Genomic DNA, 112744 nt, shown 5'->3' with positions numbered 1-112744 from the left:
GCCGATCAGCACCGGGACCTTCGCCTGCGCCGGCTTCGGCAGCGCGGGCGAGTCGGTGAGCCGGTAGTGCTCGCCCTCGTGGGAGAACGTCTCCCCCACCGGCGTCGCCCACAGCCCGGTGACGATCGCGAGCTGCTCCTCCAGGCGCGGGAACTTGGCCTTCGGGAACGGGATGCCGTACGCCGTGTGCTCCTCGGCGAACCAGCCGGCGCCCAGGCCCAGTTCGACCCGACCGCCGGACATGGCGTCGACCTGCGCCACCTGGATCGCCAGCACGCCGGGCAGCCGGAACGTGGCGGCCGTCATCAGCGTGCCGAGCCGGATGCGGCTGGTCTCCCGCGCGAGGCCGGCCAGGGTGATCCAGGCGTCGGTCGGGCCCGGGAGGCCGTCGCCGTCGCCCATGTGCAGGTAGTGGTCGGAGCGGAAGAAGGCGTCGAAGCCCAGGTCCTCGGTGGCCTTGGCGACGGTCAGGAGGGTGTCGTACGAGGCGCCCTGCTGGGGTTCGGTGAAGATGCGCAGATCCATGCGCCCCATTCTGCCCGGACGTCCCGCGCGCCCCGCGCGGCCGTACGGGAGCGGCGCGGGGCACGGGATCAGGCCGGGGGGCGGCCCGGGGTGAGCAGCGCCGTCTCGCCCGGCGAGATGTCCGGGCGCAGGACGTCGCACCCGCCGCCGCGGTGGAAGACGACGATCTCGCCCGGCGTCAGCCCGGCCGCCACACGCGCCGCGTCGGTGCCGAGGACCTGCTCCACGGCGTCGGCGAACTGCGCGTCCAGCGCCAGCACGGCCTCCGCCGCCGCCCAGAACGCCGACCGCCGCGGCGCCGTCCGCGTCACGTGGACGACCGTGCGCCACGGCCCGGCCGCGAGCGCCGTGTGGGGGGCGCGCCGCAGGTCGCACACGAGGGCCTGCGGCCCGGAGTCGACGGTCGGCGGCGCGGCGGGCTGCGGCGGCCAGGCGCCGGTGTGTCCGGCGATGACGAGCCGGTCGCCGGCCGCCTGCCGGATGCCGGCCCACTGCGCCGGGGCACGCGTCGCCGCGGTCACGCACGCGCCGACGGCGAGGAGCCGCAGCGCGAACAGCCGGCCGAACAGCGACTCCCCGAGGACGGCGATGCGGATGCCCGCCGGCCCCGGCGCGGGCAGCGCGACGGCGCGGCCCTGCCGGTCGGTCCCGAGGTGGACGCCGGCCTGTGCCGGGTACAGCAGCGGCACGGCCGGGGCGGGGTCCTCCCACGTGGTGGCGGGCAGGGTGGTGAGGTCGGGCGTCGTCATCGGGCACTCCTGCCTGCCGTGGCGGTGGCGCCGGCCGGTGCGGCCGGCCCGCCGCCGAAGAGCCCGGTGGCCTCGACGAGGGACCGGGACGGGTACGCCACCGGCAGCGTCGCGAGCAGCCCCGCCGCCTGGTCGGCGGCAGGCGGGCCGACCAGCCCGGTGGCGATGAGCCGGTCCCGTTCGGCCGCCGCGTGCTGGGCGGCGGTGGACACGACCCGGACGGCGGTGACGACCCGCAGGCCGCCGCCCTCGCGCGTCAGGGTCGCGGCGGTGACGACACGGTCGGCCGTGCAGGACGCGAGGCCGGTCAGCAGCCGGCCCCAGTCGGCCTGGGTGCGGACCTCGGCGGTGACCGTGCAGTGGGTGGCGGCGTTGCCCGCCCAGCTCCCCGGCAGGGCGCGGCCCTCGCCCGAGGCGTCGCCGGTCTGCCGGAGCAGGGCGCGCAGGGCGTCGCCGTTGAGCGGTACCCCGGGGGCGCCCAGGCTCTCCAGACGGGCGCGCAGGCGCGCGGTCGCGGCCGCGAGCGCGGCGCGCGCGCCGGGGGTGCCGCCGCCGCGCCGGTCGGCGGCCTCGGGCGCGTCGAACGGCTCGTACCGCACGACCAGCCACGACCGCACGGCGATCGGCCGGCCGCCGGTCGGCAGCTGCCGGTAGGCGACGGTCGGCTGGTAGCGGTAGTGGAAGTCCCACGGGGGCAGGCCGAACTGCTCGACGACGAGCTGCGCAGCGGCCGGCCGCGCCGGGTCCTCCGCGAGCCAGCGGCCGATCTCCCCCGCCGGCAGCGCGGGCAGCGTGCCGCCGGGGAAGGCGACGACGGCCGCGCAGCCGCGCCCGTCCGCCAGGACGCCGAGGCCCTGCGTGCCGCCGGGGAGTGCCTGGCCGGCGCGCCCGGCGCCCGCCGCGTTGCGGTCGGCGACCTCGGTGACGTCGAGCGAGGGCAGCAGGGTGTGGACGACGCCGAGATCGCCGTCGCCGGCCGGCCGCCCGGCGGCGGGCGGGGGGGCCGCGAGGGCGCGCCGCCGCTGCCCGTCCAGGAGACGCTGGTCGGCCCACTGGCCGCGCAGGCGCGCAAGACCGCCGGCGACGACGAGGGCGCCCGCGCCGGTCAGGGTCCAGCCCCAGGTGCTCTGGAGGGCGACGCCGGTGGCGATCCCGCCGAGCCCGGCCTCGACGGCCACGAGCCGGCCACGCCCGAAGCGCACCGGCTCACGGCGTGCACCCTGCGGGACGGCACCGGCGGTACCGCCCCGACGGTTTCGCGCGGCCTTCATGCGCGTTCTCCTCTCCTGGTCCTCACGGCCCGGCGCGGCGCGGGGGCACCGTGCGGGGCCGCGCCATCACGCACATGGTCGCCGACAGCACTGACAACCACCCGCACGGGCACCGGACGTGCGGCCCGAGCCGACGGGCGGCACCGGCATGTCCGGTCGCGCGCCGGCACGCCGTCGTGCCCCACGCCCCCGTCACCGGCAGCCGCGCGCCCCGGAAGCGTGCCCACTGCCCCGGCGGACGTCCGGTACCGGCGGGGACGCACCGACACCGGCCCGGCACCGGGACGACCGCCCACCGCGGCGGTCGCGCCGTCGCGGCTCACGCGTCGCCTCCCTCGGCCGTCGCGTCCTCCGCGACGGCGCCCGTGTGCTCGATGCCCGCCGCCTCCGGGTCCAGCGTCACGCCCGTCGGCAGCAGCCCCACGTAGCCGCGCGGCAGCGGCAGGGCGTCCTGCGGGTCGTACCCCAGCCGCTCCACGGCGTCCGGCGACGCCAGCGGGAACGCCGTCCCGCTGTCCGTCACCAGCGTGTACGTGCCGCCCTCGCCCGACGACGTGGTCGCCCGTACGAGCACCCCCGTCCCGGTGGGCATCCAGATCTGCGTCAGCTCCCCGATGTCGGCGCCGCCCGTGGCGGTGACCGGTTCGAGGCCCTCCGGCTCGGGCAGCGCGTCCGGGAGGTGCAGCGCGGCCTGCCACGGCGTGTCGCCGGCCCGGCTGCCGGGCGCGGTGCTGACGCACACGGGCTGGTCGCGACCCGGGTCGTCGGCGCGCGGCACGGCGTCTGGCCACTGGTCCTCGCCGAACGCCCGCTCCTCGGAGCGCGGCGCGCGGGCCGCCTCGGCGGTGCTGATGGTGTGCGTCTGCGGCGCGTTCGCGGCCAGCAGGGTGTACTCCAGCTCGGACACGTTGACGAGCCCGTCGGGCCGCACCAGGTAGTACTGCGGGTTGGCGCCGTCGAGCTCGGTGTGCGCCACGTCGTCCACGACCGCGTCGAACGGCAGGTGCGCCGCGGGGGCGTCGCCGGTGCCGCCGCCCGTGGCGGGGACGGTGATCTCGTTCCCCTCGGGCAGGGTCTCGACGAACCAGACCGGCAACTGCTCGGGCACGACGCGCCCGAGGCCGAGCAGGTCCCGGATGCCCGGCTCCAGGGCGTACCTGCGGCCCTCGGTGAGCAGCCACAGCCGGCCGTCCTCCGTCTGCCCGAGGACCGTCGCCGAGGGCGCGTCCTCGGCGGGCGCGATGCCGGGGACCGAGACGTACAGCGCCGTCCGTGTCGGCTCGCCGCCGGTCTCGGACGGGACGGCGCACAGGGTCCACGGGTCGGTCGTGAGGTCGTCGGCGTCCGGTACGGCGTCCGGCGCGCCCGGGATGCCGACCGGCAGGCCGCGCGGCGCGTCGTCGATGACGCTCTCGCGCACCTCGGTCTGCTGGCCGCCCCCGGCGAGGAGCGCGGAGGTGAGGTTGAGCGCGGGGTGGACGACCCCGTCGACGACGACGTACGGCCGCCCGTCGGCGAGGACGGCGCCGCTGTCGGGCAGGTCGGGGCCCTGTCCGCCGCCGAGCCAGCCGGCGATGCCGAAGCCGGCCATGATGAGGATGCCGATGGCGATGCCGCCGCCGACGCCCCGGTTCAGCCGGCGGCGCGGATCGGTGCGCGCCTCGTCGGCGCCCCGGATGAGGCTGGTGGTCCTGCGGCGGTTCTCGTAGGCGTACGCCTCCGCCTGCTCGCGTGTACTGGCCATCTAGTGAGTCCGGTTCCGGGGGTTCGGGCGGGAGGATTCGGAGGGGGAGCGCACGTCGCTGCCGTCGAGCCAGTCGAGGCGCGGCCGGGGCGCGGACGGCGGCCCGGCGGCCGGCGGCCTGGGGCGGTCCTCCGGGTTGCGGGCCGGGTCGGGTCCCGCGCGCCAGCCGCGGCGCGCCGCGCGGCCGATGGCCGGGGCGCCCAGCAGGCCGAGGACGACGGCGAGCAGGAGGCAGCCGCTCCACGCGAGCGCCTTCTCCGCCGTGTCGGACAGCAGGGGCTCCTCGGTCGGCACATCGGCGATCGGGACCTGTCCCGGCCGGCCCGCCGTGCCCTCGTCCGCCGCGCCCGGCAGGTCGGTGAGCGCGCCGTACGGGGAGACGATGCCGGCGCCCGCCCAGTCGTTGCGTTCGCCGCCGACGCGGTTCGCGGAGTCCATGAGGCGCTCGGCGACCTCGGCGGCCGACAGGTCGGGGAAGCGGGAGCGGACCAGCGCGGCGACGCCGGAGACCTGCGCGGCGGCGTAGCTGGTGCCGGAGTCCACGCGGTAGCCGGAGCCGCCGGCGGAGACGAGGGTGATGTTCTCGCCGTAGGCGGCGATGTCCACCCAGTCGCCCTGGTTGGAGGCGTCCATGGGCTGGCCCTCGGCGTCCACGGCGCCGACCGCGACGACCCCCTCGTACGCGGCGGGGTACATCGTGATCTCGCCGGACCGGCCGCCCTCGTTGCCGGCCGCCGCGACGACCACCACGTCGGCGGCCACGGCCCGCGCGACGGCCTCGCGGATCGGCTCGTTGTCGGTCGGGAGGGCGAAGGAGAGGTTGAGGACGCCGACGCCGGCGCCGACCGCGTCGTCGATCGCCGCGGCGATCAGGTTGAACGAGGCGCTGTCGATGCCGTCGGCGATGCGCACCGGGTAGACGGTCGCGTCGTAGGCGACGCCGGCCATCCGGTCCTCGCGGTCCCTGGCTGCGGCGACCAGGCCGGCGATCGCCGTGCCGTGCCCCTCGCAGTCCTGCTCGGGCGGCGGCGTCGAACGGTCGTACTCGCTCTCGTCGTTGGTCTGCGTGAACTCCGAGCCGTCCCGTACGGCGCCGGCCAGGTCCGGGTGGCGCGCGTCCACGCCCGAGTCGACCACGCCGACGGTGACGCCGTCGCCCGTCGACAGGTCCCACGCCTGCTGGAGCCCGAGCTGCGAGATCAGCGGGTACGGCCCCTGGTCGGCGGGGAAGTCCTCGCCGTGGATCTCCTGCCGGCACGGCTCGGACGCGGCGGCGGCCTGCGACGCCGCGCCCGGCACGGCGAGCTGCGCGCCCCACACGGCCGCGACCGCGCACGCCAGGGCCGCGGCGCGCGCGGGGCCGCGGGGCCGGCGGCGGCCCCCGTCCTGTGTTCCTGTCACTCCCGCTCCCCTCATCCCGTCACGCCTTCAGATCGAGCAGGGCGGTGTAGACCTCCCAGACGGCGAGGGCGAGCGGCACGACGGCCAGCAGGAACAGCGTCTCCACCATGTCGAGCGCCCGGGAGACGCGCGGGTTGAGGCGGTACCGGCCGGCGAACAGGCCGACGCAGCCCGCGATCAGCGCCACGACGAGCATCGCGGGGAAGACGACGCCGAGCAGCGACAGCTTCTCCCCCAGCCGCTCGGTGACGACGAACGCGGCGACCCCGACGGCCGTCGCCAGCGCCGTCACGATCGGCACGGCGCTCTGCGCGCGTTCCTTGAACAGCCGCGACCGCAGCAGCATCAGCAGGACGAGGACGCCGCCGAGCAGCCGCGCCCACAGGCCGCCCGCGCCGAACAGGACGAGCGTGCCGCCGCCCGCGACGACGTGGCTGCCGGTCAGCATGCCGGTCAGGAGGCGCCGCGCCCGCACGACGCGGGACCGCAGCCGGTCGTGCTCCAACTGGCTGCGGAGCGCTTCGAGCTCCTCCGTGGTGGCGGCCACCTGCGGCGCCGGGACACGGGCGACGCGCAGCGCCACCGTCGGCCACAGCGTCGTCAGCGCGAGGGCGAGGGGGGCAGCGACGGCCGCGGCCCGTACGGGGGACACGTCCCACACCGCGCACTGCAGTGCGCCGAGCGCCGCCAGGGGACCCGCGACGACGAGGGAGGCGAACGCCCCGTCGCCGCCGCCGATCAGCACGGGTCCCGCGGCCCCCACGACCGCGAGGACCGCGCAGGCCAGCAGCAGGTGGCCCGCCGTGAAGCCCTCGGCGGTGCCGCCCTCGGTGCCCAGCAGCCGGACGGCGCCGAGCATGGCGGCCGGCGCGGCGAGGATCCCGGCCCAGGTGCCGGCCCGTACGTCGGCGAACGCACGGGACATCAGGACGCCCACGGCGAGCGCGAGGGCCGCGGTGGCGAGGCCGAGCCAGCCGGGCAGCCGGCCGGGCGCCGCGGCGAGGGCGGCGCAGGTGCCGAGGGTGGCGATGACGGCGAGGGCGCCTGCGGTGCCGCGGGTGGGTCCCGCGGCCCAGGCATGCCGTACGCCGTGCTCGCCGATGACCTCGACCACGTCGTCGTACAGCGGCGGCGTCGTGTCGTCCGTGCCGTGCCCGAGGAAGAGCAGGTCGCCCTCGGTGACGCCCTGGACGGCGAGGGAGGCCGCCGGGTCGAGGCGGGTGCCGTCCGTGCGGCGCAGGATCCAGCCGCCGTGCCGCACGCCGCCGTCGGGACCCGGGTCCTCGCCGGCGTGGCCGAGCAGCGCGGGCATGAGCCGGGCGATGGGGACGGTCGCGGGCACGGCGAGGTCGGCGCGGCCGGCGGGGCCCGCGAGGCCGACGCGGACGAAGTCGGTGCCCGACGCCGTGCCTGTGCCCGGCTGGGGACCCGGTCCGCCGGGGGTCGCCGGCGGCTGGATGGTGCTGGCGCTCATGAACGGTTCCTGGGGGTGGACGGGGTGGTGGTCGAGGGGGCGTGCGGCCCGTCGGGCGTGTCACCGGCGGCGAGGGGCGAGTCGGTGCGCACGAGCTGGATCGGCACGTTGCCGAGGCGGCGGTGCATCAGCAGGCCGCGGCCCTTCTTGCGCTGGGCCGGCTTGACGCCCCAGATGGGCATCTCGTCCTTCGGGATGCTGAGCAGGATGCTCGGGGTGTTGAGCTCCTTCATGCGGCTGATGATCGGGTCGGCGATGGCGCGCGACGCGCCGCCGGCCTGGCGTGCGAGGTAGATGTGGAAGCCCATGCCGCGGGCCTGCGGGAGGTTGTCGAGGAGGTACCGCAGCGGGTTCCCCGCGGAGGTGGTGACGAGATCGTAGTCGTCGACGATGACGAAGATCTCGGGGCCGGTCCACCAGGAGCGGTCGCGGAGCTGCTCGGGCGTCACGTCGCTGCCGGGGATGCGCTTCTTCAGGCCCTCGGCGAGACCGGCGAGGATCTCCATGGACCGCTCGTGCGTCGTGGAGTAGCCGAGCAGGCTCGGGCCGTCGAACTCCCGCAGCATCGTCATGCCGTGGTCGAGGATGATCAGCTTGCCGCGGTCGGGCGGATAGGCGGCGACGACCTGGTGGGCGATGGACCGCAGCAGGCCCGTCTTGCCGCTCTCGGTGTCGCCGATGACGATGAGGCCCGCCTCCTCGCCCGGCGTGAACACGACGGGTTCCAGGCGGTTGCCCTCCAGGCCGATCGTGATGCCGCCCGGCGTGGGCGCGGCGGGCAGTTCGGTGAGCGCGAGGGTGGTGGGCAGGAGACGCACGCGGGGGGCGCGGGCGCCGGTCCAGGCGCGTTCGACGCGGTCGATGAGGTCGGTGACGCCCTCGGAGACGCCGCTGCCGGACCGTACGCCGTCGACGCGCGGCATGGCGGTGAGGAAGTGCAGCTTCTCGCCGGTGATGCCGCGCCCCGGGCGCCCGGCGGGGATGGTGCGCTGGATCTTGCGGTCGACCTCGGAGTCGAGGGCGTCGCCGAGCTTCAGCTCGACCTTGGTGCCGATGAGGTCGCGCATGCCCATGCGCATGTCGAGCCAGCGGTTGCCGGTGACGACGAGGTGGATGCCGTAGGTGAGCATGCGGCCCGCGGTGCCCATGAGGAGCTGTTCGAGGTCCGGGTAGCTCTGCCGGAGGACGGCCCAGCCGTCCACGACGAGGAAGATGTCGCCGTGCGGGTCGTCGGTGACCCGGCCGGACGCGCGCGCCTCGCGGTAGTCCGCCATGGAGTCGACGCCGAGGTCGCGGAACCGCGTCTCCCGGCTCTCCATGATGGCCAGCACCTCGGCGACGGTGCGGTTGACGACCTCGGCGTCCAGCCGACTCGCGACACCGCCGACGTGCGGCAGGCGGGCGAACGGGAACAGGGTGCCGGAGAAGTCCAGGCAGTAGAACTGCACCTCCTCGGGCGTGTGGCGCAGCGCGAGCGACGCGATGAGGCTGCGGACGGCCGTCGACTTGCCGCTGTGCGGACCGCCGACGATGGCGATGTGGCCGCCGGCGCCCGTGAGGTCGAGCGTGAACGGGTCGCGGCGCTGATGGAACGGCCGGTCCACGATGCCGATGACGGGCTGCAGCGGCGGCGTCGCGGGCGAGGAGCCGAAGCCGCGCCCCGGGCGTTCCCGCAGGTCGGTGAGGAGCGCGTCGAGCGGCTCGGGGACGTCGAGGGGCGGCAGCCACACCTGGTGCGCCTGGGCGCCCTGGCCGGTCATCTGCTCGACCATGACGCCGATGATGGTGGTGCCCAGCTCCTCGTTGTCGGCGAAGTCGTCCGGCTCGGACGGCTCGGGCTCCGGCTCGTCCGGGACGAGCCCGGCCGGGACGGGCACGTAGCGCGCGGGGAACGGGCGGATCGTCACGCCGCCGCCGAGCGCGGCGCTGCCGCTGTCCTCGCCCTGGCGGTACGGACCGGACACGTACGCGGCGCGGAAGCGCCGCAGCGTCGTCGTGTCGGTGCGCAGGTAGCCGTGGCCCGGGGCGCTCGGGAGGTGGTTGGCGTCGGGCACGCCGATGGCGGTGCGGCTCTCCGACTCGGAGAACGTGCGCAGGCCCACGCGGTACGACAGGTGCGCCTCAAGGCCGCGCATCTTGCCCTCGTCCAGGCGCTGCGAGGCGAGCAGCAGGTGCAGGCCGAGGGACCGGCCCAGGCGGCCTATCTGCACGAACAGGTCGGCGAAGTCCGGCTTCTGCGCCAGCAGCTCGGAGAACTCGTCGACGACGATGAAGAGGCTGGGCAGCGGCGGGAGCGCGGCGCCGCGCTGGCGGGCGCGCTCGTAGTCGCGGACGGAGACGAGGTTGCCGGCGTCGCGCAGGACCTCCTGCCGGCGGTTCATCTCGCCGGACAGGGCCTCCTTCATGCGGTCGACCAGCGTGAGGTCGTCCTCCAGGTTGGTGATGACGGCGGCGACGTGCGGGAGTTCGGCCATGCCGGCGAACGTCGCGCCGCCCTTGAAGTCGACCAGCACGAAGTTGAGCTGGTCGCTGGAGTGCGTCACGGCCATGCCGAGGACGAGGGTGCGCAGCAGCTCCGACTTGCCGGAGCCGGTGGCGCCGACGAGGAGGCCGTGCGGCCCCATGCCGTTCTGCGCGGACTCCTTGATGTCGAGTTCGAGGAGCCCGCCCTCGGCGGAGACGCCGATGGGTACCTGGAGGCGGTCGCGCATCGGACGGGGCCGCCACAGGGTCTCCAGGTCGAGGTGGCCCGGGTCGGGGATGCCGAGGAGGGCCGGGAGGGTGTTGACGGCTGTGGTGAGGTCCTCGCCCTCGCCGCTGGTGGCCGTGTCCGCGCGGAACCGGGCGAGCTGGCCCGCCAGCGCGTCGGCCTCGGCGGCGGACAGGGCGTCGGCGGTGCCGAGGATGTCGGTGGTCTCGCCGGCGCGGACGGACAGGGTGCCGTCGGCGTCAATTTCGAGCAGCGCGCCGTGGGCCTCGGTGAGCGCGGCGGAGCGGCCGTCCACGTCGAGGACGGTGACGCCCTGGAGGCCGCCCGGGTCGAGGAGCGCCTCGCTGCCGGTGATGAGCCCGCCGTCGATGACGACGAGGAGGTGCGGCATGTCCGGCTCGGGCTCCGCCGCGCGGTTGAAGCGGGTGCGGCGGGTCAGTTCGGCGCCGAGCCAGTCCTCCAGGACGGCGAGGCTCGGGTGCATCATGCGGACGGGCCCGACGTGGTCCAGCTCATCGGGGTGGTGGGTGTGCGGGAGCCACTTGAGCCAGTTCCAGCGCTCGCCCTCGATGTCCTTCGTGCACACGATCACCCGCAGGTCGCGCGGCGAGTGGAACGTGACGGCCTGCGCGATCACGGCGCGGAACAGCGCGCGCGCCGCCTCCGGGTCGTCGTCCGACCTGACGGACACCGAGGCGAAACGGCGCAGGGCCACCTGCACGGGCAGGTCGGGGACGACGGAGTGGGCGTCGATGAAGCGCTTCAGCGCGACGGCGCACAGCGGGTCGAGGTCCTCGACGGGCGCCGACTCGCCGGGCACCAGGGGCGTGGCGAGGTAGCGGGGTCCTGTGCCGATCCGCACGACGCCGAAGTCGTTGTCGATGGCGCGGCGTTCCCACAGGCGGCGGCTCGCCGCCACGGCCCACAGGGTGCCGGGGGGCGGCGAGCTCCACTGGAGCGCGGTGCGCTGGGCGGACGCGGTGCGGCGGACCTCGGCCCTGGTCCGTTCCAGGTAGCGCAGGTACTCACGGCGGTCGTGCCGTGCCTGGGCCTTGCCCGACCCGCGCTGCCGCATGATCGAGCCGATGACCATGGCCAGGCAGGACACGAGGAACATGCTGCCGACGATGTAGCCGATCGCGCCGCGGCCCATCGTCAGCATGTAGAGGACCGAGCCGAGACCGCTGAGTGCCGGGAGCGCCGTCATCCATATGTTGGCGTCCTCCGGCTGGGGCAGTTCCGGAGGCGCCTTGAGGACGAGGTCGCTCTCCGGCACCGTCGGGCGCGGCGCCCGGGCCGGGCGCCGGAAGACGGTGGTCGGGGTGGGTGCGGTCATACGGTCCTGGCTTCCTGGTGTTCTGCTAGGGAGTGCGGCTGTACACCTCGCCGCGGTACGCCTCACGCATGGCGTCCCGGTAGGCGTCGTACTCGTGCTCCAGCCGTTCGACCTGGCGGAGCATGTCCGACTCGTTGAGGTTCTTGTCGGTGGGGTCGGGCAGTTCGGAGTCTCCCAGGCCACGGTAGTCGGCCTGCAGGGCGGCCTCCGCGATGAGGCGCCGGGGGATGGTATCGCCGTTGCGGTAGGCCTGGGCCTCCTCCCCTGAGGTGTCCGGCGGCGTGGTGGGCGGCAGTTCCAGGCGGACGACCGACGCGATGCCGTAGGTGGTGGCGATGATGGCGGCCTTGCCGGCCGGGGTGAGGGAGAGGGTGTCCTTCACGATGGAGCCGGCGGCGGCGAGCCCGCCGACCAGGTTGGACTGGGTACGGGCGCTGGCCGCCGGCTCGATGTTCAGGTCGAGTTCGGCGCGCTTCATCAGGCCCTCGGCGCGGCCGATGGCGGCGAACGCGTCGTCCTGCCCGTCACCGGTCTGCTGCTCGCGCACGAACGCGTTGTAGGCGGTGGTCTCCTGCCACGCGGCGACGCCCGTGGAGAAGGTGTCCTGGACGTCCTTGTCCATCTGGCCGAGCAGTTGGAACAGGCTGGAGCGGTCGTCCTGGTCGAGGTCGAACGAGTAGCGGTAGTCGTTCCCGAGCAGGTCGGGGTCGGTGAAGTCGCCGATGCCGGCGCCCGCGAAGAACTCGCTGGTCTCCGCGTCCGGCTTGGTGATCATGTTCAGGTAGGCGAGGGTCGTGTCGGCGATCGCGCCCTGCAGGTCCTTGTGGGCCGCGTGGCCGGGGAAGTCCTTGCCGAGGATGGCGTCCGCGTGGTCGCCGGCGTCGCGGACGACGTTGAACGCGGCCTCGACATAGGCGCGGGCCGCCTCGTCGTTCATCTCCACCCCGGCGGGGACGGTGGTGCCGCTGGTGATGAGGTCGCCCACGCCCGCGCTGTCCTGCCAGGTCATGCCGAGGAGCCGCTCGCGGTAGTCCTCGTCGTTCAGGAGCGCGGCGGACACCTCGGTGTTGAGGGAGACGCCGTGCAGCAGGTCGCTGCTGAAGGTGTTGTCCTCGCCGGTGGTCGCGCCGAGCGTGTACTGCACGTTGGTGCGGTCCTGGACCTCCAGGGCGGCCTCGGCCATGTCGCGGCCGAACTCGTCGCCGGGCGCGACGGTCGCCGAGCCCATGAGCGCGCCGAAGGCGTTGAACTCGTCGAGGTCGTCGTAGAAGGAGACCGGGAAGCCCGGGTCGAACAGGTCGCTGTCGCGGTAGTCGTAGATGAACGGCCGCACCGCGTCGGGGATCCTGTCCGGGTCGGTCTCCGGGTTGTAGCCGCCGACACGCCAGTCGAGCAGCATGGTGAGGCCGTTCGCGGCGCGCTCGGCGGCCGTCCGGCCCGCTCCCCCGTCGTCGGCGAGGCGGCCGAGGGCGACCAGATCGTCGGCGTCGAGCCGCCCGTAGAACGCGCTGAGGTAGGCGCGCTCGGCCTCGGTGAGGGGGCGCCCCGGGTCGCCGTCGGCGTTGGCCGGGTTGTCCCAGATGCCGAGCGCGATGGACTCCAGCGTCTCGGTGTACCGGCGCAGGGCCTCCGGGTCCGGGTTCTCCTTGTCGAGTTCGGCGGCGAGCATGTCGGCCGTCCAGACGGCCTGGTCCTCGCTCGTGAAGAGGCCGAGCGGGCCCTCGGAGAGGTCGTAGCCCAGCTCGCCGAGCTCCCCGCCGTACTCGGCGAGACGGGTGCGGTACGCCTCGATCGCGTCGTCGATGTCGGCGTACGTGCGTTCGGCGTCGTCCGCGCAGTCCCGCAGGTGGCGCTGCCTGATCTCGTCGGCGAGGTGGCCGGGCAGGCTGTACACGTTCTGGCCGGCGTTGGGGTGGGTGGGGGTGAGCGTCAGGGTGCGGCCCCGGTAGCTGACGTCCACGCTGTCGATGCGCGGCATGATCGTGGACTCCACCGGTGTGCTGACGGCCGCCTCCAGCGCCGACTGCCAGCCGTCCCACTCGCTGATCGCGGCGGTGATGTGGCGGGAGCGCGCCTCCTCCAGGCCGCCGTCGCCCAGGATGAGGCCGCTGACCTCCTCCTCGGCCGCCAGCGCGCGGTTCATGGCGCCCACGAGGTAGCCGACCACCGTGTCCATGTCGCGGCCGTTGCCGGACAGGCCGCGCGTGGTCGCGTCGATGCGGCCCTCGTCGTCCACGAGCGACTCGCCGTTCAGCGCGCCGCCCTCGAACGCCACCTCGGTCGCGTGCCGGGCGAGGTCGCCGGCGCCGTCGGCCTCACCCGCGGCGCGGGCGTAGACGGTCGCGGTGTCGGCCATGTGCTCGGGGTCGATCTCGTCCGAGAACTCCCGCTGCCGAGTCCACGGCTTGTTCTTCGCCACTTCCTCGACCTCGTCGCTGCTGAATGAGAAGTCCGGCACGCCTGCTCCCCCGTCGTTCGGCCCGCGGGCCTGGGTCACTTACCGTCGTGACCTTGCGGGAAGCAGATGTGGATGTACCGGACTGCAAATGAACCTGAATTGAAGGGAACAGAAAGGCTGCGCGGGCCGCGTCCCGACGGAGGCACCGCTCCGCCGGAACGCGACCCGCAGGTCAGATGGCGTCGGTGATGTTCGTGTCGATCTGGACGGCGCGCACAGCGGCCCCCGCCGCGATGTCGCCCTCCTCACCGTGCCCGGCCGCCCGTACGTCCGTGTCGGCCCAGTGCGAACGGTCGTCACGCGCCCGCCGGGCACCCGTCACATGGTCGTCGCGCTTCGACAGCACCGAACTCACGAACGCGTCGGCACCGCCCCACGAACTCGGACTCATGTGGACGGAACCGAGCGTACGGGCCACCCCGTCCGCTCCCTCCGACGTCTCGTCGTCGAGCCTCCCGGCACTCCGGTAGCCCGACGGCACATACCACAGACCGTCTGATGCCATGGTCTGCCGCTCCTCCCGTTCTACTCGCCCAGCACGCCGTGCGTGGCGGGCCGGGAGCTGGTCCACACCGAGGGGTCCTCGGTCAGCTCCGTCGGCCCGAACTGCCGGGCCTTCTCGTCCTTGTCCCGCTGGTTCCTGGCTCCCGCGCCGACCGGTGGCGCCGTGGTGGAGCGTCCGGCCAGCCGGCTGCCGGCCGATACGTCCTTCACACCGCTGCGCCAGGTGCGCGCGGGTTCCCGCAGGGCCGTGCCACGGCCCGCGACACCCGTACGCCTGCCGCCGTCCCGCGCGTTCGCGCCGTGCGCGGCCGCTCCGGGCGGTGCCATGCCGGCCCGGACACCGCCGGCTCCGACACGTCCCGCTCCCACACCGCCGGCACGCACGCCGCCCGTCCCGCCACGGCCCGCGGCCTGGCCGGAACGGCCGGGGCCGTAGCCCTGGCGCCCCGCCGCCGCCGCTCCGGGCGGCGGCGTGTACGGCCGTCCGCCCTGGGCCGCCTCGCGCCACGCGAACGAGTTCGCGACACGCGCGCGCCGGCCCATGTTGTTGAGCGCCTGCTGCGTCATCTGAGACCGCGCGGGGCCCGACTGGGCGATGCTCGGCGGGACCTGCCCGTTGTACCAGGGGCCGAGGTCGGCGATGCCCGAACCCGAGTACCCCGGCAGCGCGCCGGGCGTGAGTCCCGGTGTGGTGAGGCCGGGACTCGCCACGCCCGGGTAGCCGCCCGGGACCGCCCCCGGCACGGTGCCGGGGCCTGTGCCCAGGCCCTCCCACCGGCCGGACTGGTCGCCGGCCTGGCCGAAGCCGAGGCCGGTGTTGGGGTCGATCCACTGGCCGGTGGACGGGTCGTACTCACGTCCCGTCGCCGGGTCCACCAGATTCCCCGTGCTCGGGCTCTGGACCCAGCCCGCGAAGTCGCCGCCCTCGGGGCCGACGACACGCGAGCCCGGGTAGGTGCCCGAGCCGACGTAGGCACCGTTGGGTGTCTGATAGTCGGCCGTCGAGGAGACGCCGGAACCCACCGCGGACAGGGTGTCGCCGCTCGCGACCGGAGTGATCCCGTCACCGACCGACCCGGTGCCGCCCGATCCGCCCCCGGGGGCGGGTGGCGGCTCGGCGCCGATGACGCGCGAGAAGTCGTCACCGAGGTTGTTCAGGACGTTGAGCGCCTCGGTCTTGAGCGCGTTCTTCCGCTCATTGGCGACCAGGTTGGTCTGCACGACGCCCATGCCGACGTCGAGGGTGTTGATCCGGTCGGTCTCCCACTGCTCGACCTCCCAGTACTGGTCGTCGAGTTCGAGAGCCCGCTCGGCCGCCGCCGCCGCGCTGTCCGAGGCGCTGCGCAGCTGCTCGGCGATCACCTGGGCGGTCTGCCCGGCGCTCTCCGCCCAGCCGCCCGTCGCCTCGATGCGGTCGGCGAGCGCGATCAGCCCGACACCGGGCTCCAGGGCGGTGCTGCCGGCCTGGCTGGTCAGCGCGCTGCTCTCCACACCCGCGGCCTGGGCCAGCGCGGTCCACGCGCCGGCCGCTGCCTGCATGTGGTAGTAGCGGGCGCTGAGAATCTTGTTCACGGCGCTGTCGAACGCCGCGTCGGGACTCGCCATGTCAGCCTCCCGCTCCGTACCACTGGCCGCCCGGCGCGTACTGCGGTCCGGGCGGTGTGTCCCCTGCTGCGTCGTACTCGGCCTCGGTGAGCAGGTTGTCGAGCTGCTTGACGTCCCGCACCTGCGTCCGGTTGAGGACGGCGTGCGCTTCCTCGTCGCCGTTCTCCCCGATGCCCGCCGCGTTCACCACGTCGAGCCTGATCTCACCGAGCGTCTGCCCGGTGGCCTCCAGCTCGCGCAGCATGGCGGCGGCCGCCCGTTCCAGAGCCGCCGACGCGAGATCCGCGTTCGGGACGTCCCCGAACATCTCGCGCGTGGAGGCGATCTCGAAGAACTTCTCCTTCATCGCGGCAAGCTTTTCCCGCTTGTCCACACCGTCACCGGCGTCGTTGAGACCGCCGATGTTCAAGATGGTCATGATCGGCGCCTCCCCGGGCGGATTCAGCCGCGAAGGATGCGGACCATGCTGCCGCCGGTCTCGTTGCCGATCTGCTGGGCATTGCGCATGCCGTTCGCGTGACCGGTGTGGTCCTCGTCGAAGCCGCCCGCGAGGCGCTGGAACTCGGCGTCCCTGGCCTGCAGCGTGGTGCCGAACGCCTTGTCGACGGCGCCGCTCTCCATGAGGAACTGGATCTGGGACTTGACGTGCTGCCAGACGTCCGCGTAGGTGGTCTGGTTGTTGGCGGAGGTGCGGTGAAGGCCGTCGAAGCCCTCGTTGTTGAAGAGGATCACGCCATCCGTGGCCATGGTGACTCCTTGCCTGGTGGAGGGGGGAAAGCTGAAGTGCCGAGGGGGTGGGGGTCAGACACTCGCGATGATGCTGGTGTCCGGGTTGATGTTGCGGACCTCGGTGGCGCGGACGGCGTTGGCGGCGTCCACGGAACCTTGCTCACCGGTCTGGGTGGCGGTGCGCACGTCGTTCGCCAGGTGCTCGAGCACGGTGCCGAGCGCCTGGCCGCCCTTGCTGAGGTCCTCGTAGTTCTGGACGGCGGTCACGGTGCCCTGGCCCCTGTACACCGAGGCCGTCTCGACACTCTGGCTCTCGATGACCTGGGCGACGCTCGCCATCTCCTGCTGACCGGCCGCGATGGCCTGCATGACCTTCATGGCCTCGTCCGGCGTGAGCTTGACTTCGTCGAACATTTTCCCTCGTCTCCCGGCGGCGCACAGCGACCCCGTACGCACTGAAGACATACGCCGCCGTATGTTGCGAGCCATAATCCACCACCGAGGACGCCCCGGGGAGTGGCTTTTGTGTATCAGTTCGGTAATTAACAGCCGAACGCAACCACGGAACCGGTACAACGCGGGTCAACGGTACCCGTGAGGTCGCCGATCACACCGGCGTGTACTTCTCCTCGATGCGAACGCGAAGGTGGCTGTTCTCCCGCGTGTTGAGGTTCTCCAGGATGGCGCGCGCCTGCATCTCCTGCGCACGGGCCGCCCCGTCACGCCCGAGCCCCCGCAGCGCCGCCGCCAGCCAGGTGCGCTGCATCGCGACCACGAACGGGTCGAACGGCTGCTCCGACGCGTGGCTCAGCGACCGGTCGGCCCACCGCGCCGCCTCCTCGAACTCCCCCGTCTCCAGGTGGTACTCCGCCAGGACGCCCGCCGCGAGGGTCAGCTCGTACGGCCGCGTCAGGGACGCGTAGTTCGTGCTCAGCAGCCGGTGCGCCACGGCGTGATGGCCGAGGAAGAGGTGGCAGCGCCCCACGTTGTTCACGATGGAGGCGCGCAGATCCCGCAGCCCCGCCGCGTCCGCCTCGGCGAGCGCCCGCTCCCCCACCTCGACGGCCTCCTCCAGACGGCCCGCCGACCCCAGGCACGGCACGAGGTTCGACATCACGGCCAGCGCCTCGACGTGCTCCCCGCAGGCACGGAACAGGTCGATGCTGCGCCGCAGCAGCTCCACGCCCCGCAGCCCCTCGCCGCGCTGCCCCGCCGCCTTCCCGAGCTGGCCGAGCGCCACCGCCTCGGCCAGGGTGTCGCCGCGCCGGGCGGCGACGGCGAGGACGAGTTCGCACAGCCGCCGCTGCGCCCGCCAGCTCAAGCGGGTGCCGAAGTAGCTCTCCAGCGCCGACACCGCCTCCAGCGCGAAGTCCGACAGCGGCCGGCCGCCCAGCGCGTCACCCTCGTCGTACTCGGGCTCGGCGAGCTGCGCGGCCAGCGACAGCACGTCCTCCAGGACGGCGTCGACCCACGGCAGGGCCTCGTCCACGTCGGTGAAGAGCTTGCCGCTCGGGAACCGCCCGGCGCCGGCCCGGTACCGGGTGCGGTAGCGGTCGGGCAGGGCGAGCGGCGTGTTCACGCGGTACAGGGAACCGAGGTACCAGCGCGCGAGGTTGGCCAGGCCGGCGGCGACCCGCTCGGCGGGGAGACGGGCCGCCTGCCACACGGCGGCCGAACGCACCAGGTCATGCAGCCCGTACACGCCGGGCGCGGGGCTGTTGGCGATCCGGGCGTCGGTGAGCCGCTCCAGCGCGGCACGGGCCTCGCGGGCCGTGCGGCCGGTGAGCGCGGCGACCGAGCCGTCGCAGTACGACCTGACGGCGGCGGCGCCCAGCAGCGGGAAGATCGCCGCGGCACCGCGGTCGGCCGGCTCGCGGCCGTGCGCGAGCTGCTCGATGCTCACCATGAGACCGGCGCGCAGGTCCAGGTCGTCGGTGGTCAGCTCGTCGGTGCGGCGGCGCTCGTCCCGCAGCAGGGCGACCCAGTCGCGCACGCGCCAGCCGGGCCGGGTGGCCATGCGGGCGGCGACGATCCGCAGCGCGAGCGGCAGCCGGCCGCAGAGCGAGGCGAGTTCGGCCCACTCCTCTGCGGTGCCGGCCTGCACCGGTATGCCGGCGACGGCGCGGAGGAACGTCACGGCGTCGTCGCCGGCGAGCGTGTCGAGGTGGACGTGGTGGCCCCGGCCGAGCCCGGTGAGCGCCGTCCGGCTCGTGACGAGGGCGGCGCTGCCCGCGTCCAGCGGCAGCAGCGGCGCGACCTGGGCGACGTCCAGGGCGTTGTCGAGGAGGAACAGGACCCGGCGCCCGGCGAAGCGCTCCCGGTGGAACGCCTCGGCGGCGGCCGGGTCCTGGGGTATGTCCTTGCCCGGCACACCGGCGGAGGCCAGGAGCAGACGGCGCGCCTCGGCCGTCTCCAGCGGGGGGTTGCGCGGATCGGCGCCGCGCAGGTCCACGTACAGCAGCCCGTCGGGGAAGCGGCCGGCGACCTCGCGGGCCGCCCGGACGGCGAACGTCGACTTGCCGACACCGCCGGGACCGTCGATCAGGCACAGCGCGGGCGCGGCCGGCGCGTCGCACAGGACGCGGCGGACGCGGGCGAGTTCGGGGCCGCGCGCGACGAACGACGTGATGTCCGGCGGGAGTCCCGCTCCCGCCGAGGCACGGTCCGCGAGGGCGCGGCGCGCGGTGTCGCGCAGGACGAACGCCTCGCGGTGCAGCTCGTCGAAGGCGGCGCGCTCGGCGTCGCCGGCCGCGGGGGTGCCGCGCCACAGGGCGAGGGCCTCGTCCACGAGGTCAGCGGCCTCGGCCGGCTCCCGGGTGACGAGGGCGCGGGCGCGCTCCAGGGCGGTGCGGAAGCGGCCCGCGTCCGTCTCGGCGGGCTCGGCGCGCAGCAGGTAGCCGCCGGGGACGGTGCGCAGTCGGCCCGGCGGCAGGACGCGGCGGAGCCGGGCGACGTGCCCGCGCAGGGCGGCGGGCGCGGTGCGGGGCGGGGCGTCGCCCCAGAGGCGGGCGGCGAGGTCGCCCGCCGGGACCGGGAGCCCGGGGCGCAGTGCGAGCGCCGCGAGGACGGCACGCTGCGCGGGCGCGGTCAGGGCGAGCCGGGAGCCGTCGTCGGCGAAGACCTCCAGCGGGCCGAGCAGCCGTACGTCCAAGACAGACCCCTCGTGGGCGCGGGACGGGACCGGGCGACGTGCCGTGGGGCGGCGGTGAGCGGGACGACCGGCACCGGGCGGACACCGGAACGAGACCGTCCGCCACCGCGTCCGCACATCGTGTGCATCACTGTACTGCGAGACACCGACTCCCGGGCAGCGGGCGTCCGTTGCCGTCTCCCCACGCCCGCGCGGCGGTGGCCGGTCCCCGCGCCTGCTCGTCGAACCGGCGTCCGCCGGGAGGCCGCCAGGCGTCCCGCACCGCTTCGACGGCCCGGACGGCGTCCTCACCCCGGCAGTGCGAGTGCACGAGCCCGGACCGCTGCTCATCACGAACCCGTGTCATCACCGGTGGCGGTGGACGACCGGGGCCGTTGAGCACGGCATGCGGCGCCCGGACCACGGCCACGACCCGTACGCGTCCGCGCAGGAGTCCCGCCCGTACGCCGCGGCTTCGGCCGGAACTCAGCGCTGGTCGCGGAGGCCGGCGACGAGGAGGGCGACGAGCCGGCGTGCGTCGTAGCGGGGGTCGTCGTCCGCGCCGATGCAGAGGTTCCCGATGCCGCGCATGAGCTGGTAGGCGTCGATGCCCGGGCCGATCTCGCCCTCGGCGGCCGCGGCGTCGAGGAGTTCAGTGCACACGGGCAGGAGACGGTCCAGGAAGTAGGTGTGCAGCGTCTCGAAGCCGGCGCTCCCGTTCTGCATCGCGGCGGCGAGTCCGTGCTTGGTGACCAGGAAGTCGACGAAGAGGTCGACCCAGCGCGCGAGCGCGGCATGGGGTGTCGGACCGGCCGCGAGCAGAGCCGGACCGGCTTCGGCGCAGGCGTCGACCTGGTGGCGGTAGACGGCGATGACGAGGTCCGCGCGGGTGGGGAAGTGGCGGTAGATCGTGGCCACCCCGACGCCGGCCTCGGCCGCGATGTCGCGGACCGGCGCCTGCACCCCGGACGCGACGAAGACGGCCGCGGCCGCGTCGAGCAGGGCCTGCTGATTGCGCCGCGCGTCCTTGCGCGGGGAGCGGGCCGAGCTGCCCGCCGTCCGTCCGCCCTCGTGCACCGCGGACTCCTTCCGTCGACCGACCTTGCAAAACGGAACAGCATTCCGTATCTTCAAATGGAACGCAGATCCGTTTCGTCATCATGACAGACGGGACGGCCGGCGGCTGCCCGCCGCCCTCATTCCGCCCTCCCGGGGAGACACGCACCCCGGCCCCACCCCTCCCGAGTGCCGGGACACCGAACGGAAGGCACCCCCATGTCCGCATCGAGCAACGCCGACGACCGCGGAACCGCGGACACGCCGGTGACGGTGGTCACCGCGCGGCCGGTCGTCCTGCCCGCCCCCGGCCGGGGCGCGGATCTCCGGGTCAGCGTCTCCGCCCCGGCGGCCGGCGCCGGCCTGCCCGTGATCGTCCTCTCCCACGGCTACGGCTGGTCCATGGACGGGTACGCCCCGCTGGCGGACCACTGGGCCGCGCAGGGCTTCGTGGTCGTGCGGCCCACCCACCTCGACTCCCGCACGCTCGGCATCCCCGCCGACGACCCCCGCACACCGCGGATCTGGCGCCACCGCGTCGAGGACCTCACGCGTGTGCTCGACGGGCTCGACACCCTCCAGGCCGCCGTGCCGGGGCTCGCCGGGCGCGTCGACGGCGACCGCGTCGCCGTGGCCGGCCACTCCTGGGGCGCCCAGACCGCGAGCACCCTGCTCGGCGCACGCGTCCTCGACGCCGACGGCACACCCGGCGAGGACCTGTCCGATCCGAGGGTCACGGCCGGGGTCCTGCTGGCCCTGACCGGCCTCGGCGACGACCTGACGCCGTTCGCCGCCGAGCACTTCCCCTTCATGAGGCCGTCGTTCGCCACCATGACCGCCCCCGCGCTCGTCATCGCCGGCGACAAGGACCGGTCCCACCTGTCCACGCGCGGCCCGGACTGGTTCACCGACCCCTACGCCCACAGCCCCGGCCCCAAGAGCCTGCTCACCCTGTTCGGCGCCGAACACTCGCTGGGCGGCATCCCCGGGTACGAGGTCGCCGAGACCACCGACGAGAACCCCGCGCGCGTCGCCCTGATCCAGCGCCTCACCACGGCCTTCCTGCGCAGCACCCTCCTCGGCGACGAGAGCGGATGGCGGGCGGCGGCCACCGCGCTGGAGGCCGACGCCGACCCGCTGGGGACCCTGCGGAGCAAGTAGGCGAGCCGACGCCACCGGCTCAGCACCACCGCCCGGGCCGGAACCCCGGCCCGGGCACGCGCACGACACGAAGGGCACAGCAATGATCCTGGTCACCGGAGGTCTCGGCTTCATCGGCTCGCACACCATGCGGGCCCTCCTCGACCTCGGCGAGGACTGCGTCGCCGTCCAGCGCCGCCCCCGCGGACTCCCCGCCTTCCTCGACCCCGCACGCGTCACCGTGGAGCAGGCGGACATCACCGACCGCGACGCGCTCCTCGCCATCGGCCGGCGCCACACCATCACCGGCATCGTCCACCTCGCCGGCTCCTACCCCTGGCGGCCCGCGCCCGCCGAGGCGGTGGACGCGGCCCGGCGCTCGCTCGGCGGACTGCTCAACATCGCGCAGGCGGCGCAGGACTGGGGCGTACGGCGCCTGGGCGTCGCCAGCACCATCGGCGTCTACCTCGGCGCCGGAGCCGGTGCCCCGCTCCGCGAGGACGCCCCGCTGCCGATGACCGCCCCGGCCTCCATCCCCACCTTCAAGAAGATCGGCGAGATGCTGAACGGCTTCCTCGCCGACGCCGCCGGCCTCGACATCGTCGACTACCGCATCTCCGGCACCTGGGGTCCCCTCGGCCACGCCGACCCGTTCTTCGCGGCCCCCGCGCTCGTGCACGCCGCCGCCCGCGCCACCACCCCCGACCTCTCCCACCTCGTCGGCCCGGCCCACGCCGAGGACGGCATCGACCTCAGCTACGTCAAGGACACCGGGCGGGCCATCGCCCTCCTCCAACTCGCGGACAGGCTGGGCCACCGCACGTACAACGTCGGCTCCGGCCGGGCCACCACCAACGCCGAGCTGATCGCGGCGATCAGGAGGACGGTCCCCGACGCCCGGATCGACCTGCCCACCGGGGGCGGGACACCGCACCTCGTGCTGGACATCTCGCGGCTGACGGCGGACACCGGCTACCGGCCCGCGTACGACAGCGGGCGCGCCGCCGCCGACTACATCGCGTGGCTGCGCGCGGGCCACGAGAACTGAGCCGTACCCGCGGCGGCTCCGGCCGCCGCGGCCCCCGTTGTTGACATGTGCGCGTCGCGGTTCGAGCATGGGGCGGGCCTGCCGGAAGCCACTCCCCCCACCACCCCGCCAGGAGGTCGCAGATGACCGAACGCACGGGCGAGCCGCGCGCCGCCACCGGACGCAGGACCCTGCTGGCCGGCGCAGCCGCCGTCGCCGCGGGCACCGCCGTCTCCCTCGCCGGGGCCGGCCGCGCACGGGCCGACACCTGGGAAACCGTCATCGACTCCGGCTCGTTCGCCGACTACGCCTCGTTCGAGGCCGCCTGGAACTACCTCTATCCCTGGGGCTCGGACCACAACGGCAGCGCCCGCATGTACGGCAGCCCCACCGACCACAACCACATCTCCCTCGCCTCCGGCGTCCTCACCCTGCGGGCCGCCCGCATCTCGTGGGACGAGGGCACCAGCACGTCGGACCCGCACCTCCCCATCCGGTACCACTCGGGGGCCGTGCACGCGAAGCACCAGGTGCTGGTGGACGACCGGTTCCCCAACTACGAGGTGAAGGGCGAGTTCCAGGCGCCGAGCGCGCCCGGCACATGGCCCGCGTTCTGGCTGACGGCGGTCAGCGGCTGGCCGCCGGAGAGCGACATCCTGGAGTTCAAGGGCGACAACCGGAACTGGTTCAACACCTTCCGCACCGCGTCGGACGTGTCCAGCACGATCGTGCCCGTCTCCTCGCCCGGCTCCTGGCACACCTACCGCGCCTGGATCACCAAGGTGAACAGCACCGACCTCGACATCCACTACTACCTGGACGGGACCTGGCGCGCCGTGCACCGCGCGACCGGCTTCGTCGGCCGGGCGCTGTGGATCATCTGCAACCTCCAGATGGAAGGCTCGTCCGGCGGCTCGGGGCCTTCCGGGGACACGTACTACCGCGCCCGCAACATCTACGTCGGCCGCTCGCGCGCGAGCTGACGGCCCGCCGGGCGGGGGCGCGGCGGAACGCGCCCCCGCCCGGCCGCCGGTTTCCGCCGGGGATCTTCACGGGGGTCGCGCCGGGCGTTAGCATCGGCCCCGCCCCGGCGTGGGAGCGCTCCCAAAGGCTCGGTTCGCCGGTGACCCCCGCCGGAAGGAAGAGGTATCCCGCCATGCGCGCGTCCCCGTCCCGTCCGCTGTCCCGAGCCCTCCGCGCCGTGCTCGCCGCGGCCGCCGCCGCCACGGCCACGCTGCTGCCGGCCGCCCCCGCTGCCGCCGCCGACCCGGTCACGGTGGCCGCCCACACCTTCGAGGACGGCACGGCCCAGGGCTGGGGCGCGCGCGGCGGCGAGACCGTCGCCGCCGTCACCGGCGAGGCCCACGGCGGCACGGGCGCGCTCGCCGCGACCGGCCGCACCGCGACCTGGCAGGGTCCCGTCCTCGATGTGACGGACCTGTTCGAGACAGGCACCGAGTACACGGTCTCGCTGTGGGCGCGCCTCGCGGAGGGGTCGGCCGGCGACACCGTACGGCTCAGCCTGGAGCGCCGCGTGGACGGCGTCACCTCGTACAGCACGCTGGGCAGCGCCACCGCGACCGCCGACGGCTGGGTCGAACTCACCGGCTCCCACCTGCCCGCCGTCCCCGCCGACCACCTCGGCCTGTACGTCGAGACGGCGACCGTCACGGACGGCCTGCTCATCGACGACGTGTCCGTCACGACCGTCCCCGAGACCCCGATCCAGACGGACATCCCGTCCCTGCACGAGGTCTTCCCCGACTTCGCGACGGGCGTCGCGGTCGGCCCCTCCGACCTCTACGGGGAGCGCGCCCGGCTCCTCGACAAGCACTTCACCTCCCTCACCCCGGGCAACGCCCTCAAGTGGGACGCGACCGAGCCGACCGAGGGCGCGTTCCGCTTCACCGACGCGGACCCCGTCGTGGAGTACGCCGCCGCGCACGGCATGGCGCTGCGCGGCCACACCCTCGTGTGGCACCAGCAGACACCCGCCTGGGTGTTCCTCGACGCGGAGGGCGCGCCGATGACCCCGACCGAGGAGAACAAGGAACTCCTCCTGTCACGCCTGGAGGCGCACATCCGCGCCGTCGCCGGCCGGTACGGCGACGCCATCGGCGTGTGGGACGTCGTCAACGAGGTGATCGACGAGAACCAGGCGGACGGCATGCGCCGCAGCCGCTGGTACGAGATCACCGGCCTCGACTACATCCGCACCGCGTTCCGCGTGGCCCACGAGGTGGCGCCGGACGCCGAGTTGTTCATCAACGACTACAACACCAACGTGCCGGCGAAGCGCGACGCCCTCGCCGCCCTGGTGAGCCGGCTGCGCGCGGAGGGCGTCCCGATCGACGGGGTCGGGCACCAGATGCACATCAACGTCGAGTGGCCCTCCGTCGCGGAGACCGAGGAGATGCTCACGACGTTCGCCGCGCTCGGCGTCGACCAGCAGATCACCGAGATGGACGTGTCGGTCTACACGTCGGCCGGTGAGTCCTTCCCGACGCCGCCCGCCGACCGTCTCCTCGCCCAGGCCCGCCAGTACCGGGCGATGTTCGACCTGTTCACGCGGTACGGGGACGCGATCTCGTCGGTCACGCTGTGGGGTCTCGGTGACGACGGCACATGGCTCGACGGGACACGCGACGACGCTCCTCTCCTGTTCGACGACGATCTCCAGGCCAAGTCCGCCTATTGGGCGGTGGTGGACCCCGCGTGGGACGGGACGGGGACGGGCGCCCCCGCGGCCCGGTGCACCGTCACGCACGAGACGGTCGGCGAGTGGCCGGGCAGTTACCTGGCCCATGTCACGATCGGCAACCCGACCGATGCCCCCGTGGGCGACTGGTCCCTGACCTGGCGCCCCGGCCCGGGCGAGGAGGTCACGCAGGTGTGGAACGGGTCGCTCAGCGCTTCCGGCGGCTCGGTGACGGTCACCGCCGCCGCATGGAACGGGACGATCCCGCCGGGCGGCTCGGTGACGTTCGGCCTGATCACCTCCCGCACGGACGACGGCGTGAACCACCCGACGTACTTCACGCTCAACGGCTCTGCCTGCACGACCGCCTGACGGCACCGCACCCGCCCGTCCGGCGCCGCTCGGCCGCGCCGCCGACCCACCCCCGGCCCGGGGAGGTCCGGCGGCGCGGTCGCGCGGTCCGCAGCGCCGGACGTACGCCCTGCCGCCCGTCTCAGCTCACGCGGCGCTGGATGCGCCACAGGGCGAAGCCCGTCAGGAGGGCACCGGCCCCGAAGTACATCGCCGTCTCCAATCCCTGGAAGGGCCAGTAACGGTCCGCCGGGTGGTAGGAGATGTCGACGTGGAGGCCGAGGTCGCCGAGGCACACGGCGGTGTCGCCGAACCTGCCGTCCGCGCCCGTCTCCGGCGCGTTGTTCAGGCAGTCGTTGAAGGTGGACTCGCTGAGCGACGCGCCGTCCGCGGTCCGCAGGGAGCTGGTGTGACTGATCCAGGCGCCGGGGGCATCGGGCACCTGGAGGCCGCCTATGGTGGCCCCGCCGGTGACACTGCCGAGATTCTTCGCCTCGTTGATGGCCTCCGCGGTCATGGCGAGCGTCGTCGTCTCCGGGGTCATGAGGTGCGGTCGGACATAGTTCGGCACGAGGAACTCGATGACGAGGACGGCGGCGAGCGTGATGCCCATCGCGGGTATCGCCCGGCGCAGCAGGAGACCGAGGACGGTTCCCAGGACGACGGCGAGGACGGCGTGGCCCACGGGCACGAAGCCGCGGGCGAGGAACACGATGGCCCTGAACCGGTCCTGGGCGACCTCGTCGTACGGGCCGGCCGCCCAGGTGAGCAGCGCGCTGACCGCGCCCGTCACCGCGATGGCGGCCAGGCAGACGACCAGCAGCTTTACCAGGAGCCAGCGGCGGCGGGTGACGCTCTGGTTCCACACCAGCCGGTGGGTGCCCGTCTCCAGTTCGCGGGCGATGAGCGGGGCGCCCCAGAACGTGCCGATGACGGCGGGGAGCAGGGCCATCCCGGCGGCGAGATAGAGGAGCGTGTTCTCGTAGGAGCTGCGGAAATGCGACGCGGCCTGGGCGCAGTCGCCCCCCTCCTCCCCGCAATGGGCCTCGTAGACGTCGTGGGCGTCCCGGATGTCCAGGCCGAGGTGCACCAGGTAGGCGGTGGCAAGAGCGAGGGCGAGGGCGGCGACGAGCGCCTGGGCACGGAACTGACGCCAGCTGAGCCAGATCATCGGGCACTCCTTCCCGCAGGCGCCCTGACACCGGCGGCGGTCGCCGCGGCCCGGGTCATGTAGGCGAGCACGAGTTCTTCGAGGGTGACGGGTTCGACGGCGCCCGGCGGGGGCGTCGCCGTGTCGCGGCGGACGAGGGCGCTGACGTACCGGCCGTCGTCGGCGTCGGTGACCCGGACGACCTCGATCCCGGCGGGGAGCCGGTCCAGCGCCTCGCGTGACAGGACGATCCTGTGGTGGGCGGCCAGGAGGTCCGGGATGTCACCGGCGACCTGGACCCGGGAGGCGCACAGCACGATGAGGTGGTCGCAGACCTGCTCGACATCGCCGAGGAGGTGGGAGGACAGGACGGCGCTGGCGCCGAGTTCGGTGACGAACTCCATGAGGTTCTCGAGGAACGCCTGGCGCGCCAGCGGGTCGAGGGCGGCGGCCGGTTCGTCGAAGATCAGCAGTTCGGGGCGGCTCGCGGCGGCGATCGTCAGGGCGAGCTGGGCGCGCTGGCCGCCGGAGAGGCGCCCTGCCCTCTGGTCCGGGGCGAGCCCGACCTGCGCGATGCGCCGCTCGGCGAGGGCCTGGTCCCACGCGGGGTTGAGGCGCGCGCCGAGGCGGAGGTGGTCGGCGACGCTGAGGGACGCGTACACCGGGGTGTCCTGGGCGACGAACCCCACCCTGGCGAGGTGCGCCGCGTCGGCGGCCGGGCGGGCGCCCAGCACGTCGAGCCGGCCGGACGTCGGCTCGGTCAGCCCGCAGGCCAGGTGCAGCAGGGTGGACTTCCCGGCGCCGTTGGGGCCGACGAGACCGATGACACGACCGGCGGGGACGGTGAGGTTCACGTCGTCGAGCGCGGTGCGGCGGCCGTATTTCTTCGTCAGGCCCCGCGCCGCGAACACGGGTGGGGATTGCTCGTTGGACATGTCCCCATCCTCGGAACCTGGCCGTCCCCCGGCACCGGTCCAAAGCACGGTCCCGGCCCCGGGCGACCGTTCTTTCGGCCGGTCTTCCGGTCGTCCCTCCGGAGGGGTGTCAGACGGTGCTGTCCACGACGCGGTTCTCCCAGGCCCAGGCGGCGATCGCGACCCGGTTCCGCACGCCGAGCTTGCCCTGGATGGCCGACAGGTGGCTCTTCACCGTGCTCAGGGAGATGAACAGCTCGCCGGCGATCTCCTGGTTGGTGCGTCCGCGCGCGAGCGAGCGCACGACCTCGAGTTCGCGTTCGGACAGCGGCGGCAGCTCCTTGCCGCCGCCCGGCCCGCGAGGCTCCGCCAACTGCCGCAGCAGCCGCAGGGTGACGGACGGGGACACCAGCGCGTCGCCGACGGCGGCGGCCCTGACGGCCTCGACCAGGAGCGTGGGGCCGGCGTCCTTGAGGATGAAGCCGACCGCGCCTGAACGCAGGGCGCCGTGGACGTACTCGTCGAGGTCGAAGGTGGTGACCACGACCACCCGAAGGGGGTCGCGCACTCCGGGTCCGGCGAGCGCGCGGGTGACCTCGATGCCGTTGAGGCAGGGCATCCTGACGTCCACGAGGCACACGTCGGGGCGCAGCCGCCGGGCCAGGGAGACGGCCTCGGCGCCGTCCGCGGCCTCGGCGACCACCTCGATGTCGGGCTGGTCCTCCAGGATGAGCCGCAGTCCGCTCCGGATCATGGCCTGGTCGTCGGCGAGGAGGACCGTGATGGTCATCGGGGCTCCCGGGTGGGGATGGGCAGGGTGGCCCGTACGGCCCAGCCGGCGTCGCGGCCGGGTCCGGCGGACAGCGTGCCGTTGAGCGCTTCGACGCGCTCGCGCATGCCGATCAGACCGTACCCGCCGCGGTGCCCGGGCCGTGCCGGCACCGGTGGGCCGTCGTCCGCTATCTCGACGGTCACACCGTGGGGTTCGCGGTCGACGGTGACCGCGACGGATGTCGCCTGCGGCGCGTGGCGACGGATGTTCGTCAGGGCCTCGCGGACGATCCGGTACACCGTGCTGGTGACTTCCGGCGGCCACTCGGCCCCGCCGCCGGGGCCGCCGGGCACCCGCAGGCGGACCGGCGGCCCCTGGCGGCTGAAGCGCTCGACCAGCGCGCCGAGCTGCTCCGGCCCCGACGAGGACGACGAGGGCGCGGCGCCGTCGTCGCGCAGGAGGCCGACGACGCGGCGCATCGCGGTGAGGGCGTCACCGGCCGAGGTCTCGATACCGGCCAGGGCCTGTGCCGCCTTGCCCGCGTCCTTGCGGCCGACCACCTGCGCGGCCTGGGCCTGTATCAGCATGCCGGTGAGGTGGTGGGCGACGATGTCGTGCAGCTCCCTGGCCAGTTCGAGGCGCTCCTCGCGGCGCACGGTGTCGACGGCGGCCCGCGCCCGGCTGTCGATGAGCCGCAGCGAGGCGCCGGTGGCGACGGCGGCGAGCCATCCGGCGGCACTCACCACCGTCACGGCCCTGACGCTCGTGTCGCCCGGCCAGGCGGCGAGTTGCCCGCCGGCCGTCACGGCGAGCCCGGCGGCGGCGACGGCCCCGGCGGGCACGCGCGGCAGGGTGCGGACCCCCGAGCCGATCAGCACGGCCAGGCCGAGCATCATGGTCGGGCTGGGCTCCTGCGGCAGGTTGGCGAGGCCGGTGACCGCCACGGCGGCGGCCGCGACGCCGAGCCCCGCGACGGCCGGCCACAACCGCTGTCTGCCGGGCAGCAGCGCCAGCGCGCACACCACCGCCGCGGCGGTGGCGCCCGGGAGGCCGTACGCCATCGCGCCCCAGCTCCGCGCGATGGCGGCGACCTGGATGACGAGGGCCGCGAGGAACACGGCACCGAGTCCGGCGGCGGAGGCGATCCTGACACGGCGGTCCAGCATGGTCACCCGTGCACGCTACCGACGGCCGCCGCGGTCGACGACGCGGAGGCCGAGCCCGGTGGCGATGGCCGATATGCACAGCAGGGCGGCCAGCACCACGACGGCTCCTCCGCCCGAGATCCAGGCGCAGGCCATCACCACGATGCTCGCCAGGGCTATGCCCGCTGCCCGGGCGGGCGGCAGCACACGTATCGCCGAGCCGACGAGGACGGCCAGGGCCAGGGCCGTGGTGGGACCCGGCTCCTGCGGCAGGTCGACCGACGCCGACACCCCGACGGCACAGGCCACGACGGCCAGGCCGGCGATCGCCGTCCACACCGGCTGCCGCGCGCGGAGCAGTGCGAGCGCGGACACGACCGCGCCCACGGCACTGGTCAGCACCCATGAGGCCCCGGCCCAACTGTCCATGAGCATGTAGGCCGTGCCGGCGATTCCCAGGGTGAACACAATGCCGAGCACGACGTCGACCGCTCCTGCGCCCGGCCTTCCCGGCCGGTCTTCCCTCTCGTCCATACCGAGGAGGCTAGGAAGCCGGTCGGCCGGGCGGACCGGCTGAAAGTACGGTCACGACCGCCGCGGGCCATGCTTTGGACCGATTCCCCGGCCGGCCCGCACACGGCGCCCCCATCACGACGAAACCCCGCCGGCCCGCGTGGAGCGGGGATCGGCGGGGTCCGTCCGGTGCGCGGGAGGGTCAGCTCTTCACGGAGCCCGACATCAGGCCGCCGATGAAGTACTTGCCCAGCACGATGTACACCACCAGCGTCGGGAGCGACGCGAAGAGCGCGCCCGCCATCGAGACACCGTAGTTCTGCAGCAGTGCGCCGTTCGCGAGGTTGTTCAGCGCCAGGGTCACCGGACCGTTCTGGCTGGAGGAGAAGAACACCGCGAACAGGAAGTCGTTCCACGCCGAGGTGAACTGCCAGATCAGCACGACCACGAAGCTCGGGACCGAGATCGGCAGGATCACCGACGCGTACGTCCGCAGCATGCCCGCGCCGTCGATGCGCGCGGCCTCGATCAGCTCGTGCGGGACGGTCTGGTAGTAGTTGCGGAAGATCAGCGTCGTGATCGGGATGCCGAACACCACGTGCAGCAGGATCAGCGTCGGGATGCCGCTGGGCAGGTCCAGGTCGAGCACCAGCTCGTTCAGCGGGATGATCACCGCCTGGTACGGGATGAACATCCCGAACAGGATGAGCGTGAACACCAGGTTCGCCCCGCGGAACCGCCAGCGCGCCAGCACGAACCCGTTGACGGAGCCGAGCAGCGCGGCGATGAGCGCGGACGGCACGACCATCTGCACGGTGCGCCAGATCGCCGGCGCGAGCGCGTCCCACGCCGTCTCCCAGTTGTCGAACGTCCAGTTCTGCGGCAGGTCCCAGGCGCGGGCCGGGGCGGCGTCGCCGGGCCCCTTGAAGCTCGTCACGAGCAGGACGTAGACGGGGATCAGGACGATCAGCAGGAACAGGATCAGTACGGCGTAACGCAGCGTCCGCCCGAGGGTGAAGCCCTTGGGGCGCTTGGCGCCCTTCGGCGGGGTCAGGCCGTCCGCGACCGGCTGCGGCGAGACCGGCTGGGTGGAGAGCGTGGCCATCACTTCTCCTTGCGATTCGTGCGGATGAGATAGGGCACGACGACCAGGGCGACGATGACCAGCAGGATCGATCCGACGGCGGCGGCGTTCGCGTAGTCGAAGCTCGACTTGAAGATGTACATGTCGACGGCGGGCACCTTGGTCTGGTAGTTCGCCGGCTTCGAGATGGACATGATCAGGTCGAAGGACTTCAGCGACATGTGCCCGATGATGATGAGCGCGGACAGCGCGATCGGGGAGAGCTGCGGGAACAGCACGTGGCGGTAGAGCTGCCAGGTGGTCGCGCCGTCCACGCGCGCGGCCTCCCGCAGTTCGTAGGGGATGCCGCGGAAGCCGGCGAGGAACAGCGCCATGACGTAGCCGGACAACTGCCAGATCGCGGGGATGGCGATGGCGGTGATGCCGTAGTCGACGTTGTTCCACCAGTTGTTCTGCATGAAGTCCAGGCCGACCATCTGGAAGAGACGGTTGAGGCCGGTGGCGCTCTCGTCCTGGCCGGAGTTCAGCAGCCAGCGCCACACCACGCCCGAGGCGACGAACGACACCGCCATCGGGAAGAGGTAGACCGCGCGGAAGATGCCCTCGCCCTTGATCGGGCTCTCCAGCAGCCACGCCCACACGAAGCCGATGAGCAGCGTGCCGGCGAGGAAGAGGACGGTGTAGAGGAGCAGGTTCTTCAGCGAGTGCTGGAACGCTTCGCTGCCGAGGAGGTCGAGGTAGTTGTCGAACCACACGGTGCCCGACGGTTCCCGACCCGTGGTCTGGGCCGCGGTGTGGATGTCGGTGGCCGACGTCCCGAAGTTCACGGCGATGAGCCCGTAGACGAATATGCCCACGAGGATCAGTGAGGGGGCCAGCAGCAACAGCGGCGCGCCGGCCCGTTTGAGAGCTTTGGTCATCGATGTCTCCTGAGCGCCGTGCCGCGCCGTCGGCGGGGGCCGGCGGCGCGGCACGTGCGGTCCGAATCCGGCATTGGGGGGCGTGCGGCGCGGATCACCGCACGCCCCGCTGGTCCGCTCCGGTCAGTTCGCGGCCGTGGCGGCGGCGAGCTCGGACTGGAACGCATCGAGGTCGGAAGCCCCGGTCGTGAACTTGCTGGTGGCGTCCGTGATGGCGTTCAGGGTGGCGACCGGCGCGGCGGCGCCGTGGGCCAGGGAGGAGACGATCGTGTCCTGGCCGAACGACTCCATCGCCGACTGCTGGTACTCGGAGAAGTCGGCCGGGTCGGCGTCGGTGCGGGCGGGGATGGAGCCCTTCGCCGCGTTGAACGCCGTCTGGCCCTCCAGCGAGCTGATGGTCTCCAGCCAGGCGTGCGCGCCCTCGGGGTGCGGGGCGCCGACGGGCAGCGTGAACGAGTCGGCGAGGAAGTCGAACACGCCGTCGGTGCCGGGGACCGGGACGGCGGCGAAGTCCGTGCCGTACTCCTTGCCCTGCTCCTCGAACGCGGCGATCGCCCAGTCGCCCATCACGTTGAACGCGGCGTTGCCGTCGATGACCATCTGCGTGGCCTCGGGCCAGTCCAGGCCGTCGCGGTCGCTGTTGGTGTAGCTCATGGCCCGCTCGAAGTCCTCGAGGGCGGCGGTGACCTCGGAGCTCTCCCAGTCGGTCGTGCCGTCCCACAGGCCGTTGTAGCCCTCGGCGCCGAGGTCGGAGAGGAGGATCGTCTCCAGCAGGTGGACCTGGGTCCACGCGGTGGCGACGGACAGCGGGGTGACGCCCGCGTCCTGCAGGGCGTCCAGGTCCTCGAACCACTCGTCGAGCGAGTTGTAGGTGCGGTTCGGGTCGATGCCGTTGTCCTGCAGCACGGCGGAGTTGGACCACAGCATGTTCGCGCGGTGGATGTTGGACGGTATGGAGTAGATCTTGCCGTCCTGCGTCAGCCGGTCCACCAGGTCGGCGGGGAACGCCTCGCGCAGGTCGAACTCGTCGTAGAGCGAGGAGAGGTCCTCGATCTGCCCGGCGTTGATGTAGTCCTGCAGCTCGGCACCGGCGTGCGCCTGGAACGTGTCCGGCGGGTCGCTGGCCTGGAGCCGGGACTGGAGCAGGTCCTTCGCGGCCGAGCCCGCGCCGCCGGCGACGGCGCCGTTGACGAACTCGGTCTCCGGGTGCTGCTCGTCGAAGACGCCGACCAGGGCGTCGAGGCCGGCCTTCTCGGAGCCGGCGGCCCACCAGGTGAAGACCTCGACCTCGTCGGAGCCGCCCTCGCCGCCCCCTCCGCCGCCCTCGTTGTTCGAACTGCCGGAACATGCCGAGAGGCTCAGTGCCGCGATGACGGACCCAGCCACCATCGCGCCCAGCCTGCGGTTGACACGCATTCGTGATCCCTACGCCTTCGTTGCCGTACCGGGGAACGGCGCGCGCCTCCCGTGGCGCGCTGCCGATGGACGCCGCGGTGCGCCGCGTTGTCGGCGTACATCAAAATCCAGGCCATCCATGGAGTCAAGAAGTAAATCCAACGAGACGTTCAAGCGATCATTGCGATCGGGTCACGTACTCAAGAGGCCGCCGTGAGCGTCCTCCACCGCCTTCCCCGCGACCGCGAGGGCATGACCGTCCGCCCGGGCAGGCGGTATCCTGCCCGCTGTGCGCGCTGACCGGGTGACCCCGGGCTCGCAGACTTCACTGCGTGAGGCGAACCGAGCCCGGATAGTGAGCGCCGTTCAGCGGCGTGGCTCCATCACGCAAATCGAGCTGGCCGGCGTCACCGGCCTGTCCCCCGCGACCGTGTCCAACATCGTCAAGGAACTGACGGCCGTCGGCGTCCTGCACACCTCCCCCGCCACCCGCAGCGGCCGGCGCGCCCTCCAGGTGACGCTCGCCCGCAGCCTCGGCCTCGTCGCCGGCGTCCACTTCGGCATCCGCTCCCTGCGGGTCGCCCTCGCCGACGCCTCGATGCAGGTCCTCACCGACCTGTCGATGCCGCTCGCCCCCGACCACCGGGCCGACGCAGGACTGCGCCGCGCCACCATGCTGATCATGGAGATGGTCGAGTCCCTCGACGCGCGCCCCGACGAACTCCTCGCCGTCGGCGTCTGCCTGCCCGCCCCCGTCGACCACCGCACGGGCCGCATCACGACCGTCGGCATGCTGCGCGGCTGGGACGGGACGCCCGTGCCCGAGGTGATCGCCGACGACCTCGACGTCCCCGTGTCCGTCGACAACGACGCCAACCTCGGCGCCCTCGCCGAGACCCGCTTCGGTGCCGCCGCCGGCCGCGACTCCGTCGCCTACCTGCGGGTCTCCCACCGCGTCGGCGGCGGCCTCGTCCTCGGCGGCCAGCTCGTCCACGGCCGCGCCGGCGGCGCCGGCGAGATAGGCCACGTCACGGTCGACGCGAACGGACCGATCTGCCGCTGCGGCAACCGCGGCTGCCTGGAGACGTTCGTCGGCGCCCCCGCCCTCCTCGGTATGCTCGCCGCCAGCCATGGCCACCTCACCCTGCGGGACATCATCACCCGCGCCACGGACGGCGACCCCGGCTGCCGCCGCGTCCTGTCCGACGCCGGCCAGCACCTGGGCGTCGCCGCCGCCAACCTGTGCAACCTCGTCGACCCCGAGATCCTCGTCGTCGGCGGCCAGCTCGCCGAGGCCGGCGACATCCTCCTCGGCCCGCTGCGCACCGTCGTCGAGCAGCGCACCATGCCCAGCACCGCGGGTCCCGTCGAGGTGGTCACCGCCCAGCTCGGCGCCACCGCCGAGGTGCGCGGCGCCCTCGCCATCGCCCTCGACACGGCCCGCGTCAACGGCGCCCTGGGGGTGAGCGCGTGACCCTCCACTGGTCCTCGATCCGCGCCCCCCGCCGCACCTGGGCGCGGGCGACCGCCGTCCTGGCCGTCGTCCTCGCCCTGGCCGCCGCGCTGCTCGCGGCCCGCGCCGCCGGCGACGAGCCGTCCGAGGGCGCCATCGCGCTGCTGCTCCCCGAGGCCAAGACGGCACGCTACGAGACCTCCGACCGCCCCGCGTTCCTCGGCGTCGTCGAGCAGCGCTGCCCCGGCTGCGACGTGTACTACGCCAACGCCGACCAGAACGCCGCCACCCAGCAGCAGCAGGCCGAGTCCATGCTCGCCCGCGGCGCCGACGTCCTCGTCCTCGACGCCGTCGACACCGTGGCCGCCGTCAGCATCGTCGCGGAGGCGAAACGTCACGGCGTGCCCGTCATCGCCTACGATCGCTTCATCGCGGACGCCGGAACCGACTACTACGTCTCGTTCGACAGCGAGCTGATCGGCTATCTCCAGGGGACGGCCCTGGTGGCCGCGATCAGGGAGCAGGGACCCCGCCCCGACGGACGCCCGCCCGGCATCCTCCTCGTCCACGGCTCCCCGACCGACCCGAACTCGGCCGCGCTCGCCGCCGGGGTCCACCGCGCGCTGGAGGGAGAGGACATCGACGTGCTGGCGGAGTACGACACCCCCGACTGGAGCCCCGACAAGGCAACCGACTGGGTCGAGAGCAGGCTCACCGAGTTCTCCGGCCGCGTCGACGGCGTCTACGCGGCGAACGACGGCATCGCGGGCGGCGTGATCGCCGCGATGAAGGCCGCCGGCGTCTCCCCCGTGCCGCCCGTCACCGGGCAGGACGGCGAGCTGGCCGCGGCCCAGCGGATCATCGCCGGCGACCAGTACATGACCGTCTTCAAGGCGACGAACGAGCAGGCCCGCACCGCCGCCGAACTGGCCGTGCGCGTCCTGCGCGGCGAGGTGCCCCGCACCACCGCCATGATCGACGGCGTCCCCAGCATGCTGCTCGCCCCCCGCGCGGTGGGCGCGGGCGACGTGGAGCGCGTCCTCGTCGAGGGCGGCGTCCACTCGGTCGAGGACATCTGCACCCGCCACTACACGACGGCCTGCGTCCGCACCGGACTGCTGGAGGAGTCCCCGTGAGCACCCCCTCCGGCCGCACGGCCCCCATCCTGTCGCTGCGCGGCATAGCGAAGAACTTCGGCGGCGTGCGTGCCCTGACCGGCATCGACCTCGACGTGCACCCGCACGAGGTCCTCGCCGTCGTCGGCGACAACGGCGCCGGCAAGTCGACGCTCGCCGGCGTGATCGCCGGCGTCTACCGGCCCGACGCGGGCCGGATCCTCCTCGACGGCACGCCCGTCACTCTCGACTCCCCCGCCGCGGCCCGCGCCCACGGCATCGCCGCCGTCTTCCAGGACCTCGCCCTGTGCGGCAACCTCGACGTCGTCGAGAACCTGTTCCTCGGCCACGAGCCGACCCGGCGCGGCTTCCTCGACGAGGTCGCGATGGAGCGGGAGGCGTGGAAGCTCCTCGGCCAGCTCGCCACGGACGTCCCCTCCGTACGGCTGCCGGTGCGCGCCCTGTCCGGCGGGCAGCGGCAGGTCGTCGCCGTGGCGCGCGCCCTGCTCGGCTCGCCCCGGGTCGTCGTCCTCGACGAGCCGACGGCCGCGCTCGGCGTACGGCAGACCGCCGAGGTCCTGAACCTGGTCGAGCGCCTGCGGGAACGCGGCCACGCCGTCGTCCTCATCAGCCACCAGGCCGCCGACCTGCAGGCCGTCGCCGACCGGTTCGTCGTGCTGCGGCTCGGCCGGATGGGCGGGGAGCTTGACGCCGCGAGCGTCGGGTACGAGGATCTGCTCGCCGCGATGACCGGGGTGAGCCGGCCGAGCGGCAGGAAGCCCCGATGACCAGAACCTCGGCGCCGACGCCGGCGCGCACCCATGTCGCCGCCTTCGACAGCGGCGAGTCCCTGCCGAGCCTGCTGCGCCGCATCCCGGACCGCGAGCTGGGCGTGGCGCCCGTCATCGGCGTGCTGGTCCTGATCTGGGCCGTCTTCGGGATCGTGAACCCGGCGTTCCTCTCCGCCGAGAACCTCGTCAACCTGACCCTCCAGTCCGCCCCGACCGGCGTGATCGCGCTCGGCGTCGTGCTGGTGCTGCTCGTCGGGCAGATCGATCTGTCGGTCGGCGCGGTCAGCGGCCTGTCCGCCGCCGTCGTCGCCGTCACGACCGTGCTGCACGACTGGCCGGTCGGCGCGGGCATCCTGCTGGCCCTCGCGGTGGGCGTGTTCGTCGGCCTCGGCTACGGGTTCCTGACGACGCGCGTCGGGCTGCCCAGCTTCGTCCTCACGCTCGCCGGCCTGCTGGTCCTCACCGGCGTGCAGCTCCGTGTCCTCGGCCCCAGCGGGTCGATCAACCTGGCCTTCGAGTCGCGGCTCGTGCGCTTCGCCCAGCAGGACTTCCTGCCGCCCGCGGCCGCGTGGGGCCTCGTGGTCCTCGCCGTGGCCGTGGTGACCGCCGTGCAGCTCGTGGACCGCGCGCGGCGCGTACGGGCCGACCTGCCGCGGGTGAGCACGACGCGCCTCGTCCTGCGCACCGCCGGGCTCGCCGTGCTGCTCAGCGTGATCGTCGCCTACCTGGGGACGGCCCGCGGCATCGGCTACCCGGTGGTCCTGTTCGTCGGGCTCGTCGTCGTGGCGGACGTCCTGCTGCGCCGTACGCGGTGGGGCCGGTCGGTGCGGGCCGTGGGCGACGACCGCAGATCGGCGCTGCTGGTGGGCGTGCCGGTGCGCCGTACGACCGTGTCCTGCTTCATCGCCTGCTCGACGCTGGCCGCGCTCGGCGGTGTCCTGGCGGCCGGCCGGCTCGCCGCGGCGAACCAGGGTACGGGCGGCGCCGAGACGTACCTGACGGCGATCGCGGCGGCCGTGATCGGCGGGACGAGCCTGTTCGGCTGCCGGGGCAGCGCGTGGTCGGCGCTGGTGGGCGTGCTGGTCGTCACGTCGATCTCCAGCGGCCTCACGCTCCTCGACCTGGACACGGCGTCGCGGTACATCGTGACGGGCCTGGTGCTGGTGCTCGCGCTGACCGCCGACACGGCTCTGCGCAAGCACCGCGCGACCTGACGGGGGCGCCGGTCCGGTTCTACGACGTGCTCGGGCCGTCGGCCAGGTCCTCGAAGCGGCCGAAGCGGTCGGGATCGCTCTTGCCGTACGTCTCCAGCAGACGGTCGATCGTTCCCTGGTCGATCTGGCGGCGGGACACGTCCTCCGGGTCGGACGCGTAGGCGTGCTCGGCGTAGCTCAGGTAGTTGTAGGCCGCGTCGGCGTACGGTTCGGCGGCCTCGGAGCCGACTTCGACGCCCTTCGGCAGCCAGGTGCCGTCGCGGGTGAAGATGTCGACCTCCAGGGCGGGGCCTTCCGGCTCCTCGCCGGAGTAGGTCTCCCTGGTCTTCGGGAACTCGGCGCCGAGCAGGCGGTCGGTGAAGTCCTTGTCGCCCATCAGCTCGGCGGCCAGGCCGTCCCTGCGGTTGGCGACCTCCAGGAAGTTGCGGGTGCCGGTGTTCACCGGGTCGGCGTTGTAGCCCTCGGTGGCGTACTGGGTCCGGGAGTCGATGCCGATGGCCGCGTTCGCCAGGTCCTCGCCGAACCGCTCGCCCGGGGCGAGGTCGGACCGGGACATGAGTTGCCCGAACGCGTCGAAGTCCCGTGGAACGTCGACCCACGCGTCGGGCGTCAGGAGATCCGCGTAGTCGTAGACGTAGGACGCGATGGACTCGGGTATGTCGTCCCGCTGCCGGGCCGGGTCGAGACCGCCGGCCTCCGGGTCGGTCAGCAGCAGCACACCATTGGCCGCGGTGCGCATCGCCGCGTCGAGTGTCTCCCCGCGGACCGCCCCCAGGGAGCCGTAATCGGTCGCATTGCCGAGAGCGGCCAGGTCCTCGCGGCTCAGCGCGCCGTAGAACGCCTGGAGGTAGGCGAGTTCCTCGGCGGTCATCTCCCGGCTCGGACCGGGGGCGTCGAACGCGTCCTCGTAGGGGGTGTCGTAGACACCGTCCAGGATGGCCCGCACGCCTGCCAGCGCCCGCTCGGTCTCGTCCGGGTCCGGTGGGATGCTGTTCAGTGCCTCGCTGAGGTGGTCGGCGGCCCAGGTGGCCATCGCCTCGTTGGTCCAGAGGTCGAGCGGGCCTTCGGAGAGGTCGAAGTGCTGGGCGTTCAGCTCGACGGCGTAGTCCATGAGCTTGGTGCGGTACGCCGTGATCTCCTCGTCGATGTCGTCGGCGGCGACGACGGCGTCGGCAGCGGCGGCCCGCAGGTGGCGCTCGCGTATCTCGGGCGCCCAGTCGTCGATGTTGTAGAGGGCGGCGCCGTCGGCGCCGACGGTCGGGGTGACGGAGCGGGAGGTGCCGTTGTACGTCACGTTGACGGCCGGGGGTGTGTCGTAGGCCCAGGTACGGGTCTTGTAGACGGCCTCACCGAGGGCGTCCTGCCAGCCGTTCCACTCGTTGATCGACGCGGAGAGGTGCCGGCCGTACGCCTCGTCCAGCCCGTGCGGACCCACGATCCGCTGGGACGTCTTCTCGTCGGCGTCCAGGGCGCGGTTCATCGCCCCGACGAGGATGCCGGTGACGTAGTCCATCTTGTCGTCGTTGCCCTGGAGGGGATCGATGCGGCCCTCCCCGTTCACCAGCGAGGCGCTGTCGGCCTCGCCCGACTCCTCGCCGAGGCGGGTGGCGCGCTCGCCGAGATTCGCGACGGTGGCGCCGTCCTCGGCAGCACGGGCGTACGACAGGGCCGTGTCCGCCATCTCCTCCGGGTCGATCTCAGCATGGAAGTCCCGCTGCGTCCGCCACGGCTTGCGCTTCGCCGCTTCCTCCACCTCGTCCTGGCTGAAGGTGACATCGACGGAACCTGCCATGATCTGCCGCTCCTTTGCGGAGGAGAACGCGCCGAAACCGTCCGGGCGAGGCCCGGGACAGCTCAATGTACCGGCAGCCGCCGCCTTTCGAACCCGGGGTTGCCCAACTCTCTTGTCGCCGAGCGGAGTTCACCACCGCGAGCACATCGGACGACACCGGCCGGGACCGGACAACCCGTCCCCGCCGCACTTTTCGTACGCAACGGCCCGGCACAGGGCGACCCGACGGACCCGGACCGGTGCGCCGCGCCGCCCGTGACCTACAGCCGCCCTCGTTCCTCCCTGCCGGGGATGTCCAGGACGTTCACCACGGGTCCGGCGTCGTCGGGCCGTCGGCCAGGTCCTCGAAGCGGCCGAAGCGGTCGGGATCGCTCTTGCCGTACGTCTCCAGCAGGCGGTCGATCGTTCCCTGGTCGATCTGGCGGCGGGACACGTCGTCCGGGTCGGACGTATAGGCGTGCTCGGCGTAGCTCAGGTAGTTGTAGGCCGCGTCGGCGTACGGCGCGGCGGCGTCGGAGCCGGGTGCGACGCCCTTCGGCAGCCAGGTGGCGTCGCGGGTGAAGATGTCGACCGCGAGGGCGGGGCCTTCCGGTTCCTCGCCCGAGTAGGTGTCCCTGAACTTCGGGAACTCGGTGCTGAGCAGACGGTCGGTGAAGTCCTTGTCGGCCATCAGCTCGGTGGCCAGGCCGTCCCTGCGGTTGGCGACCTCCAGGAAGTTGCGGGTGCCGGTGTTCATCGGGTCGGCGTTGTAGCCCTCGGTGACGTACTGAGTGCGGGAGTCGATGCCGATGGCCGCGTTCGCCAGGTCTTCGCCGAACTGCTCGCCGGGGGCGAGGTCGGACCGGGACATGAGCTGCCCGAACCCGTCGAAGTCCCGCACCACGTCGGCGTGCACCCCGGGCGTCAGGATGTCCGCGTAGTCGTAGACGAAGGGCGCGATGGACTCGGGTATGTCGTCCCGCTGCCGGGCCGGGTCGAGACCGCCGGCCTCCGGGTCGGTCAGCAGCAGCACGCCATTGGCGGCCGTACGCTGCGCCTCTTCGAGCTGCGTCGCGGCGCCCGGTGCGCCGCCGCCGCTCAGCACGCCGAGCGTGGCCAGGTCCTCGCCGCTCAGCCTGCCGTAGAACGCCTTGAGGTAGGCGAGTTCCTCGGCGGTCATCTCCCGGCTCGGTCCCGGGGCGTCGAACTCGTCCTCGTACGGCGTGTCGTAGACACCGTTCAGGATGCCCTGGATGCCCGCCATCAGCCGGTTGATCTCCTCCGCGTCCGGAGAGCCGGGGTCCAGCTGTGCGGCGAGGCTGTCGGTGTTCAGCAACTCGGCGAGGCGGTCGGCGGCCCAGGTGGCCATCGCTTCCCCGGTCCAGAGGTCCAGCGGGCCTTCCGAGATGTCGTAGCCCTCGCCGTTCAGCTCCGCGGCGTAGTCCATGAGCTTGGTGCGGTACGCCGTGATCTCCTCGTCGATGTCGTCGGCGGCGGTGCTCGCGTCGGTGGCCGCCGCTCGCAGGTGACGCTCGCGGATCTCCGGCGCCCAGTCGTCGATGCTGTACAGGGCCGCTCCGTCGGCGCCGGCGGACGGTGCGACGGAGCGGGAGGTGCCGTTGTAGGTGAGCGTGATGGCCGGGGGCGTGTCGTAGGCCCAGGTGCGGGTCCGGTAGACCGCCTCACCGAGGGCGTCCTGCCAGCCGTTCCACTCGTTGATCGCCGCGGACAGGTGCCGGCCGTACGCCTCGTCCAGCCCGTGCGGACCCACGATCCGCTGGGACGTCTTCTCATCGGCGTCCAGCGCACGGTTCATCGCCCCGATGAGGAGGCCGACGACGCGGTCCACGCTGTCTTTCTGGAGGCGCGCCACGGTGTCGTCGATGCGGCCCTGACCGTCGACCAGCGCGGCGCCGTCTCCCTCTCCCGACTCCTCGGCCACCCGGGCGGCGCGCTCGCCGAGGTCCTCGGTGGCCGCGCCGCCCGCGGCAGCGCGCGCGTACGCCATGGCGGTGTCCGCCATCTCCTCCGGGTCGATCTCGGCGTGGAAGTCCCGCTGCGTCCGCCAGGGCTTGCGCTGCGCGGCTCCCTCGACCTCGTCCTTGCTGAAGGTGACATCGACGGAACCTGCCATGACCTGCTGCCCCTTTGCGGAGGAGAACGCACCGATACCGTCCCGGGCATGCCCGGGACGGCTCAATGTACCGCCAGGCGCCGGCGCTGTACCCGAGGGTCACCCCAAGATCCGCGAAGCAGAAGCGGGTTCACAAAAGGAAGCACTTCGGACGGCTGCGGCCGGTCATCCCCCGCGCGAGCGGATCGTATCTGTCGGCCGGTCAGAGGTTCGGCACCCAGGGCTCGTCCGGGAGGTCCTGGAAACGGCCGAAGCGCTCGGGGTCCAGTTCGCCGTATGTCTTGACGAGGTCGCGAATCGTGTCCTCCGTCAGGTTCTGCAGGGAGCCCTTCGCCTCGGAGTCCGCGTAGGAGAGGTAGGTGTACGCGGCGTCGGCGTACGCGCGGCCCGCCGCGCTGTCGTAGGCGACGTCGTCGGGCAGCGTCGTGGCACGCCGCACGAACTCCTGCACGTTCGGCTCCGAGGAGTCCGTACCCGTGTCGTGGGGGTAGAGGCGGCTCAGCATGGACTCCGTGAAGTCGCTGTCACTCATCATCAGGGCCGCCGCACCGGGCCGCCGGGAGGTCACGTCGAGGAGTTCCCGTATGCCGGTGTCGAGGGGTGCCCCCGCCTCGTCGGTCCTGCCGCGCGTCTCGGGGAGGGTGTCGACGACCGTGCGGGCCAGGTCCTCGCCGAACTGCCGGCCGAGGGGGACTGTCGCGTTCGTCATCAGGCTGCCGAAGCCGCTGAACTTCTCGATGTCCGAGTCGTAGTCCCGGTACTGGTCGGCGAATGTGTAGTGCGCGATGCTGGTGGGCACGGCCCCCGGGTCCGTGGCCGGGTCGATGCCGCCCAGCTCGGGGTTGGTCAGGACGACGGCGCCGTCCGCCAGGACACGCGTGATCCGGTCACCGATCTCCTGCAGCCCTTCGCCGCCCAGCGTCCAGTCGCGTGCGCCCAGCGCGGCCAGGGTGTCGGAGTCCAGGCGGTCGTAGAAGGTCTCCAGGTAGGCCCGTTCGGCCTCGGTGAGACGGCGTCCCGACCCGGCCGCACCGTCCTCGCCGTACTCCTCGTACATGCCGCCGAGGATGCCCTCGACCCCGGCGAGGAGCTGGGCCACGGTCTCCGGGTCCGCCTGGTCGTACTCCGCCACCAGGGAACGCAGCCGGTCCCCGGCCCAGGTGGCCATCTCGGGGTTGATCCACAGGTCGCCCAGCGGGCCTTCGGACAGGTCGTAGTGCTGCTTGTCGAGTTCGCCGGCGACCTCGGTCATGCGGTTGCGGTACGTGTCGATGACGGCGCTGAGTTCCTCCTCGGCCGTGACGGCGTCGTCGGCTGCGTCCCGCAGGTGGCGCTCGCGGATCTCCGGCGCCCAGTTCTCGATGGGGCAGTGGAGCCGGCCGTCGGGGCCGATCACCGGCTGCACCATGCGGGTGCCGTGGCCGGCGAGGCTGACGGGGACGGGGCGGGGGGCCGTCCCGAACTCCGTCGCGGGGATCGCCGCCATGGCCTGGTTCACGGCTTCGACCCAGCCGTTGTACTCGTTGACGGAGGCGGACACGTGACGGGTGTAGCCGACGTCGAGGCCGCCGTCGCCGAGGATGAGGCCGAACGCCTCCTCGTCCGCGTCCAGGGCGAGGTTCATGGCGCGGACCAGGAGGCCGGGGACGCCCCCCAGTTCATCGGGGCGCAGGTCCTGCTGCGTGTCCTTGATGCGGCCCTCGTCGTCGACGAGGCTCGCCGACTCCAGCTCCCCCGCACTCGCGGCGAGCTGAGACGCGCGTTCGGCGAGGCCGGCGGCGTCCGCGCCCTCGGCGGCGGCACGGGCGTACACGGCGGCGTTCTCGGCCATGTCCTCCGCGTCGATCTCCTCGGCGAACGCCTTCTGCGTCTCCCACGGCCAACGCTGGGCCGTGTTCTGCACGTCGTGCCTGGAGAACTCAAGATTGGGCATGCCCGGTGCGCCCCTTTGCGAGAGAGAAATCGGGGGCGAACGTAACCGTGCTCATGGGCACGTCAGTTGATACATGACTGCGAACACCGAACGAACGGGTGAACGCTTGCCGCCCGGCCTCGACGGCGAGGCGCTTCAGCTCTGCGGCGCCCTGGGGGTGCACCCCGGTTCCGGATTGCCCCCCCGGCCTGGTCGAGCGCCTCGCCGGCGCGGCGATACGGAATGCGCCCGGGGCGCGACCGCGCGCCTGCTGGAATCGGGCCTGCTGTCGGTCTCGGACTCCGGCCGCTTCCGGATGGAGCCGGCCGTCCACCGGGCCGCGGGCAGCTCGGACGCCGTCCTGCGCCGCGAGGCGGTGGCCGGGATCGCCGGCTGGTACCAGCGCCGGCTCGCGGCCGTCGACCTGCTGGCGGTCCGGCGCCCGCGCTGGGGACGGATCTTCCGGCTCCCCGACGTCGTCGACCACGGCTTCACCGGCGCCGACGACGCCCTCACCGCCATGGACGCCGACTGGCCGGCCGTTCCGCCGGTGTGCCGGCTGCTCTTCGCCGAGGGCCGGTACGGGTTCGTCCACCAGCTCAGCGAGGCGATGCACGGCTACTGTCTGCGCCGGCAACGGTTCGACGAGTGGATCGCCTGTCCGGGGCTCGCGGTGGCCGCGGCCGGGTCGGACGGCTCGCAGACCGCCGCGGCACGCGCCCGCCTGGAGCCGGCGGACGCGCACCGCGCCCGGTCGCCCCGCCCGTAGGTCCGGACGCTGTCGCGTCCCGAGGGCGCCCACAGCCCGACACGCCACCCGACGGCGTCGTACTCGGAGCGCACCGTGAGCCCGTTGCAGGTCTCCGGGACGAGGAGCGCGAGTGTCGACAGACGGTCGTTTCTCGACACCTGAGTGAGGTCTGGCGAGCGCCAGCCATGCGCGGCCGGTTCCCCTCGGTGTCGGTGCCCGCAGCGCACGCCTTGCCGAATGGTCGACGTAGAGAGTTACAGTGCTAGGCAACTAGATAAATGGAGGAACCGGTGATTGAGTTCCACCTGAACAGCCGGTCCGGCCTCTCCCCATACCAGCAGCTGGTCCAGCAGGTTCGACATGCACTGCGCCTGGGCCTGCTGAACGAGGGGGACCGGCTGCCGACCGTCAAGGACGTGGCGAAGCAGATGGCGGTCAACCCGAACACGGTGCTCAAGGCGTACCGGGAGCTGGAGCACGACGGTCTGGTGGCCGCCCGTCCCGGCGTCGGGACGTTTGTGACCCGGACATTGGCCGACGGCACGCTTGCCGCGCACGGACCGCTGCGCAAGGACCTGCAGCGCTGGCTGACCAAGGCCCGCCTGGCCGGGCTCGACGACGAGAGCATCGAGGCGCTGTTCATGAGCATGTTTCGCAACGCCGCCGGAGAGGACGTAGCGTGAGCGCTGTCTTGCGAGCCCAGGGCCTGGGCAAGAGGTACAAGCAGCGCTGGGCGCTGCAGAACTGCGACCTGGATATCCCCGCCGGCCGGGTGGTGGGCCTGGTCGGCCCCAACGGCGCCGGCAAGTCGACCTTGTTGAACCTGGCCTCCGGCATGCTGACCCCGACGGCCGGCACCATCGAGGTGTGCGGTGGTCGTCCTGCCGCGGGTGTGGAACAGCTGTCCAAGGTCGGCTTCGTCGCACAGGACACCCCGACCTACGCGGCGCTGAGCGTCGCCGACCACCTCGACTTCGGCAAACGCCTCAACCCGAACTGGGACGACGCCGTAGCGCGCGACCGGATCCGTCGCCTCGGTCTGGACCCCAAGCAGCGGGCCGGCAAGCTGTCCGGCGGCCAGCGCGCGCAGCTCGCGCTCACCCTTGGCATCGCCAAGCGCCCGGAACTGCTGATCCTGGACGAGCCGGTCGCGGCTCTGGATCCGCTCGCCCGGCGGGAGTTCATGCAGGACCTGATGGAGGCCGTCGCCGAGCACGAGCTGAGCGTCGTGCTCTCCTCCCACCTGGTCTCCGACGTGGAACGGACCTGCGACTACGTCGTCGTCCTGGTCGGCTCCCGGGTGCAGGTGGCCGGCGACATCGACGACCTGGTCGCCTGCCACCACCGGCTCACCGGACCGCGCCGGGACCCGGCCACCCTCCCGGGCGGCCAGCACGTCATCACCGTCAGCCACACCGAGCGGCAGACCACCCTCCTGGTGCGCACCGACACCGCGGTCCACGACCCGTCCTGGACCGTCAGCCCTCTCGGTCTGGAAGACATCGTCCTGGCCTACATGACCCGGCCCGCCGATGCGGTACGTGACACCAGGCCCGCACTGGAGGTACTCCGATGATCTGGCTGACCTGGCGCCAGTTCCGCACCCCGGCCGCCGTGCTGTTCGCCGCCGTGGCCGTCCTCGCCGCCGCCCTCGCGGCCTCCGGTCCGCAGCTGGCCGACCTCTACCGGACGGCCGGCAGCAGCCTGGTGGACCAGGTCTCCAGTGCGGACCAGACCCTCTACTACACCGGACTGCTGGTCGTGCTCGCCGTGCCGGCGGTCATCGGGATGTTCTGGGGCGCACCGCTGATCTCCCGTGAACTGGAGACCGGTACCCACTACCTCGCCTGGAACCAGGGCGTCACCCGCACCCGCTGGCTGGCGATCAAGCTGGGCCTCGGTGCGGCGGCCTCCATGACCGCTGCCGGGCTGACCAGCCTCGCGGTGAGCTGGTGGAGCAGCCCCATCGACCGGGCCGTCAACGGCGGCGGCGCGACGGACACGTACTTCCCGCGGCTTGACCCCGTGGCCTTCGCCGCACGAGGTGTCGTCCCCATGGCCCATGCCGCCTTCGCCTTCGTCCTTGGCGTCGCCCTCGGCCTGGTCATCCGCCGCACTCTGCCCGCGATGGTCACCACGTTCGCCCTCTACACCGCCGCTCAGATCGCCGTGCCGATGTGGATCCGGCCCCACCTGGCGACCGCGGACCGGACCGTCCTGCCGATCGAGCCCGGCGGCGCCCCCATCAGCATCCAGGACGGCGCCAGGCAGCTCGTCGCGCACCTCGAGGAAATGCCCGGGTCTGGGTCACCTCCCAGCAGACGTTGGACGCCGCCGGTCAGGCGGCCCCCGTGCCGTCGTCCTTCACCGACTGCCTGCGCACCGAGTCGGGCCGGCCCGCCCTGCAGCAGGTCGAGGGCTGCGTCGCCGACCTCGGCGCCCTGGGCTACAAGCAGCAGGTGACGTACCAGCCCGCCGGGAACTTCTGGGCCCTTCAATGGGCCGAGACCGTGCTCTATCTGGGCCTCACCCTGGCCCTGACCGGGTTCTGCGTCTGGTGGATCCGCCGCCGGGTGACCTGACGGACGCCGGTCCCACTACGGGAGCAGCCGCGAGGGGCAGGGTCCTCTCACCGCATCTCGCCGATATCGGCTTTCCTGTTGCCCCCCCAAGGCCGGTGCCTGTACCGGCCTTGGGGGCACGGGGTCCACCTCGGTTCCGCCAGAACCTGGGCGAAGGCGTCCGCCGGGGCGCAGGGACGGGGCACTGAGAGAAGCGGCGCAAGGTCGAGCCGCTTGTCCATCTCCAGGCGGAAGGTGCCGTACGGGTTGATGTTGGAGGGTGTCGTTCACAGACTCGATCAGCTGCCGCACCGACTTGAGAAGAGGCTCGCCCTTGCGCTTCTTCTCCCGCTTGAACGACGGCCGCAGCGGTTCGAGAGCCCTTGTCGGCGATCAGCAGCGGGCCGGGCCGACCGGCGACCAGGTCCTCCTCGACATCAACTCGTCATCGATCTGCCCATACAGTGCGGTCAGCAAGGTGTCCAAGTTCTCATCCGCCACACAATGATCTTGGACACTCTCTTCTCGCTCCTGGACGTCAGCCGAGGTTGGGTTCCCTGACGGGGAAGAAGTCGGCGCTCTGGACGTACTCCATAGCCTTGGTGAACTCCCTCCTCCGCGCCGAAGGCCCTCTTCATGTAGTCGATGAGCTGCACCGTGTCGCGCGAGATGATCCACGGCGTCACGGTGTGGTAGCCCTGGGGAACCGGCTTGACGGACATCTGACTGCCTCCTGGGTGATGAAAGCTAACCCCCATCCAGGTGAGTTCCGGTCCTGGATACCGCTCCGTGCCGCAAGCCGTCCCGCCTGGCCGCCCCCCCGCCGCGGGACCGGGAAGCCATCAGCGAGACGGCGGAAGGTGCCCGTGGGACGAGCCCGCCAGACATAGGACTTGATCGTCTAGAGAACGGCGTCCAGCAGGCCCGGGAAGCGGAAGTCGAGGTCGGCGCGGCGCAGGCTGACGGAGCGGCGGCGGCCGTTCGGGACGTTGCGGATGACGCCCGCCTCGCGCAGCGTCTTCAGGTGGTGGGAGAGGGTCGATTTCGGGATCGGCCCCGAGCTGGGCTGGCACTCGGCCACCTCCAGGGGACCGTCGGCGGCCAGCCGGCGCACCAGTTCGAGCCGCGCGGGGTCACTCAGGGCGAAGAGCACCACCGTCAGCTCGAGCTGCGCGGGTTCGGGATGCGGGAACTCGCGCGTCGATCCGGTCATGGTTCGGAGGGTACGGGATCACGCGAAAGTTCGACTCCTTTGGAACTTTCCATCCGGGTGGCGTACGCTCCGTTTGTTCGAGTTTCCTGGAACTCTCACGTAGGGATCCCCATGCTCACCTCCCTCCGGCTGTCCCGCCCGGCGGGCTTCTGGCTGCTCGGCATCGTGCAGCTCACACTCATGGCGGCCAGCAGCGCCCCGTCCCCCCTCTACTCCGAGTACGCCCGCCGCTGGGACCTGTCGGCCACCTCCCTGACCGTCGTCTACGCCGTCTACGCGCTCGCCCTGCTCATCGCCCTGCTCGTCGTCGGCGGGCTGTCCGACCACCTCGGCCGCCGTCCCGTGCTGGTCGCCGCACTCGCCGGCGAGGCGGTGGCGATGGCCGTCCTGCTGACCGCCGGCGGAGTGGGGGCGCTGGTCGCCGGCCGGGCACTGCAGGGGCTCGCCACCGGAGCGGCCACCGGCGCCATCAGCGCCGGACTCATCGACCTCCAGAGCCCGGGATCACGCCTCGGCCCGCTGCTCACCAGCGCGGGGACGACCATCGGGCTCGCCCTCGGCGCCCTGGCCGGCGGAGCGCTCACCCAGTACGCCCCGTCCCCGCACATCGTCGTCTTCGCCCTGCTCACGGCGGCGTTCCTGGCCATGGCCGCGGCGACCGCGCTCGTGCCCGAGACGTCCCCGCTCCGGCCCGGCGCACTGGCCTCACTGCGCCCCCGGGCCTCCGTCCCGCACGCCGACCGCGGGGCGTTCCTCATCGCCGTCCCGTCCATGGTGGCGAGCTGGGCGATCGGCGGCCTCTACCTCTCCCTCGGGTCCTCGCTGACGGCCGACATCCTGCACAGCGGCAACCATCTCGTCGCCGGTCTCGTCGTCGCACTCCTCCCCGCATCGGCCGCCCTCGCCTGCATCGTGCTGCGCGGCATGTCCCCGCTGCCCATGATGCTGCTCGGCTCCGCGGCCCTGGCGGCCGGATCCGCCCTGACGCTCCCCGCGCTCCTGGCGCCGTCCATGGGTCTGCTGCTCGCCGCGACGGCCGTGGCCGGGGCGGGGTTCGGCACCGCGTTCTTCGGCGCCTTCCGCATGCTGGCGCAGACGGCGCACGAGAAGCGCGCCGAGATGTTCGCTGCGGTGTACGTCGTCTGCTACCTGGCGAACAGCGTCCCGGCCGTGGCGGCCGGCTTCGCGGTCCCCACCGCCGGTCTGCGCACCACCGCGCTCGTCTACGTCGGCGCGGTGACCGCGCTCGCCCTGCTGTCGGTCCTGTTCGCGGGCGTCACGCTGCGGCGGCGCGCGACCGGCGGCCTGGGGAGATCCGTACGCGTCGCGGGGTCCGTCCCGGAGGCCACCGCCCGGCCGCACGGGAAACCGGTGGCCGGAACCGGCGGCGGACGGTAGCTTCCGGCCCCATGACGACGATCTCCGACGACGAACTGATCACCGCCGCCGCGGCCGTGCTGCATCCCCACCGCGTGGGCGACCGGCTCTTCGGCGACGTGGGCAGCGCCCTGGTGACCGAGGCGGGCAGCGTGTTCACGGGCGTCTGCATCGACACGGGCTCCGGTACGGGCTTCTGCGCGGAGCACGCCGCGATCGCCGCCATGGTCACGGCCCGCGAGTACCGCATCGCGCGGATCGTCGCCGTCTGGCGGAACGACAACGGCGCGCTGCACGTACTCCCACCGTGCGGCCGGTGCCGGGAGTTCATCCGCCAGATCGACCCGGCCAACATCCGGACGGGCGTGATCCTCGGCCGCAACCGCACGACCGAACTGGCAGACCTGCTCCCCGCCCACACATGGCCGGACCCGCTCGACTGACGCACCCTGGGCGACAGGTCCGAGCCCCGCTGGGAGGTCCGCACCGAACCGGCCGTGGCACAGATGGCGTCACGGGCCTTCGAAGCTGGGCGCGCGGCGTCCCTCATGAGAAGTTCCTGATCTGACCCTCATTGCACCGAAGAGCCGATCCGCATGTCACCGTCTCCGTCCTCAAGCGTCCAGGCCGCTCGTGCCGTCATCGCCGCCCGGCTCGGGGAGCTGCGCAGAGAGGCGGAGCTGACCGGCCGGGAGCTGGCTCTCCGGTGCGGGTGGAGCGCGGCGAAGTCGTCACGCATCGAACGAGCCAGGACGCCGCCGTCGGATGCGGACATCCGCGCGTGGTGCGACGCGACAGTAGCGAGAGACCAGGCAGCCGACCTCATCGCGGCGAACCGGCAGGCCGATCAGCTGTACGTGCACTGGAAGAAGCTCCACCGGCACGGCATGCGCAGGGCACAGGAAGAAGTCCTCCCCCTGTATGAGCGCACGCATCGCTTCCGCGTGTACTGCTCCAACGTCGTGCCCGGGATTCTGCAGACCGAACCGTACGCGTCGGCCCTGCTCTCCACCATCGCGGCATTCCAGGGGACGCCCGATGACGCTGCCGCCGCTGCCCAGTCGAGGCTCGAACGCACCCGGGTACTGTACGAAAGTGGACGCACATTGGCCTTTCTCCTGGAGGAGGCGGTGCTCCACTACCGCATCGGGAACACCGAGACGAGAGCGGGGCAACTGGGGCACCTCCTGGCGGTCATGTCCCTGCCGAACGTCAGCATGGGCGTCATCCCGCTGTCCGCCCCACGCCGCGTGTGGCCACTTGAAGCCTTCTACCTCTTCGACGGGCGTCAAGTGAGCGTCGAAACACTGACAGCGGCCCTCAACATCACAGCTCCGAGCGAGATCGAGACGTACGCGAAAGCCTTCTCCGAGCTGTCTCGAATCGCCGCCCATGGGGCTGCCGCGCGCAATCTGATCACCAAGGTGATCGACTCACTGGACTGATCCGCGTGCAAGCTGGTGCAAGAACGCGGCGCGCCGTCCGACACGCTCCGTAGTGTGCGCAATACAGGAGCGAGACCTCTGGCAGGAGTCCCGCTCCGCGGGCCTACGGGGGACGGAGCTGCACCAGGGCGACGCTCTCGCCTTCCTCTCGGGCACCACCACCCGCTTCGACTCGGTCCTGTCGGTCTTCGGCGCGGGCTACTTCACCGATCCAGCACTGATGCTCCCCGCCGTCCATGAGGTATTGGTCCCCGGCGGAGTCCTCGCCATGTCCCAGCACCCGCCCATCGAGGGCTGTTACGGCTGCCAGGCGTCCTACATCCCTCGCGGTCCCGACGAGGACCCGGCCGTCGTCAAGCGCTGGGACTACCCGCCCGAGACATGGATCGACCTGCTCAGGACGTACGGTTTCGAGGACACGACGGCGACGGTACTGCCTGCGCCGGAGCACGGCAGGCGTCGCATCGGCACGCTGCTCATCCGTGGCGTGCGTTCCGCGTAGAGCCGGCCGTTCATGAGCAGCGGGCGAACGGCCCGCGGGTCGCCGGTGGGGTGACGCGCGGGCCGTTCGTCGTGTCCGGGGGTGGGATCAGTTGTGGCTTCCGGTCCACTCCGAGTACTCGAGCGGAGCATCGTCCCACGCGTCGACCGAGTAGACGGCGGACGACCCGGACGGGGAGGTCCGCAGATTGTCGCCGTAGGGGTAGGTGAAGACCGAGTTGGAGTAGTACTGCCAGCGCGCGGGGCTGTAGGTGGCGGAGCAGGTCGTGGTCCAGACGGCGTTCCGGTGGGTCTCCATGTCCGTCGTCATGCAGCGGCCGGTCGCGCGGTTCTTCAGCCAGTCGTTGTTCGGGCCTACGAAGTCCCACTGCTGCGAGGTGCCGCCGGTGCAGGTGGCCACCCACACCTTGTTGCTCGACGAGGCGGTCAGACACTTGCCGTTGGCGTGGTTCTTGAACGTCCAGTACGTGGTGGCGGCGGAGGCCGTGGTCATCGTTCCCGTGACACAGAGCAGGAGAGCCGCGAAGGCGGCGGCGAGGGCCAGACGGCCGCGCCGGAGGGTCATCTTCATGACGCGGCACGCTGTCGATCACTCCGCAACACCTGCAAACATCGATCCGTCCCGGGGAAGACGTTCGAGTGAACGGCAAACCAACTGTCCGTTTCCTGGAGTTGTGCGCCACGACGACGCCGAGGCGCACGCGGCACGCGCTCAGGAGCGGCGTCCGACACCCTTCACTGAGGCAACGAACGACACCCACGCAGGCGACCCGAAAACGAGAACCGGCCCCCGCTGACACTTGCTGTCACGCACCGGGACGGCATCGGCGAGGTCATCCGCGACCTCGACGCACGCGCCGCCGTCCTGGTTGCTGTAACTGCTCTTGCGCCAGGTTGCAACGTTCAGATCGAAGGGTCGCACGCCACTTCCTCCAGGATGCGCAGGATGAAACCACGCGACTTGGCCGGGGACAGTGCCAGGTCGCGCACCGAATCGTACGTGAGCTGAAGTCGCTCGACCGGCGCCGTCTCCTCGATGAGTTCGCCCCGATAACCGTTCTCCGTGTACGCCACCGTACGCCCGTCAGGCAACCGCAGATACCACATGTCCGCACTGAGCAAGCCATGAAGACCCACGCTGAACGGGAGCACGTGCACGATCACGTTGTCCCGCTCCGTCATGGCAGCCAGATGCTCCAACTGCGCCCGCCACTCCCCCGCGTCGAGCAGGGGCGTACGCAGCACCGCCTCGGACAATATTGTCCGGAACTGCGGTGCATCCTCTCCTGTGAGTAGTTCGCTTCGTCGCATACGAGCTTCTACTTGCTGCTCCAGCTCCTCTCCTCTGAGCCCACCCGAAGCCAGCAGCTCCCTCGCATAGTGGGGCGTTTGCAGCAGGCCCGGCACAACACTCACCGCGAAGTGCCACAGGCTCGTGGCCTCCGCCTCCAGTGCCATGTAGCGGCGGTATCGCTCCTTGAACTGCGTCTTGTCGCTGATCGCCAGTTCCCACAGCGCGAGCAGCAGACCGGGTGTCTCGTAGTAGTGGTCGAGGGCCTGGACGACCTCGGGGCCGCCGAGCGTCTCGCCCTTCTCCATCTTGCCGAACAACGACCAGTCCCAGCCCAACCGTTCGCCCAACTGCCGGAGACTGTGGCCGCGCTCCACTCGCAGTTGCCGTAGTTCCTCCGCGAACCGTGCGCGCGGCTCCCTGCTGCGGCCGGTGACCGCTCGTCTCGTCGGCATCGAGTCCTCCGTGGAAGGTGTGGAACGTGTGACGGCCGCCGGGGAGCCCCGGCCCGTCCGGGGCGTACCGGACCCACCGTCGACGCATCCTCGTAGTGCCCCGGTCACGCACCGTACGACAGACCGCCCGGTGCCGGGACGGGTTCACATCAGGACACCCGAAGGAGCACGCACCATGACGACGCGACACCCGTCCAACGGCCCGCTCGGCGCCGGGGCCGACCAGCCGTGCGCCACGGCCAAGTTCGGTGAGGCGACGGAGGCGCGGGACGTCCTCGCCGCCGCGCTGCGGCGCGCCGGCATCCAGCTTCCCGCGCTGGACGTCCGGGGCGCCGGGGCCGTCGCGCCCGGCGCCGGGCGGCAGGCCCGGTACGCCCTCGTCCAGCTCGGGGTGTGCTCGGCCCCGGTCGCCCTGGCCCTGGCCGCCGTGATCGTGAAGGGGGCCGCACGGTGACCGGGCGCGAGCCCGAAGCCCGGCCGCCGGGACCGGCTTTCGGGGCGACGGTCCACGACATGGCGCTCGATCGCGTCGGGGTCGTCGTGTGCCGGATCGACGGGCCGAAGGTGCGGCTCAGACGGCTGAGCGGGGGCGGCGAGTGGGACGCCGAACCGGACGACGTACGGACGCTCAGCCCAGAGGAAGTCCTGCGCGCCCGGCTCGCCGAGGTCAACGCCCGCAGCCGCAACCCGACCCGCTGACCCAGGCAGGAGCAACGGACGCCGACGCCCCGATCCCGGCCCGGGGCGTGCACAGCGCCGACGCGGTTCGGCCCGGCATGATTCTCGTCACGGGGCGGCTATGGGAAGACTCACCGTGCTAGCCCGCTCCTAGGGACATCTTCAGCACTCATGCCCGGTTCGCCTCAGGCCCCGCTCCAGCGGGGCCTTTGTGCTGTCGACTCCGACGTTGTACTACTCGCCCTGCTCCCCCTGCTCTGTCGTCCACCGATACCGGTGGACGACACGATCCTCCACGAAAGACCACAGCCGTTCATTGGCCTTTCGCGCCCTCGGATCACCGTCCTGGCCACTGACCAGCCGCCGATGCAGGTAAGCGATGAGGTCAGCCGCCTGCAGCAGTCGACTCGCCTTGGACGGGGCGAAGTGGATCGTGTCGACGAGGCATGCGAGGTCGGCTCCGATGGCCCCACCCGTGTGCCCCCTCCCCACCGCACACCCGCGCCACCGCCCCCTACCGCCTCGCCCCGTACGCCGTCGCGGTGCTGCGGGCCTGACGGGACCGGGCGGCCGGCTCAGCCGGCGGTGGCGATGCGGTCCAGCCACTCGCCCAGCAGGCGCTGCTCCGCGTCGCTGAGAACCGTCTGCGCGGGGAGCGCGGCGCGCAGGGCGCGGGCGGCGCCGGCCGGGCCCGACTCGTCGACGGCCGGCCGCCGCGTGGTGACTGCGGTGACCATGGCCTCGCGCGCGGCGGTCAGCAGGGCCGGGTCGCGCCGGTCCTCGGGCAGGGACAGCCAGGTGAGCACCGCGCCGCGCGTCGAGGCGTGGATGATCTGTGCCGCGAGTTCCTCGCCGACACGGAGCAGTCCGGCGACGGCCAGGCGCCGGATGCGGCCCCGCAGGATCTCCATGCCGGTCGCGAAGGCGGCCGACGCGCTCCTGCCCGGTTCGGTGTACATCAGCGTGAACAGCGCGGGGTTGGCCAGGCCGAACTCGGCCGCGGTGTCCCAGCCGGCCCGCAGGTCCTCGATGAGGTCGGGCGGGTCCGGATCGACCCGCTTGGTGGCCAGGAAGGCATGGAAGCCGTGCTCGGCGACCGCGTCGAGCAGGCCGTCCTTGTCCCCGAACAGCCGGTAGATGGCCGGTGCCTGGAGGCCGGCCGCGTCGGCGACCGCGCGTGTCGTGACGGCGTCGCGCCCACCGCGCGTCAGCAGGTCGATGGCGGCCTCGATGACCCGCTTCCTGGTCTGTTCACGGGCATCGGCCGGGGCGTCGTGGGTGCGTGCGCCGGGGGGACGAGATGGCATGTATCCGACGATACAGCGGTCACGCTACCGCCGTTATTAACGGTGATACGCTACTGCCGATAACACCGATAACAGATGGAGGCGCATCATGATCATCGTGACCGGAGCCACCGGGAAGCTCGGGCGGCGGACAGTCGAGAACCTGCTGACGCGCGTGCCCGCGGAACGGATCGGCGTCAGCGTCCGCGACCCGCGTGGCGCGGAGGACCTGGCCGACCGGGGAGTGCGGGTCCGGCGGGGCAGCTTCACGGAGCCCGCGAGCCTCGCCCACGCCTTCGAGGGCGCGTCCCAGGTGCTCATCGTCTCCGTCGACGCGATGGGCGAGGAATGCGTCGCGCAGCACCGCGCGGCGATCGACGGCGCTGTCGCCGCCGGCGCCCGCCGCATCCTCTACACCAGCCAGATGGGGGCGAGCGCCACATCGCACTTCCAGGCGTGCCGCGACCACGCCGCCACCGAGGACGCGCTGCGGGCCTGCGGCGTGCCGTTCACCTCGCTCCGCAACGGCTTCTACGCCACGAGCGCCGTGCACTTCCTCGGCGACGCCCTGACGAGCGGGCGGATCGCGCTGCCCGCCGCCGGGCCGGTGAGCTGGACCGCGCACGCGGACCTCGCCGGGGCGGCCGCCGCGATCCTCGCGGACGAGGGCCGCTTCGACGGACCCACCCCACCGCTCACCGGGGGTCGCGCGCTCACCTTCGACGACATCGCCGACGTCGCCACCGGCGTCACGGGCCGCGCCGTCACGCGGACCACCGTGCCCGACGACGAGTACCGCGACCGGCTGGTGGCCGACGGCGTCCCCGCCTTGGTGGCGGACCGGCTGCTGGGCATCTTCGCCGCGAGCCGCGCCGGCGAGTTCGCGGCGGTGGACCCGACGCTCGCCACCCTCATCGGCCGCGAACCGCTCACCCTGGAGGCCGTCCTGCGCGCGCCCCGTCCCTGACCCGGGCCGCGCGGGCGTGAGAGGGTGACGGCAGGAGCGTCGTACGCCCGGCTGGAGGCCCAGGTGGAAGATCCCGGCATGACGCGGAGCGCCCGACTCGCCGCCCACGGCGCCGTCTCCACGTCACTCGCCCTGTGCGGGGACCGCCGGCTGCGCGAACTCCTCGACGCCGCCACGCCGGTCGGCTCCGGCATCGGCGGGCAGACGCTGCTGCTCGACATCGACGGCACTCCGGTCTTCGTCAAGCAGATCCGCGTCACCGACCCGGAACGGCGGCCGCAGCACGTCCGCTCCACGGCGAACCTGTTCGGGCTGCCGATGTTCTGCCACTACGGCGTCGGCGACATCGGCGGCCCGGGGGCCGGGGCCTGGCGGGAGCTGGCCGTGCACACCATGACGACGAACTGGGTGATCGCCGGCGACCACGACGGCTTTCCGCTGATGCACCACTGGCGGGTGCTCCCGGACGGCGGCCGGCCGCTGCCCGGTGAACTGGCCGATGTGGAACGCGCCGTCGCCTACTGGGGCGGCGGCGCGGCGGTGCGCCACCGGATCGAGTCGCTCCGGGAGTCGACGGCGAGCCTCGTGCTGTTCCTCGAATACATCCCGCACACCCTGCACGACTGGCTCGACCGCCGGATCACGGCCGGCGACGAGGCGGCCGAACGGGCCTGCGCCATGGTGGAGGAGGAGCTGGCCGCGGGGGTCTCGTTCATGAACGCCCGTGGCCTCCTCCACTTCGACGCCCACTTCCGGAACATCCTGACCGACGGCCGGCGGCTCTTCTTCGCCGACTACGGGCTCGCGCTCTCCTCACGCTTCGACCTCTCCCCCGACGAAGCCGCGTTCTTCGACGAGCACCTCGCGTACGACCGCTGCTACACCGTCACACACCTGGTGAACTGGCTGGCCGTCGCCCTGTACGGTCACGGGCCGGACGAGCGCGCCGCGTTCGTCCGCGCCTGCGCCGATGGGGTGACGCCGCAGGGGATTCCGGCGGGTGTCGCCGCGCTCCTCGTCCGGCACGCGCCGGTCGCCGCGGCGGTGGGCGGCTTCCACCGCCGGTTCCGGCAGGACAGTCGGACGACTCCCTACCCGCTGGCGGAGATCCGGCGACTCGACGGGCATGCCGGCGAAAACCGGGTGCGGGCCGGTCGCCCAATCATGTGAACTCTGCGCCATGACCGCTGTGTTGAGCACCCCGGGTGTCGACGAGCTGGACGACGCCGTGCGCGCGCTGCGCGGGTGGCAGTACGACGGGGCACCCATGCAACTGCACCCGAGTGACCTCGGCTGGTACCAGCGGCTCGGTCCCGCGGCGACGGCCGCCGCCGTCCGGACATGGAGCCGGGACGGGCGGATCCTCGCCGTCGGGCTCCTCGACGGCCCCGGGCTGCTGCGGATGACCCTCGCGCCGGACGCCCGGCGCGACGAGGAACTGTCGCACCGGATCGCCGAGGACGCGACCGACCCGACCCGCGGCGTACTGCCCGGGGGCGAGGCGGCCGTCGAGGCGCCCGCCGACGCGCTGGTCCAGGACCTGCTGGCCCGGGCCGGCTGGGGCACCGGCGAGCCGTGGACACCGCTGCGCCGCGACCTCGCGGACCCCGTGCAGGACCCGGGCGTGCGCATCGAGGTGACCGGGCCGGAGCGGGCGGGCGCCTGGGCCGACGTGCTGCGGGCCTCGTTCGACGGATCGACGTTCGCGGCGGAGCGCTGGCACGCGATGGCCGCCGGTTCCGCGTACGCCGACGCCCGTTCCCTCACCGCGTACGACGACCGGGGGAACGCGGTCGCGGTCGTGACGGTGTGGTCGGCCGGGCCGGGCAGGCCCGGGCTGATCGAGCCGATGGGCGTGCACCCCGATCACCGCGGCCACGGACACGGCAGGGCCGTCACCCTCGCCGCCGCGGCGGCCCTGCGGGAGATGGGCTCGTCGAGCGTGCTCGTCTGCACCCCCAGCTCCAACACCGGCGCCGTCGCCACCTACCGTTCGGCCGGCCTGCGGCCGCTGCCCGAGGTCAGGGACCGCGTGATGGGCGTTAAGGTGCACGGGTGATGACAGGCGACGACGTGGTGTCCATCCTGAACCTGCTGCGGAACGCGGACACCGAGGTCTGGATCGGCGGCGGCTGGGGCATCGACGCCCTGGTCGGCCGGCAGACCAGAGACCACCGCGACCTCGACCTGATGCACCGCGAGGAGCAGGAACCGGCGGTCGTGAAGGCCCTCGCGGACGCCGGGTTCGCGGAGACCCTCGACTGGCGGCCCGCGCGGTTCGTCGTCACCCACCCCGACGGGCGGGAGATCGACCTGCACCCCCTGGTCTTCACCGGGGACGGCTCGGCGACGCAGGCGTCACTCGACCCCCAACACAGGTACGCCTACCCCGCGTCGTGCTTCGTCACCGGCACGATCTCCGGGACCACGGTCCCCTGCCTGTCGGCGGAGCAGCAGGTCGCGTTCCACCAGGGCTACGAACCGGCCGACCGCGACCGGCACGACATGGCGCAGCTCCGGCAGGCGTTCGGCATCACCACCCACTTCTGACCGGGCCGGGCGGGGAGGCGCCGGTCAGGACAGCGTCCGCAGCGCGGGGACCAGGGCGGCGATCCGTTCCATCTGGTCCCGCTGGGACGCCAGGTCCGGGGCGCCGGGGCGGATCACGATGTGCCGCGCGCCGGCGGCGACGTACCGTCCCAGCCGTGCGAGAACCTGGTCGCCGGAGCCGGTGACGGCCGCCTGCGTCCGCTCCAGCGGCATGCCGTAGACGGCCCGCGCGTAGGCGTCCAGTGCCCGGCGGGCGCGCTCGGCGTCCTCGTCGATCCGCACCGAGACGAACAGCGCGGGCGTGACGTCCCCGGCCGCGCGGCCCGCGCCGGCTGCGGCCTCCCGGATGCCGAGGAGGCCGGCCGCGCAGTCGGCGGGGTCGGGCGGGTGGGGCAGCCAGCCGTCGTACATCCGGCCGGTGCGTGCCAGGGCCGCCGGCGTCGCGCCGCCGAGCCAGACGGGCGGGCCGCCGGACAGCAGGTCGATCGACGCGAGGGACTGGGCCGCCTGGACCGGCCTGCGCAGGAACGGCAGGGACGAAGACCGACGTGAGACCCAGGCGTTCGGCCAGGCGGCCGAGGCCGATCAGCTCGCGCGGGTCGTCGTCGGTGCCCCACTGGGCGGTTCCGGTCGGGAGCATTGCGCCGATGTCCATGCCGGTGATGCTCGGGGCCGGTGCGCGCGGCGGCGATTCCCGCCGGGGAATGGTTGGGGGGCGGCGCGCCACCGCTACAACTGGCCCGTGGACTTCCCTCGCGCGCTCCGTGGCCGCCGCACCCGCCGGCATCTCAGCCAGCTCGACCTGGCGATGCGGGCGGGCACGACGCAACGGCACGTCAGTTTCATCGAGTCGGGGAGGTCCACACCGGGGCGGCACATGGTCGTACGGCTGGCGGAGTCGCTGGAGCTGCCGCCGCGGGAGCGCAACGAGCTGCTGCTGGCCGCCGGTTACGCGCCCGTCTACGCCGAGTCCGCGCTCGACGGCCCGGAACTGGCGCCCGTGCGCGCGGCGATCGACCACATCCTGCGCGGGCACCTGCCGTACCCGGCGCTGGTCGTGGACCGCGCCGGCGGCCTCATCGCGGCGAACACCGCCTTCGACCTGCTCACAGACGGCACGTCCCCCGCATCCGGAATCTCGCCGAATGGGCGCGCCATGTCCTCACCCGCGTCGATCACCTGGCGGAACTGCGGGACGAACTGGCCTGATACGTCGCCGACCCGTAGCCGTCCGCCGGGCACCTCGGCTTCGCCGTCCCGCTGCGCCTGGCCTCGCCGCACGGGGAGCTGAGCCTGGTGACGACCGTGACGACGTTCGCCACCGCCGTGGACGTGACGCTGGCCGAGCTGAGACTTGAGGCTTTCCTGCCGGCCGACGCCGCGACGACCGAGGCGTTGCGGGCCGCGGCCGGCCCTGCCTTCTGACTCCGTGGCACGGGCCGGCCGGGGTGCGGGAGGAGGCGTCACGCCTCGTGCACGCGGGTCAGCAGTTCCATCAGCAGGCGCGCCTCCGCCTCGCTGAGCGGCGCCAGGAGTTCCGCGTTGGCCCGGTCCGACAACTCGGCGCACCGCTCCAGGACGCGTGCGCCGGCGGGCGTCACGGTCACCGCGTTCTTGCGGCGGTCGCCCGGGTCCGGTGCGCGCACCGCGAGACCGGCCGCCTCCAGGTCGTTGAGCAGGAGGACGAGGTCTTTCGCGTCGAGGGCGAGCATGCGCGCCACGTCCGCCTGGGCGATCGGGCCGTGCTCGGACACCGCGGCGAGCACGGCGTGGTGCAGCAGTTTCAGCCCTTCCTCGGCGATCGCCTCGGCGACCAGGCCCCGGCCGCGTGCCGCGACCCGGCCGGCGAGCCAGCTCGGCAGGGACTGGATGTGCGCCAGGGCTCCCGGGCGTTCGGTGGACGTCATGGGAGCAGGCTATCCGGAGGTCATTGGACTTTCCAATGAAACCGGGCTACGCTTCGTTTCATTGGAAATCCCAATGGCCTCGGATCCGAGTCCACCGGAGGTGCCCCATGCGTCGTGTCCGCCTTAAGTGCAACGGCGGCCCCGCGGTCCTCTTCGTCGAGGAGGCTCCCGTGCCCCGGCCGGGTCCGGGCGAGCTGCTCGTCCGGAGCGAAGCGGTCGGCGTCACGCTGCCGACCGTGCGGAAGGTGAGCGAGGGCGGCGGGCCGGCTCCGCTCGGCGGCGAGGTCGCGGGCGCCGTGGTCGCCGTCGGCGCGGGCGTCACCGCTTTCGCCGTGGGCGACCGCGTCACCGGCCTCTGCTTCAGCCACGCCTACGCCGAACTGGCCGTCGTGCACCAGTCGATGGCGTCCGTCATCCCCGACGGGGCGTCCGCCGTGGATGCCGTGGCGCTGGTGCGCAGCGGCCTGGTGGCGCGCGGCGCCCATGAGGCGGGCCGCCCCCGCCCCGGCGACGCCGTGCTGGTCACCGCCGCGGCCAGCGCGGTCGGCACTCTGGCCCTGCAGTACGCGAGGGCGGGCGGCGCGTCCCGCGTGGTCGCGGCCGTCAGCAGTGCGGAGAAGGCGGATTTCGTCCGCGGCCTCGGCGCCGACGAGGTCGTGCTCTACGGGGACGAGTCCTGGGGCGATCCGGTCGACGTCGTCCTGGACGGCGTCGGCGGAGAACTCCTCGGCCCGGCGGTGCGCGCCCTGGCGCCCGGCGGGCGTCTGGTCGCCTTCAGTTCGGGCGGCGGCACGGTCGACGCCTACGAGTTGCTCGTCCGCTGTGCCTCGGTCATCGGATTCCGGATCGCCGCCGTCGCCCGGGACGAGCCCGAGGTGTACGGGCGCTGGCGCGACGACCTGTGGAAGCTCCATCGCAACCGCGTGCTGCTTCCCCGCGTGGCCGCCGAGATACCGCTCCCCGAGGCGGAGCGTGCCCACCGGCTCATCGAGTCCCGCGGCAACCTCGGCAAGGTCGTCCTGATCCCGTGACAGGGACCGCCGGCGCTCAGCCCTTGAGCGCCGCCGCGATGGCGTCGGCCAGGGGGGTGGTGGGGCGGCCGATGAGCCGGGCCAGTTCACCGCTGCCGCCCCGGAGCAGCCCGCGGGCGATGGCGGACGTGTCCACGTCGACCAGGATCCCCGCCATCGGCTCCGGCACCCCGGCTCCGACGAGGACGTTCCGGTAGGCATCGGCGGGCAGGTCGGTGAAGGGGACCTCACTGCCCGACTGCCGGGACAGCTCGGCCGCGTACTCGGCGAGGGTCCAGGCGGTGTCGCCGCTCAGTTCGTACGCCTTGTTCTCGTGGCCCTCGCCGACCAGGACCTCCGCGTCCGCGGCGGCGTAGTCGGCGCGCGTCGCGGCGCCGATACGGCCGTCGCCCGCGCTGCCGACGACACCGTGCTCAAGCTGGACGGGGATCTGTCCGGTGTAGTTCTCCGTGTACCAGCCGTGCCGGAGGAACGTGTAGGGGAGACCGGAGTCGAGGATGGCCCGCTCGGTCGCCTTGTGCTCGTCGGCGAGCAGGAAGTCGGCGTCCGGGCCGCCGAGCACACCGGTGTAGGCGAGGCGCGCGACACCGGCCGCCTTCGCCGCGGCTATGACGGCCGTGTGCTGCGGGACGCGCCTGCCGACCTCACTTCCGGAGATCAGCAGGACGACATCGCCCGCGTGGAACACACCGGCGAGCGTCTCCGGCACGTCGTAATCGGCGATCCGGACGCCGACGCCGCGATCGGCGAGTGCCGTCGCCTTCTCCGCGCTGCGCGCGACGCCCACGACCCGGTCGGCGGGGACGCGCCGCAGCAGCTCGTCGATGACGAGGGTGCCGAGGTGCCCGGTGGCTCCGGTGACGACGATGCTCATGGGTGGGGTCTTCCTCTCACTCGGCCGCGCGGACCGGCCGCGCGTTCCTGACCACGCTCACCCTAACGCCGTTACTTACTCATAGTGAGTACGCACTTCTGAGTAAGCTACCTACATGGCAGTAAGCGAAGAGGTCGGAGCGCTCGTGGCGCGGGCGGACGTGAACGACGCGGCGTGCCCCTCGCGCGGCGTGCTGGAGCACATCACGAGCCGGTGGGGCGTACTCGTCCTCGCGGTGCTCCTGGACGGGACCCGCCGCTTCAGCGAACTGCGCCGGGCCATCGGCGGGGTCAGCGAGAAGATGCTCGCGCAGACGCTCCAGACCCTGGAGCGGGACGGCTTCGTGCACCGCGAGGCCCACCCCGTGATCCCGCCCCGGGTCGACTACTCCCTGACCCCGCTGGGCGAGGAGGCCGCCCGCCAGGTCTGGGCGCTGGCCCGCTGGTCGGAGTCCCGCGTCGGCCAGGTCGTGGCGGCCAGGGCGGCGTACGACCGGGCCTGACCGGGCGCCGACGGACTCCCGCGGCCGCGCCGCCGGCCGGTCATCCGCCGCCCCTCCCCCGCCGGGCACCTCGTGGACGGAGGTCGTCCCGCCGAACGGCGACGGCCACGGCCGGGCGGGACGAGCCGGCCGGTCGATCCCCGGCCTCGGCCCGTCCGCCGGGCGGCGCGGTCCGCCGTCACGCGCGCCAGTCCACCGCGAAGGCGCGGGCCGGGTTGGTGACGAACACGGCCCGGACGAACTCCTCCCCGAACTCCTCCGCCAGCCGGGGCCGCAGCCCGGTCAGCAGGTGGGGGACGCCGGGTCCGCCGCCGGTCGAGGCGCGGGCCGCGGCCGTCGTGGTGTCGCCGCCGAGCAGCAACTGCTCGGCGCAACCCGCGTCCGCCAGGCCCGCGAGCAGGTCGAGCAGCCGCCAGTCCGTCGCGTGGTGCGCGCGCGACGGGCCGTCGAAGGCGAGAAAACAGCCGGTACGGGCCACGCGCACGTGGGCGCGCCCGTCGGGGTCGCGCCCGAGGTGCCCGAGGACGACCGAAGTGGGCGGGACGCCGAGCCGCCCGCACAGCAGGTCGAGGACCTGCGGCGCGCCCGTGCCCTGTTCGAGGTGGACGGCGATGGGCGCGCCGGTGGCGTGGTGCGCCTCGGCCGCCGCCGTCATGACGTACCGGGCGCGGTCGTCCAGGCCGTGGAACGCGCCGGCCGTCTTGATCAGCCCCGCGCGCACGGGGGCGGTCGTGAGGTCGGCGACGAACCGTTCCGCCAGGCCGTCGAGGAGATGTGCCCGCACCTCGGGGGCGTAGTGCCGGGCCTGGTGGAGACCGGTCGCCGCGACGACGTGGACACCGGTGCGCCGGGAGCACGCGGCCAGTTCCGCGCGCCGCCGGCCCATGCCGCGCGGCGTCCACTGCACGAGTGTGCCGCCGCCCACCGCGCGGAACGCGCGCAGTTCCGCCTCGGCGGCTACCGGGTCGTCCAACTCCTGACCCGGGAGGGACGGGGAGCTGAGGAAGAGGTGGTCGTGGGAGTCGCAGACGCCCAGGTCGCCGGGCGGGACGTCGCCCAGCACCGTCCGGACGGCCGGCGCGCCGCTCACCGGGCGTCCCGGAGCGCGGCCGACGCGACGCGGAGTCCGGCGAGCGCCTTGGGGACGCCGATGTAGGGGGCGAGGTGGACGAACACCTCGATGATCTCCCGCTCCTCCATGCCGATCCGCAGGCATGTGCGGACGTGGCCGGTGAGCTGCGGGTCCACTCCGCCGAGGGCGGCGAGCGCGGCGAGGTTGGCTATCTGGCGGTCCCTCAGCGTCAGGCCCTCGCGCTGGTACGTCCCGCCGAAGAGGGCGGTGACGACCCAGTCGGCGAACCCGGGCGCCACCTCGTCGAGCCAGGGGAGGGTGGCCTGCTGCGTCGGCGCGTCCTGCAGCAGGTCCAGCGTCTCCCGGCCCGCGGCGCGGTCGAGCCGGGCGGGGGTGAGGTCGTGGGGCACGGTCATGGGTCGGTCCTTCTCGGTCGGCGGTGGCGCGCACGGTCCATGGGCGGCACCGGACGGACATCGGTAACGCCCCAGGCGTTACGAGCGCAGCGTAACGCATGAGCCGTTACACTCGCACCATGAATGACGACGACCGCCTCGCCTTCCGCTTCGACTGCGGAGCGACCTGGCTGAACCTGCTGGCGACCAGCGGACGCACGTTCAGTCCGCGCCCCGTCGAACGCCTCAGTTCCCCCGAGCGGCTCGCGGAGTGGCTCGACCGCAGCGGCGTCGCACCGCTCACCGCACCCGGCCCGGACGACGTACGCACCGCGCGGGACCTCCGCGAGACCCTGCGGCCGGTGGCGCTCGCCGTGGCCACCGGCGAGCCGCCGCCCGCCGACGCGGTCGCCGGACTGCAGCGGTTCCTCGACGCGGAGCCCGACACCGTACGGCTGATCGCGTCGGACCGCCTGCTGCGTTCGGCGCCCGCCACGGCCGCCGCCGCGTTCGTCCGCATCGCGCGGCAGGCCGTCGATCACCTGACGGGTCCGGAGCGGGCGGACCTCGCCGTCTGCGCGGAGGGCGACTGCCGCGCCGTGTTCTCGGATCAGGGCGGGCGGCGGCGCTGGTGCCCCTCGGCGGCGTGTGCGAGCCGGGGCCGCGTACGGGCGCACCGCGAACGCCGCCGCGCCGCGCGGGCCACGGACTGACCCCGTACGCCCGCCGGCGGCGCCCCTCCAGCGGCTACCCCGCGCTGCCCGCGCCGACGGACTCCTGCGGCGGCACCGCCGGCCGGTCGCCCTCCGTCCCGTCCCCGCCTGCGCCGTGCCCGTCGTCCACGAGGGTCGTCTCGTCGAACGGCCGGTCCCCGCTCAGCACCGCACGCATCCGGTCGCGGTCGATCTCCTTCGTCCAGGTGCCGACGACGACGGTGGCGATCGCGTTGCCCGCGAAGTTCGTCAGCGCCCGCGCCTCGCTCATGAAACGGTCGATGCCGATGATGAGCCCGACGCCGTCCAGCAGTTCGGGGCGGTGCGACTGGAGACCGCCCGCGAGCGTCGCGAGGCCCGCGCCGGTGACGCCGGCCGCACCCTTGGACGCGATGACCATGAACGCCAGCAGCGACACCTGCTCCCCCAGCGACAGCGGGTCGCCCAGCGCCTCGGCGATGAACAGCGACGCCATCGTGAGGTAGATCGCCGTCCCGTCGAGGTTGAACGAGTAGCCGGTCGGCACGGTGATGCCGACGACCGGCCGGCTCACGCCCGCGTGCTCCATCTTCGCGATCAGCCGCGGCAGCGCCGACTCGGACGACGACGTGGACAGGATCAGCAGGAACTCGCGGCCGAGGTAGCGCAGCAGCGAGAAGACGTTCACCCCCGCGACGACCCGCAGGACCAGCCCGAGGATGCCGAAGACGAAGATCGCGCAGGTGGCGTAGAAACCGAGCATGATGACGGCGAGCGACCGCAGCGCGTCCGTCCCGGTCTCGCCGACGACGGCCGCCATCGCGCCGAACGCGCCCACCGGCGCCAGCCACATGATCATGGCCAGCATCCGGAAGACCAGCTTCTGGAGGTGCTGCACGCCCCGGAGCAGCGGCTCGCCCGCCCCGCCCATCGCCTGCAGCGCGAACCCGGCGAGCAGCGCGACCAGCAGCGTCTGCAGCACCTCGCCCTCCGTCAGGGCGGAGACGATCGTCGTCGGGATGATGCCGAGCAGGAAGTCCGTGGTCGACTCGCTCGCGCCCTCGGCCTGGGCCGCGCCCGCCTCCGCCGTCGCCTCGGTGAGGTGCAGCCCGGAGCCGGGCTCCAGGACGTTGCCGACGACCAGGCCGACGGCCAGCGCCAGGGTCGACATGACGAGGAAGTAGCCGAGCGCGAGACCGCCCACCGCCCCGACCTTCGCCGCCTTGCGCACCGATCCGATGCCGAGCACGATCGTGCAGAAGATGACCGGCGAGATCATCATCTTGATCAGATTGACGAATCCGGTGCCCAGCGGCTTCAGCTCGACGGCCGCGTCGGGGGCCGCGAGGCCGATCGCGATCCCCGCGACGACCGCGACGATGACGGCCGGGTACAGCCAGTGGGAACGATCGCGCCGCCGTGCGGCGTTCTTGTCGGTGACAGGGGCGGTCATGGTCCGCTCCTCCTCGTCGTCGTGGAGTGGGCTGCCGCGACTATCCACCCGGATGTGACCCCCGTCACCCTTGTGTTCATTACGGTCGTGGCCGGAACCGCACCATTCCCGGCACACTGGCCGCATGTCCCTGACCCGCGCGCCGCGCCCCCGCAGCCTGGCCGGCCAGCTCTTCGCCCTGCAGGCGCTGCTGGTCGCGGTCGTGGTGGCCGGCTGCGTCGTGTTCGCCTACCTGGCGGACCGGTCCCAGGTGCGGGAGGCCGCCGAGGACCAGGTCACCGCCACCGCGCGGGCCATCGCCGACTCCCCCTCGGTGGCCGCCGCCCTCGCCGAGCCGGACCGTTCCGACCGTACGGACGCGCTCCAGCCGTACGCCGAGGAGGTGCGCCGGCACACCGGCGTCACGTTCGTCACGATCATGGACACCGACGGTGTCCGCTACACGCACCCCGAACCCGACCGGATCGGTGGGACGTTCCTCGGCCACACGGAGCGGGCGCTCGCCGGGGAGACGTTCACCGAGACGTACACCGGGACGCTCGGCCGGTCCGTCCGCGTCGTCACGCCCGTCCACGACCCGGACAGTGGCGCGATCACCGCCCTCGTCAGCGTCGGCATCACGGTGGACACGATCGGCGAGCGGCTCGCCGGCCAGGTCACCGCGCTCGTCGCCGTCGCCGCCGGCGCCCTGCTCGTCGGCGGCCTCGGCACGTGGGCGGTCAACGCGCGGCTGCGCCGCCACACGCACGGCATGAACGCCGCCGAGCTGAGCCGCCTGTACGACTACCACCAGGCCACCCTGCACGCCGTCCGCGAAGGGCTCGTCCTCGTCGACGGGGACGGCCGTATCGCGCTGATCAACGACGCGGGCCGCGAACTCCTCGGCCTCGCGGACGCCGGTGAGGACCCGACCGGCCGGCCCGTGACCGCGTTCGGGCTGCCCGCCGCGCTCGGCGCGGCCCTGCTGTCCGGCGGCCCGCGCGTCGACGAGGTCCATGTCACGGACGACCGTGTCCTCGTCGTGAACAGCTCGCCCGTGTCCGGCGGCGACCGGCACGGGACGGTCGTCACCCTGCGCGACCACACGGAGCTGCGGGCGCTCGCGGGCGAGCTGGACTCGGCCCGCGGGTTCGCCGAGGCGCTGCGCGCGCAGGCCCATGAGACGGCCAACCGGCTGCACACCGTCGTCTCCCTGATCGAGCTGGGCCGCGCGGAGGAGGCCGTCTCGTTCGCCACCGCGGAGCTGGAGCTCGCCCAGGCGCTCACCGACCGGGTGGTGGCCGCGGTCGCCGAGCCGGTGCTCGCCGCGCTGCTCCTCGGCAAGGCCGCGGAGGCGGCGGAACGCGGCGTCGAACTGGTCCTCACCGACGACAGCCGCATCGACGACGGCGTCCTGCCCGACCGGCTGCCGGCCCGCGACCTGGTCACCGTCCTCGGCAACCTGATCGACAACGCCCTCGACGCCGCCGCCGGTCCGGTCGGGCCCGCCGGTCCCGCCCGCGTCACCGTCACGGCGGGCACGACCGGCGGCGAGCTGCTGCTGCGGGTCCGCGACACCGGCCCCGGCATGACGCCGGAGGCCGCGGCCGGGGCGTTCCGGCGCGGCTGGTCCACGAAGGGGCCGGGCCGCGGCCTCGGCCTGGCGCTGGTCGGGCAGACGGTCCGCCGGCACGGCGGCACGATCGAGGCGGAGACCGGCCGGGAGGCCGGCGCCTGTTTCACGGTCCGGCTCCCGCTGCGCGCGGAGGTCCCGGCGTGACCGGCGCGGAGGCGGACGCGATCGGCGTGCTCGTCGTGGAGGACGATCCGCTCGCCGCCGAGGCGCACGGCCGGTACGTGGAGCGGGTCCCGGGCTTCGCCGTGCGCGGCACCGCACACAGTGTTGCGGAGGCGCGCCGTTTCCTCGGCCGCACACCGGTCGATCTGCTGCTGCTCGACCTCTACCTGCCGGACGGGCACGGTCTCGCGCTCGTGCGCGCGCTGCGGGCGGCGGGGCACGGCGCCGACGTGATCGCGGTGACGTCGGCCCGCGACCTGGCGGTGGTCCGCGACAGCGTGTCCCTCGGCGTCGTGCAGTACGTGCTGAAGCCATTCGCCTTCCCCACGCTGCGCGACCGGTTGACGCGCTACGCCGAGTACCGCGCGGCGGCCGGGGAGGCGGGCGGCCAGGACGAGGTGGACCGCGCCCTGGCCGCGCTGCGCGCGCCGCAGCCCGTGGCGTTGCCGAAGGGCATGAGCGGGCCGACGCTTGCGGCCGTGACACGCATCATCCGGGCGGCCGGCGAAGAGGGTGTCACGGCGGCCGAGACGGGCGCACGGGCCGGCATGTCACGGATCACGGCGCGCCGTTACCTGGAGCACCTGGTCGCCATCGGGAACGCGGAGCGCGTGCCGCGCTACGGCGCCGTGGGCCGCCCCGAGGTCGGCTACCACTGGCGCCCTGCGACATAATCCGGAACACCACCGAAAACTTTCGGAGTTCATCACTCCCCCAACCCCCATTCACGCTCCCCGACTCCGCCCGCCTCGCGGACCACACGGCCTGACCAGGGCTGACGCACCCCCACTCAATCCCCCAACGGCCAACACTTCCGGAACTTTTGCGGGAACCGTTGACAACCCCAGGGGCCGGTCCAACACTGACGAATCCAGGCCGTGGTCGTACGGCCCGGCGTTCAGCGGTCGTCGGCCCCACGACGGCCGGCCGACCGGCGCAGCGTGGGACGTACGCTGCCGCACGGCCGGAGTCACCCCACCGACAGCCCCACCGGGTCACAGCACGCTGCCTGGCTTCCCCGACCTCCTGTACAGGAAGGGAGCACGCACATGCACGACGCCCCCACCCACCCGAGGCGCCGCGCACGCGGCCGGCCGGGGCGGCTGCCGCTGCTGCGGCTGTTCGGCCGCCTCCGGCTGCTCATCGGCGCCGCGTGCGCCGCACTGCTGATCACCGCGGCGATCCCGCCGACGGCGGCCAACGCCGACACGACGGTGACGACCAATGGGACCGGCACGGACAACGGGTACTTCTACTCGTTCTGGACGGACGCGCCCGGCTCGGTCTCCATGACGATGGGCTCCGGCGGCAACTACCGGACATCGTGGAGCAACACCGGGAACTTCGTCGCCGGCAAGGGCTGGAGCACCGGCGGACGCAGGTCCGTCACCTACTCGGGCAGCTTCAACCCGTCGGGCAACGCCTACCTCGCGCTCTACGGCTGGTCCAGGAACCCGCTCGTGGAGTACTACATCGTCGACAACTGGGGCACCTACCGGCCGACCGGCACGTTCAAGGGCACCGTCACCAGTGACGGCGGGACGTACGACATCTACGAGACGACGCGGTACAACGCGCCGTCCATCGAGGGGACCAGGACCTTCCAGCAGTACTGGAGCGTCCGGCAGACGAAGCGGACCGGGGGGACCATCACCACCGGCAACCACTTCGACGCGTGGGCGCGCCACGGCATGAACCTGGGCTCCCACGACTACATGATCCTCGCGACCGAGGGCTACCAGAGCAGCGGCAGTTCGAACATCACGCTGGGCTCGTCCTCCGGCGGGGGCGGCGACGGCGGAGGCGGAGGGGGCGGCGGCGGCTGCACGGCCACCCTGTCCGCGGGCCAGCAGTGGAGCGACCGGTACAACCTGAACGTCGCGGTGTCCGGTTCGAGCAACTGGACGGTGACGATGAACGTCCCGTCACCGGCCAGCGTCATCGCCACCTGGAACACCACGGCGTCATGGCCGAGCAGTCAGGTGATGACGGCGAGACCGAACGGCAACGGCAACACGTTCGGCGTGACGATCAGACACAACGGCAACTGGAACTGGCCGACGGTCTCCTGCAGTACAGGCTGAGACGGCCACCCCCCACCGGCGCGGCGGCCACCAACCGCCGCGCCACACCGGGCCGCGACGGGGGACGAGGCGTTGGAGAAGTTGGTCCGTGGGATCGGTTGAGCCGCGGCCGGAATGTTCAAGACGGTGCTGCTCCTGGTCGGTACTTTCGCCGTCATGAACGTCTCGTCATCGCACTCGCAGCACATCAGTGTCCACATCGACCGCCCCGTCCAGGACGTGTACGACTTCACCGCGGATCCCGAGAACCTCCCCCGGTGGGCGCGGGGCCTCGGCGATTCCGTCGTCCGCGTCGACGGTCAGTGGGTGGCGGAGTCGTCGCCGATGGGGCGGGTCACCGTCGAGTTCGCGCCCCGCAACCCGTTCGGCGTCCTCGACCACGACGTCGTGCTGCCGTCCGGCGAGACCGTGTACAACCCCCTGCGGGTGATCGCGGACGGTGAGGGCAGCGAGGTCGTCTTCACCCTGCGCCGCCTCGCCGGAATGAGCGACGACGAGTTCCGGCGCGACGCCGGCATGGTGGCCGCCGACCTCGCCGCCCTCAAGGAGCTGCTGGAACGCGCCTGACCCCGGCGCGGCCCGGTCAGCGGGCGAAGAGCGCGTCCAGGTGCGCGCCGAGGACCGCCGCCGCCCGCTCCGCCGTGCGCTGCCCGACCAGGACGCTCGTGCCCAGACCGTGGGTGAGCGCCAGCAGTCGGGCGGCCTCGGTGGCCGGCTCGGCGCCGGCGGTCAGCTCCCCCGCCGCGTGCGCCTCGCTCAGCACCTCCGTGAGCTGCGCCTCCAGCCGGTCGGGACCCGCCACGAACGGCTGCGCCGCCAGCTCGGGGTCCGTCATCGCGAGGACGGCGTACGACGTCCACACGAGCTGGAACGCGCGGCTCGGCCCGTCCCCCGGCAGGGCCTCGGCGCAGAACGCCTCCAGGTAGGCCCGCGCCGTCACCGGCCGCGGCAGCGCACGCAGCCGCGCCGCCCATCGCTCATGGCTCCCGGCCTCCAGGTGGTCCAGCGTGGCGCGCAGCAGCTCCGCCTTCGTGGCGAAGTAGTACTGCACCAGATTGAGCGACATCCCCGCCTCGGCCGCGACGCCGCGCAGCGTGACCGTGTGCAGGCCCTCGCGGGCGGCGAGCCGTACCAGCGCGTCGGCGATGTGCGCCCGGCGCTCGCCGTGGTCGACCCTCTTCGGCATCCGCGGCCCCTCCTTCCCCTCGTCCCCGACGTTTTCATGGTACAGCTGTACTACCAACAGCCCACCACGGGACGGGGAATGATGGGACACCACGACGCCCGCGCGACCGGCGTGCTGCGCCTCGCGTGCGCGGCGCAGTTCATGGTCGTGCTGGACGTGTCCGTCGTGAACGTGGCCCTGCCCTCGCTCCGCACGGACCTCGGTTTCGACGCGGTGGGGCTGCAGTGGGTCGTGAACGGCTATGCCCTCGCGTTCGCCGGTTTCCTGCTGCTCGGCGGACGGCTGGCCGACCTGTACGGGCGCCGGCGCGTCCTGCTCGCCGGCCTCGGCCTGTTCACCGTCGCGAGCCTGGCCGGCGGCCTCGCCACCGCGCCCGGCGTCCTGACCGCGATGCGCGCCGTCCAGGGCCTCGGGGCCGCCGTGCTCGCCCCGGCCACCCTCACCGTGCTGACGACGACGTTCGGCGAAGGCCCGGCACGCACCCGCGCGCTGGCGGTGTGGTCCGCCGTCAGCTCCGCCGGCGGCGCCACCGGCAACCTCCTGGGCGGAATCCTCACCGACGGCCTGTCGTGGCGGTGGACGCTGCTGATCAACGTGCCGGTCGGCGCGATCGCCGCCGTCGCCGCGCTCCGGCTGCTGCCCGCCGACCGGCCTGCGACGGCACGCCGCGCCCTCGACCTGCCCGGCGCGGTCCTGGCGACCGGCGGCGTCACCGCCCTCGTCTGGGGCATGACGCAGGCCCAGCGCGACGGCTGGACCGGCCCGGCGACCCTGACCGGACTCGGGGGCGGCGCCGTCCTGCTGACGGCACTGGTCCTGGTCGAACGCCGCCCGTCGGGCAACCCGCTCGTACCGCCCCGCCTGGTGCGGCTGCGCCCCGTCTGGGCGGGCAACGCGGTCATGCTGGTGGCCGGCGCCTGCTTCATCCCGATGTGGTACTTCCTCTCCCTCTACATGCAGGAGGTCCTGCACTACGGCGCCCTGGCCACCGGACTCGGCTTCCTGCCCCACACGCTGGGCGGCATCGCCGGCGCCCGTCTCGCGTCCGTCCTCATGGGCCGCTTCGGTGCCCGCGCGCTGATCGTGGCGAGTTCCCTGCTGGCCGCAGCGGGGTTCCTGTGGCAGAGCCGTATCGCGCCGGGCGACAGCTATCTGGTGGGCCTGTTCGGCCCCGCGCTCGTCATGTCGGCGGGCATGGGCCTGCTCAGCACGCCGATCACGACGACGGTGACCTCCGGCGCCCACCCGCGCGACGCGGGCGCGGCGTCGGGGCTGATGAACACGACGCGGCAGCTCGGCGGCGCACTCGGCCTCGCGGCCCTCGTCACCGTGGCCGCCGCTCACGGGACCGGCTCGGGGGCGGCCCTGCGGCCCGTCTTCACGGTGGTCGCGGTGCTGTGCGTGGCCACGGCGGCGCTGGCCTGCGTCCTGCCCTCCGGCGGACGCGCCCCCGCCGCCGTGCCCGCGCCGTCCCCCGCGCCGGCGGACGAACCGACGTGACCCGCCCGGCCGCCGGTCAGCGACGCGCCCGCGCCGTTCCGGACACGACACGGCGCACCCCGTACAGAACAGCACCGAACGTCAGTACCGCGGCCCCGGCGAGCACCGAGGAGAGCGGCAGGGCGAACGCCAGCACCAGACAGCCGGCCAGCCCCAGGGCGGGTACGACGCGCGGCGGGCGGCCCTCGTCCGGCGCGAGCGTCCACGCGGAGGCGTTGGCCACCGCGTAGTAGACCAGCACGCCGAAGGACGAGAAGCCGATCGCCCCGCGCAGGTCCACGGTGACGGCGAGCACCGCCACCACCGCGCCGACCGCGAGTTCGGCGCGCACCGGCACCCGGGTCCTCGGGTGCACCGCGGCCAGGACGTGCGGCAGGTGCCGGTCGCGGGCCATCGCGAGCGTGGTGCGGGAGACGCCGAGGAGCAGCGCGAGCAGCGAACCGAGCGCCGCGACGGCCGCCCCGGCGCGGACGACGGGCACGAGCCGGTCCGCCCCGGCCGCCCGGACCGCGTCGGCGAGCGGCGCCGGGGCATCCGCCAGCCTCTCCGGGCCGAGGACCGCGAGGACGGCGAGAGCGACGGCCGCGTAGACCACCAGGGTGATGCCGAGCGCGACGGGAACGGCCCGGGGAATGGTGACCGCCGGGTCCCGTACCTCCTCGGCGAGGGTGGCGATGCGCGCGTACCCGGCGAACGCGAAGAACAGCAGACCGGCCGACCCGAGCACCCCGCCGGCGCTCACCTCGCCGCCGAGGTGCAGCCGGGCCGCGTCCGAGGCGCCGGACGTGAGGGCGGCGGCCACCACGGCGGCGAGCACGGCCAGGACCAGCGCCACGATCACGCGGGTCACCCGGGCCGACTTCTGCACTCCCGCGCAGTTCACGGCGGTGAGCGCCACCACCGCCGCGACCGCGACGGCGCCCTCCCGTCCCGGCCACACGTACGAGCCGGCCGTCATCGCCATCGCCGCGCAGGAGGCCGTCTTGCCGACGACGAAGCCCCATCCGGCCAGGTGGCCCCAGAAGTCGCCGAGCCGCTCGCGCCCGTACACGTAGGCGCCGCCGGAGACCGGATGGACCGCGGCGAGCCGGGCGGTGGAGGTGGCGTTGCAGTGGGCGACGACCGCCGCGAGCGCGAGGCCGATCAGGAGTCCGGAGCCGGCGGCGTGGGCGGCCGGCGCCAGGGCGGCGAAGACGCCCGCGCCGAGCATCGCGCCCAGGCCGATCACCACGGCGTCCCGCAGACCCAGCGTCCGAACGGCGGTCGGCGGTCCGCTCATGCCCCACTCCCCCGGCGGCCGGGCCGTTCCCGACGGGATCCGGCGTCGGGCCACGATGGGCGGCTCGCACGTCGGCCGGGAGACGGCCGCCCGACCGTGCCGCGAACATCCGGTGACGGGCGTACCGTGCCGCGCCCCGCGTACCCTCCTCGTGTGCCGGACCACCGACTGCATCGCGTCGCCGTCCTCGTGCTCGACGGCGCCAAGCCGCTCGACGTCGGGATCCCCGCGCAGGTCTTCACGACCCGCGCGAGCATGCCGTACGAGGTACGGGTGTGCGGCGCGGCGCCCGGACCCGTGGCCGGCGGCGACGGCCTCGCCTACCACGTCGCTCACGGCCTCGACGCGCTCGCGTGGGCCGACATCGTGTTCGTCCCCGGCTACCGCGCCCCGGACCGGGACGACCCGCCGCGGGCCGTTGTCGACGCCCTGGTCACCGCCCACGGCCGGGGCGCGCGGCTCGCCGCCATCTCGACGGGCGCCTTCGCGCTCGCCGCCACCGGCCTGCTCGACGGCCGGCGCGCCACGACGCACTGGCACTACACGCGGGCGCTCGCCGCGAGGCATCCGCTCGTCCGGGTCGACGAGAACGTGCTGTTCGTCGACGAGGGCAGCGTGCTCACCTCGGCGGGCGCCGCGTCCGGCATCGACCTGTGCCTGCACATCCTGCGCGGCGACCTCGGGGTGGCCGCGTCCAACCACGCGGCCAGGCGCCTGGTCGCGGCGCCCTACCGCAGCGGCGGCCAGGCCCAGTACGTGCCGCGCAGCGTCCCCGAGCCGCTGGGCGAACGGTTCGCCGCCACCCGTGAGTGGGCGCTGCACCGGCTCGGCGACAACCTCACCCTCGACGCCCTGGCGCGGCAGGCCGAGGTCTCGCCGCGCACGTTCTCCCGGCGCTTCGTCGAGGAGACCGGGTACACGCCGATGCAGTGGGTGATGCGCGCCCGCGTCGACCTGGCCCGTGAACTGCTCGAACGGTCGCAGCGCAGCGTCGAGCAGATCGCCGCCGACGTCGGTCTCGGCACCGGCGCGAACCTGCGGCTGCACTTCCAGCGCATCCTCGGCACCACGCCGAGCGAGTACCGCCGCACCTTCACGCGGGGCGAGTGAGCCGCCCCGCGGGGGCTGGCGGGATCCTCGCGAACCATGGCGATCCCGCCACTGTCGGCGGCACGGGCGGCGGACGAGCCTGGTGGTGAAGGGAAAGGGACACCACTCATGACTCGCATCGCCATCAACGGATTCGGCCGCATCGGACGCAACGTGCTGCGCGCGCTGCTGGAACGCGACAGTGCCCTGGAGGTCGTCGCCGTCAACGACCTGACGGAGCCCGCCGCGCTCGCCCGGCTGCTCGCGTACGACAGCACGGCCGGCCGGCTCGGGCGCCCGGTGACCGTCGACGGGGACGCCCTGGTCGTGGACGGCCGCCGGATCTCCGTGCTGGCCGAACGCGACCCGGCGCGGCTGCCGTGGGCGGCGCTCGGCGTCGACATCGCCCTGGAGGCCACCGGCCGTTTCACGGCCGCGAAGGCCGCCGGTGCCCACCTCGCGGCGGGCGCGGGGAAGGTGCTGGTCAGCGCGCCGTCGGACGGCGCGGACGTCACGCTCGCGTACGGCGTCAACACCGACGCGTACGACCCGGCCGCGCACCGGATCGTCTCGAACGCCTCCTGCACGACGAACGCGCTCGCGCCGCTGGCCGCCGTCCTGGACGAACTGGCCGGCATCGAGCACGGGTTCATGACGACGGTGCACGCCTACACGCAGGAGCAGAACCTGCAGGACGGCCCGCACCGCGACGCCCGCCGTGCCCGGGCCGCGGCCGTCAACATCGTGCCGACGACGACCGGCGCGGCCAAGGCGATCGGTCTGGTGCTGCCGAACCTCGACGGCAAGCTGTCGGGCGACTCGATCCGTGTGCCCGTGCCGGTGGGCTCGATCGTCGAGCTCAACACGACGGTCGCCCGCGACGTGACGCGCGACGACGTGCTGGCGGCGTACCGTGCCGCGGCGGAGGGGCCGCTCGCCGGTGTCCTGGAGTACTCGGAGGACCCGCTCGTGTCGTCCGACATCACGGGCAACCCCGCCTCGTCGATCTTCGACTCGGCGCTCACCCGGGTCGAGGGCCGCCACGTCAAGGTGGTCGCCTGGTACGACAACGAGTGGGGCTTCTCGAACCGGGTGATCGACACCCTCGAACTCCTCGCCACCCGCTGACCGGACATCGCACGGCGCTGTCCACTCGATCGAGCGGTCAGCGCCGCGCGACGCACCGGCCCCGCCCGTCCGGCGGCCTTCGCCCGACCAGCCGTCAAGCAGCCGTCGCCCGGCCGTTCTCCCGGATCGCCCGGTCGCCCCCGGCCCTACCCTGCGCCGCATGGACATCACCCGGACGCCCACCGGCGCCATGGATCCGAGGGACGCCCTCGTGGCCCGCCTCACCCGGAGCGGTCACCTGCTCAGTCCCGCCGTCATCGACGCCTTCCGGGCCACCGAGCGTCACCGGTTCCTCCCCGGCGTCGACCGGGAGGCCGCGTACGCCGAGGAGGCCGTGCCGATCAAGCACGACGGGACCGGGGCGATGATCTCGTGCATCTCCGCACCGTCCATCGTCGCGACCCAGTTGGAGCAGCTCGGCGCGCAGCCGGGCCACCGGGTCCTGGAGGCCGGGGCGGCCACCGGCTACAACGCCGCCCTGCTGGGCCGGCTCGTCGCGCCCGGCGGTCACGTGTGGACCATCGACGTGGATCCCGACCTGGTCCACGGCGCCCGGCAGCGCCTCGCGGGGGCCGGGGCGGCAAATGTGACCGTCGTGCTGGGCGACGGTGCGGCCGGCCTGCGCGAACACGCCCCCTTCGACCGCGTCCAGTTCACCGTCGGCGCGGGCGACGTACCCACCGGGGTGCTCGACCAGCTCGCGCCCGGCGGGCGCTTCGTCCTCCCGATGCGCATCCGCGGCAGCGTCTCCCGCAGCTTCGCGTTCGAACGCGACGGTGACACCTGGCGGACCGTCTCGTCCGAGATGGCCACCTTCGTACCGATGCGCGAAGGCGCCCTGGACGACGTTCGCACCCTCGTGCGCATGGCAGGCGAGGGCGACGTCCATCTGGAGACCTTCGGCGAGCAGGACGTGGACCGCGACGCGATCCGCACGGTCCTCGGCCAGCCACCCGCCGGGGCATGGACCGGCGTGAAGTTCCGCCGGGGCGCCCCGTTCGAATGGCTGTACCTGTACCTGGCGTGCGTGCTGCCCAACGGCCTGTCGCGCATGCCCGGGTCGCGGCCCGGCTTCGTCCCGCACTTCGCGTGGGGCTCGATGGCCGCCCTCGACGAAAGCTCCCTCGCCTACCTGACCATCCGCGAGGGTGAGGACGACGCGGGCCGCTTCTGGGAGATCGGCGTCATCGGCCACGGCCCCCGCGCCGCCCGGCTCGCCGAGCAGGTCGTCACCGAGATCCGCGCCTGGGAGACGGGCTGGGGCAACACCGGGCCCGCGCCCTCCTTCCGGATGGCCGTCGCCGGCGCCCGTGAGCACCTGACCGCCGCCGACCCGCGCTTCGTCGTGGACAAGGTCCACAGCCGTCTCGTCGTCGACTGGCCGCGCACGGCGTGACGTCACGGACCGCCCGTGCTACGCGGGGCTTCCTGCCGGTTGCCGGAGTCCGGCGTCTTCTCGGGCGGCGGGCGGTGGGTGCCGGCGCGAGGAGCGGAGGACGACCGCTCCGCACACGGCGGCGAGAGCGGCCAGTGCGAGCAGCAGCACGGTCGTCGTGAGCGGCGGTGTCACGGCGGCCAGTACGGTCGGCGTCAGGAACCCGGCGTACGCGAGCGCGTAGAACACGCCGGTCAGCCCGGCCAGGTCGCGCGGTCCCGCGATCCTCTGCACCTCCAGCAGCCCGCTCACCAGGCCGAACCCGATGCCGCAGCCGAGGACCACGGCGGTCGCCACGCCCAGCGCCGGCGACTGCCAGCGCTGCGCCGCTGCCATGACGAGCAGGCCGGCGACGGTGAAGCCCAGGCACATCAGCAGACCGCGCCCCGTCGACGGCCGGTCCATCCGCTTCGCCCACGGCTGCACCAGGGCGGCGACCCCGAGCGTGACCACCGTGAGCGCGGTGGCGTAGGCCAGGCCCCAGCGGCCCGTCGCGTCCGACAGCAGCACCGGCAGGTAGCCGTACGCCAGGGCCGCCGACGCGAACAGCCACGGCGCGGCCGGCGTCACGACCCGGGCGAACCGCCGGTGCCCGGCCGCCGGGACGCGCAGCCGCTCCCGCAGCCGTCCGGCCCGGCCGCCGGCGACCGTCTCGGGCGCGCGGGCCACGAGCCACCCGAACGGCAGGGCGACCGCGAGGTGCAGCACGAACGGCAGCACCTCCTTCCACGGCCCCCACTGCGCGAGCGCGCCCGCGACGAGGGCGCCGCACGCGGAGCCGAGGGTGAACGCCAGCGAGGCGCGGCGCGCGCCCGACCCGGCGTCGGCGGCGGTGTCGTACGGCGCCTGCGACAGCTCCTTCAGCCAGCTGTTGCCCACCGCCATGGCGATGCCGACGGTGACGCCGGACAGCAGCCGCCCGGCGAAGAGCGCCCCGGCGCCCAGGGGGCCGAGCGCCAGCGCCGTGGACGCGGCCAGCGACGTGAGGACCCCCGTGAGCAGCAGCGGCCGTCTGCCGTACCGGTCGGACAGTGCGCCGGCCACGAGCAGCGCGGGGGCCATGCCGATGACGTAGACGCCGAGGAAGAGGTTGACCATCACGGTCGAGTAGTGCTGGCGCTGCTCGTACATGAGGAGCAGGGGGCTGAACTGGTTCCCGCACCAGGTGGAGACGAAGATGGCGCCGAACACCGCGCGCCACGCGGTCGGCGCGCTGCCCCGGCCGGCGGTCACCGGCGTCACAGCGCACCCCGGTGCCGGGCGACGTGGGCGGACAGCTCGGCGAGGTAGCCGTCGGCGTCGCCCTCGGTGAGCCGCCGGACCAGCCGCCGGTGGTCGTCGAGAACGGCCGGCAGGTGCGCGGGCCGCACGCCGAGCAACTGGTGGCGCAGGCGCTGCTGGCGGTCCCGGATCAGGGCGAGGAGGTGGCCGGCCGTGATGTTGCCGGACGCGGTGACGACGGTCTCGTGGAACTCCTCGTCGAGGGCGACGAACGCGGCGGTGTCACCGGCTGCGGCGTGGACCTCCTGCTGTTCCAGGTTCGCCGCGAGCGCGGCGGCGACGGCGGGGGCGGGGCCGCCGTCCGCGATCAGCCGGCGGGCGGCCGAGCCCTCGATGGCCTCGCGCATCTCCAGGACGTCGCGGGCCTCCTGCGGGGCCATGGGCGCGACGACGGCGCCACGGCGCGGCGCGAGGCGCAGGAGGCGTTCGGCGCTCAGCCGCAGGAACGCCTCGTGCACGGGGGTCCTGCTGATGCCGAGCGCCTCGCAGATCTGCCCCTCGCTGATCATCTGACCGCCGGCGAGGCGGCCGCTGATGATGGCGTCCTTGGTGTGCGTGTACGCCCGGTCGGCGGCGGGCGGTGGCGGTGTCTCGTCGGGCATGGGCTCCACCGTATGCCATGCATGCAAGGTCGCATGCATAGGGGTGGGCGCCCTGCCCGGGGTGGGCCTGGCACCACCCCCCGTCCGGCTGCGGGAGCCACTGTGCGACGGCCCCGGCGCGGCCAGGCTGGGACGCGTCAAGTCGCCTACCGGCAAGAGGAATTCATGCGCACCCGACACCGCACCGCCGTCTCCGTCGTCGCGGCGGTCCTCGCCCTCGGCGCCGCCGCGCCGCTGCTCACCGCCGCCCCCGCCGCCGCCGTCACGCAGGAGCGGCACGACAGCGACCGGTACCGGGGGACGCTCCTCGACCACGAGCGTCTCTACTCGCTCGGCGACGCGGACGACGCGGCGGCCGAGCTGACCGCAGCCGGCTTCGACGGCGGCGTCGCGCGGTACGGCGTGGACGCGTACCGGCTGGAGTACCGGACCGTGGACGCCTACGGCCGCCCCACCGTCGCGAGCGGGCTGCTCGCCGTCCCGCGCGGGCGGCACGGTGCGCTGACGGCCGTCTCCTTCACGCACGGCACGGGCGTGTCCCGCGAGGACGCGCCCTCCATGCTGCGCGGCGACTTCGTCAGCGCCTCCACGATCTCCTACGCGGCGGCTGGCTTCGCCGGCGTCGCGCCCGACTACCTGGGCATGGGCACGGGACCCGGGTTCCACCCGTGGATGGACGTGCCGTCCGAGACGACGGCCACGATCGACATGCTGCGGGCCGCCCGTGAGTTCCTCCGGCACACCGGACACCCGCTGCGCAGGGACGTGATGGTCACCGGGTTCTCCCAGGGCGCGTCGGCGGCGATCGGGGTCGCGCGGGCACTCCAGGCGGGCGAGGACCGCTGGTTCCGGGCCGCGGCGCTGGCCCCGGTGAGCGGCGCGTACGCGTTCCGCGACGCCGAACTGCCCGCGCTCTTCGACGGCCGGGTGCACCCCAAGTACTCGGTGCTCTACATGGCTTACCTCTTCGTGTCGCTCAACCGGCAGCACGGCGGCATCTACGACGACCCGGCCGAGATCTTCCGGGAGCCGTACGCCGCCACCGTCGAGACGCTGTACGACGGCGACCACAGCGGCGCCGAGGTGATGGCCAGCACGCCGGACTCCCTGGACGAGCTGCTGACCGAGGCCGGCATGGACCTGCTGAGGTCCCCGTCCGGGACGTTCGCCGAGCTGCTCGCCGGGACGGACGCCGTCTGCGCCGACTGGGTGCCGGAGATGCCGATGCGCCTCTACCAGGCCCGGGGCGACGAACAGGCCGTCACCGAGAACACCGCCGCGTGCCGGGCGGACCTGGCGGCGTCCGGCGCCCGCGTCCCGGTGTTCGACCTGGGCGAGGTGGACTACGAGGGCTCACGCCACCTCGGCTCGGCCGCCGCGGCGATACGCCCGACGATCGCGTGGTTCCGCTCCCTGTCCTGAACCCGGCCCCCGGCTCCGGCGCCCGTCCCGCGCGCCGGAGCCGGGGGCGCCACTTCGGCACGGGGGGGTTGACGCGTGCTGTGCCGGAGGGCTACCTTCCCGCTCACTGTTACGTATTAGCAAGGAGGTGGCCCCACCATGGCACCCAGGAGCCGGCGGCCGGGCCAGCGCGACATCGCGCGCGTCGCCGGGGTGTCGCAGGCCACCGTCTCGATCGTGCTGAACGGCAAGGCCGAGCAGTACCACCTCGCCCGGGAGACCCAGGAGCGCGTCCGCGCCGCGATAGCGGAGCTGGGCTACGTCCCCGACGTGGCCGGCCGGTCCCTGCGCGACGGGCGGAACGGGCTCATCGGCGTCCACACCTACGAGTCCGTCTTCCCGGTGGCGCTCGAGGACTACTACCACGAGTTCCTCGTCGGCATCGAGCAGGCGGCGGTCCGCGCCCGCCGCGACCTGGTCCTGTTCGCCTCGACCGAGCGCGACGACGGCGTGCGCCGCATCTACGGCCCCGAGGGCAACCGGCTGCGTCTCGCGGACGGTTCCGTCATGCTCGGGCACGAGCAGAGCAGCGAGGAGCTGGCGAAACTCGCCGGCGAGGGCTACCCGTTCGTGTTCGTCGGGCGCCGCGAGGTGCCGGGCGCCCAGGTGCCGTACGTGACGGCCGACTACGCCGCGGCGACGCGCGCGGTGGTCGACGCCGTCGCCGACGCGGGTCACCCGCGGGTGGCGTACCTCGGCAGGATCGGCCGGTTCACCCCGCAGGAGGAGCGGCACGCGGCGTTCGTCACGCGCTGCCGCGAGCGGGAACTCCCCGTCGCGCCGCTGGACTTCGTCGACGCGTCCGCGGTCGGCACCGCGCTGCTCGGCTCCCTGCTGGAGAGCGGGGTGACGGCCCTGGTCGTCGAGACGCCGGAGCTGGCCGCCGCGCTCGCCGACGCGGTGGAACGGCTCGGCGTGCGGGTGCCGGACGACCTGTCCGTCGCCGTGCTCGACCACACGTCGGGTCCCGCGGCGGCGTGGAGCAGGCTGGACGTCCCGCGGCGCGCGATGGGCGTCCGCGCCGTCGAGCTGCTGCTCGCCCTGCTCGACGGGGAGATCACGCCCGACCACCGCGAGGTGGTCCCGTGCGGTCCGTTCGCACCCTTAACGGTAGCGGCGCCGCCCGCCCGGTAGTCCGTCCACGGCCCGCCGCCGCCCGGCGGGCCACCTCCCCTCCCCCAACCGTCCCTTGCCGAATACTTATACGTATTAGGAAGGTGAAGACTCAATGCCGAGCATCACCCCACGCCGGCGCGCCGGCGCGACGGCCGCCGTCCTCGCGGGCGCGCTGCTGCTCGTGTCCGGGTGCGGCCTCCAGCCGCAGCGAAGCGGCTCGTCCGGCGGCGACGCCTCGTCCCTCACCGTGTGGTGGCCGGGGACGAACCAGGCCGAGATGGACTTCGTCGACGACACGGTCGTCCCCGCCTTCGAGGAGGAGACCGGCGCGCACGTCGAGGTCACCTTCGTCGACTGGGCCGACCTGTCGCCCAAGCTGAACGCCGCCTTCGCCGCCGGCACCGCGCCGGACGTCTTCGGGCACGGCCCGGCGGCCGTCGCAGACTTCGTGGTCAACGACCGCGTCGAGGACCTCGGACCGTACGTCGACCGCATGGACCCGGCACTGCGCGAGGACATCTCCGCCTCCCTGCCGGGCGGGCAGGTCGACGGCACGCAGTACCTGATGCCGCTGTCCGTGCAGGGCACGCTCGTCGCCTACGACGCGGACGCGTTCACCGAGGCCGGCCTCGACCCCGACGATCCGCCCACCACCTGGGAGGGCGTCAGGGACGCGGCCGAGCGCCTGACCGTGCGCGACGGCGGCACCATCACGCGGGCCGGGCTGCTGGTCCCGTCCAACCCGCTGGGCGCGCAGCAGTCGTTCGCCGGTTTCCTGGCCGCCGCCGGCGGCGCGCAGCTCAGTGACGACGGCTCCACCGCCGCGTTCGACTCGCCCGAGGGCGAGCAGGCCCTCGACTTCTTCGCGGGCCTCTACGGCGGCGACTCCCCGGTCGCCGACATGCTCGGCGAGGACTACGTCAACATGCCGCCGAACCAGCAGCCCATCGTGAAGGGCGACGCGGCCATGGCGGTGCTCACGGCGCCCGCGCTCCAGCAGGCGGTGGAGGCCGCGCCCGACAAGGACATCCGCGCCATGCCGCCGCTGCGGTTCGAGGACTCGGACACGCCGGCCATGTGGGGCGGCGCCGGCCCCGGCCTCATGATCAACGCCGACTCGCCGGCGAAGGACCTCGGCTGGGACTTCATCGCCGACCTGCTGGCCCCCGACGTCTCCGGCCAGTACACCGAGCGGATCGGGGCCGTGCCGGTGCACGCGTCGGCCGTCGACTCCGAGTACGTCCGCTCCAGCCCGGTGATCGCCGCGTTCGTCGCCGCGTCCCCGTCCTTCGTGCCGAACCCGAACGTGCCGGGCTGGACCGGCGTGCGGGACGCGCTGGACGCGCGGATCGCCGAGGCCCTGTTCGGTACCGCCGACCCGTCGGACGCCCTGAGCGACGCCGCCGACCAGGTCGACTCCCTTCTCGACGCCGGCTGAGGTGCCCCGCATGACGTCTTCCCCGACCGCCACCGAGGCGGTGCTCGAAAGCGGCAGGACCGGTCGCGCTCCCCGGCGCGCACGGCGGCGCCGCGGCCGTCTCACGGGCCTGTGGTTCGTCCTCCCGGCCGCGGCGATCGTGGTCTGGTTCACGCTGGTCCCGGTGTTCTACGGGCTCGGCCTGTCGTTCACGCAGTACTCGCCGCTCGGCCGCACCGGCCCGCGGATCATCGGCTTCGACAACTACGTCCGGCTGGCCGGGGACGCCGATTTCCGGCAGGCCATCGGCGTGACCGTGCGGTACACGGTGCAGGTGCTGCCGGTCCTGGTCGTGCTGGCGCTGCTGCTCGCCGTCCTGGCGAACAAGCCGTTCCGCGGCGTCGGGCTGTTCCGCTCCGCGCTGTACCTGCCGCACATCGTGTCGCTGACCGCCGTCTCGATGGTGTGGCTGTGGATCTACTCCCGCGACGGCATGGTCAACGAGCTGCTCGACCTGGTCGGTCTCGACCCGCAGCGCTGGCTGCACGAACCCGGCTCGGCGCTGACGGCCGTCTCCGCGATGCGCGTGTGGAAGGCGCTCGGCTCCAACATGGTCCTGCTGCTCGCGGGCCTCCAGGCCATCCCGCGCCACCTGTACGAGGCGGCGCGGATGGACGGCGCCAACGCCTGGCAGCAGTTCCGGTACGTGACGCTCCCGGGGCTGCGGCCGATGCTCGTCTACGTCGTGACGATGGACATCATCTACCTGTCCCAGTCGTTCGCTGAGCTGTTCGTCCTGACGCAGGGCGGCCCGCTCGGGGAGACCACGACCGCCAACTACCTCATCTACAACGAGGCGTTCCAGCACAACGAACTGGGCAGCGCGTCCGCGATGGCCTTCGTGCTGTTCGCGCTCATCATCGGCTTCTCGTTCGTCTCCCTGCGCGCCCTGACCGGGAGGAAGTCATGACCGCCCCCGCCACCTCCCGTCCCGCCGGGGGTCCCGCGCGGCGGCTCCGTCGTCCGCGCACGGTCACCGGGCGCCGTCCCGGCTCGCTGGCCGTGCTGGTCATCACGACGCTGCTGGTGCTGGTGCCGTTCCTGTGGATGCTGTCGCTGGCGTTCACGCCCGAGGAGGCGGCGTTCGGCTCGGCGCGGCTCATCCCGAGCCACCCGACGCTGGACAACTTCGAACGGGCCTGGTCCGACGGCGCGCTGGGCCGCGCGATGGTCAACTCCCTGATCGTGACGCTGATCGCGGTGGTCACCAACTGCGTCCTCGCGGTCGCCGCCGGGTACGCGTTCGCGCTGCTGCCGTTCCGCGGCAGCCGGGTCCTCTTCTACACGCTCGTCTCGACGGTCGCGGTCCCCGTGTCGGTGACGCTGATCCCGCTGTTCCTGATGGCCAAGACGTTCCCGCTGACCGGCGGCAACGACATCACCGGCGTCGGCGGCACGGGCCTGCTGAACACCCTGGGCGGCGTGGTCCTGCCGTACCTGATCATGCCGATGAACATCTTCCTCGCGAAGCAGTTCTTCGACGGCTTCGACGGCGACATGGCCGAGGCCGCGCGGATCGACGGCGCGAGCGAGCTGCGGATCTTCCGGCAGGTCTACCTGCCGCTCGCGAAGCCGCTGGTCGCGGTCGTCGCCATCTTCACGTTCACCGGTGTGTGGGACGACTTCCTGTGGCCGCTGGTCGTGACGACGTCCCATGACACGCAGACGGTGCAGCTCGCCCTGACCCGGTTCCTCGGCAGCGGCAACGTCCAGTACGGCGCGCTGATGGCCGCCGCCGTCCTCGTGACGCTGCCCGTGCTGGCCGTCTTCCTCTTCAACCAGCGGCACTTCATCTCGGGCCTGACCGAGGGCAGCACCAAGGGCTGACCCCCGCGCCCGCCTCCCCCACCGTCCCCCCACCCGTTCCAAGGAGAAACAGCCCATGTCCCATCAGGAATCGCACGCCGACCTCGTCGTGATCGGCGGCGGTCTCGGCGGCGTCGCCGCGGCGCTGACCGCGGCGGAGCTCGGCCTGCGCGTCGTCCTCACCGAGGAGTACGCGCTGCTCGGCGGCCAGCTCACCTCGCAGGGCGTGCCGCCGGACGAGCACCCGTGGATCGAGGGCACCCTGGCGTCCCGGGGCTACCAGCGGCTGCGCGACGGCATACGGGGCTACTACCGGCGCCGCTACCCGCTCACCGACGAGGCGGCCGCCGACCCCGAGCTGAACCCGGGGCTCGGCTTCGTGTCGCGGCTGTGCGCCGAGCCGCGCGTCGGGGGCGCCGTCATCGACGAGATGCTGGCGCCGTACGTCGCGAGCGGACGCGTCACGGTGCTGCGCGGCTGGGTGCCCGAGGGCGCGGAGACGGACGGCGACGCGGTGCGCGCGGTGACCGTACGGTCGCTGCGCGACGGCGAGCTGCGCACCCTCACCGCGCCGATGTTCGTGGACGCCACGGAACTCGGCGACGTGCTGCCGCTGGCCGGCGTCGAGCACGTCGTCGGCGCCGAGAGCGCGGCCGGGACCGGTGAGCTGCACGCGCCGCCGGTGGCCGACCCGGCGGACCAGCAGGCCGTGTCGTGGTGCTTCGCGGTCGAGTACCGGCTCGGCGAGGACCACACGATCGACCGGCCCGCCGGCTACGACCACTGGCGCACCCACGTCGACCCGTTCTGGCCGGGCCCGCAGCTCTCCTGGGAGGACGTGGAGCCCATCACGCTGGAGCGCCGCGTGCGGCCGATCTTCGCAGGCCCGACCGACACGCCGCGCGTCGAGGACATGTGGCACTACCGCAGGATGCTGGCGCGCACGCAGTTCAGGCCCGGCTTCCTGCCGCACGACGTGTCGTTCGTCAACTGGCCGCAGATCGACTACTGGGCGGCGCCGCTGGTCGGTGTCACGCCCGAGGCGAAGGCGGCGGCGCTGGCCGGCGCGCGGGACCTGTCGCTGTCGTTCCTGTACTGGATGCAGACGGAGGCGCCCCGGCACGACGGCGGCACGGGCTACCCGGAGCTGCGTCCGCGCGGCGACCTGCTGGGCAGCGACGACCACTTGGCGCTGGCGCCGTACATCCGCGAATCGCGGCGGGTGCGCGCGCTGTTCACGGTGACGGAGGCGCACATCGGCCGGGAGATGCGCGGCGCGGGCGCGGAGGCCGAGCAGTTCGCCGACAGCGTCGGCACCGGCTACTACCGCATCGACCTGCACCCCAGCACGTCGGGCCGCACCTATGTCGACATCGACTGCCTGCCGTTCCAGATCCCGCTCGGCGCGCTCGTCCCGCAGCGGGTGACGAACCTCCTGCCGGCGAACAAGAACATCGGCACCACCCACATCACCAACGGCGCCTACCGTCTCCACCCGGTGGAGTGGTCGATCGGCGAGGCCGTGGGCGCGCTGGCCGCCGAGTGCGCGCGGACCGGCCGGACGCCGCAGGAGACGGCGGGGAACGGGGAGGCGGTCGCCGACCTGCAGCGGCTGCTCGCCGACCGGCTCGGCGTGACCCTGCAGTGGCCTGAGGAGGTCCGCCGCTGGAGCCCGGTGCAGGACCACGTCCCGACCGAGCGCACCGCCGGCCGCTGAGCGGGGCGCGGGGCGCGCCCGCCGTCAGGTGGGCGCGCCCATGCGCTGCGTGCCGATGACCGACAGCAGCCGCAGGGCCTCGGCGGACGGCGAGCCGGGGGTCGCCGTGTAGATGACGACCCGCTGGTCCCGGTCGGTGATGTCAAGGACGTCGCAGTCGACGTTCACGGGGCCGACGAGGGGGTGGTCGAACGTCTTGCACAGCGTGGGGCGCGCGGCCACCTCGTGGTCGGCCCACAGGCGCGCGAACTCCTCACTCCCGGCGCGGAGTTCGGCGACCAGACCGGTGACCTCCGGGTCACCGGGGTAGCGGGCCGCCACGGCGCGCAGGTCCTGGACGGCGGTGCGGGCGAACTCGTCCGCGTCCGAGACGCCGTACAGCCGCCGCCCGCCGCGCTCGGGCCCGAGGAAGGCGCGCCGCAGGAGGTTGCGGTCGCGGCGCGGCAGGGCGGAGAAGTCCTCCATGAGGGCGGCGGCCAGGTCGTTCCACGCGATGATGTCGTACGTCGCCGACATCACGATCGCCGCCGCATCCGGGAGGCGGCGCAGCAGGTCGACGATGCTCTGCCGCACCTCGGCCGAAGGGCCCGGCGGCGGACCTGGCGGCGTGCCGGCGAGGTGGTGGAGGTGGTCGCGCTCGGCGTCCGACAGGCGCAGGGCGCGGGCGAGCTGCGCCAGCACCTCGCGGGAGGGGCGCGGGGCGCGGGCCTGCTCCAGCCGCGTGTAGTACTCGGTGGAGATGTACGCGAGCTGCGCCACCTCCTCACGGCGCAGTCCCGGGGTACGGCGCCGCCGCCCGGCGGGCAGCCCCGCGTCGGCGGGTGTGACGCGCTCGCGCCTGCTGCGCAGGAAGTCGGCCAGTTCTCGTCGGTCCACCACCCCAGTGTGCGCGAGCGGGGCCGGGCCCAGCCAGGTACCACCGGTGCCTGGATACGCCGCCGGCGCGGGCCGAGGCTCGTCGGCATGGAAACCACACCGAACATCGGGTCCGGCCTGCTGGCCGGCAAGGTCGTCCTCGTCATGGGCGCGAGCCGCGGCATCGGCGCGGCGGCCGCGCGGCTGTTCGCCAGGGAAGGCGCGAGCGTGCTGCTCACGGCACGCACCGAGGCGCAGCTCAAGGCCGTCACGGAGGAGATCCGCGCGGCGGGCGGCACAGCGTCGTACGCGCTGTGCGACCTGGCCGACGGGGCGAGCGTACGGGCCGCCGTGGACCGTGCCGTGGAGCTGTACGGGCGGCTCGACGGCGCCTTCAACAACGGCGCGACGGGCCAGCCGCCCGGCCCGATGGACGAGCTGCCCGAGGCGGCGTTCGACGAGGTCGTCACCGTCGATCTGAAGGGCGTGTGGCTGGCGATGAACGCCGAGATCGCCGCCATCCGCGCCACCGCGCGGCGCGGATCCATCGTCAACACCTCCAGTGTCGGCAGCCTGATGGCCAACCCGGCGCTGCCCGTGTACGGCGCGTCGAAGCGGGCGGTGAACGCCCTCACCGCGTCGGCCGCCACGACGTACGGTCCCGAGGGCATCCGGGTCAACGCCGTCGCTCCCGGCACCACGCTCACCGAGCTGCTGCGCGAGTGGGACGAGCGCTCCCCCGGCGTCATCGACGCGCTGAACGCGCAGACGCCGCTCGGCCGGGCCGCGGCACCGGAGGAGATCGCGGAGGCGGCGGCCTGGCTGCTGAGCGACCGTGCCTCCTACGTCACGGGCACGGTGCTGCGGGCGGACGGCGGCATGTGGGCCTGAACCGCGTGACGGGGCACACCGGCCTCACAGCGGCAGGTCGTCGGGCAGGAGCCGGAACGCCTTGTGCCGGCCGAGCGGTCGCACGACTCGGTAATCGCGACGGTCGAGTGTGAGAACGGCGTCGGTGTCATAGTCGGCGGCCACCGCCACATTCACAGCGTCCGCCAGGTCCAGGTCGAGGTCGCGATACCGGACACGTACGGACTGGGCGGCCGCGAGGTGCTGGCCCGTGATCTCCGGGATGACGACGCGGCCGCGCTGTACCCAGCGTCTGATGTCGTCGACTGCGCCGAACGCCGCGTCCCGGCCGAGTTCACGCCTGGCCACGTGATCGATCTCCGCCAGCAGAAGCGGGGAGAGCACGAGCAGCCCTGCTGCTCGGATGGCCTCGTTCGCCACTCGGTGTTCGTGGTGTTCGGCGTCGAGTGCCGCGATGAGACCGGATGTGTCCGCCACGACGATGATCACTCGGCGTTCCGGTCCTCGTTCTCGTGGCGGACGGCGTCGGCGACGATGTCACGCACTCCCTCTTTGCCGAGTGTGCGGCCGGGACCCCGGTAGGTACGTGAGAAGAAGGGCTCGTCCCATACCCGGTTCGCCATGGCCGCGAGGTGGATGCCCTGGCGGATGATCTCCGCCTCGCTGACCCCCCGCCGGAGGGCCGCCTCCTTGATGATGGCCAGATCCTCCGGATCGGCGTAGACATTGGTCCGCTTCATACCCATGTACCAAAGCTACCACATGTACCAGTCATGGTGTATGGACCTGAGCTGTGGGCAGACAACCGTCACACCGCCCCGGGGAGCAGGCACTCGATGAGGTAGTCGCCCGTGTCCGGGTCGATGACCACGCCGTGGGTCTCGCTGCGGAAGCCGGGGAAACGCCGGTCGAACGTCTCCAGCGCGGTCAGATAGCGCAGCAGCGGCCCGCCCGGCGCGCCGATGCTCTCGCCCGGCATGAGGACCGGGATGCCGGGCGGCGTCACGGTGACCATGGCGGCGGCGACACGACCCGCCGCCTCGGTCAGCCGTACGCGCTCCGTGCCGCCGCGCACCAGGTGCCGGTAGCAGGTCTGCGGCGGCGCGACCGGCTCGGGCAGGTCGCGGAACGCCGTGTCCAGCAGCTCGACGAGGCGGACGGACCGCAGGTACGTGTGCATCTCCTGGCACAGCTCCCGCAGGGTGAGGTCCGCGTAGCGCCGCCCGTGCTCGGCGACGAGGGCGGGCAGGACACCCTCCAGCGGGGCATCGCCGTCGTGGAGCGCCTTGAAGTCCATGAGGGCGTCGAGGAGTGTCCCCCACTTGCCCTTGGTGATGCCCATGGAGAACAGGACGAGCGTCGTGTAACTGTCGGTCTTCTCGACGACGATGTTCCGCGTGTCGAGGTAGGCCGTCAGGATGCGGGCGGGGATGCCGAAGGCGGTCATGATGCCGGTGGCGTCCGTGCCCGGGCAGGTGAGTGTGACCTTGATCGGGTCGAGCATGCACCAGCCGTCCTCAAGACCGGGGAAGCCGTGCCAGTCGGCCCCCGGTTCGAGGTGCCAGCAGGACGGCTCGGTGCGCAGCAGGTCGGCGGGGGCCGTTTCGAACGGCAGGCGCGTGCCGGTCGCCGGATCGGTCACCGTCTCCGGCTGCCACACGCCGAAGAACCACGGCGGCCGGTCCCCCGCGCTCTCGACGCGCCGCCGGACGCGGACCATCTCCTGCCGGAAGCGGACCGCCTCCGTCACGGCCTCGTCCACGAGCCAGCGGCCCTGCGGCCCGTCCATCATGGCGGTGGCGACGTCCAGCGAGGCGATCATCGGGTACAGCGGGGACGTGGTGCCGTGCATCATCAGGGTCTCGTTGAAGCGGTCGTGCTCCACCGGCGCGCGGGGCGCGGGCCGCACATGGACCATGGCGCTCTGCGACAGCGCGGCCAGCAGCTTGTGCGTCGACTGGGTCGCGAAGACGGTGGGGCGCTCGGGGCCGGGGAGGGAGCCGGGGCCGACCGACATGCCGTAGCGCCCGGTGTAGAGGGGGTGGAAGCGGGCGTACGCGAACCACGCCTCGTCGAAGTGGAGCCGCGGCGTGCTCGCGGAGAACGCGCGAGCCGCCGCCACCGCGTCGTAACACAGGCCGTCGTAGGTGGAGTTGGTGAAGACGGCGTACTGCCCCTCCGGGGAGACCGCGCCCGCGGTCAGCGGGTGCGCGGCGATCCTGGCCGCCACCGCGTCCGCCGCGACCCCGCCGGGCGGCAGCGGCCCGGCGAGCCCGTACCCGTTGCGGGTGGGGATCAGGAAGACGGGCCGCGCCCCGGAGACTACGAGGCCGTGCAGGACCGACTTGTGGCAGTTGCGGTCCACGAGGGCGATCTCGTCGCGCAGGACGCTGTAGTGGCCGACCAGGCGGTTGCACGTGGAGTCGCCGTGGAGGACGAAGTAGGTGAGGTCGGCGCCGAAGACCCGGGCGGCGTTGCGCTCCGCTTCGCCGATCGGGCCGGTGTGCTCGAACAGGGAGCCCAGCTCGCCCACCGAGATGGACAGGTCGCTGCGCAGCAGCCGCTCCCCGAACCAGTCGTGGAACGCGCGGCCCGCCGGCGACTTGAGGAACGCGACGCCGCCGGAGTGCGCGGGCGTGTGCCAGGAGTACTCGTGCGCGTCGTGGAAGCGGCGGAGCGCGCGGAAGAACGGCGGCAGGACGGCCTCACGGTAGGCGCGGGCGGCGGTCGTGACGCGTCCGGCGATGAACGACGGCGTGTCCTCCAGCGGCCACACGTACCCGACGACGGACTCCGACACCCACAGCGGCAGATCGCGCGGCTCGTCGTCGGCCATGACCAGGAAGACGGGGAGCCGGTCGAACCGGCGGCCGAGCGCGCGCAGCGCCGATGGACCGCCGGGTCCCGGCTCGGCGCCGCGCCCGGGCGGCAGGTCCCAGGCGACCAGCGCCGCGGCGAGACCGGCCTCGGTGCGCAGCACGGCCTGGGCGTCGGGGGCGCTCGCCGCCCACCGGACCCGGAAACCGGCCGCCGCGACGGCGTCATGGATACGTGCCACCTGCTCGGCCGCTGCGCCCTCGTCCCGCAGATACGGCGGCACGGCGAACAGGATCGTACTGTCGTCGGTCATGGCCCTCCCCCTCACCGGCGGCAGCATCACCGCCCGGGCCAATCCCCACACGGCACACCGCGGCCCGAAGGCCGGAGGGGTCCGAAACCACCCGATCGCCGGAAGCGGGCGACGGCACCTTGCCGCCTCGTCATTCCCGTGTTGACGATGCGGCGGGCGGGACCCGTCCCTCATGGGAAGCGCTTGGGCGCCACCCGGTGGAGCAGGAGGGCTTCGTCCAGCGCGGAGTGGATGTCGTCGTTGCCGGGGTCGAGTTCGAGCGCGCGCCGGAGGTCCTCGACCGCCCGGCCATAACGCCCCAGTGAGCGGTACAGCTTTCCGCGGGAAGCGAGCGCGAACCCGTAGTCCGGGTCACGGGTGAGGGCGCGGTCCAGGTCGGCCAGCGCCTCGTCGTCCCGGTCCGCCGTGCGGTACAGCTCGCCGCGGCTGGCGAGGGCGAGGGTGTCGTCCGGGTCGAGCTCCAGGGCGCGGTTCAGATTGACCAGTGCCTCGGCGGGGCGGCCCACGAGCCGGTACAGGTCGCCGCGGACGGCGCGGACGAAAATGTCGTCGGGGAGGAGTCCGGCGGCGCGGTCGAGGTCGGCGAACGCCTCGTCGTGGCGGCCCATGACGCGGAGCACGTCCCCTCGGCACGCGAGCGAGAACCCGTCGTCCGGGGCGAGCCCGAGCGCCCGGCCGAAGTCGGCGAGCGCCTGCCCGTGACGTCCCGCGAGGCGGTGCGCGTTGCCGCGGGCGGCGAGTACGAAGGGGTCGTCGGCGTCCAGTTCGACGGCACGGTCGAGATCTGTCAGGGCCTCCTCGTGACGGCCCGCGAGCGCACGCAGGTAGCCGCGGCGGCCGAGCGCGAATCCGTCGTCCCTCTCGCGTTCGAGCACCCGGTCGAAATCGGCGAGCGCCGCTTCGTTTCGTCCGGCGCAGCGGTGGAGTTCGCCGCGGCTGGCGAGGGCGAGGACATCGCCGGGGTCGAGCGCGACGGCACGGTCGAGGTCGGCCAGCGCCTCCTCGTCGCGGCCCAGCCCGCGGAACACGTCACCGCGCTGCGCGAGGGCCGCCGCGTCGTCCGGCACCCGTTCGATCACCCGGTCGAGATCGGCCAGCGCCCGGTCGAAGCGTTCCGCCTCCGCGTGCAGCGTTCCCCGGAATCCCAGGGCGACGAGATCGTCGGGGTCGAGCCCGAGTGCCCGGTCGAGGTCGGCCTCGGCCTCGTCACGGCGGCCGGCGAGATAGTGGAAGAGGGCACGGCCGGCGAGCGCCACCCGCTGGTCCGGATTGATCCGCAGCGCACGTTCGAGGTCCGCCAGCGCCAGGTCTTCGCGGCCTGCGAGCAGGTGCACGCTCCCCCGGTCGGCGAGCGCCGCGTCGTTGTCGGGATTGATGGCGATGGCACGGTCGAGGTCCCGGAGCGCCAGGTCCTCGTGATCGGTGCGCAGATGGGCCTCACCACGGGCTGCGAGCGCGAGATCGTTGTCCGGGTCGAGTTCGATGGCCCGGTCGAGGTCGGCGAGTGCCTCGTCGTCACGGCCGGCTTCGCCGTGTTCCACACCGCGTTCGGCGAGGCGCCGGGCGTACCGCTCGATGTGGGAGCGTGCGGCCAGGGCGACGAGCTGGACCTCGTGGCTGACGGCGTGGTCGAGGTGCCGCCGGGCGATACGGGCGCGGTCGGGGTCGTCACCGGTGAGCCACTCCCCCAGCGCGTGGACGGCGCCCGCGCGGATGGCGGGCAGCGGACTGGCGAGGGCCGAGCGGATGTCGTCGGTCAGGCCGTCCGGGGCCTGGGGGCGGTGGGGATTGCGGGCGAGCCAGAGGGTGCCCTCGGCACGGGAGAGCCAGCGTTGGGGTGTCTGCCGGCCGCTGTGGGACTGGACGTAGGCGTAGGCGTGCTCGTAGGCGTCGTCCACGGAGATCAGGCCGTCGTGGTCGGTGTCGGCGGCTCCGGTGCGCAGCCCGTCGATGAGGCCGGCGGTGAAGACGGACGGGGCCGCCTCGTCCGTGCCGGGGCGCGGCTCGCCCTCGAAGGAGTACTCCGTGGCGCGGGACGCGGTCAGGACGACCCGGCCGCGTCCCGGGGAGGCGAGACGCCGCTGCAGGTCGAGGCCGCCGTCGCCCTTGGCGCCGCCGGCGAACGCGCCGCTGAAGCAGCAGTCCAGCATCAGCACCTGGCTCCTGGCGCGGCAGTCGTCGAGCTGTTCGAGGACCCAGCCGGACTCGACTCCGGTGGCCGGGAGACGCGTCCTGCGGGTGTCGGTGGCGGCGAAGTACAGGCGGTTGCGGGCGTCCAGCAGGCCGTGGCAGGACAGGTGGATCACGACCAGCTCGGACGGCTTGCGGCCGTCGAGGAAGTCCAGCAGGCCCATCCGCATCTCGTGGGCCGTCGGGTCGGACAGCACGGTCACGCCGAACCCGCCGATGGCCGGATCGCCCAGCACACCGGCCAGTTCCTCCGCGTCCCGCGCCGGCGACCGCAGCCCGTCCAGCGTGCCGTCCTCGTACCGCGACACCGCCACGACCAGCGCCGACCGCGCCCCCGACCACGCCGCCCCCACGGCTCCCCCACTACCCACGTGCTGTCGCCTCTCCCCCCGTGTCCCGCGCCCCCGCCACCATCCCCCATCATCGGACACCCGCAGCACAGAATCAGGCAACCACTGACGCCACTTCGGTGCCCTGCCACGACATGGCCGGACGCCGGGACGGTGCACCGCGTCAGGGGACGAGGCGTTGGAGCAGGCCCCAGGTGAACTCCGCGACGACGTGCCGCCGTCCGCCCGACACGGTCGGTGCCTCGAACGCCAGGCGCCACCGGGTGGGCGCCGACCCCTCCATCGGCCGCGCCGGCGCGAAGGCACGCGCCACCTCGTCCGTCGTGCACGACCAGGGGTGCAGGTCGTCCACCGTGCGCAGCGGCGGCGCCGGCCGGCCGGGGGCGCGGACGAGCTGTTCGAGCCATACGCCGCCGCCCGGCGCCGTGAGGACCTCGAACCGCAGGTCCGGCCACAGCGGCAGCGGCCAGCGGTACGCCTCGCTCCGCAGGTCGCCCACCTGTCGGACCACCGTGGACTCGGGGGCGCCGAGCGCCGAACGGTAGCGCGCCAGGGCGCCGGGCGCGCGCCGTGCGCGGGCCATCGCCTGCCAGCGGCGGTTGGCCTCGCGCATGCCGCCGCGCCCGACGCCGAGCGCGCGCAGGGCGTCCTCCACCCGGCCGGGCTGGAAGTCGGCCATGCGGCGCAGCAGGACGAGCTGGAGGTCGAGGGGCGTCACGCGGCGGATTGTGCCAGGTCCCGAGCGTCCCGAGCGTCGGGACAGGACGGGCCGGGCGACGGGGAGGCCGCGTCGCGACCGGGCGCGGCCGGCTCTCCCCTCGGGACGTTCATTCAGGAACCGACCTTTCCGCTACCTCACCTACGTTCGGTCCCGCAAGCCGGAACACCAGCGAGAGGCAGCATGCGATGATCGGACGGACCAGCACCGCCCCCGACGGCTACACCTCCGTCGCCCCCTGGGTCGCCACCGACGACACCGGCGCCTTCCTCGACTTCGTCACCCGGGCGTTCGGCGGCCGGGAACTGGCGCGGGTCGCCACCGAGGACGGCGCGATCGGGCACGGCGAGATCCGCGTCGGCGACACCGTCGTCCTGGCCTTCGACCGGCACGCGGACTGGCCCGTGATGCCGAGCCTGCTGCGGGTGTTCGTCCCCGACGCGGACGAGGCGTTCGCCCGCGCGCTCGAGTCCGGCGCACACGTCGTCACACCGCTCGGGGACAACGCGTTCGGGCAGCGCGGCGGGCGCGTCAGGGACCCGTTCGGGAACATCTGGTGGGTGACCTGCCACGTCGAGGACGTCGCCCCGGAGGAGATGTGGCGACGCCTCCAGCAGCCGGCGTACGCGGAGAACATGCGCGTGGCGCAGGCGACACTCGACGCAGAACTGTCCGGCCGCACGACAGGCCACAGCAGCACCCCCGTCGAGCCGGCCGGCTGAGCGGTCCCGCAGGTACGTGGCCATCCGCTGCCCTGGTGGCTACGGTCGCGGCGCGGCGTGACCGCCGTTCCCGCGCGGGTGCCCGTCCGGTGTGCGGGTGCCCGCGCCATCCGCATGATGGACGTTCCGTGCCGCTCGTCCGGGGTGTCGCCTACGCTCGCCGACGCAGCTGGTTCGCCCCGTCAGCCAGGCGGGAGGCGTCGCAAGAGGGAACCCGGTGGGAATCCGGGACTGCCCCGCAGCGGTGAGCGGGAACGACCGCCGTCATACGCACTGGGTCCACGGCCCGGGAAGCGACGGCCAGTAGGTGTCCTCCTGACACGAGGACGTGCCCGCGAGTCCGAAGACCTGCCACCTGCCCGTGCGCGACCACTCGCGCGCGGACATCCCGGTGACCTCGAGGGCGGGTCGGCGTACACACCGTGCGGGCACGTGCCGCCCGGTCCGCCACCCCTTCGCGTCCTCGTCCCGTCGCCGGGATCCCAGGGATTCATCTCGCGAAGGAGATCTCCGTGACCAGCAAGCCCGCAGCCGCGGCAGCACGGGCCACCGTGCACGGCTACCCCCGCCAGGGTCAGCACCGGGAACTCAAGAAGGCCGTCGAGGGCTACTGGAAGGGCCGGGTCAGCGCCGACGCCCTCCACGCGACGGCCGCCGGCCTGCGCCGTGCCGCCCGGGGGCAGCTCGCCGACGCCGGCGTCGATGAGATCCCCACCGGCGACTTCTCGTACTACGACCACGTCCTGGACACCACCGTCATGGTGGGCGCGATCCCGGACCGGCACCGGGACGCCGTCGCCGCCGACCCGCTCGACGGCTACTTCGCGATGGCCCGCGGCACGCAGGACGTGGCGCCGCTGGAGATGACCAAGTGGTTCGACACCAACTACCACTACCTTGTCCCCGAACTGGGTCCCGACACCGTCTTCACGGCCGACTCCGCCAAGCAGGTCGCCGAGCTGACGGAGGCCGTCGCCCAGGGCCTCACCGCACGGCCCGTGCTGGTCGGCCCGGTCACCTACCTGCTGCTCGCCAAGCCGGCGCCCGGCGTGGCCGCGGACTTCGAGCCCCTGACCCTCCTCGACCGCCTGCTGCCCGTGTACGCCGAGGTCCTCGCCGACCTCCGCGCGGCGGGCGCCACGTGGGCGCAGGTGGACGAGCCCGCCCTCGTCCAGGACCGCACCCCCGCCGAACTGGCCGCCGCCGAACGCGCCTACCGCGTCCTCGGCGGCCTGACCGACCGCCCGAAGCTGCTGGTCGCCTCCTACTTCGACCGCCTGGGCGACGCCCTGCCCGTCCTCGCCAAGGCCCCCGTCGAGGGACTGGCCCTGGACTTCACCGGGGCAGCCGCCGCGAACCTGGACGACCTGGCCGCCGTCGGCGGACTGCCCGGGAAACGCCTGGTCGCCGGTGTGGTCGACGGCCGCAACGTCTGGATCAACGACCTGCGGCGGTCGCTGTCCACGCTCGGCACCCTCCTCGGCCTCGCCGACCGGGTAGACGTGTCGTCGTCCTGCTCGCTGCTGCACGTTCCCCTCGACGCGGCGGCGGAGAAGGACATCGAGCCGGGCATCCTCCGCTGGCTCGCCTTCGCCCGCCAGAAGACCACCGAGATCGTCACCCTCGCCAGGGGCCTCGCCCACGGCACCGACACGATCGCCGCCGCCCTCGCCGCGAACCGGGCCGACCTCACCGCCCGCGCCGCCTCCCCCATCACCCGCGACCCGGCCGTGCGCGCCCGCGCCGGATCGGTCACGGTCGCCGACACGCGCCGCCCGCAGCCGTACGCCGAACGGGCCGCAGCCCAGCGCGCCCACCTCGCGCTGCCCCCGCTGCCGACGACAACGATCGGCTCGTTCCCGCAGACCGGCGAACTGCGCACCGCCCGCGCCGACCTGCGCGCCGGCCGCATCGACACCGCGCGCTACGAGGAGCGGATCAGGGCGGAGATCCGCGAGGTCGTCGCCTTCCAGGAGCGGGCCGGTCTCGACGTCCTCGTGCACGGTGAAGCCGAACGCAACGACATGGTCCAATACTTCGCCGAACAGCTGACCGGCTACCTCGCGACGCGGCACGGCTGGGTCCAGTCGTACGGCACCCGTTACGTGCGCCCCCCGATCCTCGCGGGCGACATCTCCCGCCCCGAACCGATGACGGTGCGCTGGACGACGTACGCGCAGTCCCTCACCGAGCGCCCGGTCAAGGGCATGCTCACCGGGCCGGTCACCATGCTGGCCTGGTCGTTCGTACGCGACGACCAGCCGCTCGCCGACACCGCCCGCCAGGTCGCCCTCGCCCTGCGCGACGAGGTGAACGACCTGGAGGCGGCCGGCACTTCCGTCATCCAGGTGGACGAGCCCGCGCTGCGGGAGACGCTTCCGCTGCGCGCCGCCGACCGTCCCGCGTACCTGGCCTGGGCGACCGAGGCGTTCCGCCTGACCACCGCCGGGGTCCGTGCGGCGACGCAGATCCACACGCACATGTGCTACGCGGAGTTCGGCGACATCGTGCGGGCCATCGACGACCTGGACGCGGACGTGATCAGCCTGGAGGCGGCCCGCTCGCACATGCAGGTCGCCCGCGAACTGGCCGCCCACGGCTACCCGCGCGAGGCAGGTCCCGGCGTCTACGACATCCACTCCCCCCGCGTACCGAGCGCGGAGGAGGCCGCCGCCCTGCTGCGCACCGGCCTCGACGCGATCCCGGCCGACCGGCTGTGGGTCAACCCCGACTGCGGCCTGAAGACACGCGGTTGGCCGGAGACACGGGAATCACTGCACAACCTGGTGAAGGCCGCCCACACGGTCCGCGCGGAACTTCCGGATCACTGACCACCCCCACCACCAGGCCGCCGCCCGCCCCGCCGGACCAGTTGAGCCCGGCGGGGCGGGCGGCGGTCGCTGCGGGTGGGACCAGTCCGGGGCGCGTTGTGTGCGGATGAGTGAGAGTCGTGTCAGGCCGTCAGTGGCTGGGCTTGCCGTGACCAGGTCGGTTCCGGTTCGACGGACCGGCAGGCGCCGGCCCGGAGCCGCAGCGCCTCGCACAGCGCGGTCTCGAACGCCGCGTACTGCGCCGGACGCAGGCCGAACAGGTCGCCGCCGGGACGGACCCGGCGACGGCCCGCAGCCGGGCCGGGCTCGGCGTCGCCACCGGCGACCGCGCCGGCGTCGACGCGGCGATGGAGGAGTTCCTCCGGCTGTACTACGGCCCTGGACGGTGAGAACCGGCCACCGATGCCCGCCGGTGCCGCCAACGTGCGGTGTTCACTCGGAGCGCGGTCGTGGCGCGTTCCGTGCCGAGGGTTCCGTGAACGGAAGGACCAGGCGGGACGGGTGTGCCGCGTCGCGGTAGATCTTGTGGGTCACGGGGCGGCCCACCGGCAGGTGGAACGCGTCCGGCGGCAGCAGCGCGTTGTGCGCGTCGGCCAGGGGCTCGTCGTTCGACAGTTCCGCCACCAGGCGGTGTCCCGGCAGCAGGGTCGCCGCGAACGGATAGAGCCGCAGCACGTACTCCTCGATCGCCCCCGGCTCCACCGGCACCGCCCGCGTGTGCGGGTGGTACGGGTCGCCCTCGGTGGTGCGCTCCGTGTCGAGTTCGCGGTGGGACGCCTTGAGGTAGCCGCTGGTGATGAGCTGCCGGCCGCCGCCCGGTGCCTCGTCCCACAGGCGCAGGATGAAGTTGGTGTCGTCCTGGTCGATCTCGGCGAACAGGTGCGCCGCGCCGCTGCCGATCAGTTCGGTGGGGGCGTCGAACGGCTCGGTGCGCCAGGAGAGCACCTGGACCGTGTCGGTGACGGTGAGCGGCGCCTGGTAGAAGCCGTCGGGCGCGGCGTGCTCGGCGCCCATGTGCTCCGGCTCGAAGGACAGCCTGTGGCGCGGCCGCAGGTGCAGGGACCGGTACGCGATCTCCTTCGGGGGCCACTGCGCCGCCGTGACGACCTCGCGCGAGCCCTCCACGAAGACGCTGACGGCAGGCTCGTCCATGATCCCGTTGTCGACGCCCTTGAGCCAGTACTCGTACCAGCGGAACATCTTGTCGTGCTCCTCGATCCAGGGGCGCGACTGCATCGGCGGGTAGGAGCCGATGTCCAGCTTCTTCGGCCCCTTGAGCACGTCGAACAGCTCGATGTGGCCGTCGACCGTCCAGCCGCGGCCCTGGTCGATCTGCAGATAGACCGGTATGTCGATGTTCCGGGCGAGGTTGACCGGGTTGCGCTCCTCGTACCAGTCGCCGTCGAGGGGGTTCAGCACGATGTCGAACCAGAACTCGCGGTTCTTCGGGTATTTCAGCACATGGACGAGGTTCGGCCACGCCGCCACGTCCGGGTCGGCCAGCCGCTCGTCGACGCGTCTCCGCAGCTCCTCGGGGCTGTGCACCGCCTGCATGCGGGACCTGACGTCGGTGTGCGCGATGCCGGAGTCGCCGCCGCGTCCCTCGCGCGCGGCACGCGGCATGAACCACATGATCCCGCCGTGGTACGTCGTCTCGTAGAAGTCGAAGTGCCCCCCGCTGACGAAGACGGCCTTCAGGTGCGGCGGGCGCTCGGCCGCGGCGAGCACCTGCATGGAGCCGAAGTACGAGATGCCGATCATGCCGACGTTGCCGTCGCACCACGGCTGGGCGGCGACCCACTCGACCACGTCGTACAGGTCCCGGCCCTGGGGCACGCCGCCCGCGTTGTAGTTGCCGATCATGACGCCGCCCGAGTCGCCCGTGCCGCGCATGTCGCCGATGACGTGGACGTAGCCCTCCCGCACGACGCGGGCGATGTCGCCGGCCTCGATGCAGCCGTCCCACATCGGGCTCGGCCTGCGCTGCGGCGGTGTGGTGAGGGCGAGGGCCTGCAGTTCCTTGCCGTAGGCGCTCATCGCGATCAGGGCGGGGCGCGGCGTGTCGTCCAGGCCGTGGTAGGCGTCCAGGGCGAGTTCGACGCCGTCGCGCATCGGCGCCCGCAGGTCCTTGCGGACGGCGATGGTCCGCTCGCCCGCCCGTATCGTCCGGAGGTCGGTCATGATCGGTGACTCCTGTGCTGCGCGGTCCTGTTGTGCTGCATGCGGTAGCCGTGCAGCGAGGTGAAGAACGGTGACGGTTCGAGCGTCGGGTCGCCCGTGTAGCCGAGCGCGGCCGCGACGGGCGCGAAGGGGGAGTACGGCGAGTCCGTCTCCCGCGGCCCGGCCTCCAGGCAGGCGCGGGCGGCGGCGGCGATGCGGCGTTCGGCGTCGAGGCTGTGGGTGAGGGCTTCCCGGGCCTGCGCCTCGTCGAGTTCGACGCCGTACGGGGTGCCGTCCGCGCGGCGGTAGGGGTGCCCGAGGTAGAGGTTCAGCGGGCGGATCTCGTCGCGGAGGTGTTCGAGGCCGGCGCGGTAGGCCGCCGGGTCGGTGTAGCCGGGGAAGCCGTTGGCGGCTCCGTGGACCTGTACGGCGTCGCCGGTGAACGCGGCGCGCCGGCCGTCGATGACGTAGGCGACCGAGCCGGGGGTGTGGCCCGGGAGGGCGTGCACGGAGACGGTGATGCCGCCGCCGAGGGAGAGGGTCTCGCCGCCCCTGACGAGCAGGGTGGGTTCCATCTCGCCGGAGATGACGGCGTCCGCCGCCGCCGCGACCCGGGCCTCTCCCCCGGGATCGCGCAGGTACCGGCCGCGTCCCGCGCGGTACTCCGCCACGTGGGCCTGCCGTGAGCGGAGCATCGGCGCGTCGGCCTCGTGGATGACGACCCGCGCGCGCCGGCCGGTGAGTTCCCACAGGGCGTGCGCCCCGCCGATGTGGTCGATGTGCCCGTGCGTGAGCAGGATCCACCGCACGTCCTCGACGCGGCGCCCGATCGCCGCGAGGGCCGGGACGATGCCCTCGGCGGGCGACGACGCGATCCCGGTGTCGACGATCGCCGGCTCGGGCGCGTCGATGAAGAAGCTGTACAGACCGAAGCGGCCCCACGGCGAGACCACGGGGTGGACGGTGCCTTCCGGCGTCATGGCCCTCTCTCCTGACTCGTGCCCGGTCCTCGTCAGTGCCCGGCGAGGAAGTCGCGGGTGGCGGCGAAGACCTCGCGGAACTCGGGGATGTGCGGGAAGTTCTGGACGAATCCGTGGTTCGCCCCGGCGACGCGGCGCACGACCGCCGGCACGCCGGCCTCCCGCAGCCGGCGGGCGTACAGCTCGCCCTCGTCGCGCAGCGGGTCGAACTCGGCGGTGACGACGAGCGCGGGCGGCAGCCCGGCGAGGTCGGCCCGCTTGACCGGGGAGACGAGCGGGTCGGCGGGGTCGGCGCCGCTGTCGAGGTAGAAGGCGTTGAACGGCGCGAGGCCGGCCGTCTCCAGCCCGTAGCCGACGGCGTTCTCGCGCAGCGACGGGTAGCGGTCGGTGTCGAAGTCCAGGTCGAGGGACGGGTAGTAGAGGATCTGGTGGGTGATCCCGCCGAAGCCCTCGTCGTACGCCCCGGCCGCGACGGCGGCGGCGAAGTTCCCGCCGGAGCTGTCCCCGGCGACGGCCAGGGTGGCGCCGTCCCAGCCGAGGAGCCGGCCGCCCTCGGCGGCGGCCCAGCGCACGACGGCGTGGCAGTCGTCGAGCCCGGCGGGGAAGGGGGCCTCGGGCGCGCGGCGGTAGCCCACGGAGACGACCTTGAGCCCGGTCTCCGCCGCCAGTGAGCGTGCCACGTGGTCGTGGGTCTCCAGGCTGCCGAGGAAGAAGGCGCCGCCGTGGAAGTACACGAGCAGGCCGTGGCGGTCGGCGGCGGTCGGCGTGTAGATCCGTACCGGCACGTCGCCGGATGCGGTCCGCGCGGTCGTGTCCGCCACGGCGTGCAGCGGGCGGCGTTCCCCCTCGGGGGTGACGTGCGCCTCCTCGGCGGCGCGCAGGGCGGCCGGGTCGAGCGGGCCGCCGGGCGGGGCGGGCAGGGCGGCGATGAACGCGGCGATCTCGGGGTGCAGCGGCATGACGACGTCACTCCTTCACGGCGGCGGCCGCGGGCCGCTGGCCGGGGAAGACCTCGTCGATCTCGTCCTCGGTCCAGCCCTGGCGGGAGACGGCCTGCAGCGTGTCGGTCACGGGTTTGCGGGTGGCCTGGTACCGGGCGAGGGCTTCGGTCACGGACGCGGCGTCGCGCAGGGCGTCGGCGAGCGCGCCCGCGTCCTCGATGGCCGAGTTCGCGCCCTGGCCCTGGTGGTGGAGCATCGAGTGGGCGGCGTCGCCGACAAGGACGACGGAGTCCGAGTGCCAGGTGTCGATGGGGTCGATGTCGTACACGGCGCGGATGTTGACGGTGTCCATGTCGAGGCCGCGCGTGATGCGCACGAGGCGTTCGTCGAAGCCGCGGACCGTCCGCAGCAGGTCGTCCTTGGTGACGCTGGGCGTCCAGGTGCCGTCCGGGCACAGGGCGGTGATGTCGAACGACACCTGGTTGCGGTGCCGGAGCGGCAGCAGGTAGACCTTCGTCCCCCTGCCGATGTACATGCGGAGGTTGTCGTCGGCGACCATGCCGTGGGCGTCGTCCAGGGAGATGACGGCGCGGTAGGCGTGCTCGCCGGAGAACACCGGCCCCTTGTCGCTGAACAGCCGCTGCCGCACGACCGACTTGATGCCGTCGGCGCCCACGACGAGGTCCGCGTCGACGGTCCTGCCGTCCGCGAAGACGAGGGTGGCGCCGTCGCCCCTGTCCTCGACGGCCCGGAGCCTGTGGCCGAGGTGGAGGACGCCCTCGGGCAGCACGCCCAGGAGGGCGTCGATGAAGTCGCCGCGGTGGATCAGGTGGGTGCGGGTCTGATCCCCGTCCGCGGGCCAGGTCTCCTTCGTGATCGGCTCACCGGTCGCGGTGAGGATCTCGAAGTACTCGCTGGGCGAGCTGACGCGGTCGATCGCGTCGAAGATGCCCCACTGGCGGAACCGGTTGATGGTGGCGGGACGCAGGCCGATGCCGGCGCCGACCTCGCGGATCCGGTTCGCCTGCTCGTAGACGTCGACGCGCGCACCCAGCAGGCCCAGGGCCTTGGCCGCCGCGGCGCCGCCGTATCCGGCGCCGACGATCGCGACCTTCAGGTTTTTCAGGTCCGAGGAGTGCATGGTTCGGTCTCTCTCACTTCTGGATGGTCAGGAAGCCGGCGGGGTTGTCGACGAAGACGGTCCGGATGGCGGCCTCGTCCAGACCGGCCGCGCGCAGGTCGGGGATGAGCTCGTCGAAGAGGTAGTTGACGGTGTGGCCCTCGACGCCCGGCCAGCCGAGCGGGCTGCAGTTGGCGTCGGCGGAGGCGAGGACCTGCCCCAGGCGGCGGCCCCCGTCGATGAACCGCAGGAAGTGGTCGAGGCGTTCCTTGCGCGGCCGTGCCCAGAACGGCGGGTCGGGCAGCTCGGTCTCGTAGCCGAACGTGTCGAAGCCGATGCGGCCGCCCTGCTCGGCGATCCAGACGTCGCGCGTGCGCTCGGCGTTCACGCCGTCGTCCACGTGCCCGAACAGCACGCGGTCCAGCGGCAGGCCCTCCTCCTCGAAGATCGCGACGGCGTTCTCGGCGTCGATCGCGAGGTGGGTGAGGATCGGTACGCCCGTGGTGAGCGAGGCGCGGGCCGCTGCGCGGTAGATGCGCTTGTCGAGCTCCGTCATGCGGCCGCCGCGGCTCACGCCGACCTTGATGACGCCGGCGAGGCTGCCGGTGCCGCCGATACCGACGGTGATCTCGTGGACGAACTGCCGCGTGAGGTAGTCGACCTCGGCGCGCGCGAAGTGCGGCAGCGCGGTGTCGCCGCCGACGAAGCCGGTGCAGGCGACGATGTGGACGCCCGTCTTCGCGGACAGGGACCGGTAGTGGTCGACGTCACGGCCGTTGCAGATGCCGGTCACGTCGACGAGGGTGCCGCCGCCGAGTTCGTGGAACCTGCGCAGCTTGGGGACAGTCTCCTCGTAGCGCTGCTCGGGGGTCTTCCACCACGTGGTGTCCAGCTCGGAGCCGGGCATGCCGTACCCGATGTGCTCGTGGACGGCCACGAAACCCAGTTCCTCGGCGGGGACCGGCCCCAGCACGGTGTTCACTCTCGACACAACACTCACCTTCGGGAAGAGGACTTGACGGTCGTCGGGACCGGTGCGCTCAGCGCGTCGCGAGCAGGTCGCGCGGGTTGGCGACGAGGATCCGCCGCACATCGTCGCCGTCGAGGCCGCGCGCGGTCAGCAGCGGCACGAAGGCGGTCAGGACGTGGCTGTACGGCGTGCCGGTGGCCGGGTGGCCCTTCGCCACCCCGGTCGCGCTGCTCGACAGCAGGATCCGGTCGCCGAAGCCGGCCCGCACGAGACCGGTGACCAGGTCGGCGCGTTCGGCGTCGGTGAGGTGCCCGGCGTCCTCGGTGCCGACGTGGTCGAGCACGACGCGGGCGCCGAGGCCGGCGATCCGCTCGGGCGCGCCGGCGGCCACGGCGTCCTGGCGGTCGAGGCCGCCGACGGCGACGCGGTCGGCGGGCAGCCCTTCGTCCAGGACGACGCCGAGGTCGCCGGCGGCGTCGGCGCCGTGGCGGACGGACAGCGCGACGCCGGTGGCGAGGGCGGCCCGGGCCGCGCCGCGCAGCAGGCTCTCGTCGGTCGCCGTCCGGCCGGTACGGGTCGCGGCCGTGGCCACGAGGCCGGCGGGGCCGCGGCGCTCGACGCGCGGGACCACCATGCCCTCGGTGATCTCCCGGGCGAAGAGGTCGGCGAACCTGTCGGCCGGCCACGGTGTCGGCGGGTTGGTCTGCGGGGTGAGGAAGTACCCGCCGAGCAGTTCCTCGGGTCCCTGGCCGGTCGAGGCGACGATGTGGACGCCGGTCGCGCGGGACAGGGCCTCGTACAGCGGGACGTCCCGCCCGTGGAACATGCCGGTGCTGTCGACGATCGTGCCGCCGCCGTGTGCGCGGAAGTCCCGCAGCCGGGCGGCCAGCGTCTCGAAGATCTCGGCCCGGTCGAGGGTGATGTCGTACGCGTGCTCGGCACCGGGGAGCACCGACAGCAGCGCCTCATGGACCGAGACGACGCCCAGTTCGTCGGCCGGCACCGCGCCCAGGACGGTGTTCACGGTGGTGCTGTTCGCGCTCATGAGAGGCCCTCACGTGTCCGGTGGGGGTGCGTCGGCGCACCCGGTGGCTGTCACATTAGCCATTCACTTTACATAGCGTCAATGAAACGGACACCAAGAAAAAATAACGTACGAGGGGTTGCGAAATGGGGGGAATGCAGAGCAACGGGCATGGCATCGGCGCATGGCGGTGCCGGAAGACGGGCGCCGTGTCACGGCACCACGGGAACCGGACCGGCGCACGGCGGCCGGTCCGGTCGGAACAGGTCAGGTCGAGGTCAGGTCAGCAGCCGCGTCCAGCTCGCGGCCAGCTCGTCGAGCATCTGCCCGCGCGTGAGCTTCCAGTCGGCGCCGTCCCAGTGCTGGGCGACGTAGTCCAGCTCGGCCATCGCCAGCACCCCGCGGAACCGCCGCTGGTGGGGCGCGAAACGTCCGGCGGCCGTCAGCCCGTCCTCGATGTCGCCGATGGCCTCGGCCATCCACCGCTCCACGAGGTCGGCCAGCTCCGGATCGACCGCGGCGGCGTCCCGGCCCACGCGGATGATCGGCCGGACCGTCGGCCACGCCTCGGCGGTGCGCCGCAGCCAGTCCGCGATGGCCTCGGCCGTCCCGGCGGCGACGGTGTCCACGAGGCCCTGGGCCGTGGAGCCGTGCTCGGGCGAACGGACGCGCTGCAGCGCCTCGTTGAGCTGCTCGTCGATGAGCGCCCGCATCAGCTCGCTGCGCGACGGGAAGTAGGCGTAGAACGTCACCCGGGTGGTGCCCGCGGCCGTCGCGATGTCGTCGACGGTGGTGGCGGCGTACCCCTTCGCCGTGAACAGCTCGAGCCCGGACTCGAGCAGCAGGCGGCGCGTCATCCGCTTCTGCGCCTGTCGGAGGTTCGCCATGCCGGGATCCTAACGCCCGCCCGCGAGCGGCCCCCGGTCAGCCGATGAGGTCGACGGGGAGCCGCTCGCGCAGCCCGGCCACCGTGATGCCGTACGTCTCCTTCACCCGCACCCCGTCGGGACCCGGCTCGAAGACACCGTGGTCGGTGTAGACGAGGCTCACGCAGCCGGCACCGGTCAGCGGACAGGTGCATTCGGACACCAGCTTGGGGGCGCCGTCGCGGGTGAACAGCCGCATCATCACCAGCACCCGCCGCGCGCCGACCGCCAGGTCCATCGCCCCTCCCACGGCCGGGACGGCGTCCGGGTCGCCGGTGTGCCAGTTGGCGAGGTCGCCGTGGTGCGAGACCTGGAACGCGCCGAGGACGCACACGTCGAGGTGGCCGCCCCGCATCATGGCGAACGAGTCGGCGTGGTGGAAGTACGCCGCGCCCGGCAGCTCCGTGACGGGCACCTTCCCGGCGTTGGTGAGGTCGGGGTCCACCTCGTCGCCGGTGGCCGCCGGCCCCATGCCGAGCATGCCGTTCTCGGTGTGCAGGACGATTCCCGCGTCCGCCGGCAGGTGCTCGGCGATCCGGGTCGGCTGTCCGATGCCGAGGTTGACGTAGGCGCCGGGCGGGATGTCGCGCGCGATCCGGGCCGCGAGTTCGTCGGTGGTGAGCGGCCCGCGGTCGGCGTGCTCGCGCGGGGCCGCGGCGTGGGTCGTCGTCATCAGCGGGCTCCTCGCACGGTCAGGCGGCGGGCCTCGGCCCGCACCAGGCGGTCGACGTAGATGCCGGGGGTGACGACGGTCTCCGGGTCGATCTCCCCCGCGGGCACGATGTCGGTGACCTGGACGATCACGGTGCCGGCCGCCGTCGCCATCACCGGCCCGAAGTTCCTGGCCGTCCTGCGGTAGACGAGGTTGCCCGCGGTGTCGGCGCGGTGCGCCGAGATGAGGGCCACGTCACCCTTGATCGGGTGTTCCAGGACGTGGGTGCGCCCGTCGATCCGCCGGGTCTCCTTGCCCTCGGCGAGCGGCGTGCCGACGCCGACGGGGCTGTAGAACGCGCCGATGCCGGCCCCGGCGGCCCGTATCCGTTCCGCCAGGGTGCCCTGCGGGACCACTTCGAGATCCACGCGGCCCGCCCGGTACAGGCCGTCGAAGACGTACGAGTCGCTCTGCCGCGGGAAGGAGCAGATCACCTTGCGGACGCGGCCCGCCGCCAGCAGCGCGGCCAGGCCCACGTCACCGTTGCCGGCGTTGTTGGACACCACGGTCAGGTCCCCGGCGCCCTGCCGGATCAGCGCGTCGATCAGGTCGAACGGCATGCCGGCGAGACCGAACCCGCCCACCAGGACCGTCGATCCGTCCGCCACGCCCGCCACGGCCTCGTCGGCCGTGGCGGCGATGGTCGTCGCGCTCATCGGCCGCTCACCTCCCCGGTGACGTTCTCCAGCACGACGGCGAGGGCCTGGCCCACGCCGATGCAGATGGCGGCGACGCCCCACCGCTCCCGCCGCTCGCGCAGCACCTTCGCCAGGGTGCCGAGCAGCCGGCCGCCGGAGGCGCCCAGCGGGTGCCCGATCGCGATGGCGCCGCCCCTGACGTTGACGATCTCCGGATCGACGCCCCACGCGTCCAGGCACGCGAGCGACTGCACGGCGAACGCCTCGTTCAGCTCGACGGCACCCACGTCGCCCCAGCCGATGCCGGCGCGTCGCAGCGCCTTCCCGGCGGCCTCGACCGGCGCGTACCCGAACAGGGGCGGCTCGACGGCGTGCACGCCGCGCCCGGCGACGCGGGCGACGGGGTCGAGGCCGATCCGGTCCGCGGCGGTCCCGGTGCCGAGCAGCAGCGCGGACGCCCCGTCGCTGAGCGGCGACGCGTTGCCGGCGGTGATCGTGCCGTCCGGGCGGAACGACGGCTTCAGGGCGGCCAGCTTCCCGGGGTCGGTGTCGGGCCTGATGCCCTCGTCGCGCGGGAGTCCGTCGACCGGCAGGACCAGGTCGTCGTAGAAGCCCTCGTCCCAAGCGCGCGCCGCGAGCCGGTGGGAGCGCAGCGCGAACGCGTCCTGCCGCTCGCGGGTGACCGGGTACCGCTCGCGGAGCAGTTCGTTGGACTCGCCCAGCGACACCGTCCACTCGGCGGGCATGGCCGGGTTGACCAGCCGCCAGCCCAGGGTGGTGGAGACGGCGGTGGTGTGGCCGGCGGGGAAGGCGCGGTCCGGTTTGGGCAGCACCCAGGGCGCCCGGGTCATGGACTCGACGCCGCCGGCGACGGCGATGTCCGCGTCACCGGACTCCAGGGCGCGCGACGCGGTGATCGCCGCGTCCAGGCCGGAGCCGCACAGCCGGTTGACGGTCGTGGCGGGCACGCTCACGGGGAGCCCGGCCAGCAGGACGGCCATCCGGCCCACGTTGCGGTTGTCCTCGCCGGCGCCGTTGGCGTTGCCCCACACGACGTCGTCGATCGCGGCGCGGTCGAGGCCCGGTGCCCGGTCGAGCAGGCCGGCCAGCGCGGTCGCGGCGAGGTCGTCGGGGCGTGTTGCCGCGAGGGCGCCGCCCAGACGGCCGAACGGTGTGCGGACGGCGGCGTACAGGTAGGCGTCGTTCATGCCGCGCTCCCCTCGGCGACCGCGGCGTCCAGCGGGACCGGCGTGAACATGGGCGGCTCCTGGTCCGGCGTGAGCGCGGTCGGGCCGTACAGCCAGTCGACGAAGGAGTAGTCGTACGTGTCGCGGGCGCGCAGCAGCGCGTTGCGCTGCTCGCGCGGGACGCCGTCGAGGTGCCACAGCTCGCCCCACGCGCGGGAGGTGGTGAGCACGCGGCGGCAGTGCTCGGGGCGGACCGCCTCGTAGGCGGCGAGGGCGGCGTCCCAGTCGACCGTGCCGTCGGCGGCGCGGTGGCGGGCGACGTGCTCGCCCAGCACCCAGCCGTCCTCGATCGCCATGACGGCGCCCTGCGCGATGTACTGCAGCGGCGGGTGCGCCGAGTCGCCGAGCAGCGCGATCCGACCGTGGACCCACGTCATGACCGGGTCGCGGTCGAACATGCGCCACCACTTGTCCCGCCACATGAACGGCAGGCCGTCCCTGACGAAGTCGCAGGTCGCGGCGAAGGCGGCGTCGAGTTCGTCGGGCGTGCCCCAGTCGTCCCGCCCCGCCAGGGCCTTCGGCGACTCGAAGACGGCGACCTGGTTGAGCAGTTCGCCGCCGCGCAGGCCGTAGTGCACGAAGTGGCAGCGGGGGCCGACGTACACGGCGACCTCGCCGAGGTCGACGGCCGCCACCCGCGGCAGTTCGGCGGGGACGGTGCCGCGGTAGGCGACGTACGCCGAGGAGACGGGCTCGTCGTCCACGAGCAGCGCGCGGGCGACGGAGTGCAGTCCGTCGGCCGCGATCACGACGCCGGCCTCGTGGGTCTCCCCGTCGGCGAGGGTGACGCGGGCGCCGTCGGCGGTGTTCCCGTACGAGATCACCCGCGCGTCCGTGATCAGGTCGACGCCGGCGCGCCGGCACGCCCGCAGGAGCAGGCCGTGCAGGTCGCTGCGGTGGATGACGAGGTAGGGGTGGCCGTAGCGCTTCTCCAGGTCGCGCAGGTCGAGGCGGGTCAGCTCGGTGCCGTCGACGGCGTCGCGCATGACCATGGAGTCGGGGACGACGCCGAGGCTCCTGGCCTCCGCGAGCAGGCCGTAGTCGTCGAGGATGCGGGTGCAGTTGGGCGCGAGCTGGATGCCGGCGCCGACCTCGCCGAACTCCGCCGCGCGTTCCAGCAGGCGGACGCGCAGGCCGCGGCGGGTCAGTGCGTACGCGGCGCCGAGGCCGCCGATGCCGCCGCCGACGACGATCACATCGGGGTGGGTCATGGTCCGGCTCCTCACAGCCACGGGCCGAGTTCGGGGGCGCCGGCGAGCGCGTGGGGGCGGCCGGTCAGCCAGGCCGCGACGTCCGGCAGCGGCCCGTCGGGCAGTCCGGTCAGGCCGCGCTTCTCGCGGACCTCGTCGACCAGCGCGGTCAGGAAACCGTCCGGCAGGTCGGCGAAGGCCGTGCCGGCGCCGAGGTCGACGGCGTGGACACACACCTCGCGGGCGCGCATCCACGGCAGTTCGGTGGCGGGGACGGTGCGGCCCTGGGCGGTGACGACCTCGTGGCGCCACTGCTCGTCGGTGAGCCCGTCGAGTCCCGCGGCGAGCCGGTGCGCCGAGTCGGTCAGCCAGGCACGCAGCTCGGCGGCCGACAGCGCCGGCCCCCTGTCGATGCCGGCGGCGCGTTCCCCGGGGGAGGCGTACATCGGTGTCCGCACGCCGGTGGCGGCCCAGCGCACGAGGTTGCCCAGGGCGTCGGCGTTCGCGGCGATGTGGGCGGCGAGGTGCGCCCGGGTCCAGCCGGGGAGCACGGTGCCGGCCGAGAGTCCTGCCTCGTCGAGGCCGGCGACGGCGGCGAGGACCCGTTCCGTGCCCGCGCGGACCCAGGCGCGCGCGAGGGCGGGGGTGCGTGCCGTGTCCGTCATGCTTCCACCACCCTGTTCACGCAGGCGCCGAGACCCGTGATCTCGGTGACCACCGTGCTGCCCGGGCGGAGGAAGACCTTCGGGTCGCGGGCGTTGCCCACGCCGGCCGGGGTGCCGGTGGCGATGATGTCGCCGGGGCGCAGGGTGATCACCGTGGAGATGTACCGCACCAGGAACACCGGGTCGAACAGCAGCGTCCCGGTGTCGTCCTGCTGCATCACCTGCCCGTCGACGAGCGTCGTGACACCGAGCGAGGGGCGTACGCCGCCGACCTCGTCGGGGGTGACGACGTAGGGGCCGACGGGGGTGGACGCCTCCCAGATCTTGCCCTGCGTCCACTCGATCGTGCGGAACTGCCAGTCGCGCGCGGAGATG

Annotated in this window: 104 protein-coding genes, 1 pseudogene and 1 riboswitch (2 of these 106 only partly in view); of the genes and pseudogenes, 44 read left to right on the top strand and 61 right to left on the bottom strand. The window is 73.3% G+C overall.

Features of this window, described 5'->3' with window-relative positions; translation table 11 throughout:
- From EMA09_RS23545 to EMA09_RS23475, 15 genes are all read right to left on the bottom strand, one after another.
- Positions 1 to 525: the 5' portion of an LLM class F420-dependent oxidoreductase gene (locus EMA09_RS23545; protein WP_129842975.1), read on the bottom strand. The gene continues 399 nt to the left of window position 1, outside the view; only the first 525 of its 924 coding nucleotides appear in the window; its start codon is at positions 523 to 525; its stop codon lies beyond the left edge, outside the window.
- Positions 526 to 593: 68 nt separating this feature from the next.
- Positions 594 to 1274: a hypothetical protein gene (locus EMA09_RS23540; RefSeq protein WP_240796531.1), complete on the bottom strand. Its 681-nt coding sequence runs from the start codon at positions 1272 to 1274 to the stop codon at positions 594 to 596.
- The gene (locus EMA09_RS23535; RefSeq protein WP_129842974.1) at positions 1271 to 2545 is read right to left on the bottom strand and encodes a type VII secretion protein EccE; all 1275 of its coding nucleotides are present in this window, start codon (positions 2543 to 2545) and stop codon (positions 1271 to 1273) included. The genes EMA09_RS23540 and EMA09_RS23535 overlap by 4 nt, the downstream gene beginning before the upstream one ends.
- A 319-nt stretch (positions 2546 to 2864) precedes the next feature.
- Positions 2865 to 4289, bottom strand: coding sequence for a type VII secretion protein EccB (gene eccB / locus EMA09_RS23530; protein ID WP_129842973.1), 1425 nt, complete (start codon positions 4287 to 4289; stop codon positions 2865 to 2867).
- A complete protein-coding gene (locus EMA09_RS23525) occupies positions 4290 to 5690 on the bottom strand; it encodes a S8 family serine peptidase (protein ID WP_129842972.1) in 1401 nt (466 codons plus the stop codon).
- 19 nt (positions 5691 to 5709) lie between these two features.
- Entirely contained in the window at positions 5710 to 7164 is a 1455-nt protein-coding gene (eccD, locus tag EMA09_RS23520; RefSeq protein ID WP_129842971.1) for a type VII secretion integral membrane protein EccD, read from the bottom strand.
- Complete coding sequence (eccCa, locus tag EMA09_RS23515; protein WP_129842970.1) at positions 7161 to 11210, bottom strand: type VII secretion protein EccCa; 4050 nt, start codon at positions 11208 to 11210, stop codon at positions 7161 to 7163. The genes eccD and eccCa overlap by 4 nt, the downstream gene beginning before the upstream one ends.
- A 25-nt stretch (positions 11211 to 11235) precedes the next feature.
- Positions 11236 to 13668, bottom strand: coding sequence for a hypothetical protein (locus tag EMA09_RS23510; protein WP_129842969.1), 2433 nt, complete (start codon positions 13666 to 13668; stop codon positions 11236 to 11238).
- A 172-nt stretch (positions 13669 to 13840) separates the two neighbouring features.
- The gene (locus tag EMA09_RS23505) at positions 13841 to 14173 is read right to left on the bottom strand and encodes a hypothetical protein (protein ID WP_129842968.1); all 333 of its coding nucleotides are present in this window, start codon (positions 14171 to 14173) and stop codon (positions 13841 to 13843) included.
- 20 nt (positions 14174 to 14193) lie between these two features.
- Entirely contained in the window at positions 14194 to 15777 is a 1584-nt protein-coding gene (locus EMA09_RS23500) for a hypothetical protein (RefSeq protein WP_129842967.1), read from the bottom strand.
- 1 nt (position 15778) lies between these two features.
- On the bottom strand, positions 15779 to 16195 hold the full coding sequence (locus tag EMA09_RS23495; RefSeq protein WP_129842966.1) for a hypothetical protein: 417 nt from the start codon (positions 16193 to 16195) through the stop codon (positions 15779 to 15781).
- A gap of 23 nt (positions 16196 to 16218) precedes the next feature.
- Positions 16219 to 16524 carry a hypothetical protein gene (locus tag EMA09_RS23490; protein ID WP_129842965.1) on the bottom strand — a complete coding sequence of 102 codons (306 nt, stop codon included), beginning with the start codon at positions 16522 to 16524 and terminating at the stop codon, positions 16219 to 16221.
- A 54-nt stretch (positions 16525 to 16578) separates the two neighbouring features.
- Entirely contained in the window at positions 16579 to 16920 is a 342-nt protein-coding gene (locus EMA09_RS23485; RefSeq protein ID WP_168220792.1) for a DUF1024 family protein, read from the bottom strand.
- A gap of 193 nt (positions 16921 to 17113) precedes the next feature.
- On the bottom strand, positions 17114 to 19657 hold the full coding sequence (locus tag EMA09_RS23480; protein WP_168220791.1) for a winged helix-turn-helix domain-containing protein: 2544 nt from the start codon (positions 19655 to 19657) through the stop codon (positions 17114 to 17116).
- A gap of 465 nt (positions 19658 to 20122) precedes the next feature.
- Positions 20123 to 20713, bottom strand: a complete 591-nt coding sequence (locus tag EMA09_RS23475) for a TetR/AcrR family transcriptional regulator (protein WP_129842962.1) — start codon at positions 20711 to 20713, stop codon at positions 20123 to 20125.
- A 198-nt stretch (positions 20714 to 20911) separates the two neighbouring features.
- Between EMA09_RS23475 and EMA09_RS23470 the strand changes: the two genes are divergently transcribed.
- The 4 genes from EMA09_RS23470 to EMA09_RS23455 all read left to right on the top strand — a co-directional run bounded on the left by EMA09_RS23470 (position 20912) and on the right by EMA09_RS23455 (position 25929).
- The gene (locus tag EMA09_RS23470; protein WP_129842961.1) at positions 20912 to 21853 is read left to right on the top strand and encodes a dienelactone hydrolase family protein; all 942 of its coding nucleotides are present in this window, start codon (positions 20912 to 20914) and stop codon (positions 21851 to 21853) included.
- Positions 21854 to 21935: 82 nt separating this feature from the next.
- Positions 21936 to 22880, top strand: coding sequence for an NAD(P)-dependent oxidoreductase (locus tag EMA09_RS23465; protein ID WP_129842960.1), 945 nt, complete (start codon positions 21936 to 21938; stop codon positions 22878 to 22880).
- A gap of 122 nt (positions 22881 to 23002) precedes the next feature.
- Positions 23003 to 23842 carry a family 16 glycosylhydrolase gene (locus EMA09_RS23460; RefSeq protein WP_129842959.1) on the top strand — a complete coding sequence of 280 codons (840 nt, stop codon included), beginning with the start codon at positions 23003 to 23005 and terminating at the stop codon, positions 23840 to 23842.
- Positions 23843 to 24015: 173 nt separating this feature from the next.
- On the top strand, positions 24016 to 25929 hold the full coding sequence (locus EMA09_RS23455) for an endo-1,4-beta-xylanase (protein ID WP_129842958.1): 1914 nt from the start codon (positions 24016 to 24018) through the stop codon (positions 25927 to 25929).
- 121 nt (positions 25930 to 26050) lie between these two features.
- Here the strand turns inward: EMA09_RS23455 and EMA09_RS23450 are convergent, their stop codons facing one another.
- The 8 genes from EMA09_RS23450 to EMA09_RS23415 all read right to left on the bottom strand — a co-directional run bounded on the left by EMA09_RS23450 (position 26051) and on the right by EMA09_RS23415 (position 33795).
- Positions 26051 to 27079 (bottom strand): ABC transporter permease subunit, encoded by a 1029-nt coding sequence (locus EMA09_RS23450; protein ID WP_129842957.1) that lies wholly within the window; start codon positions 27077 to 27079, stop codon positions 26051 to 26053.
- Positions 27076 to 27993: an ABC transporter ATP-binding protein gene (locus EMA09_RS23445; protein ID WP_129842956.1), complete on the bottom strand. Its 918-nt coding sequence runs from the start codon at positions 27991 to 27993 to the stop codon at positions 27076 to 27078. Before EMA09_RS23445 ends, EMA09_RS23450 begins: the two co-directional genes overlap by 4 nt.
- 109 nt (positions 27994 to 28102) lie before the next feature.
- Positions 28103 to 28762: a response regulator transcription factor gene (locus EMA09_RS23440; protein WP_129842955.1), complete on the bottom strand. Its 660-nt coding sequence runs from the start codon at positions 28760 to 28762 to the stop codon at positions 28103 to 28105.
- The gene (locus EMA09_RS23435) at positions 28759 to 29910 is read right to left on the bottom strand and encodes a sensor histidine kinase (RefSeq protein ID WP_129844211.1); all 1152 of its coding nucleotides are present in this window, start codon (positions 29908 to 29910) and stop codon (positions 28759 to 28761) included. The genes EMA09_RS23440 and EMA09_RS23435 overlap by 4 nt, the downstream gene beginning before the upstream one ends.
- A 15-nt stretch (positions 29911 to 29925) precedes the next feature.
- Complete coding sequence (locus tag EMA09_RS23430; protein WP_129842954.1) at positions 29926 to 30423, bottom strand: metal transporter; 498 nt, start codon at positions 30421 to 30423, stop codon at positions 29926 to 29928.
- Positions 30424 to 30604: 181 nt separating this feature from the next.
- Positions 30605 to 31507 (bottom strand): carbohydrate ABC transporter permease, encoded by a 903-nt coding sequence (locus EMA09_RS23425; RefSeq protein WP_129842953.1) that lies wholly within the window; start codon positions 31505 to 31507, stop codon positions 30605 to 30607.
- A complete protein-coding gene (locus EMA09_RS23420) occupies positions 31507 to 32406 on the bottom strand; it encodes a sugar ABC transporter permease (protein WP_129842952.1) in 900 nt (299 codons plus the stop codon). Before EMA09_RS23420 ends, EMA09_RS23425 begins: the two co-directional genes overlap by 1 nt.
- Before the next feature lie 123 nt (positions 32407 to 32529).
- Positions 32530 to 33795, bottom strand: a complete 1266-nt coding sequence (locus tag EMA09_RS23415) for an ABC transporter substrate-binding protein (RefSeq protein ID WP_206305993.1) — start codon at positions 33793 to 33795, stop codon at positions 32530 to 32532.
- Between the two features lie 361 nt (positions 33796 to 34156).
- Here EMA09_RS23415 and EMA09_RS23410 point away from each other — a divergent pair, with 361 nt between their 5' ends.
- From EMA09_RS23410 to EMA09_RS23395, 4 genes are read left to right on the top strand one after another with little or no spacing between them, the layout of a single operon-like run.
- Positions 34157 to 35275, top strand: a complete 1119-nt coding sequence (locus EMA09_RS23410) for an ROK family transcriptional regulator (RefSeq protein ID WP_129842950.1) — start codon at positions 34157 to 34159, stop codon at positions 35273 to 35275.
- Complete coding sequence (locus EMA09_RS23405) at positions 35272 to 36390, top strand: substrate-binding domain-containing protein (RefSeq protein WP_206305992.1); 1119 nt, start codon at positions 35272 to 35274, stop codon at positions 36388 to 36390. The genes EMA09_RS23410 and EMA09_RS23405 overlap by 4 nt, the downstream gene beginning before the upstream one ends.
- The gene (locus EMA09_RS23400; RefSeq protein ID WP_240796530.1) at positions 36387 to 37157 is read left to right on the top strand and encodes an ATP-binding cassette domain-containing protein; all 771 of its coding nucleotides are present in this window, start codon (positions 36387 to 36389) and stop codon (positions 37155 to 37157) included. The genes EMA09_RS23405 and EMA09_RS23400 overlap by 4 nt, the downstream gene beginning before the upstream one ends.
- The gene (locus EMA09_RS23395) at positions 37154 to 38374 is read left to right on the top strand and encodes a sugar ABC transporter permease (RefSeq protein ID WP_129842949.1); all 1221 of its coding nucleotides are present in this window, start codon (positions 37154 to 37156) and stop codon (positions 38372 to 38374) included. Before EMA09_RS23400 ends, EMA09_RS23395 begins: the two co-directional genes overlap by 4 nt.
- Positions 38375 to 38393: 19 nt before the next feature.
- Here EMA09_RS23395 and EMA09_RS23390 read toward each other — a convergent pair whose 3' ends face one another.
- The 3 genes from EMA09_RS23390 to EMA09_RS23380 form a co-directional block, all read right to left on the bottom strand.
- Positions 38394 to 40166, bottom strand: a complete 1773-nt coding sequence (locus tag EMA09_RS23390) for a hypothetical protein (RefSeq protein WP_129842948.1) — start codon at positions 40164 to 40166, stop codon at positions 38394 to 38396.
- Positions 40167 to 40470: 304 nt separating this feature from the next.
- A complete protein-coding gene (locus EMA09_RS23385; protein ID WP_129842947.1) occupies positions 40471 to 42279 on the bottom strand; it encodes a hypothetical protein in 1809 nt (602 codons plus the stop codon).
- A gap of 202 nt (positions 42280 to 42481) precedes the next feature.
- Positions 42482 to 44212, bottom strand: coding sequence for a hypothetical protein (locus EMA09_RS23380; RefSeq protein WP_129842946.1), 1731 nt, complete (start codon positions 44210 to 44212; stop codon positions 42482 to 42484).
- Positions 44213 to 44507: 295 nt separating this feature from the next.
- Between EMA09_RS23380 and EMA09_RS23375 the strand changes: the two genes are divergently transcribed.
- From EMA09_RS23375 to EMA09_RS29320, 5 genes are all read left to right on the top strand, one after another.
- Positions 44508 to 44960 (top strand): hypothetical protein, encoded by a 453-nt coding sequence (locus tag EMA09_RS23375; RefSeq protein WP_129842945.1) that lies wholly within the window; start codon positions 44508 to 44510, stop codon positions 44958 to 44960.
- A gap of 260 nt (positions 44961 to 45220) precedes the next feature.
- Complete coding sequence (locus EMA09_RS23370) at positions 45221 to 45625, top strand: GntR family transcriptional regulator (protein WP_129842944.1); 405 nt, start codon at positions 45221 to 45223, stop codon at positions 45623 to 45625.
- Positions 45622 to 46518 carry an ABC transporter ATP-binding protein gene (locus EMA09_RS23365; protein WP_129842943.1) on the top strand — a complete coding sequence of 299 codons (897 nt, stop codon included), beginning with the start codon at positions 45622 to 45624 and terminating at the stop codon, positions 46516 to 46518. The genes EMA09_RS23370 and EMA09_RS23365 overlap by 4 nt, the downstream gene beginning before the upstream one ends.
- Positions 46515 to 47405 (top strand): transporter, encoded by an 891-nt coding sequence (locus tag EMA09_RS23360; protein WP_240796529.1) that lies wholly within the window; start codon positions 46515 to 46517, stop codon positions 47403 to 47405. The genes EMA09_RS23365 and EMA09_RS23360 overlap by 4 nt, the downstream gene beginning before the upstream one ends.
- A complete protein-coding gene (locus tag EMA09_RS29320) occupies positions 47402 to 47524 on the top strand; it encodes a hypothetical protein (protein WP_276324198.1) in 123 nt (40 codons plus the stop codon). Before EMA09_RS23360 ends, EMA09_RS29320 begins: the two co-directional genes overlap by 4 nt.
- An 880-nt stretch (positions 47525 to 48404) precedes the next feature.
- Here the strand turns inward: EMA09_RS29320 and EMA09_RS23345 are convergent.
- A complete protein-coding gene (locus tag EMA09_RS23345) occupies positions 48405 to 48716 on the bottom strand; it encodes a helix-turn-helix domain-containing protein (protein WP_129842942.1) in 312 nt (103 codons plus the stop codon).
- A gap of 111 nt (positions 48717 to 48827) precedes the next feature.
- On the opposite strand from EMA09_RS23345, the gene EMA09_RS23340 reads away from it, so the two are divergent.
- The 4 genes from EMA09_RS23340 to EMA09_RS23325 all read left to right on the top strand — a co-directional run bounded on the left by EMA09_RS23340 (position 48828) and on the right by EMA09_RS23325 (position 52040).
- A complete protein-coding gene (locus EMA09_RS23340) occupies positions 48828 to 50114 on the top strand; it encodes an MFS transporter (protein WP_168220790.1) in 1287 nt (428 codons plus the stop codon).
- 11 nt (positions 50115 to 50125) lie between these two features.
- Positions 50126 to 50536 carry a cytidine deaminase gene (locus EMA09_RS23335; protein WP_129842940.1) on the top strand — a complete coding sequence of 137 codons (411 nt, stop codon included), beginning with the start codon at positions 50126 to 50128 and terminating at the stop codon, positions 50534 to 50536.
- Positions 50537 to 50689: 153 nt separating this feature from the next.
- On the top strand, positions 50690 to 51538 hold the full coding sequence (locus tag EMA09_RS23330) for a helix-turn-helix transcriptional regulator (protein WP_129842939.1): 849 nt from the start codon (positions 50690 to 50692) through the stop codon (positions 51536 to 51538).
- A 52-nt stretch (positions 51539 to 51590) separates the two neighbouring features.
- A complete protein-coding gene (locus EMA09_RS23325) occupies positions 51591 to 52040 on the top strand; it encodes a class I SAM-dependent methyltransferase (protein ID WP_129842938.1) in 450 nt (149 codons plus the stop codon).
- A gap of 87 nt (positions 52041 to 52127) precedes the next feature.
- Here the strand turns inward: EMA09_RS23325 and EMA09_RS23320 are convergent, their stop codons facing one another.
- From EMA09_RS23320 to EMA09_RS23310, 3 genes are all read right to left on the bottom strand, one after another.
- Positions 52128 to 52610 carry a ricin-type beta-trefoil lectin domain protein gene (locus EMA09_RS23320; protein ID WP_129842937.1) on the bottom strand — a complete coding sequence of 161 codons (483 nt, stop codon included), beginning with the start codon at positions 52608 to 52610 and terminating at the stop codon, positions 52128 to 52130.
- A 141-nt stretch (positions 52611 to 52751) separates the two neighbouring features.
- A complete protein-coding gene (locus tag EMA09_RS23315) occupies positions 52752 to 52961 on the bottom strand; it encodes a DUF397 domain-containing protein (RefSeq protein ID WP_129842936.1) in 210 nt (69 codons plus the stop codon).
- Positions 52943 to 53785: a helix-turn-helix transcriptional regulator gene (locus EMA09_RS23310; RefSeq protein ID WP_129842935.1), complete on the bottom strand. Its 843-nt coding sequence runs from the start codon at positions 53783 to 53785 to the stop codon at positions 52943 to 52945. The genes EMA09_RS23315 and EMA09_RS23310 overlap by 19 nt, the downstream gene beginning before the upstream one ends.
- A gap of 175 nt (positions 53786 to 53960) precedes the next feature.
- Between EMA09_RS23310 and EMA09_RS23305 the strand changes: the two genes are divergently transcribed.
- Both EMA09_RS23305 and EMA09_RS23300 read left to right on the top strand, forming a co-directional pair.
- Positions 53961 to 54239, top strand: a complete 279-nt coding sequence (locus EMA09_RS23305) for a hypothetical protein (protein WP_129842934.1) — start codon at positions 53961 to 53963, stop codon at positions 54237 to 54239.
- Between the two features lie 59 nt (positions 54240 to 54298).
- The gene (locus EMA09_RS23300) at positions 54299 to 54484 is read left to right on the top strand and encodes a hypothetical protein (protein ID WP_129842933.1); all 186 of its coding nucleotides are present in this window, start codon (positions 54299 to 54301) and stop codon (positions 54482 to 54484) included.
- 554 nt (positions 54485 to 55038) lie between these two features.
- Here EMA09_RS23300 and EMA09_RS23290 read toward each other — a convergent pair.
- Positions 55039 to 55770, bottom strand: coding sequence for a TetR/AcrR family transcriptional regulator (locus tag EMA09_RS23290; protein WP_129842931.1), 732 nt, complete (start codon positions 55768 to 55770; stop codon positions 55039 to 55041).
- 88 nt (positions 55771 to 55858) lie between these two features.
- Between EMA09_RS23290 and EMA09_RS23285 the strand changes: the two genes are divergently transcribed.
- From EMA09_RS23285 to EMA09_RS23270, 4 genes are all read left to right on the top strand, one after another.
- A complete protein-coding gene (locus tag EMA09_RS23285) occupies positions 55859 to 56716 on the top strand; it encodes an NAD(P)H-binding protein (protein WP_129842930.1) in 858 nt (285 codons plus the stop codon).
- Between the two features lie 78 nt (positions 56717 to 56794).
- Positions 56795 to 57886: a protein kinase family protein gene (locus tag EMA09_RS23280; protein WP_129842929.1), complete on the top strand. Its 1092-nt coding sequence runs from the start codon at positions 56795 to 56797 to the stop codon at positions 57884 to 57886.
- Positions 57887 to 57896: 10 nt separating this feature from the next.
- Positions 57897 to 58775, top strand: a complete 879-nt coding sequence (locus EMA09_RS23275; protein ID WP_129842928.1) for a GNAT family N-acetyltransferase — start codon at positions 57897 to 57899, stop codon at positions 58773 to 58775.
- Positions 58775 to 59266, top strand: a complete 492-nt coding sequence (locus EMA09_RS23270; protein ID WP_206305991.1) for an amino acid transporter — start codon at positions 58775 to 58777, stop codon at positions 59264 to 59266. Before EMA09_RS23275 ends, EMA09_RS23270 begins: the two co-directional genes overlap by 1 nt.
- 24 nt (positions 59267 to 59290) lie before the next feature.
- Here the strand turns inward: EMA09_RS23270 and EMA09_RS29105 are convergent, their stop codons facing one another.
- Positions 59291 to 59677: a hypothetical protein gene (locus EMA09_RS29105; RefSeq protein WP_240796528.1), complete on the bottom strand. Its 387-nt coding sequence runs from the start codon at positions 59675 to 59677 to the stop codon at positions 59291 to 59293.
- A 331-nt stretch (positions 59678 to 60008) separates the two neighbouring features.
- Between EMA09_RS29105 and EMA09_RS23260 the strand changes: the two are divergent.
- A pseudogene (locus tag EMA09_RS23260) lies at positions 60009 to 60691 on the top strand (helix-turn-helix domain-containing protein).
- Between the two features lie 38 nt (positions 60692 to 60729).
- Here the strand turns inward: EMA09_RS23260 and EMA09_RS23255 are convergent.
- Entirely contained in the window at positions 60730 to 61173 is a 444-nt protein-coding gene (locus EMA09_RS23255) for a MarR family winged helix-turn-helix transcriptional regulator (RefSeq protein WP_129842926.1), read from the bottom strand.
- Positions 61174 to 61280: 107 nt separating this feature from the next.
- Here EMA09_RS23255 and EMA09_RS23250 point away from each other — a divergent pair, with 107 nt between their 5' ends.
- Positions 61281 to 62204: a zinc-binding dehydrogenase gene (locus tag EMA09_RS23250; protein ID WP_129842925.1), complete on the top strand. Its 924-nt coding sequence runs from the start codon at positions 61281 to 61283 to the stop codon at positions 62202 to 62204.
- A 16-nt stretch (positions 62205 to 62220) separates the two neighbouring features.
- Here the strand turns inward: EMA09_RS23250 and EMA09_RS23245 are convergent, their stop codons facing one another.
- On the bottom strand, positions 62221 to 63078 hold the full coding sequence (locus EMA09_RS23245) for an NAD(P)H-binding protein (RefSeq protein WP_129842924.1): 858 nt from the start codon (positions 63076 to 63078) through the stop codon (positions 62221 to 62223).
- Between the two features lie 115 nt (positions 63079 to 63193).
- Between EMA09_RS23245 and EMA09_RS23240 the strand changes: the two genes are divergently transcribed.
- Entirely contained in the window at positions 63194 to 63580 is a 387-nt protein-coding gene (locus EMA09_RS23240; RefSeq protein ID WP_129842923.1) for a helix-turn-helix domain-containing protein, read from the top strand.
- A gap of 178 nt (positions 63581 to 63758) precedes the next feature.
- Here the strand turns inward: EMA09_RS23240 and EMA09_RS23235 are convergent, their stop codons facing one another.
- On the bottom strand, positions 63759 to 64670 hold the full coding sequence (locus tag EMA09_RS23235) for a phosphotriesterase (RefSeq protein ID WP_129842922.1): 912 nt from the start codon (positions 64668 to 64670) through the stop codon (positions 63759 to 63761).
- Positions 64667 to 65068, bottom strand: coding sequence for a carboxymuconolactone decarboxylase family protein (locus EMA09_RS23230; RefSeq protein WP_129842921.1), 402 nt, complete (start codon positions 65066 to 65068; stop codon positions 64667 to 64669). Before EMA09_RS23230 ends, EMA09_RS23235 begins: the two co-directional genes overlap by 4 nt.
- 119 nt (positions 65069 to 65187) lie before the next feature.
- Between EMA09_RS23230 and EMA09_RS23225 the strand changes: the two genes are divergently transcribed.
- On the top strand, positions 65188 to 65760 hold the full coding sequence (locus EMA09_RS23225; RefSeq protein WP_129842920.1) for a CGNR zinc finger domain-containing protein: 573 nt from the start codon (positions 65188 to 65190) through the stop codon (positions 65758 to 65760).
- A gap of 34 nt (positions 65761 to 65794) precedes the next feature.
- Here the strand turns inward: EMA09_RS23225 and EMA09_RS23220 are convergent, their stop codons facing one another.
- Complete coding sequence (locus EMA09_RS23220) at positions 65795 to 67192, bottom strand: cation:dicarboxylase symporter family transporter (RefSeq protein WP_129842919.1); 1398 nt, start codon at positions 67190 to 67192, stop codon at positions 65795 to 65797.
- A 124-nt stretch (positions 67193 to 67316) separates the two neighbouring features.
- On the opposite strand from EMA09_RS23220, the gene EMA09_RS23215 reads away from it, so the two are divergent.
- The 4 genes from EMA09_RS23215 to EMA09_RS23200 all read left to right on the top strand — a co-directional run bounded on the left by EMA09_RS23215 (position 67317) and on the right by EMA09_RS23200 (position 71620).
- Positions 67317 to 68951 (top strand): sensor histidine kinase, encoded by a 1635-nt coding sequence (locus tag EMA09_RS23215; protein WP_129842918.1) that lies wholly within the window; start codon positions 67317 to 67319, stop codon positions 68949 to 68951.
- On the top strand, positions 68948 to 69643 hold the full coding sequence (locus EMA09_RS23210; protein WP_129842917.1) for a response regulator: 696 nt from the start codon (positions 68948 to 68950) through the stop codon (positions 69641 to 69643). The genes EMA09_RS23215 and EMA09_RS23210 overlap by 4 nt, the downstream gene beginning before the upstream one ends.
- A gap of 375 nt (positions 69644 to 70018) precedes the next feature.
- A complete protein-coding gene (locus EMA09_RS23205) occupies positions 70019 to 71053 on the top strand; it encodes a glycoside hydrolase family 11 protein (protein ID WP_129842916.1) in 1035 nt (344 codons plus the stop codon).
- 156 nt (positions 71054 to 71209) lie between these two features.
- Entirely contained in the window at positions 71210 to 71620 is a 411-nt protein-coding gene (locus EMA09_RS23200) for an SRPBCC family protein (protein WP_129842915.1), read from the top strand.
- A gap of 16 nt (positions 71621 to 71636) precedes the next feature.
- On the opposite strand, the gene EMA09_RS23195 is transcribed toward EMA09_RS23200, so the two are convergent.
- Entirely contained in the window at positions 71637 to 72239 is a 603-nt protein-coding gene (locus tag EMA09_RS23195) for a TetR/AcrR family transcriptional regulator (RefSeq protein ID WP_129842914.1), read from the bottom strand.
- Between the two features lie 78 nt (positions 72240 to 72317).
- On the opposite strand from EMA09_RS23195, the gene EMA09_RS23190 reads away from it, so the two are divergent.
- On the top strand, positions 72318 to 73739 hold the full coding sequence (locus EMA09_RS23190; RefSeq protein ID WP_240796527.1) for an MFS transporter: 1422 nt from the start codon (positions 72318 to 72320) through the stop codon (positions 73737 to 73739).
- Between the two features lie 16 nt (positions 73740 to 73755).
- On the opposite strand, the gene EMA09_RS23185 is transcribed toward EMA09_RS23190, so the two are convergent.
- Entirely contained in the window at positions 73756 to 75018 is a 1263-nt protein-coding gene (locus EMA09_RS23185; RefSeq protein ID WP_129842913.1) for an APC family permease, read from the bottom strand.
- A gap of 153 nt (positions 75019 to 75171) precedes the next feature.
- Between EMA09_RS23185 and EMA09_RS23180 the strand changes: the two genes are divergently transcribed.
- From EMA09_RS23180 to fxlM, 3 genes are all read left to right on the top strand, one after another.
- Positions 75172 to 76128: a helix-turn-helix domain-containing protein gene (locus EMA09_RS23180; RefSeq protein WP_129842912.1), complete on the top strand. Its 957-nt coding sequence runs from the start codon at positions 75172 to 75174 to the stop codon at positions 76126 to 76128.
- 108 nt (positions 76129 to 76236) lie between these two features.
- Positions 76237 to 77235: a type I glyceraldehyde-3-phosphate dehydrogenase gene (gene gap / locus EMA09_RS23175; protein WP_129842911.1), complete on the top strand. Its 999-nt coding sequence runs from the start codon at positions 76237 to 76239 to the stop codon at positions 77233 to 77235.
- A gap of 160 nt (positions 77236 to 77395) precedes the next feature.
- A complete protein-coding gene (gene fxlM / locus EMA09_RS23170; RefSeq protein WP_129842910.1) occupies positions 77396 to 78631 on the top strand; it encodes a methyltransferase, FxLD system in 1236 nt (411 codons plus the stop codon).
- An 18-nt stretch (positions 78632 to 78649) separates the two neighbouring features.
- Here the strand turns inward: fxlM and EMA09_RS23165 are convergent, their stop codons facing one another.
- Both EMA09_RS23165 and EMA09_RS23160 read right to left on the bottom strand, forming a co-directional pair.
- Positions 78650 to 79912, bottom strand: coding sequence for an MFS transporter (locus tag EMA09_RS23165; RefSeq protein ID WP_206305989.1), 1263 nt, complete (start codon positions 79910 to 79912; stop codon positions 78650 to 78652).
- A complete protein-coding gene (locus EMA09_RS23160) occupies positions 79909 to 80553 on the bottom strand; it encodes a GntR family transcriptional regulator (protein WP_129842909.1) in 645 nt (214 codons plus the stop codon). The genes EMA09_RS23165 and EMA09_RS23160 overlap by 4 nt, the downstream gene beginning before the upstream one ends.
- A 165-nt stretch (positions 80554 to 80718) precedes the next feature.
- Here EMA09_RS23160 and EMA09_RS23155 point away from each other — a divergent pair, with 165 nt between their 5' ends.
- From EMA09_RS23155 to EMA09_RS23130, 6 genes are all read left to right on the top strand, one after another.
- On the top strand, positions 80719 to 81975 hold the full coding sequence (locus EMA09_RS23155; protein WP_129842908.1) for a lipase: 1257 nt from the start codon (positions 80719 to 80721) through the stop codon (positions 81973 to 81975).
- 138 nt (positions 81976 to 82113) lie between these two features.
- Complete coding sequence (locus EMA09_RS23150; protein ID WP_129842907.1) at positions 82114 to 83148, top strand: LacI family DNA-binding transcriptional regulator; 1035 nt, start codon at positions 82114 to 82116, stop codon at positions 83146 to 83148.
- 94 nt (positions 83149 to 83242) lie between these two features.
- The gene (locus EMA09_RS23145; RefSeq protein WP_129842906.1) at positions 83243 to 84568 is read left to right on the top strand and encodes an extracellular solute-binding protein; all 1326 of its coding nucleotides are present in this window, start codon (positions 83243 to 83245) and stop codon (positions 84566 to 84568) included.
- 10 nt (positions 84569 to 84578) lie between these two features.
- Complete coding sequence (locus tag EMA09_RS23140) at positions 84579 to 85517, top strand: sugar ABC transporter permease (RefSeq protein ID WP_129842905.1); 939 nt, start codon at positions 84579 to 84581, stop codon at positions 85515 to 85517.
- Complete coding sequence (locus tag EMA09_RS23135) at positions 85514 to 86434, top strand: carbohydrate ABC transporter permease (protein ID WP_129842904.1); 921 nt, start codon at positions 85514 to 85516, stop codon at positions 86432 to 86434. The genes EMA09_RS23140 and EMA09_RS23135 overlap by 4 nt, the downstream gene beginning before the upstream one ends.
- A 55-nt stretch (positions 86435 to 86489) precedes the next feature.
- Positions 86490 to 88130 (top strand): FAD-dependent oxidoreductase, encoded by a 1641-nt coding sequence (locus EMA09_RS23130; protein WP_129842903.1) that lies wholly within the window; start codon positions 86490 to 86492, stop codon positions 88128 to 88130.
- Positions 88131 to 88154: 24 nt separating this feature from the next.
- On the opposite strand, the gene EMA09_RS23125 is transcribed toward EMA09_RS23130, so the two are convergent.
- On the bottom strand, positions 88155 to 89006 hold the full coding sequence (locus EMA09_RS23125; protein ID WP_129842902.1) for a helix-turn-helix transcriptional regulator: 852 nt from the start codon (positions 89004 to 89006) through the stop codon (positions 88155 to 88157).
- Positions 89007 to 89093: 87 nt separating this feature from the next.
- On the opposite strand from EMA09_RS23125, the gene EMA09_RS23120 reads away from it, so the two are divergent.
- Positions 89094 to 89876, top strand: a complete 783-nt coding sequence (locus EMA09_RS23120; RefSeq protein ID WP_129842901.1) for an SDR family NAD(P)-dependent oxidoreductase — start codon at positions 89094 to 89096, stop codon at positions 89874 to 89876.
- A gap of 24 nt (positions 89877 to 89900) precedes the next feature.
- Here EMA09_RS23120 and EMA09_RS23115 read toward each other — a convergent pair whose 3' ends face one another.
- The 5 genes from EMA09_RS23115 to EMA09_RS23080 all read right to left on the bottom strand — a co-directional run bounded on the left by EMA09_RS23115 (position 89901) and on the right by EMA09_RS23080 (position 96204).
- Complete coding sequence (locus EMA09_RS23115) at positions 89901 to 90344, bottom strand: PIN domain-containing protein (protein ID WP_129842900.1); 444 nt, start codon at positions 90342 to 90344, stop codon at positions 89901 to 89903.
- Entirely contained in the window at positions 90341 to 90601 is a 261-nt protein-coding gene (locus EMA09_RS23110; RefSeq protein ID WP_129842899.1) for a CopG family transcriptional regulator, read from the bottom strand. The genes EMA09_RS23115 and EMA09_RS23110 overlap by 4 nt, the downstream gene beginning before the upstream one ends.
- A 62-nt stretch (positions 90602 to 90663) precedes the next feature.
- On the bottom strand, positions 90664 to 92985 hold the full coding sequence (locus tag EMA09_RS23105; protein WP_129842898.1) for an Orn/Lys/Arg decarboxylase N-terminal domain-containing protein: 2322 nt from the start codon (positions 92983 to 92985) through the stop codon (positions 90664 to 90666).
- A 170-nt stretch (positions 92986 to 93155) separates the two neighbouring features.
- Positions 93156 to 95546 carry a tetratricopeptide repeat protein gene (locus EMA09_RS28705; RefSeq protein ID WP_206305988.1) on the bottom strand — a complete coding sequence of 797 codons (2391 nt, stop codon included), beginning with the start codon at positions 95544 to 95546 and terminating at the stop codon, positions 93156 to 93158.
- A gap of 142 nt (positions 95547 to 95688) precedes the next feature.
- Positions 95689 to 96204, bottom strand: a complete 516-nt coding sequence (locus tag EMA09_RS23080) for a hypothetical protein (protein ID WP_346655875.1) — start codon at positions 96202 to 96204, stop codon at positions 95689 to 95691.
- 227 nt (positions 96205 to 96431) lie between these two features.
- On the opposite strand from EMA09_RS23080, the gene EMA09_RS23075 reads away from it, so the two are divergent.
- Positions 96432 to 96965 carry a VOC family protein gene (locus tag EMA09_RS23075; protein WP_129842896.1) on the top strand — a complete coding sequence of 178 codons (534 nt, stop codon included), beginning with the start codon at positions 96432 to 96434 and terminating at the stop codon, positions 96963 to 96965.
- 170 nt (positions 96966 to 97135) lie between these two features.
- A riboswitch (cobalamin riboswitch) is annotated at positions 97136 to 97319 on the top strand.
- Between the two features lie 158 nt (positions 97320 to 97477).
- On the top strand, positions 97478 to 99796 hold the full coding sequence (gene metE / locus EMA09_RS23070) for a 5-methyltetrahydropteroyltriglutamate--homocysteine S-methyltransferase (RefSeq protein WP_129842895.1): 2319 nt from the start codon (positions 97478 to 97480) through the stop codon (positions 99794 to 99796).
- 122 nt (positions 99797 to 99918) lie between these two features.
- On the opposite strand, the gene EMA09_RS28495 is transcribed toward metE, so the two are convergent.
- The 14 genes from EMA09_RS28495 to EMA09_RS23000 all read right to left on the bottom strand — a co-directional run.
- Positions 99919 to 100218, bottom strand: a complete 300-nt coding sequence (locus EMA09_RS28495) for a hypothetical protein (RefSeq protein ID WP_168220597.1) — start codon at positions 100216 to 100218, stop codon at positions 99919 to 99921.
- 10 nt (positions 100219 to 100228) lie between these two features.
- Positions 100229 to 101977 (bottom strand): CocE/NonD family hydrolase, encoded by a 1749-nt coding sequence (locus EMA09_RS23060; RefSeq protein ID WP_129842894.1) that lies wholly within the window; start codon positions 101975 to 101977, stop codon positions 100229 to 100231.
- Entirely contained in the window at positions 101974 to 102936 is a 963-nt protein-coding gene (locus tag EMA09_RS23055) for an MBL fold metallo-hydrolase (protein ID WP_129842893.1), read from the bottom strand. Before EMA09_RS23055 ends, EMA09_RS23060 begins: the two co-directional genes overlap by 4 nt.
- 32 nt (positions 102937 to 102968) lie before the next feature.
- Complete coding sequence (locus EMA09_RS23050) at positions 102969 to 103895, bottom strand: alpha/beta hydrolase (RefSeq protein ID WP_129842892.1); 927 nt, start codon at positions 103893 to 103895, stop codon at positions 102969 to 102971.
- Positions 103896 to 103902: 7 nt separating this feature from the next.
- Positions 103903 to 105018, bottom strand: coding sequence for an NAD(P)/FAD-dependent oxidoreductase (locus EMA09_RS23045; protein WP_129842891.1), 1116 nt, complete (start codon positions 105016 to 105018; stop codon positions 103903 to 103905).
- Between the two features lie 13 nt (positions 105019 to 105031).
- Positions 105032 to 105988 (bottom strand): phosphotriesterase, encoded by a 957-nt coding sequence (locus tag EMA09_RS23040; RefSeq protein WP_129842890.1) that lies wholly within the window; start codon positions 105986 to 105988, stop codon positions 105032 to 105034.
- Between the two features lie 49 nt (positions 105989 to 106037).
- Positions 106038 to 107012, bottom strand: coding sequence for a phosphotriesterase (locus tag EMA09_RS23035; RefSeq protein WP_129842889.1), 975 nt, complete (start codon positions 107010 to 107012; stop codon positions 106038 to 106040).
- A gap of 257 nt (positions 107013 to 107269) precedes the next feature.
- Complete coding sequence (locus EMA09_RS23030) at positions 107270 to 107878, bottom strand: TetR/AcrR family transcriptional regulator (protein WP_129842888.1); 609 nt, start codon at positions 107876 to 107878, stop codon at positions 107270 to 107272.
- Between the two features lie 37 nt (positions 107879 to 107915).
- A complete protein-coding gene (locus EMA09_RS23025) occupies positions 107916 to 108590 on the bottom strand; it encodes a 3-oxoacid CoA-transferase subunit B (protein ID WP_129842887.1) in 675 nt (224 codons plus the stop codon).
- Positions 108590 to 109285, bottom strand: a complete 696-nt coding sequence (locus tag EMA09_RS23020) for a 3-oxoacid CoA-transferase subunit A (RefSeq protein WP_129842886.1) — start codon at positions 109283 to 109285, stop codon at positions 108590 to 108592. Before EMA09_RS23020 ends, EMA09_RS23025 begins: the two co-directional genes overlap by 1 nt.
- Entirely contained in the window at positions 109282 to 110475 is a 1194-nt protein-coding gene (locus tag EMA09_RS23015) for a thiolase family protein (RefSeq protein WP_129842885.1), read from the bottom strand. Before EMA09_RS23015 ends, EMA09_RS23020 begins: the two co-directional genes overlap by 4 nt.
- Entirely contained in the window at positions 110472 to 111725 is a 1254-nt protein-coding gene (locus tag EMA09_RS23010) for an FAD-dependent oxidoreductase (RefSeq protein ID WP_346655850.1), read from the bottom strand. The genes EMA09_RS23015 and EMA09_RS23010 overlap by 4 nt, the downstream gene beginning before the upstream one ends.
- Before the next feature lie 11 nt (positions 111726 to 111736).
- Complete coding sequence (locus EMA09_RS23005) at positions 111737 to 112369, bottom strand: maleylpyruvate isomerase family mycothiol-dependent enzyme (RefSeq protein WP_129842884.1); 633 nt, start codon at positions 112367 to 112369, stop codon at positions 111737 to 111739.
- A protein-coding gene (locus EMA09_RS23000) for a fumarylacetoacetate hydrolase family protein (RefSeq protein WP_129842883.1) crosses the window boundary here: on the bottom strand, positions 112366 to 112744 show its 3' portion. The gene runs 449 nt beyond the window's last position; only the last 379 of its 828 coding nucleotides appear in the window; the start codon falls outside the window, past its right edge; the stop codon is at positions 112366 to 112368. Before EMA09_RS23000 ends, EMA09_RS23005 begins: the two co-directional genes overlap by 4 nt.

This window comes from Streptomyces sp. RFCAC02 (assembly GCF_004193175.1).
In the GTDB taxonomy this organism is placed as follows: Bacteria; Actinomycetota; Actinomycetes; order Streptomycetales; family Streptomycetaceae; genus Streptomyces.
Note: the sequence above shows the minus strand (reverse complement) of the source record. Positions and strands in the feature narration are given on the sequence as shown.

Excerpts from the sequence above, each read along its gene's own strand:
- EMA09_RS23495 (WP_129842966.1), bottom strand. The coding sequence starts at position 16,195 with ATGACCATCTTGAACATCGGCGGTCTCAACGACGCCGGTGACGGTGTG.
- EMA09_RS23290 (WP_129842931.1), bottom strand. The coding sequence starts at position 55,770 with ATGCCATCTCGTCCCCCCGGCGCACGCACCCACGACGCCCCGGCCGAT.
- EMA09_RS23300 (WP_129842933.1), top strand. The coding sequence starts at position 54,299 with ATGGCGCTCGATCGCGTCGGGGTCGTCGTGTGCCGGATCGACGGGCCG.
- EMA09_RS23275 (WP_129842928.1), top strand. The coding sequence starts at position 57,897 with ATGACCGCTGTGTTGAGCACCCCGGGTGTCGACGAGCTGGACGACGCC.
- EMA09_RS23135 (WP_129842904.1), top strand. The coding sequence starts at position 85,514 with ATGACCGCCCCCGCCACCTCCCGTCCCGCCGGGGGTCCCGCGCGGCGG.
- eccCa (WP_129842970.1), bottom strand. The coding sequence starts at position 11,210 with ATGACCGCACCCACCCCGACCACCGTCTTCCGGCGCCCGGCCCGGGCG.
- EMA09_RS23320 (WP_129842937.1), bottom strand. The coding sequence starts at position 52,610 with ATGAAGATGACCCTCCGGCGCGGCCGTCTGGCCCTCGCCGCCGCCTTC.
- EMA09_RS23160 (WP_129842909.1), bottom strand. The coding sequence starts at position 80,553 with ATGCCCGACGAGACACCGCCACCGCCCGCCGCCGACCGGGCGTACACG.
- EMA09_RS23155 (WP_129842908.1), top strand. The coding sequence starts at position 80,719 with ATGCGCACCCGACACCGCACCGCCGTCTCCGTCGTCGCGGCGGTCCTC.
- EMA09_RS23050 (WP_129842892.1), bottom strand. The coding sequence starts at position 103,895 with ATGCCGCTGCACCCCGAGATCGCCGCGTTCATCGCCGCCCTGCCCGCC.
- EMA09_RS23310 (WP_129842935.1), bottom strand. The coding sequence starts at position 53,785 with ATGCCGACGAGACGAGCGGTCACCGGCCGCAGCAGGGAGCCGCGCGCA.
- EMA09_RS23250 (WP_129842925.1), top strand. The coding sequence starts at position 61,281 with ATGCGTCGTGTCCGCCTTAAGTGCAACGGCGGCCCCGCGGTCCTCTTC.
- EMA09_RS23390 (WP_129842948.1), bottom strand. The coding sequence starts at position 40,166 with ATGGCAGGTTCCGTCGATGTCACCTTCAGCCAGGACGAGGTGGAGGAA.
- EMA09_RS23280 (WP_129842929.1), top strand. The coding sequence starts at position 56,795 with ATGACGCGGAGCGCCCGACTCGCCGCCCACGGCGCCGTCTCCACGTCA.
- EMA09_RS23035 (WP_129842889.1), bottom strand. The coding sequence starts at position 107,012 with ATGAGCGCGAACAGCACCACCGTGAACACCGTCCTGGGCGCGGTGCCG.
- EMA09_RS29105 (WP_240796528.1), bottom strand. The coding sequence starts at position 59,677 with ATGTACGACGGCTGGCTGCCCCACCCGCCCGACCCCGCCGACTGCGCG.
- EMA09_RS23330 (WP_129842939.1), top strand. The coding sequence starts at position 50,690 with ATGTCACCGTCTCCGTCCTCAAGCGTCCAGGCCGCTCGTGCCGTCATC.
- EMA09_RS23145 (WP_129842906.1), top strand. The coding sequence starts at position 83,243 with ATGCCGAGCATCACCCCACGCCGGCGCGCCGGCGCGACGGCCGCCGTC.
- EMA09_RS23460 (WP_129842959.1), top strand. The coding sequence starts at position 23,003 with ATGACCGAACGCACGGGCGAGCCGCGCGCCGCCACCGGACGCAGGACC.
- EMA09_RS23130 (WP_129842903.1), top strand. The coding sequence starts at position 86,490 with ATGTCCCATCAGGAATCGCACGCCGACCTCGTCGTGATCGGCGGCGGT.
- EMA09_RS23030 (WP_129842888.1), bottom strand. The coding sequence starts at position 107,878 with ATGGCGAACCTCCGACAGGCGCAGAAGCGGATGACGCGCCGCCTGCTG.
- EMA09_RS23055 (WP_129842893.1), bottom strand. The coding sequence starts at position 102,936 with ATGACGCCGGAAGGCACCGTCCACCCCGTGGTCTCGCCGTGGGGCCGC.
- EMA09_RS23380 (WP_129842946.1), bottom strand. The coding sequence starts at position 44,212 with ATGCCCAATCTTGAGTTCTCCAGGCACGACGTGCAGAACACGGCCCAG.
- eccD (WP_129842971.1), bottom strand. The coding sequence starts at position 7,164 with ATGAGCGCCAGCACCATCCAGCCGCCGGCGACCCCCGGCGGACCGGGT.
- EMA09_RS23420 (WP_129842952.1), bottom strand. The coding sequence starts at position 32,406 with ATGACCAAAGCTCTCAAACGGGCCGGCGCGCCGCTGTTGCTGCTGGCC.
- EMA09_RS23185 (WP_129842913.1), bottom strand. The coding sequence starts at position 75,018 with ATGAGCGGACCGCCGACCGCCGTTCGGACGCTGGGTCTGCGGGACGCC.
- EMA09_RS23430 (WP_129842954.1), bottom strand. The coding sequence starts at position 30,423 with ATGGACGAGAGGGAAGACCGGCCGGGAAGGCCGGGCGCAGGAGCGGTC.
- EMA09_RS23540 (WP_240796531.1), bottom strand. The coding sequence starts at position 1,274 with ATGACGACGCCCGACCTCACCACCCTGCCCGCCACCACGTGGGAGGAC.
- EMA09_RS23500 (WP_129842967.1), bottom strand. The coding sequence starts at position 15,777 with ATGGCGAGTCCCGACGCGGCGTTCGACAGCGCCGTGAACAAGATTCTC.
- EMA09_RS23080 (WP_346655875.1), bottom strand. The coding sequence starts at position 96,204 with ATGGCCGACTTCCAGCCCGGCCGGGTGGAGGACGCCCTGCGCGCGCTC.
- EMA09_RS23220 (WP_129842919.1), bottom strand. The coding sequence starts at position 67,192 with ATGACCGCCCCTGTCACCGACAAGAACGCCGCACGGCGGCGCGATCGT.
- EMA09_RS23305 (WP_129842934.1), top strand. The coding sequence starts at position 53,961 with ATGACGACGCGACACCCGTCCAACGGCCCGCTCGGCGCCGGGGCCGAC.
- EMA09_RS23245 (WP_129842924.1), bottom strand. The coding sequence starts at position 63,078 with ATGAGCATCGTCGTCACCGGAGCCACCGGGCACCTCGGCACCCTCGTC.
- EMA09_RS23150 (WP_129842907.1), top strand. The coding sequence starts at position 82,114 with ATGGCACCCAGGAGCCGGCGGCCGGGCCAGCGCGACATCGCGCGCGTC.
- EMA09_RS23200 (WP_129842915.1), top strand. The coding sequence starts at position 71,210 with ATGAACGTCTCGTCATCGCACTCGCAGCACATCAGTGTCCACATCGAC.
- EMA09_RS23425 (WP_129842953.1), bottom strand. The coding sequence starts at position 31,507 with ATGGCCACGCTCTCCACCCAGCCGGTCTCGCCGCAGCCGGTCGCGGAC.
- EMA09_RS23370 (WP_129842944.1), top strand. The coding sequence starts at position 45,221 with ATGGAGGAACCGGTGATTGAGTTCCACCTGAACAGCCGGTCCGGCCTC.
- fxlM (WP_129842910.1), top strand. The coding sequence starts at position 77,396 with ATGGACATCACCCGGACGCCCACCGGCGCCATGGATCCGAGGGACGCC.
- EMA09_RS23395 (WP_129842949.1), top strand. The coding sequence starts at position 37,154 with ATGACCAGAACCTCGGCGCCGACGCCGGCGCGCACCCATGTCGCCGCC.
- EMA09_RS23215 (WP_129842918.1), top strand. The coding sequence starts at position 67,317 with ATGTCCCTGACCCGCGCGCCGCGCCCCCGCAGCCTGGCCGGCCAGCTC.
- EMA09_RS23435 (WP_129844211.1), bottom strand. The coding sequence starts at position 29,910 with ATGCTGGACCGCCGTGTCAGGATCGCCTCCGCCGCCGGACTCGGTGCC.
- EMA09_RS23110 (WP_129842899.1), bottom strand. The coding sequence starts at position 90,601 with ATGGGTATGAAGCGGACCAATGTCTACGCCGATCCGGAGGATCTGGCC.
- EMA09_RS23455 (WP_129842958.1), top strand. The coding sequence starts at position 24,016 with ATGCGCGCGTCCCCGTCCCGTCCGCTGTCCCGAGCCCTCCGCGCCGTG.
- EMA09_RS23190 (WP_240796527.1), top strand. The coding sequence starts at position 72,318 with ATGATGGGACACCACGACGCCCGCGCGACCGGCGTGCTGCGCCTCGCG.
- EMA09_RS23360 (WP_240796529.1), top strand. The coding sequence starts at position 46,515 with ATGATCTGGCTGACCTGGCGCCAGTTCCGCACCCCGGCCGCCGTGCTG.
- EMA09_RS23440 (WP_129842955.1), bottom strand. The coding sequence starts at position 28,762 with ATGACCATCACGGTCCTCCTCGCCGACGACCAGGCCATGATCCGGAGC.
- EMA09_RS23225 (WP_129842920.1), top strand. The coding sequence starts at position 65,188 with ATGAATGACGACGACCGCCTCGCCTTCCGCTTCGACTGCGGAGCGACC.
- EMA09_RS23285 (WP_129842930.1), top strand. The coding sequence starts at position 55,859 with ATGATCATCGTGACCGGAGCCACCGGGAAGCTCGGGCGGCGGACAGTC.
- EMA09_RS23060 (WP_129842894.1), bottom strand. The coding sequence starts at position 101,977 with ATGACCGACCTCCGGACGATACGGGCGGGCGAGCGGACCATCGCCGTC.
- EMA09_RS23075 (WP_129842896.1), top strand. The coding sequence starts at position 96,432 with ATGATCGGACGGACCAGCACCGCCCCCGACGGCTACACCTCCGTCGCC.
- EMA09_RS23005 (WP_129842884.1), bottom strand. The coding sequence starts at position 112,369 with ATGACGGACACGGCACGCACCCCCGCCCTCGCGCGCGCCTGGGTCCGC.
- EMA09_RS23385 (WP_129842947.1), bottom strand. The coding sequence starts at position 42,279 with ATGGCAGGTTCCGTCGATGTCACCTTCAGCAAGGACGAGGTCGAGGGA.
- eccB (WP_129842973.1), bottom strand. The coding sequence starts at position 4,289 with ATGGCCAGTACACGCGAGCAGGCGGAGGCGTACGCCTACGAGAACCGC.
- EMA09_RS23140 (WP_129842905.1), top strand. The coding sequence starts at position 84,579 with ATGACGTCTTCCCCGACCGCCACCGAGGCGGTGCTCGAAAGCGGCAGG.
- EMA09_RS23270 (WP_206305991.1), top strand. The coding sequence starts at position 58,775 with ATGACAGGCGACGACGTGGTGTCCATCCTGAACCTGCTGCGGAACGCG.
- EMA09_RS23020 (WP_129842886.1), bottom strand. The coding sequence starts at position 109,285 with ATGAGCGCGACGACCATCGCCGCCACGGCCGACGAGGCCGTGGCGGGC.
- EMA09_RS23345 (WP_129842942.1), bottom strand. The coding sequence starts at position 48,716 with ATGACCGGATCGACGCGCGAGTTCCCGCATCCCGAACCCGCGCAGCTC.
- EMA09_RS23465 (WP_129842960.1), top strand. The coding sequence starts at position 21,936 with ATGATCCTGGTCACCGGAGGTCTCGGCTTCATCGGCTCGCACACCATG.
- EMA09_RS23015 (WP_129842885.1), bottom strand. The coding sequence starts at position 110,475 with ATGAACGACGCCTACCTGTACGCCGCCGTCCGCACACCGTTCGGCCGT.
- EMA09_RS23485 (WP_168220792.1), bottom strand. The coding sequence starts at position 16,920 with ATGTTCGACGAAGTCAAGCTCACGCCGGACGAGGCCATGAAGGTCATG.
- EMA09_RS23505 (WP_129842968.1), bottom strand. The coding sequence starts at position 14,173 with ATGGCATCAGACGGTCTGTGGTATGTGCCGTCGGGCTACCGGAGTGCC.
- EMA09_RS23470 (WP_129842961.1), top strand. The coding sequence starts at position 20,912 with ATGTCCGCATCGAGCAACGCCGACGACCGCGGAACCGCGGACACGCCG.
- EMA09_RS23240 (WP_129842923.1), top strand. The coding sequence starts at position 63,194 with ATGGCAGTAAGCGAAGAGGTCGGAGCGCTCGTGGCGCGGGCGGACGTG.
- EMA09_RS23340 (WP_168220790.1), top strand. The coding sequence starts at position 48,828 with ATGCTCACCTCCCTCCGGCTGTCCCGCCCGGCGGGCTTCTGGCTGCTC.
- EMA09_RS23490 (WP_129842965.1), bottom strand. The coding sequence starts at position 16,524 with ATGGCCACGGATGGCGTGATCCTCTTCAACAACGAGGGCTTCGACGGC.
- EMA09_RS23010 (WP_346655850.1), bottom strand. The coding sequence starts at position 111,725 with ATGACCCACCCCGATGTGATCGTCGTCGGCGGCGGCATCGGCGGCCTC.
- EMA09_RS23375 (WP_129842945.1), top strand. The coding sequence starts at position 44,508 with ATGGAGCCGGCCGTCCACCGGGCCGCGGGCAGCTCGGACGCCGTCCTG.
- EMA09_RS23450 (WP_129842957.1), bottom strand. The coding sequence starts at position 27,079 with ATGATCTGGCTCAGCTGGCGTCAGTTCCGTGCCCAGGCGCTCGTCGCC.
- EMA09_RS23205 (WP_129842916.1), top strand. The coding sequence starts at position 70,019 with ATGCACGACGCCCCCACCCACCCGAGGCGCCGCGCACGCGGCCGGCCG.
- EMA09_RS23120 (WP_129842901.1), top strand. The coding sequence starts at position 89,094 with ATGGAAACCACACCGAACATCGGGTCCGGCCTGCTGGCCGGCAAGGTC.
- EMA09_RS23045 (WP_129842891.1), bottom strand. The coding sequence starts at position 105,018 with ATGCACTCCTCGGACCTGAAAAACCTGAAGGTCGCGATCGTCGGCGCC.
- EMA09_RS23255 (WP_129842926.1), bottom strand. The coding sequence starts at position 61,173 with ATGACGTCCACCGAACGCCCGGGAGCCCTGGCGCACATCCAGTCCCTG.
- EMA09_RS23445 (WP_129842956.1), bottom strand. The coding sequence starts at position 27,993 with ATGTCCAACGAGCAATCCCCACCCGTGTTCGCGGCGCGGGGCCTGACG.
- EMA09_RS23415 (WP_206305993.1), bottom strand. The coding sequence starts at position 33,795 with ATGGTGGCTGGGTCCGTCATCGCGGCACTGAGCCTCTCGGCATGTTCC.
- EMA09_RS23230 (WP_129842921.1), bottom strand. The coding sequence starts at position 65,068 with ATGACCGTGCCCCACGACCTCACCCCCGCCCGGCTCGACCGCGCCGCG.
- EMA09_RS23025 (WP_129842887.1), bottom strand. The coding sequence starts at position 108,590 with ATGACGACGACCCACGCCGCGGCCCCGCGCGAGCACGCCGACCGCGGG.
- gap (WP_129842911.1), top strand. The coding sequence starts at position 76,237 with ATGACTCGCATCGCCATCAACGGATTCGGCCGCATCGGACGCAACGTG.
- EMA09_RS23195 (WP_129842914.1), bottom strand. The coding sequence starts at position 72,239 with ATGCCGAAGAGGGTCGACCACGGCGAGCGCCGGGCGCACATCGCCGAC.
- EMA09_RS23335 (WP_129842940.1), top strand. The coding sequence starts at position 50,126 with ATGACGACGATCTCCGACGACGAACTGATCACCGCCGCCGCGGCCGTG.
- EMA09_RS23535 (WP_129842974.1), bottom strand. The coding sequence starts at position 2,545 with ATGAAGGCCGCGCGAAACCGTCGGGGCGGTACCGCCGGTGCCGTCCCG.
- EMA09_RS23105 (WP_129842898.1), bottom strand. The coding sequence starts at position 92,985 with ATGACCGACGACAGTACGATCCTGTTCGCCGTGCCGCCGTATCTGCGG.